Raw genomic sequence first — 115343 nt, 5'->3', positions numbered from 1 at the left:
GGCTATTGGCTGTGTTTGCGAATAATCCCAAGAGATTGACATTCACACTGGCACCATATTCTCCCAGGGTGACATGGCTTTTCAGATTGGAATATTCCCAACTATCCATGCCCAAGACTCCGGCCTTGTATAATACGCCATTGGAACCCAACCAATAGTTTTGCTCCACGCAGCAGTCGTGTGCCGACAAACTCATCTTTCCATATTTGGCGGACAGCTCTGCCGAGAATATCGGATTGAAACGGTAGCCTCCATATATACCGGCAGCCCAACCAAGACGTGTTTTATCGTGTCCAAAACTTGAAAACGTAGAGAAGCCGAAGGGCACTCCGCCTTTGATGCCGACATACCAACCTTGCGAATTTGACTTCACTTTATCGTTACCATCCGCTTTCGCGACGGAAAGAGGAAGAGTCGCAGCGAGTATCGCGACCAGTAATCTAATCCTTATTGTAAAATAATTTATCATAATTATTTGTTTAAAATTAGCCATGAAGATAAGAGGCATTCTCCTATTGCTAGGATAGGCCGCAGAGTCTACCTTTGGCTGGTTTCAAATATTTCTTTTATGGTGCAAAAATAGTGATTTTTAACAAAAAAACTCTTATGGAAATAAAATCTCAACCTAAAATAGATAGAGAAATGTGTAAAAAAACTTTTGTCTTGCTAGAGTAGGGAATTTGTTTTTCGTTCTATCATATTTGCCTCTAAAATACTTACCAATTCGTTAAACTTATAATGATGATTAACCATTCTGTTGTTAATTAAATAAGTTGGTGTCTGGTTTATTTTGTTTTTAGCACCCCAGGCGACGTGTGATTTAATTATGGTTTTAGCTCGCTCGTCAATCTCCGGGGTGGGGGATAAATATTTATCAATTTGAGGATAGTCTGAAATATATTGGGATAATTCATCAAGGAATTTATTGGGATTAATAAGATATAACATTGTGAAGTGCAATATCATGGGTAAATCTTTTCTCAGGGTTGTTCGCCACGAAATGAAGACAAATTCAATTGCTATATCCATTTTTGCATGTATTGTTTCAATAATCTCTTCTAAATGATATAAACAAGGTGTACAATCAAATCGAAATATGATGGTAATTTTATCAGGTGCTGTTTTGTTGTAGATAACACTTGCCACTTCTTCAATAGGCTCTAGTGGTTCGAATAGGAAAAGAGTATGCTTCAAGTTTTCGAATTTAAATAATCTATATTGTTCAACAGTTGCTTTTTTGCTAATGAATGTTTTCAATATATATTTTGCCGAGAAGTAAGTTGTCACAGTCAATAACACGACAATTGTCATGGAGAATAAATCAGTTAACTTATAGGTATGATTATGTCCCGATAAAACGATTATGGACAAAATAAATAATACAATCAGTATGAATTGAACCATCAAACACATTCTACACCATGATTTAGCGATTTTCCATTGGTAATACACGGAAAAAATGGTATACGGGAAAGCGATAAAAGAAGAAATAATCAATGCAAGGTTATTGCTTTCATAAGAAAACAGGAGGGATATGATATACATGGACAAAAAATACACGATGCCTATATCACTCCATGATATTTCTCCGATAATGGTTGCTCCCTTGGATAGAACCACGGGAGAACAACCGTTTGATCCGGATTTATTACTGCAAAACCTGTTTATTATCTTGAATTGAAAACCGTACGTTTCAAGAAGAAGAAGTATGCTAAAAAATAAACCGCTACCGTACAGTATGCAGTAGAGAACGAGTATTAGATTTTCCTGACTAAAAACTATAATAGTTTTATAGAGGATTAGTAATAGCACGATATACCCCAGGGCTTTGAGCATGAATAGTTCGATCTTGTTGTTGATTTTCGTGTCCTTGGAAGTTCTCATACGATCTGTTTTAACAAGCGTGATAATATGTTTGCACTTTCTAAATCAAGGAAATATATGACAAGTAGAACTAACAGAAACACAATGACGTAGATCAATATTGCTGAAAGAACTAAACGTCGTGGCATTTTTCCGATAACGTTTTGTACTTTGGGACTTCTTAATTCAATGTTTTCTTTTTGCATGGTACTTAATTATTCAATTCAAGTTGATTTTTTACGAGGTTGTAATAATAGCTTTTATTACTAATTAGTTCATCATGAGTACCGGATTCCGCAACATAGCCGTCTTCCAGCACGACAATTTTGTCAGCATGTTTTACCGTACTAAGACGGTGGGCGATAATTAGAGCCGTTTTATTATGAATGAATTGATTAATATTTTGTAGAATGAATTTTTCATTCGTTGCGTCTAGTGCGTTAGTCGCCTCGTCAAAAAAAAGGAAATCTGCATTTTTGTAAATAGCTCGGGCTATTAATAATCTTTGCCTTTGCCCGCTACTAAGACTTCGTCCATCATCGCCTACAATGGTATTGTATTTCAAGGGTAGCGATTCGATAAAAGGGGACAATCTTGCCATGTCGGCCGCGTATTTTAACCGGGAAAGATCTATTTCATCCGTGGAGGTCGCAATATTCTTGGCTATCGTGTCTGAAAAAATGTACCCGTCCTGCATGACAACCCCGCACCGGTCCCAGAGAGATTGAACGTTAACATCCCGCAAATCAGTACCTCCCATTTCAATACACCCGTTTTGAGGAAGGTAATATTGAAGAATCAGTTTTAATAACGTGGTTTTACCACTCCCGCTACTTCCCACGATTGCGACAGTTTCATTGTTGTCAACGGTCAGGTTTATGTTTTTAAGCACGTCTACGCTAGAGCCCTCATATCTGAAAGAAAGATTTTTTATTTTAATCGAATTATCGGTGATGTTTAGTGAATTGTGCCGGTCTGCATTTTCATCTTTTTGATTTTTTATCTCGTTGATACGTTCCAGGCTGATCTTGACATCTTGAATATTATAGATATAATTTGCGATTTGTATCACGGGTACGGATAATTGTCCGATAATGTATTGTATGGCCAGCATCATACCTAACGTGATGCTTCCGTTTATGACTAGTGAAGCGGCAATAATGGTTATTACTATATTTTTTGATTCATTTATGAATGTACTTCCTATTTGTTGCTTTTGCGACAGTTTGAGTTGTTCGATATTGGCATCGAACAGGTCTACGCGTATATCCTCCCATTTCCAACGTTGTTCCTGGGTATTGTTCTGTAGTTTTGCCTCTTGTATGCCACTGATTAATTGATATGTAGCACCTTGGCTTGCGGAACTGATCCCGAAGAATTTGTAATCCAGTACCTTCCTCTTTTTCATGAAAATCAGGAGCCAGACGAAATACACGGTACTGAACGCCAGAAAGACAATGAATATCTTCACGTTGTAGGTAAGCATCACGATGCTGAACACGACCAACGTGATTATGGAATAAAGAAGAGATAGGGATTGTGTCGTTATAAAATTTTCTATCCGGTCGTGGTCTCCGATCCGTTGCACGGTATCACCTATTTTTTTGTGATCAAAGAATTCCATGGGTGATTTTACCAGCCGTATGAGAAAATCGGATATTAACGAGATACTCACTCGCGTGCTGATATGGAGGGTTATCCAATTATTCACCATCCTCACGGAGGTAGCCCCGATCAACAGCATGAGTTGTGCGATAAGTATGAGTGTGATAATACTTAGGTCTTTGTTTGCAATACCCACGTCTACGATGGATTGTGTCAGGTATGGCAGGATTAATTGAAGCAAGCTTATAATGATATAACCGCATACTAACAGCAGGAAGAAATATTTGTACCTGCCGAAATAAGGCATCAGTTGTACCACTGCGGGCCTGTATTTTTTTGTTGATTTCTGGAATGATTGTTTACCCCATACATTTTGGTTGTTATAGATGAATAGAGCGATCCCTTTATCTTCATCATGAGTCCGGGTACTGATCCATTTTTTCTCGAACTCTTCTTGCGTGTACGTTATTACACCAACTGCGGGATCCGATACATGAAAGACGTATTTCCTATGCTTGTTGGTAATTTTGAAGAGAACGACAAAATGGTTTTGGCTCCAATGAAGAATCACCGGTAGAACAGCTTTTTCAACGAGTAATTTAGTGGTAGCACGACCACCCACGACATTGAATCCTAATTCTTCCAGCGTGGTGGAAATGCGTTTCAGTGAAACACCTTCTTTCGTGGGCACACAACTCTTTTTTAGATCGGGGATAGGTGCGTAAATGCCGTACCACTCGCATATCATGGATATGCAAGCCACCCCGCAATCCATGGCGTCATGCTGTAAAACCGATGGAATCCTTCTCGTCGTCATTGTTTATAATGCTCTTTTGATTATTTCCGATTCTTCCCTTTTTTCCTTATCTATATAGTTGTTAAAATTGTAGGTGACTCCGATTGTAATACCGCGAGGGTGAAAGTTGCTGTTATCAATGGATAGCGTGTGTTTATATCTACTCTCTTGATATTGGGCACCAGAGTTTAGCAGGCTATTCCCTGCTATCAACACGTTCAATCGCTTCTTCAATAACAACATTTGAAGTTGAACGGTTGCAGAATAAGCTTCTTCCGAATAACTTGTGACAGACTCACAAGCGGTAGTGTAATTACCTATGATGTTTAATTTGATATCCTCGTACAGGGTAATAGAATTCATCGCGTAGAACGAATACCCCGGTTTACTGTACTTGACTTTTTGATCCACAAACGGTACTTTGGCAAACGATTGAAAATAACCGGCATTCAAGTTGAGATAATAAAACCGGAACGTCCGGTCCCAGGCGAGGGTCAGACTTAACCCTTGCGATTTCTTTAGATTCTCGTAAGTATTAACAAGGATATTCGGGTCGTCTTTATCGTTTACAGTGAGTTGGAAAATACCGTTTTTATTGTAGGAATAATTGCAGGTAAGTGATAAATGGTAAGGAAAGACCCAGCGGGTCATGAAGGAATGAGACACGGTCGGTTTTAATAACGGGTTCCCCGTGAAGTAGACGTATTTATTCATGTATGACACGTTCGTGTTTAATTCTTTTACGCTTGGCTGTGTGGTCGTTCTATAATAATACAGCATGAAGTTCAAGTCATCATCGACTCGATATGACATTCCCGCAGAGGGCAAAAAATAAAATGAATGCTTTTTCTTGTAGTTTTCGTTTTCCTCGTGTCGGTATTCGTACTCGCCTCGTAACCCGATTTGGTAATGAAATTTACCGATAGCATGGTCGAGATTTAGATAGACTGTCGCACTTTCGTTGCGGCTCGTGCTTTCTGGCGTGTTTTCTCCGGTATCATAGTCCATTTTACTCCAGGTCCAAAGTTTACCGTAGGATACTCCTGTCTCGATTTCTAATTCTCCGAAAGCATGCGTGTAATCCAAGGAAGAACTCAACACCTTGTTCTTGTAAGCTTGGCGATAGGCCATGTGAGTACTTTCTGGTTGTTGTACTTCTTCCTTAAGTTCTTCATCCCGTTTATCGTCGATTAACAAGCAACCGATGGAAAAAGTCAATCGTTTTCTTTCGTCAAACATATTATCATATCTGATGTTAGCCAAATGTTGATGGCCTTTCATATCTGTAAGAGTACGACTTGAAAGGTCAGGTTGATCTTCATTGAAAAAAGCAGTATAAACCAAATTATTAGCTAATATATTTTCCATGCTAAAATAATATTGTAAATCGACAAAACTGCTAGTATTAATTTGGTATTTCGTGCTGTATATAAAACGATGTTTTTTGTTTTTCTCATACATGTCTGTTGAAGTAGACATATTGTAATGAATATCTTCTTCCGGGATGATTGTTTCATAGCCATAACGTAAATCATATTTTAATGGTTCGTAACTAAAACTGTAGCCGACATAATGGGATAGTTTGTTTTTCTTGTAATTGCAAGATAGTGATGATTCGTTATTTGTTACATTCGTGTATTTAAATTGGTTTTTCAAGCGGACTCTCATATAGTCAAACCACTGTTTTTTCGTTTCAATATAAATAATTCCAACAGCAGTCGGTCCAAATTTGCCGGAAGGCATCCGGGCAATGGTCACTTTTTCGATATCTCTGGGATTTAAACTTTCCAACTCACCCATCTGAGGATTCAATCCGTTAAGAATGTAAACAGGTTTACCTATACCGGCTATTTCGATGTCATCATTTTTTAATATAAGTCCTGGAACAAGTGCCAGTAACGAGGATAAGTCATAAGCTTGCATCCCCATCCATTCGGGAATCATGTATTGATCCCTGCCGCGTTCCACTTTATGAACGATGGGCTTTTTTACAGAAACTGTCACCTCGTCAATGTTCAGAGTCCAAGGTTTCATCACGATTTCGCCTAAGTCGAGGTGAGTGGGATCTATCTTGATGTATTTGCCCGCGTAACCAATAGCCGACACGTGGAGCAGCAGTGGTTTTCCCGTATCTTTGTATTTCAATTCAAACATGTGCTCTTTACATACTATCCATGTGATCTGCGAGGAATCAGCTTGATTCATTAATACGATTGAAGCATCCTTCACTGGATTATGACAGGTATCTACCAGACTACCTTTTATCCGATTGGATTGTTGTCCCCATAGAATACAAGGGAATAACAGAAAAAATATTGATATGAGTGATTTCATTTTTATAGTGCTCTTTTAATTATTTCCGATTCTTTTCTTTTTTCCTCGTCTATATAGTTGTTAAAATTGTAGGTGATTCCAATAGTGATACCGCAACGATGGAAGTTGCTCTTGTTAATCATTAGTGTGTGTTTATACCTGGTCTCTTGATATATGTTACCCGCATTTAACAGACTATTTCCTGCTATCAACACGTTCAATCGCTTTTTCAGTAGTAGCATTTGAAGTTGAACACTCGCTGAATAACTCTCTTTGGAATAGGTAGTGGCATATTCACGGGTAGTTGTGTAACTACCTAGAATGTTTAATTTGATATCCTCGTACAGGGTAATGGAATGCATTGCGTAGAACGAATACGCCGGTTTACTATACTTGACTTCTTGATTAACAAACGGTACTTTGGCAAACGATTGAGAATAACTGGCATTTAGATTGAGATAATAAAACCGGAATGTCCGATCCCAGGCGAGGGTCAGGTTTAATTCTTGCGATTTTTTCAGATTCTCGTAAGTATCGACAAGAATATTCGGGTCATCCTTGTCGTTCACGGTGAGTTGAAATATACTGTTTTTATCATAGGAATAATTGCATGTCAGCGATAAATGACAAGGGAAAGCCCAACGGGTCATGAAGGTATGAGACACGGTGGGTTTTAATAACGGGTTACCGGTAAAGTATAGATAGCTATTCATGTATGACACGTTCGTGTTTAATTGCCTTTCGGTTGGTTGAGTCGTGATTCTACGATAATACAACATGAAATTCAAGTCATCATTGACTCGATATGACATTCCCGCTGAGGGCAAAAAATAAAACGAGTGATTCTTTTTATAACTGTCATTTTCTGCGTGACGGTATTCGTATTCACCTCGCAATCCGATTTGGTAATGAAATTTACCAATAGCATGATCGATGTTCAGATAGGCTGTTGTATTTTCGGTACGACTCGTGCTCTTTTGTGAGTTATTTTCGGTATAATAATTCATATCGCTTTGAGTCCAAAGTTTACCGTAAGATACTCCGGTTTCAATATCTAACCCTTCAAAGGTGTGCGTGTAGTCGAGTGAAAGTCCCACATCCTTATTTTTGTACGCTTGGTTATAGGCCATACGGGTACTTTCTGTTTGTAGTGCTTCTTCCTTGAGGGCTTCATCCCGCTTGTCATCTACTAGCATGCAACTTATGGAAAAAGTCAATCGATCTTTTCCATCAAACGTGTTGTCATATCTGATGTTGGCCAAATGTAGTTTGTATTTCATATCTGTAAGAGTATGACTTGAAAGGTCCGGTTGATCTTCATCAAAAAAATCAGTATGGGCTAAATTATCGGCTAGTATGTTTTTCATGCTAAAGTAATATAGTAAGTCAACAAAGCTGTTGGCATTGATTTGATATTTCGTGCTGTATGTCAAATTGTGATTTTTACCCTTTTCATACATGTCAGTTGAAGTGAACATACTGTAATGAATATCTTCTTCAGGAATGTTTGTTTCATAGCCATAACGTAAATCATATTTTTCGGGGTCGTAATCAAAACTATAGCCAAGGTAATGGGATAGTTTGTTTTTCTTGTAACTGAAAAACAATGACGATTGGTTATTTGTCACGTTCGTGTATTTAAACTGGTTTTTCAAGCGGATTCTCGTATAGTCATGCCACTGTTTTTTAGTTTCGATATAAATAATTCCGACGGCGTTTGGTCCGAACTTACTGGAAGGCATCCGGGCAATGGTCACTTTTTCGATGTCTCTGGGATTGAGATTTTCCAACTCTCCCATGCGAGGATTCGTCCCGTTAAGAATGTAAATAGGTTTACCGATTCCGGCAATTTCAATATTTTCGTTATTTAATATAAGTCCCGGAATAAGCGATAGTAACGAGGATAAGTTATAAGCTTGCAGCCCCATCCATTCGGGAATCGTGTATTGATCCCTGCCGCGTTCCACGTTATGAACGATGGGCTTTTTTACAGAAATCGTCACCTCATCAATGTTCAAAGCCCAAGGCATCATCACGATTTCGCCTAAGTTAAGGTGAGTGGGATCTATTTTGATGTATTTGCCCGCGTAACCAATAGCCGACACGTGGAGCAGCAGTGGTTTCCCCGTATCTTTGTATTCCAATTCGAAAATGTTTTCTTTACACACCATCCATGTGATTTGCGAGGAATCAGCCCGATTCATTAATACGATTGAAGCTCCCTTCACCGGATTATGACAGGAATCTATTAGACTACCTTTTATCCGATTGGGTTGTTGTCCCCATAATATACAAGGAAACGATAGGAAAAATATGAATATGAGTGTTTTCATTTTTGGGGTTTTAGTAGGGAATAGTGTATATATTTTATGACTGAATATTGTGTTTTGAAAGGTATTTTTTTGTTGTGGCTAATACCCTTTCATACATTAATTCCAACGCAAGATCAATATGTTCAAAATTATAAGGACATATTTCGAGATTTGTGTTTCTCGTTAGGTTACTATTTCTATTGCTCGGACAACCTCCGATACAAACCGGTAGTAAAAAGCAAGCTAGACATTTTGGGTCATTGAATTTATTATAATTGATCGAATAGTCACAGATTAGATCATAATTAGAGATCATTTTTTTATTCTTGATATTCCCAACAATATAATCTTTACGTCCGATTTCATTCCAGCATTTATATAAATCTCCGTTCGGGGCTATAACAAAACTATTAATAGAGGTTGCGGTACATAAACATTGTCGATGTTTTGGATATACCTCTTCCGCAATATGATGTACATCTTGTAAGTAGCGTAAGAAATCTATTCTTTTTTTAGAATCGAGACAACTCGCACCTCCACACATACTATAATCTTCTACAAAGCTAAAGTAAATTGAAAAGTTCGTTTTATCCTTATATTTCTCTCGAAGTTCACGATATAAAATAGGATAATCAGCTCTATTATTTAGGCCTATATTAACTCTTACAGAAAAATGACAATCGGGAAGTATTTCTAAAGCTTTATCAAGGTTACTTAGAATAATACGATAGGAAGATTTACCGTTTTTTGTTATTCTGGTACGATTATGATTTTCTTCAAGTCCGTCTATGGTTATTTGTACATTCTTTAATTTTTTCTCGATAAAATACGAACCTACCTTTTCTGTCAATAAAGAACCGTTTGTAACCATATCGTATTTTACTTCTTCAATATAACTCAGTTCATTTATATTCTTCATCAATCGTTCTATGGTTTTGAAATTCATTAAAGGTTCTCCACCATACCATGTGATATATAAGCTCTTGGGTTTTATTGTATTGATATAATCAATTATTGCCGTTTCCGTTTCTTCATCCATTTTAGTATGAGAGATTCCTTCTTCATAACAATATGGACACTTGAAATTACAATCGGTTGTTGTTGCGATTGTGAGGGAGAGCTGAGAATTTGCAAAAGCTGATCTTCTGTGTATAAACTTAAGTTTAGTTAGGTATTTGTTGTCAAAATCATTGGAAACAACAATGTTATGCGCAACTAGAATTTTTTTTATATCTTCATCTAGTTCGTCTATTTCTAAATCCCAGTCCTTGATATTTTTTAAGGAATCTAGTAGGGTCTTGCTTATTTTTAAAAATGAATTCGTGGTTGAGTTATAAACAAAGACTCCATGTTTACAATTCAGTATATAATTATATTTTGACCATTTCATAGTTATATTTTGGGGAAAACTTGACTAAGGGTTCGTAATAACCCTTAGTCAAATAGATTAAAATCACATTGCTGCAGGAAAACATCTTTTCCTCTCTTTAATGATGACTGCTATTAATCCAGGACAACACGGTTTCTGATCAGTAGGAATATTTCCCTCTTCGGTACAGTTTCCATCACCACCGCCGTTATCGTAATTTGGTTTACAGTCGATATTTGGATTACACCTTTGTATCAAACACCCTCCTCCCAGAATGTCTTCAAGTTCCGACTCTAATGCATCGTAAGCTGGAACGATGACTTCAAATTGATTTTCTTTCATTGTAATTGATTTTAGTTATTAAATTGAATTACCGGTTTCATAAACCGTTCTTTTTTGTTTGTATGGATACAACGATTTGTATCTCTAATTTTATATTTCCTTTCTCCTATCTTGTGGATGCTTCATAAGTATTATGAGTTGTCCTATACCTATTACAATTCATCTACTTGTTAGGGTGAAGGATGTCATTTAAATATTTGTTGTTGTATGAATAAGTATTGGTTTATTTCTTTTCCAACCGTTTATCCAGCCACACGTCTATTTTCATATAAGAAACACGCTCATCAGGATTTAGATGGAGACAAAAAGTGATTTTTTTGAAAAAAACTTTTATGGCGATTTACATTTCCATTTATTTTATGGGATATATCCAATTAATACTCCTGTCAAAAGGTGTTTTATAGGAGTTCCTATCAGTGGTAGCTATTATCTTGTGATTATATTGCTATCAAAAATGTAACCGAATCATTCCAGATATTAATTAATGTCTATTTTTTGCTATTGTAATGGGAGGGGAATAGGAAGAGAATGGGAGCGGAATGGGAGCGGCTCGCAATGTGATGGGAATATGATAGGAAGTTGGTAACAATAATTAGTATTAATTCAGTAAGACTTGGGATGGAACTCGGTTAAAGTTATTTTAATAGGCCAACCGAACGTTGTCTATCCAAAGTTTATTTCCAACCGTGCCGATGTAAGCTTCCCCGTAACTGGAAGATACACGTAAGAATAGATGCGTGGGTTTGTCATCGGCATCCCCCCAACCGATCTCTTCCACGGGTACGGATTTACCTTTGCTGTTGATGCAGTACAGGGATTGTTCTTTAGGGATTAATTGCATGTAGGATTTGTAGCCGGGTTGGTTGGCCGGGTTCCCGTAAATCACATCCAGCCGGTGACCGTTTTTCCAGTCGGGCGTGTTCTCCGAAAGGCGTTCGATGGCCGTGCCGATACGTTTGGCATACACGTTGCCGTTCTCGTCCTCCCAGCGTTTTTGAAAGATTACATATATTTCGGCGGAATCCCGTCCCGGTACGTCAACAATTTTGCTGAATCCGGTTGCTTTGATCCGGTGATCCGTTCCGGGAGTTTCCATCTTGTAGTCGAACACGACGGCTTTCGGGGTTTCCGTGAAAGGAATCCCGGCATTCAGTTTACTTTGCGGGTTTTTCGTGTCCTTGATGGGTTCGTGCATTTGTCCCAGGTAAATGGTGCCCGGTACAAGGACGGTGATGTTCACGATCCCCAGCACTTTGCATTTCTCCATGAGTGTTTCAACACGCACGCAATAACCGTCGTCTCTTTTCTCCGGGAAAACGGAGATACTGCATTTCGTGATTCCGCTGACTTTTGCCATCACGTTGGAAGTTCTCCACGGGGAGACCGTGGAACCGATATAGGGCTTGTCACCTCGAATCGTGTCCACCGGGGCAACCTCGTAGAGGATTTTCGTGTTACCGCCAATAACAAACGATTCGTCAATGACGCGAACCATCCAGCGATTAAAGTCCCCGAATGGGATTAGTTTTTCATTTTCGTTCACGGTCGTTTGTGCCACGGATGATAGGATGCTGCTTGCGCCTAAAATGATCCCTAGGCATAGCATTTTTATAGTATTGCGTGTAAATTGTTTCATATCGATTAACTTTTTCTGTCTTGAATACGTTTATTACGATAAAATGACTTTAAAGTTTTATGCAAGAAACATGCCAGTGTTAATAATCGTGTTGAATAACGTAAATAATGTTGTTAGCGCGTTTATTCTTGCTGCAAAATAGGGGATGTTAAATAATAAAGCATATCTTTGACTGTCTTAAATACTTTTATATATGATGATGAAAAAATTAAACATTGGGAATCTTTCGATCTCAGTTCCGATTGTACAAGGTGGTATGGGTGTTGGAATATCACTTTCAGGGTTAGCGTCTGCAGTGGCAAATGAGGGAGGAGTTGGCGTGATTTCCAGTGCTGGATTGGGTTTGTTATACCGGAATTTATCCAAAGACTATATTCAGGCGAGTATCATGGGTTTGAAGGAAGAACTTCGTAAGGCCCGCGAGAAGACGAAGGGGGTGATCGGTGTGAATGTCATGGTTGCCATGTCGAATTTCACGGATATGGTGAAGACGGCGATAGCTGAAAAAGCGGATATTATATTCTCGGGCGCGGGATTACCGTTGAATTTGCCGAGTTTCTTGCAAAAGGATAGCGTGACGAAGTTGGTCCCGATCGTTTCTTCAGCGCGTGCTGCAAGGGTTATTGCCGAGAAGTGGCATAGCTTGTATAATTACCTGCCGGACGCGTTTGTCGTGGAAGGACCGAAGGCGGGAGGCCACCTCGGGTTTAAAGATGAACAAATCAATGACGAGCATTTTTCGTTGGAACATATTTTGCCGGAAGTGATCGATGAGGTTCAAGACATGGGAGCGCGTTACGGGAAAGAGATCCCGGTGATCGTGGCCGGGGGTATCTACACGGGGGAGGATATAAAACGTTTCATGGATATGGGTGCTTCCGGAGTACAGATGGGAACTCGTTTCGTGACCACGGAGGAGTGTGACGCTTCCGATGTTTTCAAACAGACTTATATCGAGGCGAAGCAGGAGGATATACAGATAATCAAGAGCCCGGTAGGGATGCCGGGGCGCGCGATATTCAGCAAGTTTATCCAGAAGGTGAAGGAAGGGCAGAAACAGCCTAAAACGTGTATATGCAAGTGTATCAAGACGTGTGATATCAGCAAGAGTCCTTATTGTATCATCGCGGCTTTATATAACGCTTTCAAGGGGAACATGGATAACGGTTACGCTTTTGCAGGGGCAAATGCTTTCCGGGCCACGAAGATCGTTTCCGTGAAAGAGACTTTCCGGTCGTTGTTGGATGAGTTCAGTCGTTCGGGGAAATAATAGATACTTTCTACTTTCTCCCGGTAAATCGGGAAGGGTAATTTTTTTCATTTTTTCTTGATTTAGGCGGAAGGCAAGTTGTACGTCTTGCATTTCGCCTATTTTTTCAGTTTTTAAAATCTGAAATCACATGGGTCTCCACCAGATGCTGAACACGGCGAAGGTGGCAATCGTCAGTAATCCCGTGAAGATGATGACTGAGGTTTGACGCATGTGGGTGGGATTTTTCACGAGTTTACGGTCTTGGTGATATTTCAGCCCGTTGGCAATGCCGTCTATGCGAAGACAGAAACGGTATATTCCATAAGTGACAGCTCCCGCGGCAAAACCGACAATCGTTCCGAAAAGCAAGTCTCCGGGGTAGTGAACTCCCACGTATATCCGGGTGTAACACGTCACGATGGCCCACAACATGAAGAACGTGGTGAGCGCCTTGTTTTTGAACAGCAACATGATGAAACAAGCCAGCGCGAACGTGTTGGCCGCGTGACAGGAGGGGAAACCGTACATCCCGCCTCGTTTCCCGTTGACGATGTGAACCAGATCGGCAATTCCCGGGTCCCGTGACGGGCGGGGACGTTCAAATATGGGGCGCAGGATGGAACTGCACGCCTGGTCGGCCAATGCTATAAGCAGGGCGAACATTACAGTTGTGAAAATGACCATCCGGATGTTCATGTTTTTGTACAAGACATACAAGATGGAGGCGTAGAGAGGAATCCACACGAGTTTACTCGTGAAGATGTACATGAACGAATCGAGGTATGGCGTGTGCATGCCATTCAACGTGAGGAATATCGTCCGATCGAGAGCTTGTAATGATTCTAACATGGGATTTGAATCTATAAGTTTAAATAAATAATATCCAATTGCTATTTGGGAAAAATCGCATCACAAATATACCGAAAAAAGGTATATTTGCAAAGTTGTTCGATGAAATGGTAAAACTCCTCCGTCAGTTTCGCTGTGGCCTCCTCTATAAATCGAGGCGGAGTTTTCACATGAAATTGAATGAATTACAAATAGTAGGTCGGCGGTGCCGGATGTTTAATTTTGATGAATATATGGTAGTATTTCCGAATGCAAAGATTAATATAGGGTTGTTCGTCACGGGGAAAAGGCCGGATGGATTTCATAATTTGGAAACCGTGTTTTACCCGATAGAGTTGCGGGATATACTGGAGATCACGGAGATAAAAGGTGAACGGGGAAGTTGTGTTTTCACCTCCACGGGGATTCCGATTGATTGCCCGCCGGAGAAGAATTTGGTGAGTAAGGCCTATGCTATTTTGGCTGACGAGTTTGATTTGCCCTCGGTGGATGTGCATTTGCACAAGATGATTCCTTACGGTGCCGGACTGGGTGGCGGTTCCGCTGACGCGGCTTTTATGCTGGTCGGTTTGAATCAGCTTTTTTCCTTGGGGTTGAACGAGGAACGGTTAACGGGATACGCTGCCCGGGTGGGAAGTGATTGTCCTTTTTTTGTTTTGAATCGTCCCGTGTTTGCTTTTGGGAAAGGGGAGTTGATGGAAACGATAGACGTGTCGCTACGGGGGTATCACGTGGTGCTTGTTAAGCCGGACCGGGGTGTCGCGACTCCCGAGGCTTACCGGGGAATAACGCCTCGTGCGGCCTCGTTTGATTTGCGGGAACTGGGGAAGTTGCCGGTGGAACAATGGAACGGGGTGGTAGTGAACGATTTTGAGGACTCCGTGATACCGAAGGTGCCGGAGATACAAGAAATAAAACATACGTTGCGGGAATTGGGTGCGGTTTACGTTTCCATGACCGGAAGCGGATCGGCCGTTTACGGGTTGTTCTCTCACCCCGTGGAGGCAGGGAAGGCGTTCCCGGAGTATTTCGTGTGGCAAGGGGAGTGAAGGAGTTTATAAAGTCGAAGGTTTATAGAGCTCGGCGGGGGCTTTGGTTGGTGGTTGTGTTGCTGTTAAAAATAAACGGCTACCCCCTCTAACTCCCCCTTACACAGGGGGAGGACAAGCTGCATTGAAGTATCGTGATATTTGGTAATCAACTCTCCCCCTGTGTAAGGGGGAGCCGGAGGGGGTAGTTGTTTACCCTCTCCCCACGAAAGCATATACAAATGAAGAGATACCGGCGAAAATGAAGCTAAGTCCAGTCCAGATGATGATGTTAAACACGCCGAACAGGGGATAGAAAACGATCATGAAGGAAAAGAACAAGGTGATGATTCCCGCGATGAATATCCATCCCCAGCCTCTGATTCTTAGCGATGACATCTGTAATGATTCGGCAATGTAGTCAATGCTTTTGAACATGAGGATAAAGCCGACGATGTAGGGGAGTATGTCTTCCGCGATGATCGGGTGGATCAGCAGTACGAAACCGATCACCAGGTCGAGTAACCCGATGAACAATCCCCATCCCCAATGCCGGGAGTTCCCGCCCGCGAAGGCGTTCATGATTTCACTGATTCCGATAACGATGATGACGATACTAAAATACATGGCCAGCCCGAAGTAGGAAGCCACCGGGTGCCGGATGATGCCGACACCGAAGACGAATAACACGATACCCAGGATAAGGTATAACCATCTGAATCCCTTGGGTCCGGTAGAGGTTGTTGCGCTTGTTGTAGTCATTTCTTCTTTATATGTGAAATACCTTCAAAAAGTTGTTATATTGTCATTAAAAATAAATAATCTTGGGTCTGTTTGTTGGATTTAAAGTTATTAACGCTAGATAGAATGAGGGTATATAATAATGCGAATGTGTTTTTAATAGCACATTCGCATTATCTTTATTTCGAATGATTTTGATTATTCGTTATCTTCACGTTTTCGAATGGTTAGGGGACTATCTAGAAACATCTTTGTTAATTCTTTGCTTCCTTTGGTACACACGTAAACTAAAGCGCGAAGAAGATGATTATTTCCGGGGTGAAATTTATCTTCAGTGGGAATCCAAGATAATGTATCTTTCCCGAATATCTCTCCGATTTTTATTGAATCAACAAATATTTGCATCGTTATGGGCTTATTGACTTCTCCTTCAATGATACATTTCTCATTAATATAGGCTCCATACGGAATGTCTATTCTAATTTTTACATCTCTATCGTTATAACAGATGATTTTATCACTGTCTTTATTGCATGCGATAATTGTGATGATGACGTATAAAATTACGATAAATTTCATAGTGGTACAATGTTAGTATTTTAAATTTGGCATTGTTGTTTTGTATCCAAATGCTATGCCATATGCAAATGGATATATTCTCGCTTTTAGCGATAGTTTTTCTAGTTCTCTAAATTCTAATTCTTGCCCTATTGGTCGTGTGCAAGTACACCAATCTATAGGAGAATTGTTATTATCGTAGCGAAACGTAAAAGAATGAGATAAATGATATCCATCCTTTTCTGCTCCAAGTTGTGCTGTTGATGCATTTTTTATTTCGTAAGGCCAAACAGGTAAGGTTCCAACAGAGAAGGAAGTTTGATACAGAAGTGCATTTATTTCTTTGCATTGTAATATGTAATCCCATTGATCTAATTCCTTATTTGTAAATTGCAATAATGTATCTGTGATTGACATGTAGGCTGTTGCCGTTTCAAAAACAAGAGCTCCTTCTGTATTCACATAAACAGAATCTAATACGTTATTTTGTGTTGAACGTGATAATGAAGTAATGGTCTCTTGATGGTTGGGAACGATTTGTTCATCTAATGAGTTTTTTTCATTCTGACAAGCAATAAAAGATGAGAGAATGAGAAATAATGGAATGTATGTAGTTTTCATTTTCATTCTTATTAAATCAATACTAAAATCTTAAACACATAAAATTTATTTTATGTTTGTACTTTTGATTTAATTAAATCTCCTTTTGGGATTAATTATGTATTCAACGGCCGATCAATACAAATGTATGAATAATATTTTATTAAATGGTGAAATAAGTTGAAAATACTTCTATTTTTTGGATAATGTGATTTTTGAATTTAGGTGATGCTAGAAATAAAGAATACATTGCGGGAACTGGGAGCGGTTTACGTTTCCATGACCGGAAGCGGATCGGCCGTTTACGGGGTGTTCCCTCATCCGGTGGAGGTAGGGAAGGCGTTCCCGGAATATTTTGTGTGGCAAGGTGAGTGAAGGAGTTTATAAAGTTGAAGGTTTATAGACCTCGGTGGGGGGCTTTGTTTGGTGGTTGTGTTGCTGTTAGATATAAAACGACTACCCCCTCCGACTCCCCCTATTCTTATGATTTATGCAAATATTTCATGAATAAACAGGGGTATAAAATTGATCTTTTTTGATGACAGCAAACATTCTCGCGATCAGCTTTGCCCTGATCGCGTTAATGACCGTCATCTTGTTCTTTCCTTCCTTAACCTTTCTCTCGTAATACGCCTTTAACTCACCAGACTTCCTTCCCGTGATCGACAAGGCAGCCATGTGTAACAACGTCTTGATTTGCTTGTTCGCCCGCTGGGATACCTTGTTCCTGGAATGTTGACTGCTTCCCGAGGTGTAACGGAAAGGTGCTACCCCGGCATGACAGGCGAACTTGCGGGGATCATCGAAGCGCGTGAACGCTTCAGTCTCGATGATCAAGCAAAGGGCGACACTCGGCCCAACCCCCTCGACTGATAGCAACAACTCCCGCTGCCGCCAGAGAACACGGCAGGAACGGATAATTGTCTCGACGAGTAGATCGATATCTTTGATCAATTTTTCCAGCTCTTCTATCAACCGTTCCAGTCTTTGAGCCTTCTCTTGATAGACTCGATCAAGCATGAACTCTCGTTGGTCGGAGAGTTGCCCCTTGTACTTGGCCAAGTCCGACTTGTAAAGGTCTTGCTCGTTCCTTAACTGCTTGAGGCGCTCGATCTCTTCCCGAGGACGCTGGTAATAACGAGCGTTGTCACTGAAACGAGAGGCGTAGCGAGCGATTCGGTGAGCATCGACCTTGTCATTCTTCCCACGTGAGAAGCCCGAAGAATACTTGATCTGCGCTGGATTTTCAAGCCATAAACCACAAGAGAGAGACTGGCAAGCGATTGACAGGGGGAAGGTGTACTGCCCCGTGTGCTCGGCACAGACTAGCAGGTTATCGATCGAGGTTTTAAAATCAACCAAGAACGTTTCCAGGAAACGACGTATCGACGGGATGTTATTGTTTACTACTTCTTCAAGAACTATCGTGCCGTTTAGCAACACGCAAAAATCAAGTTTCTTTTTACTAACGTCTACCCCGATAAAATAAAAGTTTTCCATATCTTTGTGTTTAGCAATTTGAAGAGGGAAAGGATATTGAACGTCACCTAAAAACCTTAACAACAAGAAAGTTAATTTCTTATACAGGTCCCCGTTCAAGAAAGCCAAGGTGTCCAAATAGGGGGATGAAGCTGTTTTCAAACACAGCTCACGGTTCACACCTCGGTTTCCTTTCTTTCAAATTAGTTCATACTTTACAAATATAAATATTACTTTTTTATTCCATTTACTTTTCATGATACAAAGCTAAGGTTACACAGGGGGAGAGTTGATTACCAAACATCACAATATTTCAATGTAGCGCATCCTCCCCCTATGTAAGGGGGAGTTAGAGGGGGTAGCCGTTTACCCTCTCCCCACGAAAGCATATACAAATGAGGATATGCCGGCGAAAATGAAGCTAAGTCCGGTCCAGATGATGATGTTAAACACGCCGAACAGGGGATAGAAAACGATCATGAAGGAAAAGAACAAGGTGATGATTCCCGCGATGAATATCCATCCCCAACCTCTGATTCTTAGCGATGACATCTGTAATGATTCGGCGATGTAGTCAATGCTTTTGAACATGAGGATAAAGCCGACGATGTAGGGGAGTATATCTTCCGCGATGATCGGGTGGATCAGCAGTACGAAACCGATCACCAGGTCGAGCAGCCCGATGAACAATCCCCATCCCCAATGCCGGGAGTTCCCGCCCGCGAAGGCGTTCATGATTTCACTGATTCCGATAACAATGATGATGATACTGAAATACATGGCCAGCCCGAAGTAGGAGGCCACCGGGTGCCGGATGATACCGACACCGAAGACGAATAACACGATACCCAGGATAAGGTATAACCATCTGAATCCCTTGGGTCCGGTAGAGGTTGTTGCACTTGTTGTAGTCATTTCTCTGATATGTTTAAAGTTTAATTTATTTCTTTATATACGAAATGGGCTCAAAAAGTTATTATATCGGACTTAAAAATGAATAACGGATTGCCTGGGAAATATGTTTTCCCGGGTACACGAAGCATTTTTTGAGGATTAGAGGATCGGGGTGATTCGGATGATTCCTTTCCGGTTTTTCGTGAAGACAATACATTTTAAGCGGATGGCTTGTTTCTCGAAATCGATGAGGATGGCGGGATTAAAATGTTTGCCGTTGATGCGGGTTTCAAAATGCACGTGTTCGGTAGTGGCCCGTCCGGTACGTCCGACAAGGGCTATGGGGTCACCCGCGTTTACCCGGTCTCCCGATTTTACCAGATGCTTGAAGTTATGGCTGTACACGGTTTCCAGTCCATTGTAGTGGCGCACGACAATCACGTTTCCGTATCCCTGTGCTCTGCAGGCCACCCGTATAATTCCCGGGAATACGGCCCTTACGGTGTCTTTGGCAAATGTTTTCAGGTCTATACCTGCGTGCATTCTGCCGCGTCGTTTGCCATAGGTAGAGAGCACGCGTGCTCCGGGCAGCGGGAATGAAAATTCATCGTCCAGAATTTGATCCAGATCCAGGATGTGGTTTCTTCCGCGTGAAAATAATAAGGGATCTTCCACTTGCACGTATCGTTTTTCTCGGGCATTGAAAGTCTCGGTTATCGGGTAGGTTTGTACAAAGAAATCAGCGATTTGGGGTCGTGTACAGGAATATAAATCAGGGATTTTCAGTAAGTCTGAAGCCTGTAAGACCGGGGTGGAAAAAGTCGTGGGGACTCTCGTCAGGTGTTTCTGCGAACAGGAACAACAAGCGATGAGCCATAGGAATATCCATCCGAATAGTGATAACGTACCTTGCATATGTAAATTTATGGGGTGCAAAGTTATGAATTTTTATCTGTTTTTCACTCAAAATCATGTACCTTTGCGAAACCACTAAAAAAATAATATCATGAAAATTGCAGTACCAACAAGAGAAAATGTTGTTGATGACCATTTTGGACATTGCGCGTATTACACGCTGTTCACGGTAGATGACGATAAGAATATCACGGACACGGAAACACTTCCTTCTCCACAGGGATGCGGTTGTAAATCGAACATCGCTTCCGTGTTGAAAGAAAAAGGGGTTACCGTGATGCTTGCTGGTAGCATGGGCGACGGGGCTTTGAAGGTATTAAGCGACCAAGGGATCAAGGTCTTCCGGGGTTGTAAAGGGGATGTGCGGAAAATAGCGGAAGGTTATTTGAAAGGGTTTATCTTGGACTCCGGCATCGGTTGCCACCATCACCAGGAGGATGGGGAGCACCAGTGTGGGCATCAGCATTGAAATGATGGGAGGGGCTGGCAGGGTTTATCCTTGAGCAACTACCCCCTCCGGCTCCCCCTTACACAGGGGGAGGGTTGATTACCAAGCCGCTTTCTCCTTGTTGGTTACCGGGTGGTTTACTCCTAGTTGATTACCAAGCGGTTTCCCCTCCTGTGTAAGGAGGGGCTAGGGGAGGTAGTTATTCAAGCATAAACCTCTCACTCCCCCTCTCTGTTTACCCTGACAAGTACTTTGTCGATTCGAGCGCCGTCCATGTCCACGATTTCAAACTGGAAATTGTACCAGGTCAATTTCTCTCCGGTTTGGGGAATATGTTCCAAAATCTTTAGGATCAACCCGCTTAGCGTGTTATAGTAGTGGTGCGTGTAGAGACATTCCATGTCGAAATAGGCCAGGAAATCATAGAAAGAACACTGGCCGTCCACGAGATACGTGCCATCTTCCCGTTGCACGATGTCCGGTTCTTCGCCAAGCTCCGGTAAGTCTCCGATCAAGGCTTTCAGAATATCCTGCAACGTGACGATCCCCTCGATACTTCCGAATTCATCCGTGACCAACCCGTATTTTATATGCCCCTGCTTCAACTGTTCCATGGCGTTATACACGCTTTGATTCTGCGGAAAATACTGCGGTGGGCGGACAATGGCTTTCAAGTTAAAATCCGGTGCATCCATTCTTCCGAAAAGGTCTTTCAGGAAAACCACCCCGACCATATTATCCAGCTTCGTGTCGGCCACCGGGTAAATCGTGTGGAGATGCGTGTTTACCGTCTCCCGCAGGGCCTCGTTGCTATCTCGTACGTTCAACCAGATCAAATCACTCCGGTGAGTCATGATGGAGCCGAGATCCCGATCCCCGAGGTTAAATACCCGTTCCACGATGTCCTGCTCCACCTCTTGAATCTCCCCTTCGGCGGTACTTTCCTGGATGATTGCTTTGATCTCTTCTTCCGTGATCTTGTTCTCCCCGGACTTGTTCAGCCCCAACAGTTTCATCATGCACGCCGTGCTGGCGGAGAGCAACCACACGAAAGGGGAGGCCACGCGGGAAAGCACGTCCATGGGAGCGGCAATAAGTTTTGCCATTCTCTCGGCAGCCACCATGCCGATTCGTTTGGGGACGAGTTCCCCGAAAATCAACGTGAGGTAGGTCACGACGATCACGATAAGCGTTTTGGATACGAGTAGCGCGTGAGGGCGTAGCACCTCGATTTTCTCCACCCACACGGCCAAATCGTTCGCGAGGGCTTGTCCGGAATAAAGACCGGTAAGGATACCGATTAACGTGATCCCGATCTGTATCGTCGAAAGGAAGCGATCCGGTTCGTTCGCTAGTTTTAAGGCTCTTCGTGCGGATTTGTTCCCGCTTTTCGCTTCTGTTTCAAGCCGGGATTTGCGGGCGGAAACCATCGCTATTTCGGACATGGCGAGTATCCCGTTAAAAATGATAAGTCCTATGATGATTAGAAATTCCATGTGTTAGTTTTTTGATTTTAGATTTTGGTTGTTGAAAGCCGGTAGTTTTCTCCATGCTAAACTTCCTCCCTGTTCATTTGTCTCGGTCGTATGATCAGGAGCGAAGGCAGTTTTGCAAAAAGTTCCTGATCTTTTGACAATTTCTCGCAAGTGACGTAACTCATCACCAGTAAAGTCTCTTTATTCTCAATAAACGAGTTCGCGGTCAACGGCCTGTCCAGCACGAACTTGTTGGGATCCTGTTGAACAAAATCAGTCATTATCTTGGCTTGCAGCTCTTTGTCTGCTTGCTCGTCGATGAAGCAAATCCGGATCGTCATACTCTGTTCCCCCAACCGGGTTCTGGCGTAATTGAAGAGGAACAAGTCATCTTCGTTATCCACAAGCAGCAGAATATTGGAAGCCCGCGTAAATCCCCGGTTCACGAAGATTCCCACGGAACAGTCCACGTGATCCATGATCGATTCCAGCTTTTGCCGCAGCAACGTCCCCGGCAAATGCAACGGGCGATCTTTTAATTGTTTCACCCAGCGGGCGATCGCGGCAAACCTTTTGCCCCCTTTCCCGGGGGTGGTACTGCTGTCCTGCATGAATTGCTGTCCGGCTCCGACGAATAGGTAGTCCACGTGCTCTCTCTTGGCCACGCGAACCATTTCCTGGATCAGTTTGTCGGTTACCTGATAACGTTCGTCCACCCGTAAATTCAACTGCCGGGCCTCTTCCCGCAGGGGAATAAAACTCTCCTCCGCGAACTCCTCCGCCTTGGTCGGGTTCAATTCTGTTCCCAGCGTGAAGTGCGTGGCTATAAGCTGGCTCTTTTGCAGGCGATGTCCCAGTAAAAGGTCGGCCATCCCCAGTAGCATCCTACCGGTTTCCGGGCGACCAAAGGAGAGCAACACCTTCTCGTGTTGATGGGCTTTCTCCTCTTGCTTGGCAAATATTTTTTCCACGAGCGACAACATGGGGGTGGCCATAAACGTGGTCAATAAAGACATGATCAGCAGCACCACGAACATCTGGGCGGAAAGAATGCCCATCTCGAACCCGATGTTCAGCGCCACGAGTTGCATCAGCCCCCGCGTGTTCATCAGCGTGCCGACGATCAGGCTGTCTTTCCAGTTTTCGCCCACGGCCCGTGCTGCCAGCGTGCATCCGCCGAACTTCCCGGCAATGGCAACCACGATAAACAGCAGGCACACGCCCCACAACTCCGGGGTGTTTATCAATCCGATTTCCGTGTGTAGCCCCGAGAAGGCAAAGAACAGAGGCAGGAAAAATACCAGGGAAATATCCTCCACCTTCTCCATCATGACCTTGCGGAACCCGAGGTTCATGGGCATAACCACCCCGGCCATGAATGCCCCGAAAAGGGCATGGATACCGATAATTTCCGTCGCCACCGACGAGAGCACCAGAAACAGGAAAATGAACCCCACGAATGCTTTGTTGATCACTTCCGAGTTGGCATACGTTTCTCCGATTTTACGAAGAAACGGGCGCATGACCATAAACATGAACGCGATGTAGACGATGGTTAAGGCAATGGTGTAGAGGGCGCTGACAAAACTGCCCGCCTTGGCCAAGGCAATCACGATGGCCAGCAGGCACCATGCCGTGACGTCGTCATTGGCTGCCGAAGCGATGGACAACATCCCGACGGGGCTTTTGGTCATGTTGCGTTCCTGCACGATGCGGGCCAACACGGGGAAGGCCGTGATACTCATGCTTATCCCGATGAACATGGCAAAAGGTAAAAATTCCGTTTGCTGGGCCCCGTAGTCCGTGTACACCCAAATGGCAGCCACCACCCCCAGGAAGAAAGGAACCACGATCCCGGCATGACTGATGACCAACGTTTCGTGCAGTTTGTTCTTGATGACACTGAAATCCAATTCCAGCCCGATCACGAACATGAACAGGACCAACCCGATCTGGCTCAACAAATTCAAGTTCATCAGTGATTCCGGGGGAAACAGCGCGGCCGAGAATTCCGGGAAGAAATACCCCAGCAACGAGGGCCCCAAGACGATTCCGGCCACGATTTCACCCATCACGCCGGGTTGGCCGATGTATTTGAAAAGGAACGAGAATATACGGACGGTGATCAAAATCACGATGATCTGTAACAACAGAATCGTCAGTGAATTGGTCAGGTTGTCGGAAATAACTCGTTTGAATAGTTCAAACGATCCCATTTCCAGGTTTGCCGTACTGCCGACATCCGAATGGTCGAAATGCTGTCCCGTGCAAAGTGCGAAATAAATCAAAGCACAGAAGACGGTCATCATGCCGAGATAAATCCAGTAATTTGTGCTATTCCTTTTCATGATCCCCAATGATATGTTACTCTATTTTTTCATCCGTTTGAATGCTCTAAAGATTTCTCCCACCCAAAGTACGACCGAGGTGGCAAGCGTGATCCCCATCCATTCGCCCCAGGTCAGCGGGACGGTTCTGAAAACGGAACCCCCGAAATTGACTACCAGCACCTGTCCCACGATAATCGCCATCCCCACGGTGAGGAATCCCTCGCTTTTGAATATATTTTTAAAGGCCGAATCGTTTGTCCCGAACGTCTTCGCGTTAAACATGTTCCAGAACTGCAACATCACGAACACGGTGAAAAAGATCGTCAGGTTGCGCAACCCCTCCGGCGTACCGGCATCGATGCCTCCGGCATAATGGGAGAGCACGTACAGCAGGCCGAGCAGGATAACCACGAACGCGATCCCCGTGGCCAGTATCAGTCGTCGCATTTGCGGTACGATGATAAAGGCATTCGAATCCCTCGGCTTGCGTTTCATCACCTCCGGACTGGGTGGGAGCGAGGCCAAAGCCCCGGCGGCAAACGTGTCCATGATGAGGTTCACCCACAACATCTGCGTCACCGTGATCGGAAGCTCCGAACCGAACAAGGAGCCCAGTAGCACGATGATCAAGGCGGCCACGTTAATGGTAAGCTGGAACAGGATGAACCGTTGGATGTTCTGGTACACCGAACGTCCCCACATCACGGCAGAGGTGATGCTGCTGAACGAGTCGTCCAGCAACGTGATGTCGCTCGCCTCCTTGGCCACGGAAGTACCGCTACCCATGGATAGCCCCACGTGCGCGTGATTCAACGCCGGGGCATCGTTCGTCCCGTCCCCCGTGACAGCCACGATGGCCTGTTTCTGTTGTAGCAACTGCACGAGGCGTTGTTTGTCCATCGGGCGGGCGCGGGACATGATCTTTAAATCCAGCACCCGCTCCAGGGCCTCTTGGTCGGTTAACCGGGCAAACTCGACCCCCGTGATCACGTTCCGCTCGGTATCTTTTTCCGTCCACAGCCCGATTTGTCGCCCGATCTCTTTTGCCGTACCCGGCGTGTCCCCGGTCACCATCTTCACTTGTATTCCGGCATCGAAACAACGTTTCACCGCCTCCGGCACGTCCGGACGAATCGGGTCCGAAATCGCCGCGATCCCCAGGAACGTCAATTCCGCGTTGTACAGACGTCCCTCTTTGAAGCGCGATTCATGATCCTCGATGACCTGGTAAGCAAAACCCAGCGTCCGCATGGCCTGATTCTGGTATTCCAGCAATTGGGCCTCCACCGTCGTTTTATAACGGGCAATCGGTTGCAGCTCCCCGTCGATCAAGGCATGTTTACATTGGGCGAAGACGATCTCGGGAGCCCCCTTCACGTATAGAATCTTTTTCCCCATGACGGGCGAATCAACCAGCGTGGCCATGTATTTCCGTTCCGTGGAAAAAGTCAACTGGTCGATCACCGCGGCATTCTCCCGGAGTTCCCGGTAATTTACCTGTTGCCCGTTCAGCCAGAGCAGCAAGGCGGCCTCGGTCGGGTTGCCCAACGTCTTCACCCGGCCCGGCTCGGAAAAGTCGAGAAATGCGGTCGTGTTCACGGCAATCCCTTCCTTTATCAGTCGGGAATTCTCGTTGTCCGATAGTTGTTGATCCTTCAGACCGTAGAAATTGGTCTTGTACACGGTCATCCGGTTTTGGGTCAGGGTCCCCGTTTTATCCGTGCAAATGACGGTCGTGGCACCCATCGTCTCGCAAGCGTGCATCTTGCGCACCAGGTTGTTCGATTTCAACATTTTGCGCATGCTGAGAGCCAGGCTCAAGGTGACGCTCATCGGGAGCCCTTCCGGCACCGTTACCACGATCAAGGTAACGGAGGCCATGAATGCCGATAGGATCTTCTTCCCGAGGCTTAGCGAAATCCATGCTTGCGGGTCCCACGGCTTCACCCCGAAGGCCAAACCAACGGCGAGCATGACGACCAACGCACCCAGCCCGTACAGGAACCAGCGTGCCCAACTGCCCTGTTCTATGCTTCGTGGAAGCTCTTTTGCTTTCCCCCGCAGGGCATGCACGTCGTATATGACCGGCACCCACACTTTGGCCAGCATGATGACGGCCGCGATAATCAACGCCCCGATCAGCCCGAGTTGTCCCCATCCCGGGGTAGGGGATGCCGGGTTGAAGAAAATGGCTTTGATGAACAGGATGGTAAACGTGGCTGCCGCGCCACAGAATCCCACCACCCCGATGAACTTTGCCAGTGAATCCAGTTGCTTGTCAAGTGGGGTCGGTTCCTCGCTTTTCTCCGAGGACTTCTCTGCCACTCTCCCGAACTCCGTGGCGTCACCCACGGCAAGCACCCGCATGATCCCGTGACCGTCGGAAACGGTGGTTCCCCGCATCACGTGATTCGATGGATAGGTGGCTTCCAGGTTAAACTCGGACTCGACCACGGTTTTATTGGCCATCGGCTCTCCGGTCAAACTGGATTCGTTCACCTGCAGGGAGATCGCCTCCAGGAGTACCCCGTCGGCGGGAATCTCTTCCCCTTGCTCCAACAGCACGATATCGTCCACGACGATCTCCTTTTTCGGTACCTCGTGCACGTCACCGTCGCGAATCACTTTGACCAGCGTGTCGTCGTTCACCTGATTCAGCACGTCGAACTTCTTGTTCGCGTCCCACACGAACCACGTGGCCACTCCCGTCGCGAGCAATATGGCCACGGCAATACCGATGGTTTCCGCGATCTCGATGACCCCTTCCGAGAAATACATGGAGATGGCGATGCCCCCGGAAAGAAATACCGCCACCATTAATATGCGAATAACGGGATCCTCGAAGTTCCCGATAAAAATTTGCCACAAAGAGTCCCTCTTGGGGGGAGTTAACACGTTGGCCCCGTGTTTTTCACGACTTTCCAGCACTTGTTTACCCGTGAGACCCGTGTAGTGTTTACGTGATTCCATTTATATGTTAAGATTTAATTGTTTTTTTTTTACGTGTTGACTGGATAATAGGATACATGAAAATGCCCGTTCCACCGGAAAAGGAGGTGATTGTCATGTTCGTTTACGGCACTCGTCATAACAGCAACACTTGCAGTGAATAGATATAAAAACCTTGGCTGTGTCGGGTGGTCAGGTATTGAATAAAATGTCGCCTTTCCCGTGCGAAAGACAACTTGACCGGAATGTTTTTTCCACCATGTATGTTGTGATGCGAATACACGTTTGTCTTCTGGGCTTTGTTGAGCCCGAAACGCCGTCCGGTGGGAGTGACCACTCCTTCGTCGGCACCTAAATGGAGGCCTGGCGAGAGGGGTGCGTAGCAGTTGGTGAACTCGTCCGATTCGGAAAGTTGTTCCGTTCGTGTAGGTGGTGTTATCTCATCCGCGTTTTTCTCTGTCTTTAGTCCATTGGCTATGAACGATAAAGAAAAGATGAAGATAGGTATGTACACAAAAAACAACGTTTTCATTATAAAATTATTTACAGGTTCAAAAGTAATATATTTTTTGGATATATCTCCGGTCTTGTTAACGCTTTTTCTTATCCATAAATCCGTTTTATTACGTACCTTCGCGTGGAATCAGAAATATTCGGATTATGACGGTAAAAATGATATTAGCTTGTATCGTGGCCCTCTTGGCCCTGGTCAACCCGGTACAGAAGGTTTTAATTGTTACTTCGTTGCAGGAGAGGTTCACTCCTAAGGAGTTGCGGTATATATCGATCAAATCGTCCATTACCGCCGCGTTGATCCTGGTCTTTTTTCTTTTCCTGGGCGAGGTCACGTTCAGTTACGTGTTCCATGTCGAGCTGTACTCTTTTCAAATCACCTGCGGGGCCGTGTTGATGTATAACGGGTTGTCCGGCCTGCTGAAAGGTTTTTTCTTGAAAGTGGACGAGCATATCAAACTGGCCGATCTGACCACGGTGCCTATCGCCATCCCGATGATCGCGGGACCGGCCACGATCACGGCTGCCGTTACGTTTCCCGTCCAGTACGGGCGCGAGATCACGATCATCGCCATCCTGATCGCCCTGTCGGTGAATCTGTTTTGTATGTTGCAGGCCCGGCGAATCGGGAATTTCTTGATTAAATACAATTTCATGAACCCGTTGATCCGGATTATCGGGTTGATTGTTGCCACGATCGGTTTGCAGATGATATTTGACGGGATCACGTTGTTTATAAAGTCGTTGACGGTATAAAAAGAATCTATTCTTACTTAAAATTAGCTTATTTTAACGATGTTCTTTCGCGTTTTCCCCCTTATCCCGCGTGGGAAGGGGGCTGAGGCGTGTAAGAGGTGGGTGATCTTCGTGGTTTGTTAACGGTTTCTTCTGTTAGTTACCGGTAAGTTACCGGAAAGTCACCGGAAAGTTACCGGAGCAGGTCGGTGACTTATTATTCACGATCCGGTAATTTTCCGGAAAAAATGTAAAGCTATAGTTAAGGAATCTTAAAGGGGCGAGGGATTACCGGGGCGGCTTTCTCCCTCCCTTAATTACCAAGCGGTTTCCCCTCCTGTGCAAGGAGGGGTTAGGGGAGGTAGTCTGTCGCGCTCATCTTCTCCATTATTTATAAGGACATAGAAGAGGTGTTTTGGTGGAAGGAGCGACTACCCCCTCCAACTCCCCCTTGCACAGGGGGAGGGTTTGGTTACCGGGTGTTTTCCACTCGTTGATTACCGGGCGGCTTTCTCCCCTCGGGGATTACCAAGCGGCCTATTTCACGATCTCGTAATCGATGCCGTTCACGTAGTAGATGGAGTAGAAGTCCTTGTTATGGTTTTTCATCCACTCCCGCATTTGTTGGATGCTGTTCTTTTCCGAGTTGCAATGGTCGGCGTCTTTGTCGCCTTTCGCTTCTTCCTCGGCCACTTCTTTTTCCCAGTTATCGATGTATTCCTGTGACAGGCGTTGTTCCTGTAACACCCCGGTCACGACGATTTCGGAGTTGACCAGCTCTTTGTTGAAGGCTTGGATGTTACCTCCGGCCTCGACGCGAATCGTGAGTTTACCCGTGGTGTCGGCCATGAAGCAGCGGCGTCCGGAGTGGGAACAGGTGTGTTTCACGATGCCTTTCAGCACGATGGTGTCGTTGACCTGCTGTTCGGCAACCTGCATAAGAGCGTTGACATCCAGGGCTTTGTCGGCCGCGGATATTTCGGGGGTACTCTCTTGTTGTGTTTTCTTGTTGGCGTTTTTACACCCGACGATGGAGAGTGTCGCGATGCAAACGAGGATAAAAATGAACGTGTTTCTTTTCATGGTGTTATTGATTTAATGTTATTTTCTTATTCTGGCAAAGAGGCATACGGTGATGAATCCGGCAATTCCCGTGCATAGGGTGATGATTCCGGCAAGGTATTTCCCGCGGGATCTGTCTTTGCGGTACACGATAAGGGTAACGACCGCGAGTACGATGTTCAACGGGAGTGACGGGAAGTAGTACCCCGAAACCCGGGGATAGATGTAACTGTTCGTGCTGTCTTGGAAGGTTACCGTGAACGGGAATAGGTAGGGCAGCGTTTTGTCCCACGCGGATTCCGGTGCCGGGCGGAACAGGCTGTCGACCCGTTGCATGCTTCGGCTCTCCAGGGCGTAGGTGTGTTCCCCGTCCGAGGTGGTTTTGGCCACCGTCCAGTAGAACATGTTGGCCATGATGGACACCCGGTCTTTGTCGGGGTCCACGTCGTCCAGCACTTTCACGAGCCGGTAGCCGTCCGTGGAGAGGTAGTACAGCGTGTGGTGCGTGTCGAACAGGAATCCGTACAGGCTCCGGTTTTCAATTTCCATCGGGAGCATGCAGGAGATGTCGCGCACCTTCGTGTCCTTGACAAAAGGTTTGCCGTTCGTCATCTTTACATGGAAGAGGTGGCCCTCGCTGTCCAGGGCGAAGTAGCCTTCATCGTATGATTTCTGGCTGGTGGGGATGCCGGCCACCCATTGCGCGGGGAAGGCGAACCCGGCCTTTTCCAAGGCTTGCTGGAAGCGGGCGGATTTCTGTTCGTCGACCCGGTTGGTGGCCATGTCGATGAATTCGATGTTCTCTTTCAGGCGGAACATGTCGCTGGGGTTCTCCAGGTCCACTTTCCCCGAGCAGGATTCGAACATGGGGTAGAGCGCGATGACCGGGGTGTTTTTGTCCTTGGGCTTGTACCAGAAGAAAAAGTTGTTGCGGGCGATCGTGTGCAGGTCAACCGGGACCCCTTGTATGGAGTCCGGAAGGGCGTTTTCCATGGCCAACTGGCGGTAGTAGAACATGGGCAGCACCCGGTCGAATTCCGCGTCGGTGTAGGTTCTACCGCTCATGTCCCGTCCCCGCACGTTGTCATCCTCCTGGTCAAAGTAACAGAATTGGTTGACGACGGAGCTGTAGTAGGTGAACGGGTAGCGGGAGGAGGAGTCCAGGGAGAGCTCAACGAGCGACGGGATTATCCACGATAGTAAGAAGACGGATAACCCGATGTATAAGATCTTTATTTTCATTTGCTTGACATTTAATGGTGTTACTGCATTCCTTCTTTAAAGTGACGAATGGAGATTTTGGGGTATAGGGCTAGCAGGACGAGTGTCCCGAACAGGAACGGGTACATGCACGCGTGGCTGCCGGGCACGCCCTGGATCATGAATACCGACAGGACCAACAGCCCGATCACGGCGTTGTAGAGGCGTTGGCTCCACACGGGTTCCAGGATGATCCATGCCGCGAGTAGGTAGGAGGCGAATCCGCCTAACACGTGGGGGAGGATCGTGACGAACCATGCCCCGACGACTTCACGCGGGAAGCTGCCGGATAGTCCCCACAGGAATCCGCCGTAGCTGACCGCGAAGAGGAGCAGCAGGCATACCATCCCGTAGCCCAGCATCAGGCACACGATCCGGTTTTCTCCCAGCGGGAGGTGTAGTGTCAGTTTAAAACGTTTCTTTGTCATTTCCGGGATAAACTGGGTGATCCCCATGATGATTCCGGCGAGTAGCGGTAAGACTTTTATCTGGTCCAGCAAAACCACGTTTTTCAGGATAAATACTTCCCACAAGTGTGGCATTCCCACGTTGCGGGCGGCACTCGATATACGGAGCGCGATGTAGCCCATGGCGAGGATAAATACCGCGAACATCAGGAGGAGTATCCAGCGGGTTTTGATCCATTCTTTGAATAGTAGTGCTTTGTTCATCGTTTTGGTGTTGTTTTCTGAGTTGGTTAATATTTCCCGGTCAAGCCGATAAAAGCGTCTTCAAGGGTCAAGGTTTCTTCCTTCAAGTCGGACACGTGCGCGCCTTTTGCTTCCAGCAGTTGACGGACGGTTGCGAGGGGCTCGAAGGAGTAGGTGATCCACTGACCGTTGGTTTTCTCCGTGTTCCATAGTTTTTCATGGGTGGCGGGAAGTTGTCCCTCGTCCAGGGAGAAGCGGAAACGGTGGAAGTTGTCCATGATTTCCCGGGTCGGCTTGTGTATCAACAGGCGTCCGTAGTCCAAGATCATGCAGTCGTCAATCAGCAGTTCCATGTCTTGGATGATGTGGGAGGTGAGGAATATCGTTTTGTCCCCGCCGGCGGCAAAGTCCCGCAAGTATTCCACGAAGAGGCGGCGGTAGCCGGGATCCAGTCCCATGGAGAAGTCGTCCAGGATCAGCAGCTCCGGGTCTTGGGCAAATAGCAGCCCGAGGGCGACTTGGGAACGCTGGCCGCATGACATGTTGTTGATTTTCTGATGGGGAACGACTTTTAGTTTTTCCATCAGACCGTAGAAGGCGTCCCGTTTCCAGTTCGGGAAGAAGGCCCGGTAATATTTCTCGATTTGCTCGATCGTGAAGTAGGTGTGTTGCACGTGGCCTTCCAGTAGCAAGCCGATTTTGGCTTTCGTGGCGGGCGTGAGGTGATTCATGTTCTCGCCGAGGAGGTAGCACTCTCCGGAGCGGGGTTTCAGGTAACCGTTCAAGATGTTGATGATGGTGGTTTTTCCCGTTCCGTTTTTCCCGAGCAGCCCGAGCACTTTGCCTTTCTCTACTTCAAAGTTCAGGTTCTCGTAAATGAGTTTTTCCCCGTAATAGTGCGTTATGTTTTTACACTCGATTACTTTTTCCATGTATAAGATATTTGTGGTTTAAAAAACAATGCCGCAATGTGCTTGCAGGGTTTCCCGGTGCAAGTCGTTTTTGCAGGAGTCGTGTTGCCAGTTGAGTTTGATGAAAATGCCCCTGTTTTTGGGCAGGGAGTAATTCCAGCGGACTTCGATGTTCGTGGTCCAGTTGTCCGCCGAGAGGTTGTCGTAAGCCTTGTAAACGGCAGCCAGGGCGATTTGCTCCTGGTCGATTTCCGTGAGTTGCAAGTCGGCGGTCGAGTTCTTGCGATACGTCCCGTCCAGAACGAGCTGGAAGGAGGACTTTTTGTAGCCGGCAGCGGCAAAGAGGTTCATCCCGCCGTACAGGTAGTTTATCTTCATGAGGCGGGCGGGGTCAATGTATTCCATCTTGAAGGAGTTGAACCCGGCTTTGGGCGAGAGGTACCACGTGAAGCGGTTGCCTTTGGTTTGCCCGTACACTCCCGAAAGGGAGAGATCGGCTTTTTTCACGGATAGCTGTTCGGCCTCGCCCGTTTTTTCGTACACGTTGGTTGAGGCGCTCCCGATGAGGGATTCAATTCCTTGACGGTTTTGGTAGGTGGCCCGTGTCCGGATGCCCCATTGGTGGTTGTTCCGGAAGGAGGTGTAAGCGATTTCGGCTTTCATCTCGTCCTGGTTCAAGGTGTTCAAGGGGAGGTCGTTCAGGTCTGAAATGAGTTTCTCGAATGAGAATCGTTCATATCCGAAGGAGCCGGAGAAGCCCTGTTTGTCGCGGGGGAAGATTTCGAGGCTTGCCCCGTAGCGGTGACCGTCGTAGAAGAGGGAGGTGGCCCCCCGGCGAAAGCGGACGTAGTCCATGCCCAGGCCGCTGAGGTTGTAGGTGATGGCGGAACCCAGTTCGCTATAGAATTTCAAGCTGTTGGTTTGTTTGTATTTGCCGACATGGAGGGCGAGCCCCAGGGCGTATTGCCTGTTCAGCCGGGCCGATATGCCGACGGAGGCTTTCAGGTCGGAGACGATGTTTCGAGGGCGGGGGTCGATTTGCCGGTACTCGATGAGGGCCCGGTAGTTGGCGTATACTCCCCACGTGAAGCGTTGATGCTCCTGGGCGTATCCCCCGGCGAAGTAATATTCTTCAAAGTCCATGTCCCCCCCGACGGAGTCCGCGACCACGTAAGGGTACACGGTGAGATAATCGGACGTTTCGTTCCATTCCACTTTTTCCTTTTTTCCTTTTTTGAAGTAGGCATTTCCCCAGGTCTTGCTGTTTTCTCCCAATGGCAGGTAGGAAAACGCGTGGAAGGAGAAATGGCTGTTTTCCGATCCTAACTGGGGCAAGAATGCCTTGTTCGCGTTCTGTTGTTCCCAACCGATTTGTATTTCCGATATGGAGAACGTGTGGGCATAGTAGTTTATTGCCGGGTTACGATAGATTTGCGACACGAAATTCTCCGTCGGGGAGAAGTAGATCCGAGCGCGGGTGTTTGCCGGAATAGTGTCCTGTGCCCAAGTCCCGAAGGCCCGGAAAAGAAGGCAAAAAATCAGAATGAAACGAAAAGTCGTCATGATTTTGTTGGTTTAATAATTATTGTTTTAAAGACGGGGTGGCTTGGGCCTCAAAGTCTTCCGTGGAGTTGTTCGTGTCTTGCAGTATCTTGCGGCCATCGATCGTGGTGGTAAGTACTTTCCGACGGACACTTTTGTTGTAGCGGTTTTTGTCGAGTTGGACTTCCCCGCAGTAGGTGTATCCCATGTCGAGGGAGGCGTCAACGACATTCCACGCGTATTGTGCTTTGTTGCTGATGTTGACGGCGTCGATGATCCATTCGTTGGGGACTTGGTAACCACTCTTGTTCATGGAACTACCTGTAGCACTGATGTATGTAGCGTTGTATGTGTAATCGGTTAAAAAAGTATTTCGATCCACTTTCAGACGAGCAATGGCATAAGCGCAAAGTCCTTGGTTGTTCAATACCCATATTGTGTTTGAGTAACAGTATATTTTGTCTAAATTGGTTACTTCCGGGTTGTCGGTATCCATGTTGTTTTTTGTCTCGTCATACCATTCGAAGTTCGCATTTCTCAAATCGAATGAATTGGAGTTTGCTTCCCTATGATCGTTGGCCTTATCACATATCAGAATAGATTCTCCGGGTTGTACCGGGTAGTCTTTCCCATTTCCGGGAATGGCATACACGCATTGAACTACCATTGCTTGTGACATAACATCCGGTGTAAACTCGAAGTGTTGGGAAGTTTTGAAAGCGGATTCCAGGATCACAAGCCCGTCGGCATATAGCACGGAGTCCGAGTTGTTGTATATTTTAATGTATTGATCCCCTAGATATTGTTTCCCTTCCGGGGTCGTGCTTCCGGCGAAATAGATCTCTTCAATAACGAAGTCTGCTTTCGAGTTGAAAAGGAATAGTTTGATGTTATCGGTGCTTGTCGTTCCGATAATGTTCACGGATTCTTTGTATCCTTTTACTTGTCCTTCAATGGTTCGCTCGTCAACGGTATAATTTATTTTCCCCTCGACGGAGATGTTGTAAAGGCCTTCGTTGAGCGTGATTTTCCCTTCGGTTCCGCTCATCTTGTTTGTGGTCAGTTTGCCGGTGTTTATGTTCTTGAACGAGACTTGCAGGTCGGAGATACCGGAGACATTCAAGTTTTCCGGTGCCGTGAACGTTAACGTAAACTCTGTGATTTTAACTTTGTCATCATCCGTGCAGGCGATAAACCCGGCACAGATGAATAGCATAAATGCTAGCGCGTAAGAAATTTTATTGATCATGTTGTTTTTTGTTTTATGACGTTTTTACTTTTTCAGTGATGGCGTGGCTTCCGGGATGAAGTCTTCCGTTGAATTGTTGGAGTCTTGCAGGATGGCTCTGCCGTCTTCGGTGGTCGAGAATGTTTTCCGGAGCACGCTTTTCCCGTACCGGTTTTCATCCCTGTCGATCACCCCGCAATAGGTCCAACCCATGTCTATGGCCGGGGAGGTTACAATCCATTGGAATTCCGATTGGACACTCAAGTTGACCGCGTCGACAATCATTTCGTTGGGTACTTTGTAGCAACTTTCTTCCATGGGGATCTCGTATTCTTCAAAAACGAATAGGTATTCGTAGTCATACTTGTAGTTCTGTAAATATGTTTCGATATCCCCCAGGCGGGCTATCGCGTAGCTATGGAATCCGCGGTTGTGGAATCCAAATATGTCATACGGGGTCAACATGTTTGTAACGTCCGGGTTGTCGATATCATCACTGTCGTCATAGAAGATTTCGAAGTCCGCTTTGCTCAAATCAAAGGAATTCGAGTTATAGGCCTGGTGGTTTATCGCGTTATCGGCAATGGTGATGTATTCTCCGGGATTAACCGGGTATTGGGTTCCGTTTCCCGGGATGGTAATGATAGAACTTACAGCCATGGCCTGTTTCATGATATCGGGCGTGTAGTCTTGCTTGTCCGTGGTCAAGAATTCTGATTCCAGGATGGACAGTCCGTCCGCGTAGAGCACTTTATTCGTGTTGTTGTAGATTTTAATGTATTTGTCACCATTGTATTGTTTGCCTTCTTCCGTTACCGTTCCCGTGAAGAAGATTTCGGCGATGATGAAATCGGAAGAGGCTTGACTGATGAACAGTTGGGTGGCTAGGGAGGCGGTTGGGCCTGATATGTTGACGGATTCTTCGTAGCCCCGGATTTGTCCTTCTTGGTTTTCACCCTCTCTCTTGTATCGGATAACGCCTTCCATGCTGATGTGGTACATGCCTTCCGGGAGGGTTATCTGGATTTGATTGTTCGCGAAGGAGGTGTTGTTGATTACACGTCCGGTGTTGACGTTGGTGAATTTCACGACCATGTCGGATATGCTGGGGTCTTCGAAACCTTCCGGCAGGGTCGCGGTGAGTGTGAACTCGGTGGTATTGATTGTTTTGTTATCGTCCGTACATGATAGAATACTGAAAATCGTCATGATCAGCGAACAGAAAATGATAAAATTGTTTTTCATATTCATGATATATTAATGTTATAATTTGATATTCAATTCCATCCCGAAGTAGGGGATCGCTTTTCTTCTGATCTTTGCCCCGTTGGCCTCGTAGCTGGGGTTGTAATCCAGAATGTTGTTCACGAATAGGGAAAGTCCTATTTTTTGATTGAAGTATTTGGTCGCCGAGAAGTTGATGTTGATGGATACGGGGACCGTGGTCCGCTTGAAAGCGGCTTCGTTGTAATTTACTACCAGGTGCTGGCGTTCCATGTCGGCTTGGTCGGCTGCCGTGTAATCGTGTTCTTCGCCTTTGATGTCCACGTACTTGATGGGTACACCGTTCTTTCTCATGCTTTCCTGCGCGGAGAACCACATGCATTGTACGGAGGTGGCAAAGTTGAGTCCGAGTTTTTGCAGGTACGTGTCGAACATGAAGTTCGTGTTGAATTGTTCCCGGATGTACCCGTCGTCGTCCAGGTATAGTCCGATGTATTTTAGTTCTTTCCCGTTCAGCATCACGCTGGGTTTCCGGTACACCGGCTGGCTGTTGTGGTAGGTCGATTTGAACCATGCCCCGGTCACCGTGAGGCGGGTGTGTATGGATTCGATGCGGTTGGAGGAGTATTGGAATTCAACTCCTTCTTTGATGATCATGCTACCGTTCGTGTTTCTGCTGTAGGTGCTGATCACCGTGTCGGTCGTGTAGGTCAGGTCGCTTAGTTCCGGAGGACCTTGCAATGACGTGTGGTCAATGCCCGAGGCATCGTACTTTTTATAGGGGAAGGAGCGGTAGTAATTGGTCGTTCTGAATCCGTCGGTCATTTTCTCGTGGAAGTAGTTCACGGAGAAGAGGTGTTTGTCGTAATCGAAATCCAGACGTACTTCCCATTTCTTGTTGCGGGCAGGTTCCAGGTTGTAGTTCGTCGGGTCGATGATGTAGGTCATTATGTTTAAACGGCGGAAGTCCGCGTTCGTGTGGTAATAGTTCAATTGGGAGAGGTCGTAATAGATTTTCTCCGGGTAGAGTTGCGACATGACGGGCATTTTTCTTTGCCAGCCGATGCCGCCGACAAGCTGGATGTTTAGTTTCCGGTCACCGAGAAGCAAGGTCGGGAATTTCCATTGCGCGTTCACCCGGGGGTCAAAGTACATTTTGCCTTGCATGCGGTAGTCCGCGTCCAGGTTCAGCGGGGAGAATGTTCGTATTCCTCCGGCCACGATGAGTCGGTGTTGGTTGACGGGAATGTCAATCCGGTCCTCGATGAAGAATGACAGCAGGTGGTCGGCCGGGATCTCGTCATACGGTCTGGGACGGTACGATGTCGAGGGGTAAAGCGGGCGTGTCAAGTCGTAAACCTGACCTTTCCCCAGGTTTTTACTCATCCGCCATTCAATTCCCGCCTTCAATTTGTTCGTGCTGCTGAAAAGATCGAAGTGGAGTTCACTCATGGCTTTCACGTAGGCGTTGATGGGTTTACCATCCACTTTTAAGTGTGCCGTATAGCGGTACGGGAGAAAGATCCCGTCGTGTTCGCCTTCTTCCGTGTTGTCGGGGATGGGGGTGTCTTTGTCTAGCGAGATGAATTTTGTTTGCTTGATTTTGTTCAGCGAGTAGTCCACGGCGGCCGTCAGGTTGACGTATTTCCAGTGCGTGGATTCGGTGAATACCCAGTTCAATGTGTTTGCCACGGACATCCGGTGGTAGCTGGATTTGTATTTATCGATCTTTTTGTAACTGATGTCGGGATCGCTTTTCTCGTCATCGATGGATTGGCCGTAGTCGAGGTCCAGATTCCAGGATAATGACCGGGCGTTTGTTTTCCATTCGCGGGCCACGTGGGTGGTTGCCGTGAGACGTTTGTAGTTCTCCAGGTTGTTGCGGGGGTCAATCTTGGCATCCAGGTAATCGAAGCCGAAGTTGAATATCCATCCTTTGTCTGTCGCGAATCCTTTCCCGAGGTAAACCAGTTTGCTTTCGGGGTCGGCTTTCACGCGGGCTTCCCAGGGATGGGCTCCCGCTTTTCGTTGTATTTTGATCACCCCGCTGGTCAGTTCCCCGTATTCAACGGAGGGAATGCCCCGGATGACTTCCACGCTTTCGATGAAATCGGTCGACAGCATACGCATATCGACGCCTTTGCCCGTGCTGTTCCGGTAGTAGTCGTGGTCGCTTTGACTGGCTCCCAGCACGTGTTGCATGTTGGCATCCGTGTTGATGGGCACGCCATTGACAAGAAAAGCGGTTCCTAACGACGAGATGTCGTAGTTGTTGCTGGAAATGCCGACTTCCCGCAAGCGGGCTTGGTTCACGCCTCCGAGGGCGGGATCTTTCGTCCTACCACCCGGCAGTAGGGCCAGAATATCCGTGAAACTTGACGGTTGCAGGAGTTCCATGGCTTTGCGGTTGATCTTCGACGAGGTGGTCAGTCCCCTGGATTCGGAAGCGGTGACGATAATGTCTTTCAGCGTGATGTTGTCCGGTTGCAAGGCGATGGCCATGGTGGTGTCCCGGCGGATGGTTAGGGACTGGTGTATCGAGGTGTACCCGATGAAGGAGATGCCGAGAGAATAGGTGCCGACGGGGACGTTGCTGATGCTGAACGATCCTTTCGTATCACTGATGGCGTGGAGTTGCACGGAATCATTTTGGAGTAATACGGTGGCAAATTCCAGTAACTCGTTTGTCTTGGCGTCTTTTATGGTGCCTTGTAGGCGAAATCGTGTTTGACTTTGCGCTTGAGTCGGTAGCGCGATAGACAGGTAGCCTAATAAACAAAGAATCTCGATAATTCTAAATCTGCATTTCATCACTTACTTCTTTTTGTCGCGACAAAATTATAAGGCAGGAAAATATAAATCCATCGCCAAAAGTGAGGATATCGGTCGTGTTTTAGGCTGGGAAAGCATCCCTAATTGTGGGGATGGAGGGAAAAAGGAGGGTGTTCTCATGTCTTTTTGGGGGATATTTGAAAATATTTTTTCAAGAAATGAATGAAGTGAAGAAAATTATATTACCTTTGCATCGCTCAAATGAGAAGGACTCGTAGCTTAATGGATAGAGCACTTGGTTACGGCCCAAGAGGTTGTGGGTTCGACTCCCGCCGAGTTCACCAGAAAATGGCAAGATGAGTGTTAGACCTTGTAAATCTACTGATTTACAAGGTCTTTTGTTTTAGGGAATGCTCTTTGCGGCTCACGTGATCCCTTATTCCTATCAACAAGCTACCCCCTCCAACTCCCCCTATTCTTATGATTTATGCAAATATTTCATGAATAAACAGGGGTATAAAATTGATCTTTTTTGATGACAGCAAACATTCTCGCGATCAGCTTTGCCCTGATCGCGTTAATGACCGTCATCTTGTTCTTTCCTTCCTTAACCTTTCTCTCGTAATACGCCTTTAACTCACCAGACTTCCTTCCCGTGATCGACAAGGCAGCCATGTGTAACAACGTCTTGATTTGCTTGTTCGCCCGCTGGGATACCTTGTTCCTGGAATGTTGACTGCTTCCCGAGGTGTAACGGAAAGGTGCTACCCCGGCATGACAGGCGAACTTGCGGGGATCATCGAAGCGCGTGAACGCTTCAGTCTCGATGATCAAGCAAAGGGCGACACTCGGCCCAACCCCTCGACTGATAGCAACAACTCCCGCTGCCGCCAGAGAACACGGCAGGAACGGATAATTGTCTCGACGAGTAGATCGATATCTTTGATCAATTTTTCCAGCTCTTCTATCAACCGTTCCAGTCTTTGAGCCTTCTCTTGATAGACTCGATCAAGCATGAACTCTCGTTGGTCGGAGAGTTGCCCCTTGTACTTGGCCAAGTCCGACTTGTAAAGGTCTTGCTCGTTCCTTAACTGCTTGAGGCGCTCGATCTCTTCCCGAGGACGCTGGTAATAACGAGCGTTGTCACTGAAACGAGAGGCGTAGCGAGCGATTCGGTGAGCATCGACCTTGTCATTCTTCCCACGTGAGAAGCCCGAAGAATACTTGATCTGCGCTGGATTTTCAAGCCATAAACCACAAGAGAGAGACTGGCAAGCGATTGACAGGGGGAAGGTGTACTGCCCCGTGTGCTCGGCACAGACTAGCAGGTTATCGATCGAGGTTTTAAAATCAACCAAGAACGTTTCCAGGAAACGACGTATCGACGGGATGTTATTGTTTACTACTTCTTCAAGAACTATCGTGCCGTTTAGCAACACGCAAAAATCAAGTTTCTTTTTACTAACGTCTACCCCGATAAAATAAAAGTTTTCCATATCTTTGTGTTTAGCAATTTGAAGAGGGAAAGGATATTGAACGTCACCTAAAAACCTTAACAACAAGAAAGTTAATTTCTTATACAGGTCCCCGTTCAAGAAAGCCAAGGTGTCCAAATAGGGGGATGAAGCTGTTTTCAAACACAGCTCACGGTTCACACCTCGGTTTCCTTTCTTTCAAATTAGTTCATACTTTACAAATATAAATATTACTTTTTTATTCCATTTACTTTTCATGATACAAAGCTAAGGTTACACAGGGGGAGAGTTGATTACCAAGCGGTTTCCCCTCCTGTGCAAGGAGGGGTTAGGGGAGGTAGTCATTAAAAGACTAACTTGTTAGACACTTTCTCCTTAGGAGGTAAAGTTAATTCATAAAAATGAAGTGTCTTGATAACCTTAACTAGAGGTAGAGTATATTTCCTTCTTCTGCTGCTTGTTTTATCGCGTTGATGACTGTAAGTAAGCGGTCGCACATCATTCCGGGAGTAAAGACGTTTCCTCGCATGTCTTCATAGACTCTCTCTCCTTTACTTGTGTAGGTGTAAAAATATAGAGCCTCGAATTGGAAAATTCGGAAATCAGAATTTTCGACATTTGGAATTTTGGATTTAACATGTAGGATCTTTTCTCCAAAGTCATGCATCATTGCATTGGGGACCCAATTGGATTTTTGTTTTTTAGTTGTTAACGCGTATGAATTCCTAGCTTTTTCTTGCACGACAAGCATGGCAAAATCGTCCGGTTGATACAAGGATAAGAGAAGATTTTCGGGAGTTGGATCTTCATAAAATTTATCCATATCAAAGTAGTAGAAGTTTAAAAACTCCACGTCGTTGGCTTTAATGGCTGCAATTCTTGAAAGCATAGTGCTGGAGGAACGACTCTTCCCCCCGATTGAGTCTGCGAAAGAAACTATTGATTCTATAATGCTTTTTTGCTCTTTTGTTAATTCTTTTTTGGCTGATTTATCCATTCCATTGCAACCGATAATGCTGATAATGATTAATATACAAAATAATGTTTTCATAGTATTAGTTTTGTATGTTATAGAAAGTAATTTTCTTGTTGTAACACAAATCCTTTGCAAAAATTGTCCGCCATACAATAAATCTCTGTAACTTTAGCCTCTGAGAACATAGTGATAATCGTTTTATTTTATTTTTGGCACTATAAATTTACAACTTTTATTGCTGTATTTCTAGTATTTAAGCAAATAATTTTGATCCTTATGTCGAACTCACGTTAAAATAGTAAAAGATGAAAAGAAAAGTATTTCTAATATCGACAATGTTAATAATAATTATATTGTTGTTTGATTTTTATTTATATAACTCGTGGTTATATTTAACACAATATGTTTTTAACGGAGATTTTACGAATAAAGTTTTATGTGGATGTTTATTTATATTGTTGTTAGTATGTTATATTTTGTATAAATTGTATCTTGTTTTCAAAAAAAATAGATACATACATTGGGTTGAGAAGTGGGTAATTATAATATTAATACCTTTGATATACATGTATTTGTTTGAATCGTGCATTTATTTGAATCGTGATTTTGGAATTGTTGGACTAAATTATCTCATTATTCCCTTGGGGTTTGTAGGTTATGTTGTATTTTCATATGTTGTTAGCATTTTGATTATAAGGAAAATAGGATATGTGTTACCTTGAGAAATGTTTACTAAATAGCCTATTAAGTATTTTCTCAAGAGGCGACAAAATAAGATTAGCTACACCGCTAAATAGAGTCAAGCCCAATAGTTTTTATGAAAAGGAACTAAATTATTTATTCGAAAAAGGTTATAAAGTAAGTTCTGACGGACAGTGGTTAATTAAATAGAGGTGATGGAAAATGATGAAAAAATATATGACACTTTAATGTCAAATGGATTTAAATTGATAGCGAAAGATGTATCTGCATTTTTTGGGGATTGCTATGATGTATTCAGTAACGGTATTTTTCAATTGAGATTTAGTGTTTCTAAATCTTTTAAATCGATAGATATTCGGAATAATCATCTAGACGAGGACTGGTATGATTTAGCATTAGTAAAAGCTTTATTATATGATGAGAAAAATCTTAATCATGTAACAACCATAGAGGAATATAAAGATTTTTTGCAAAATGAATTAATTGATATAGTAAAACTTTTTGCTGATAAAAATTATTTAACTACAAAAAAGAGACTGGAAGAACTCGGAAATGAGAGGGCAAAACAAATGTTTCCAATGACAAAGAGGTAAACTATATTAGATATGTCAGATGGTTTCGCCTGTCCCGCTGCTCAACACCAAAGGGGTGTGAGGTGCATTAATACTCTCTACGTGTGGTGAAACCGCTTGGTAATGGGTTAGTTACCTTGTTAGGAGTTGACGGGGTGCATTCTTAGGGCAGAGCCCTTTTATCTTTGGAACCGTCATGGATCAAAAACGGTACATCTTCGCTCCTGAAGGTCTTTGCACCGAAGGTGATTCGAAAATGTACTGAAGTTGATCCCTATTATCAACAGTATATCTTTAGAACTTGATTGGTAATTCTAGGGAAATTAGAGAAGCTATTAGGCTAAAAAATTGTAGATGAAATAGAGAGAAATTAATAGGAATGTCATTTTTTTGAAAGGGATAAATGCTATTTTTGTAAGAGTAATAAAAACTAAGGTGCAATGATGGAGAAGACGGTTTATTTTTTGGGGTCTGGTTTTTCTAAGGAGGCTGGAGGGCTAGTTCAGAACGAAATTATTAAAACAATTTTAGATGAGGATTTTACGCGAGGTAACGAGCGTTTAATTAAAGCCAAGGATAATTTTATAGGCTTTCTGAAGGAGGAGTTACATATTTATGAGGATCATTATTGTAATGTACAATTAGAGGATATATTCACGCCGATAGACCGTTGTATATGGGATGGACTTTCTATTGGTCGTTATAGTTCGAGGGGGTTGGTGGAACTGCGGGAGGAGTTTAACGCGCTGATGGGAGCCGCGGTGAATTATAGTTTCAAGAAAAACCGGGCTTGCTGTGATTATATAGATGAGTTCGCGGAATATGTAAACCAGATTGCCCGGCAGCGTATGGTGGACGGGGTGGATCGGGTGGCCGTGATCACAACCAATTGGGATGTGATGTTTGATCACGCGTTGAAACGGGCGATTGAGAACGGGCACCCGGAGAAATTGAGCGTGGTGGATTACTGTTGTTACGTGAGTTCTTGGGAGGCGAATGATGACACGATTAAGCCGGGGTTGCTTGCCGTGGGGTATGGCGGATACAATATTAAATTGTTGAAGTTGCACGGGTCGATGAACTGGTTTCAGTGTCCTATGTGCCAGCGTATGTACGTGCGTTTCGGGGAAGAGATTGAGATTATGAAGGCGGCGTATTGTCGGCATTGCCGGAAAAATTACGGTATGCCGGAGATTAATTCGATCAAGCTGCAGAGTAATCTGTTGTTGCCGACGTATTTGAAGAATCTGAGTAATATTCAAATTAAGTTGGTTTGGCAGAACGCGGCGATCGAGCTGTCGGAGGCCACGAGAATCGTGTTTATCGGCTACTCTTTGCCTGCTGCCGATTTTGAAATCAGGCAGTTGCTCGCCCGAATGATTCGCCCGGACGCGGAAATACAGGTTGTCCTTTATCCCTATAATCCTCGCGTGGAGGCGGAAGCGGAACGTTATCGCAATTTCTTCGGGAGTCGTATTTCGGAGGGGGATATTATGCGGTTGACGGTGCCGGAATACGTGGGGAAGTTAAAAGAAATTTAGAATTTAGAATTTAGAATTTAAAATAAAAGTGGTATTTATACTCTGTTATGGCGGGTTTGAATGCTCTATTTTTGTACGTATAAAGAAATGTACAAATCAAGGAAAGAATTTATGACAAGTTATCATTTAGAGTCAGCATGTTGTGGGACTACTTTTGAGGATAAAGAGTGGGAGTTGGAATGTCCCCGTAAGGATGGTGCAGCATTGATCTATGCAAATTATGCAAAACGTCAATTTGAGGTGAGAAATGATCTGCCCGGTATTTACAGGTACGCGAACTGGATGCCTATTTGCCGGACGTTGGAAGGTTCCGGGGCTCCCGTGACTTACAAGAGTGAGGGGTTGGCTGCACATTTGGGACTGTCTAATTTGTACATAACGTTTAATGGGTATTGGCCGGAACGGAAGGCCATGATGAAGACGGGGTCTTTCAAGGAGTGTGAAGCGTTTTCGGTGTGCGCGCGGAATAACGCTTTTACGGACAAGATTATGGTGGTAGCTTCTGCCGGAAACACGGCGAGGGCTTTCGGGCGTGTATGTTCGGAGAATCATATCCCGTTGTTGTTGTGTGTGCCGGAAGATAATTTGGAGGCGATTTGGGCGGATGGGCCGTGGAATGATTGCGTGAAATTGGTTTGTGCGGCTTCAGGATGTGATTATTTTGACGCGATACATTTATCTAATATCATATGTGAGATGGAGTTTTTCTACCCGGAGGGAGGGGCCAAGAACGTGGCTCGTCGTGACGGGATGGGAACCACGGTGTTGTCGGCCGTGGAGAAGATCGGGCGTATTCCGGATTACTATTTCCAGGCCGTGGGTAGTGGAACCGGGGCTATTGCCGCGTGGGAGGCCAATAAACGATTTATTGCCGATGGGCGTTTCGGTTCGCATTGGATGAAATTGATGGTTTCTCAAAATGTTCCTTTCTCGTTGATGTATGACGCGTGGAAGGCGGGTTCTCGTGCCTTGTTGCCTTTGGATGAAAATACAGCCAGGGAGCAAGTGAAGGAGATGTGTGCCAAGGTGTTGTCCAATCGTAAACCTCCTTACTCGTTGAAGGGCGGGTTGTATGACGCGTTGGTGGCAACGGGGGGAGATATGTTCTTGGCAACGAATGAAGAGGCTATGGAGGCCGGGGCGTTGTTCGAGAAGTTGGAAGGGATTGATATTGAGCCGGCGGCAGCAGTTGCTTTGGCCAGTTTGATGCAATGTGTCCGGGAGGGACGGGTAGAGAAGGATGCCGTGATTATGTTGAATATCACGGGGGGAGGAATTGGACGCTATAAAAAAGAGTTTAATCCGATGCGGCAGAAGCCTGATTTGGTGTTCCCGGTAAATCCGGACCCGGAGATGGTAAAAACGAAGGTGAGAGAGCTGATCGGGAAATAATGAAATATATTAAAAGCCCCGTAACGAAAGTTGCGGGGTTTTTCGTACCTTTGAAATCAAATATTTTCAAAGAAAAGGGATATGAACAGATTGGAAGAGCACAAGGGGATAAGTTTGTTGCTTCGGTATAAAAAAGAGATACTCCGTCGTATGGATTGCCTGTTGGACTTGGACTACCATTACATGGTGTTGCGCAGGGATTACGGGAATCGTTTCGTGATCACGGAGTTCTTACAAAAGGCGTTGTCCATCGTGGTGGTTTCTTTCAATCGTTTTATCAAGGATGCTTGTACCATTTCGGCTTCGGCTCTCACGTTCTACTCGATTCTGTCGTTTATCCCATTGATGGCGCTGGCTTTCGCGTTGGCTGCCGGTTTTGGCGCCCGCGAGGTGTTGGAGAGAGAGTTTATGATGCACGTGGGGGATAACCAGGAGTTTGCCGGACAGTTGCTGGAGTATGTCACGAGGGCGATTGATCATGCCAAGGGGGGGGTGATCACGGGTGTCGGTATCGTGATTTTACTTTGGTCGGTGATCAAGGTGTTGAATAGTACCGAAATGACGATGAATCGTATCTGGGGAGTACGCAAGGGACGAAGTTTGCGGCGGATGTTCACGGATTATTTCTCGATTATCTTTATTGCCCCGATTCTGATGATTCTCGTGAGTAGTCTGAATTTGCTTATGACAGGTTCCGGTTGGCAGGAGAGTTTCCCGTTAATCAGTTCTTTTCTGCAAGTTCTGATTAAGTTACTGCCTTATATGCTGGTGTGGATGTTATTTATCTTTCTGTATATGTTTATGCCGGCGACTCCGGTGAAGTTCAAGCACGCTTTCGTGGCGGCGATGATTGCCGGGACGGTTTACCAGATCATTCAGTGGTTTTATATCCGTTTCCAGATAGGCATGAGTTCTTATAGTGCCATATACGGTACGTTGGCTGCCTTGCCGTTGTTGCTGGTGTGGTTGCAGTTGAGTTGGAGTGTCGTGTTGTGGGGTACGGAGTTGTGTTATATTTTCCGGAACAGGCATTTCATGTACAAGAACGAGTTGTTCGGGGATACGGCTTGGATGGAGACTTTGGAGTGTGCACTGAAAATCATGAAGTTCGTGGCTAGGGTGTACGTGAACGGTGACGGGGGACCCAGTTTGGGGATGATTAACAAGGAATTGAAGATTAACACCGGGAAGTTGCGTATCGTGTTGCAAGAGTTGGTGGATTTGCATATTTTGGTAGAGGCGAAGGAGGAGGATGATTATTTTTATTATCCGGCTTCAGATCTTCACGCGATGTCGGTGGGAGATATTATCATTCGTTTTTCGAGGGTGGACGAAAGTCGGGATGCAGTCTGGAAAAAGCAATTCAAGGAGACCGTGTTGTCCGGTTTTGCAGGCGATCGGTTGATCGCGGACTCCGGGATTCAGCAATAACGGGAATGCTTTCGTTTTAAAGTCTTGTTTTTTCTTGTATATCCGGTAAAACTTTTATATATTGTCGGGCAAATTGAAATGAAGTATGAGGAAAAGAATCGATTTGGAGTATATTTTCTCATCGTCGGTGACAATATTGTTCTCCCGTCTAAGTACTGCTCCCGGTTTGGCGGAGTGGTTTTCCGATGATGTGAAACATGCTGGTAATATCTTCACGTTTGTGTGGGATGGTATTGGTGAAGAAGCAAAGTTAGTGGATATGAAGAAAAATTCTTACGTGCGTTTCAAGTGGTTGGACGCGGACGATGAGGAGGAATTTTTTGGATTTTCGCTCCACGTGGAGCCTTTGACGGAGGAGGTCGCTTTGATCATCACGGATTTTGTGGATACTGATGAAGAGGAGGATGCCATAGAATTATGGAATAAACAGGTTGAAATGTTACATCGTACGGTTGGCGGATAAAGTTTTTTTCTATCTTTGTGAATTCGTTTATCACGAGTAAAGTAGAAAAATAAGAAAACCAATATAAGGTGCTAAAGATGAAGAAGCTCCACCTGTTTATGCTTAAAAGTTTTGTCGGTCCTTTCGTGGCCACCTTTTTTATCAGTATGTTCGTTTTGATCATGCAGTTTTTGTGGCGATATATTGATGATCTGGTAGGAAAAGGACTGGAAGGGCATGTGATTTCGGAATTACTTTTTTACGTGTCATTGACACTGGTTCCCATGGGGTTGCCGTTAGCCGTGTTGTTGGCCTCTATCATGACGTTTGGTAGTTTGGGAGAGAATTACGAGTTGACGGCGTTGAAAGCGGCAGGTATTTCCTTGTACCGGATCATGAAACCGTTGATCGTGTTGATTATTATTTTTACGATAGCGGCTTTTTTCTTTTCTAATAACGTGCTTCCTTACGCGAATTTGAAGGCGGGTAGTTTACTGTACGATATAAAACGACAGAAACCGGAGTTGTCGTTAAAGGAAGGGGTGTTTATCAATGATATAGAAGGGTATAGTATCAAGGTGGATAAGATTGATAAGAAGACGGGGATGATGTACGATATGCTGATATACAATCATACGGATAGAAGGGGGAATTACGAGATGACGATAGCTGATTCCGGTATCATGGAGGCAGACCCGACGGGGCGTTTTATGGAGGTGGAGTTGTATCATGGTTACACGTACACGGACGAGGGGTTGAAGTCGAATAATAATAAAACCTATCCTTTCCGACGGGTGCAGTTTGATAAACAGTATTTTATTATCCCGTTAGGCGATAAGGATTTGCAGCGTACAGATGAAGATTTATTCAAGAATAGCTACGGGATGTTGAATATCGCCCAACTGGATAGTACGGTCTCTGCCTTATCCTTACGTTTGGAAAGTCGAAAACAAAGAAAGGCGCACGATATGCTTCGGGATAATTACGTGAAAAAGCAGGAGAGAAATCATAAGCGGGATAGCGTGATTCGTGAAGAAACGAGAGGGTGCGTTAGGAATTTGGATAGCCTTTACCGGACTTTTGACGTGGAGGAACGGAAAAACATGATTGATCAGGCCGTGCAACTTGCCCGAGGAGCTCAAGCGAGTCATATGAATGATTTGTCTATCAATAAACGGGACGAAGAGTCCGTTCGTAGATATAATATCGAGTGGCACAGGAAGTTTACCTTGTCGTTTGCTTGTTTTATTTTCTTCTTTATCGGGGCTCCGCTGGGGGGTATTATCCGTAAAGGAGGATTGGGGGCTCCGGTTGTGGTTTCGATTTTCCTGTTTATCGTGTATTATATTATTTGGATGATGGGGGAACGAGCGGCCCGGGAGGGGGTGCTGGAACCTTGGCAGGGAATGTGGATTTCTTCCGTGATTCTGTTGCCGTTGGGTGCTATATTGACTTACACGGCCATGACGGATTCGGCTGTTATGAGTAGTGAGTCGTATACTAATTTCGTTAAGAAGATCATCGGTTTCTTTAAAAAGAAAGATAAGAATGCGTGAATTGAGAATCGTGTACATGGGAACACCGGATTTTGCGGTGTATCCGTTACAGAAGTTGCTGGAGGCCGGGTATAAGGTCGTGGCTGTCGTGACTAATCCGGATAAACCGGCAGGAAGGGGACAAAAGATTCAAGAGTCTCCCGTGAAGAAGTTTGCCGTGGAGAAGGGGATTCCCGTGTTGCAGCCGGAGCGTTTTCGGGATGAACGGTTCTTGGAGGAATTGAGGGCTTTTCAGGCAGATTTACAGCTTGTGGTGGCGTTCAAGATGTTGCCGGAGGTGGTTTGGAATATGCCCCCGTTGGGAACGGTTAATTTACACGCTTCGCTGTTGCCGGATTACCGGGGGGCAGCCCCGATTAACTGGGCGATTATGAACGGGGAGAGGTGTAGCGGGGTGACGACTTTTCTTTTGAAACACGAGATCGATACCGGGAATTTGATTTTCCAGGAACGAGTGGAGATCGGGCCGAACATGACGGCCGGGGAGTTGCACGATCAATTGATGTACACGGGTGCCGATTTGCTGGTGAAAACGGTGGAGGCGATGACCGTGGGGAATTACCCGTTGCAGGATCAGGCTGGGTTGCTGGCCGGGCGTGAACCGAAACACGCACCTAAAATATTCAAGGAGGATATGAAGGTGGATTGGACGTTGGATTTGGATACAATCTTTAATCATATACGCGGACTTTCACCTTTTCCAACCGCATGGACCGAATTCCGAAACAAGAAGACCGGGGAGACCGTGTCGTTGAAGATTTTCGAGACGGAGCGGATCGTGAAAGAGCATGGGAAAGAGGTGGGGTTATCAACGGATAATAAAACTTATCTGGATGTGTTGGTGGAAGGGGGAATTATTCGGATAAAAGAGTTGCAGTTGTCCGGGAAAAAGCGGATGAAGACGGAGGAGTTCCTGCGGGGATTTCATATAGAGGATTACTCTCTGTAATCAATTTACTATGCGTGTCGGGCGAGAAACAACGCGAAGACCGATCCTGCGGTTAGGGATTGGCGGGGGTGTGTTGCTTGCTTTGGTGATAGGGTGGTGGTATTTTCTACCTACCCCGTTATTTACCGTACCCTATTCTACGGTGATTTTGGATGGGAAGGGGGAGATTATGGGTATGACCGTGGCGAGTGACGGGCAGTACCGGGTGTCGGGAAGGGGACGTCTTTCCATGAAGTATATGGTCGCCTTGATGTGTTTTGAAGATAAGCGATTTTTGACTCATCCCGGGGTGGACCCGCTGGCTGTGGGAAGGGCATTGTGGTTGAATGTACGAAGTGGTTCGGTGGTAAGTGGCGGGAGTACGTTGACGATGCAGGTGATTCGTTTGTCACGTGGTAACCCGCCTCGGACGATTCCGGAGAAGATATTGGAAATGTTGCTGGCGATTCGTTTGGAACAGAGTTTCACGAAATGGGAGATTCTGAATATGTACGTGGATCACGCACCCTTTGGCGGGAATATCGTGGGTATACAGGCGGCTTCGTTGAAGTATTTTAATCGTCAGCCGGATGAATTGAGTTGGGCGGAGGCAGCGTTACTTGCCGTGTTGCCGAATGCCCCGGCTTTGATGTATCCGGGAAAGAATATGCCCGGTTTGAAAGGAAAGCGGGATGCTTTGTTGCGTGTGCTTTATGAACAGGGATATTTTGATCAAGGGGATCTGGAGATGGCAATGGCCGAACCTTTACCCGGACAGGTGTATAGTCCGGAGTGTATAGCCCCTCATTTGTTGGCAAGGGCCTACGGGCAGTGTCGAGGGGAGATTAGTCAGACATTTATTGATTCCCGATTGCAGGAACAGGTGAACGGGATTGTGAGGCGGCATGTTGACGTGTTGAAACATAATCATATCTATAATGCTGCCGTGTTGGTAGCGCATATCCCGACCGGACAAGTGAGGGCTTACGTGGGAAACGGGCCTAAGGTGCGTGATGACGGTGGTAATCAGGTGGATATTATCATGTCTAATCGTAGTTCCGGGAGTATTTTGAAGCCGGCATTGTACGCGCTGATGCAGCAGTCCGGGTATATTTTGCCGGGGACGATCGTGTCGGACGTACCGTCCCGTTTCGGGGGATATGTTCCCTCGAATTTTAACAAAGATTTCCAAGGGATTGTTCCTGCCGACAAGGCGTTGTCGATGTCTCTGAATATTCCTTTCGTGCGTTTGCTACGGGAGTATGGGGTGGAGCATTTCTATGATGATTTGAAAAAGATGGGGATCACGACGTTAAATCGGAAGGCGGAGAGCTACGGGTTGAGTCTTATTTTGGGGGGTGCCGAGTGTAAGTTGTGGGATTTGTGTAATATGTACGGGGGAATGGCTTCAATTTTGAGGCACTATAGCGAGTGTGACGGGGCGAGTTTTGACCACGAGTTTCGACGTTTACGACTTTGGGCAGATGAACAGGTGGATAGTGTCGAAGTACAGAATAACGTGGTCAATGCTGCCGCCGTGTGGCTTACATTTAAGGCATTGCAGGACGTGGAACGGCCGGATTTGGAGTCGGGATGGAAAAATTTTGCCTCTTCAATGAATCTTTCTTGGAAGACGGGAACGAGTTTCGGTTTTCGGGATGCCTGGGCGGTGGGCGTGAATCCGGAATACGTGATTGGGGTATGGGTTGGTAACGCGGATGGCGAAGGACGTCCCGGATTGATCGGGGTACGGGCTGCTGCGCCGATTCTGTTTGAGGTAGCTTCTTTGGTAAGAACGGATGCTCGTTTTTATATGCCGAAGGAGGAGTTGTCTGCAATTGCCGTATGTCGCAAGAGTGGGTATCGGGCATCCTCGATATGTCCGGAAACGGATACGGTTTATGTTGCCCGAGCCGGGGAGAAAACAGAGGTTTGTCCTTACCATCGGTTGGTAAATCTTGATCGGACGGGTAAATATCGGGTGGATTCGGAATGTGAATCTGTGTCACGCATGAAGATAGAGCCTTGGTTCGTGTTGTCTCCCGTGCAGGAGTGGTATTATGCCCGCACGCATTCGGATTACAAAAAATTGCCGCCTTATCGTGCCGATTGTCAGCGAGGGCAGGATGATGTGATGGAAATGATTTACCCGCAGCGGGGATTACGGGTGTTTATTCCTAAAGATTTAGGAGGAGTCGTGCGTGGCGTGGTGTTTGAAATGGCTCACCGGGAGCCTTCCACGTTGGTGTACTGGCATATTGACGATCAATTTCTGGGAACTACCCGTTATCATCACCAGTTGGAGGTGAACGTGACTCCTGGCCGACATACTCTTTACCTCGTGGATGCGAAGGGAAATATGTTACGGCAGAGTTTTGTTGTCGTGGACGGGGAAAAGGATTATAAATGAATTAATGTTTGTCGGGCTTTAGGAAATCATTTTTGCTGATCTTGGTGCGATGTTTTTCTTTGTCCCCGGATTTTACGATGATAGTTACCGAATCTTTCCATTGCTGAAGGTTTGCAAGTGATGAAATATCACATGATACGGTTCTGTAGTCAACCAGGGTTTTTGACCAATCTTCGGGAATATTCGGATCGTAGTAAAGTTGCAGTTTCAGTGAATCTTGAGTCTGTTCCAGCGGGTCATATACCAGAGTGATTTTACCTTGAATGATCTCTCCGGTTATCGAGTTAAACGTGGAAAAACCTGCATGTAGATCGAAATAACCGCGATAGCCATAGCCTACACTTAGTAATGATGGTAATTGACAATTCTCGGCTATGTTTGCATCATTAGCTTCCTCTTTGTTGATCGGGTGAATTATATCGTATTTTGACCACGTGACTACATGTGCATTGTTGATAAATATTTCTCCGCTTGTGGAGGATTCCCAATCATCTTCGTTATAATAAAAACTAAAATAGCCTCTTTCTGCCTCAACGAGATTTTGGTCATGAGAGACAACCAGACCTCCACCATCCAAATAGTAATAGTAGCCGTGGGTTGTGTCCCCGATAACCGTGGCGACACACATGAAACCTCTTGAGCCGTCATCTTTGTTGTCATGGCAACTAGAGCCTATTGCCAACCCTATAAATAGGGGAATGATTGCTAATAAATTCTTATTCATATATCTCAAAGATAATATAAAATGCACTATTATTTGTTATTTACACTCTTAATAGTGCATTTATATTTCACGTTATTTCCTGTTCACGTCTCTGGAACTAGCTTGAGCGGTAGGCATGATTTGAATGTCGTTCAAGCAGATGTGGGCCGGACGGGTCACGGCAAATACGATCGTGTCGGCGATGTCTTCTCCCGTGAGAGGTGTAACTCCCTTGTACACGTTGTCAGCGGCTTGTTGGTCACCTTTGTAGCGTACTATGGAGAATTCGGTTTCAACCATTCCCGGGGCGATGTTGGTTACCTTGATGTTGTGTTTCAACATATCGATGCGCATGGCTTTAGAAAGGGCGTCCACGGCGTGCTTGGTGGCACAGTAGACATTTCCACCGGGGTAAACTTCCTTTCCTGCCACGGAGGCCAGGTTGACGATGTGTCCTTTTTCATTTTTGATCATCAAGGGGGCTACTTCGTGGGTGATGTAAAGAAGGCCTTTCACGTTGGTGTCGATCATGCGTTCCCAGTCATCCAGAATTCCATCTTGAATAGGAGAAGTTCCCACGGCAAGACCTGCATTATTGACTAGAATATCTATATTTTTCCACTCTGTCGGTAGATTGCTAATGGCGTTGTGGACTTCCTCTTGGTTGCGAACATCGAATTGAAGGGCTAATACTTTAATACCTTTTGCCTTTAATTCATTTTCCAAGGCGGCCAGACGATCGCCTCTGCGTCCGGTGATGATGATGTTATACCCGATTTCGGCCAATTTAGTTGCTGTTGCTTTTCCTATTCCGGAAGTGGCCCCTGTGATTAATGCTATCTTGTTCATCGTAATTATTGTTTAAATCTGTTGTGCGAAGGTATGATTTTTTTCTTATTTTCGCACGAAATAATGGTTTCAAGTTACAGGTTACAGGTTTGTTACCGGATGAATAACTTTGAACTTGTAACCTGTAACTTGTAACGTGGCGAAGCCACTCATCATTATGTACAAAGAGATAGAATTGAGAATCACGCCGGAAGAGGCACTGGATCGAGAGATTGTCAACGAATTGTTGGCAAAGATGTTGCATGTGAGCAAGGAGAGAATCGTGCATGTGGAGATTTTACGGAAATCGATAGATGCTCGTCAACGCCGGGTTGTTATTCAACTGAGAGTCGGAGTACACCTGGATCGGGTGGAACAGAAAGAACGTGTATTTGTACCTCAATACCGGGATGTTGCGTCTGCCAAGACTGTGGTTGTGGTGGGTGCAGGACCTGCAGGTTTGTTTGCAGCCTTGCGGCTGATCGAATTAGGGAAAAGACCTGTTGTTTTGGAGAGAGGAAAGTGTGTGGAAGAGCGGAAGCTGGATCTGAATCGTTTATACAAAACCGGGGTGGCAAATGAAGATTCGAATTACGGTTTCGGGGAAGGGGGTGCCGGGACATTCTCGGATGGTAAATTGTTTACCCGCTCGAAGAAAAGGGGAAACGTGGATCGTATTTTGGAAATTTTGGTCTATCACGGGGCGAATCCTAATATATTGATTGATGCGCATCCGCATATCGGTACGGATAAATTGCCTCAAGTGATTGTGAATATGCGTAAGACCATCGAAAGGTATGGTGGAGAAGTGCGTTTTAATAGTCGGGTGAGAGATATTATTATAGAACAAAACCGGGTAAAAGGAGTTGTGATCGGAGATCAGGAAATTGAGGCAGAAGATGTTATTCTTGCCACGGGACATTCTGCCCGTGACGTGTACCGAATGTTACAGGCCCGCTCTGTGTTGATGCTCCCGAAGGATTTTGCCGTGGGACTTCGCTTGGAGCATCCACAGGAGTTGATAGACCGAATTCAGTATCATAATTTGCGAGGAAGGGGAGATTTTTTGCCTGCGGCCGAGTATAGTTTCGTGACGAATGTTGGTGGGAGAGGAGTGTATTCCTTTTGTATGTGTCCTGGAGGAGTCGTCGTTCCGGCTTGTACGGGACCCGAACAACAAGTGGTGAATGGAATGTCGTCATCCGGTAGAAACACGGCATGGGCAAATTCGGCTATGGTGACTTCGATTGGTGAGAATGAATTGAATGGAATGCAATATAGAGGGTTGTTTGCCGGGTTGGAGTTTCAAGAGGATTTAGAGCGGGTGGCTTGGGAACAGGGAGGAAAGAATTTATACGCTCCGGCTCAGAGGTTAACTCATTTTTTGAGAGGACATTTAAGTGAAAATTTGCCCAAAAGTTCTTATAAACCGGGAGTACAGGCAACTTCTTTTCAGGAATGGTTACCTGAAGTTGTTTACCAGCGTCTTTGTGCCGGGTTGGAGCAGTTTGGGAAGAAGGCGCGAGGATTTGTTACGGAGGAAGCCCTTCTTTTGGGAGTGGAGAGTCGGACTTCTTCTCCATTGAGAATACCGAGGGAGACTGAGAAAATGGTGCATCCGGAAATTGTCGGATTATACCCATGTGGGGAAGGAGCCGGGTATGCCGGGGGAATTGTCTCGGCTGCGATGGATGGAGAAGGCTGTGCGGAAGCTATTGGTTAGAAACAAGAAAGAGCCTGACGGGTTATAACAGAAGATATTAAAGCGACCTTGATATGTTATCTTTTTGAAAACTACCTTCTCCCCCTGTGCAAGGGGGAGTTAGAGGGGGTAGCTGAACTTTACAGATTCTTTAAAATTCCGACGTGAAGTGGAACACCAGTTTCTTGTAGTTCGCTTGTGCCATTTGCAGCATGTATTGTGATTCAGCGAGGAAGACATCGCGGCCCCACTTGTCCTTGGCCATATATTGTGCCTTGTGGAGGCGGAAATCTTCCAGCTCCTTCGGGTCGAGAGCCTCGATCCAGCAAGCCTTGTAAAGATTGATATTTTCCCAGCGGCAGGCGGCACCGTACTCGTGCAACAGACGGTATTCGATGACTTCGAACTGGAGGGCGCCGACGGTACCGATGATCTTGCGGTTGTTGAACTGGTTCGTGAACAACTGAGCCACACCCTCGTCCATGAGCTGGTCGATTCCTTTGGCCAATTGCTTGGATTTCATGGGATCGGCGTTCTCGATGTATTTGAAGAGTTCCGGTGAGAAGCTAGGTATGCCCTTGAAATGTAGTTTTTCGCCTTCCGTCAGAGTGTCACCGATCTTGAAATTACCCGTGTCGTGAAGACCCACGATGTCACCGGGGTATGCCTCGTCAATGATGGATTTCTTGGACGCCATGAATGCCGTGGGGGTGGAGAACTTGAGGTTTTTGCCTAGGCCGACGTGCAGGTAGTTGGTGTTGCGACGGAATATCCCGGAACACACTTTCACGAAGGCGATGCGGTCGCGGTGGTTGGGGTCCATGTTGGCGTGGATCTTGAAGACGAAACCGGTGAATTTCTCCTCATCCGGTTGTACAAGGCGCTCGTCCGTCTCGCGGGGGAGTGGGCTGGGTGCGATCTCGATGAAACAATCCAGCATCTCGCGGATACCGAAGTTGTTGAGCGCCGACCCGAAGAATACGGGGGCTACTTGCCCGTCAAGGTATGCTGCACGGTCGAGGGCGGGGTATACTTCCCGAACGAGTTCAAGGTCTTCCCGTAGCTTGTCGGCCGAACGTTCGCCGATGTGCTCGTCGAGTTCGCCGGAGTTGATGTCGTCGATCTCGATGCCGTCTTGGATGGTCTGTACGCTTGCCGAGTAGAGGCAAAGGTTCTCGCGGTGTATGTTGTAGATGCCCTTGAATTGGTCGCCGTTACCGATGGGCCAGCTCAGCGGGGTGACTTGTATTTGCAGTTCTTTCTCGATTTCGTCCAGTAGGTCGAACGGGTCGTGGCCGGGACGGTCGAGCTTGTTGATAAACACGATAACCGGGGTTTTGCGCATTCGGCACACTTGCATTAGCTTGCGGGTTTGCGACTCCACGCCTTTCGCCGAGTCAATGACGATGATTACGCTGTCGCAGGCCGTCAGCACGCGGAATGTGTCTTCGGCGAAATCCTGGTGACCGGGGGTGTCAAGAATGTTGATCTTCACGTTCTTGTACTCGAAACCCATGACGGAGGTGGCCACGGAGATACCTCTCTGTCGCTCGATTTCCATGAAGTCGGAGGTGGCCGTTTTCTTGATCTTGTTTGACTTCACGGCTCCCGCCACGTGAATGGCGCCACCGAAGAGCAATAATTTCTCCGTTAAGGTCGTTTTACCCGCATCGGGGTGACTGATGATACCGAACGTGCGTCGTTTTAATATTTCTTCCTTGAAACCCATGCTATGTTGTTTTTTGTATTAGCGGGTGCAAAAGTAGGAAATTAAAAGTTAAAAGCTAAAAGTTAAAAGCTAAAAGTTGAGGTCTGGAATCACGAAATTTGAAATTACAAATCATAAATGGTTTTGGTTGCGAAGATAGCATGAGGGGAGTTAAAAATGTAGAATTTAGAAGGTAAAATTTAGAAGGTTCTGAATATATTATTGTAGTTTTGTGTATATAAAAAAAAGAAATATGGAAAAGTATATAGGAGCGCACGTGAGTGCATCGGGAGGAGTGGAGAACGCCCCGTTGAACGCCCACGAGATCGGGGCGACGGCTTTTGCCTTGTTTACTAAGAATCAGCGGCAATGGAAGGCGGCACCGCTGGCGGCAGAGAGTATTGCGTTGTTCAAAGAACGCTGCGAGGAATTCGGATTTACGCCGAAACAGATATTGCCGCACGACAGTTATTTGATTAATCTCGGTAACCCGGATGTGGATGCGCTGGAGAAGTCGCGGGAGGCTTTCCTTGACGAGATGCGGCGTTGCGAGCAGTTGGGGCTGGATCGGTTGAACTTTCACCCCGGTAGCACGTTGAAGAAGATCAGCGACGAGGAATGTCTGGCGTTGATCGCGGAGTCGATTAACCTGACGTTGGACAAGACCTGTGGCGTGACGGCGGTGATCGAGAATACGGCGGGGCAGGGATCGAATCTCGGCTACACGTTCGAGCAGATCGCCTATATTATTGACCGGGTGGAGGACAAGAGCCGGGTGGGCGTTTGTATCGATACTTGCCATTCTTTTGCGGCGGGTTACGATTTGGCTTCGGTTGGTGGGTTTACCGAGACGTTCGAGCATTTCGATAACGTGATTGGGTTCAAGTACCTGCGGGGTATGCACCTGAACGATGCCAAAAAAGAACTGGGTTCACGGGTGGATCGCCACGACAGTTTGGGAAAAGGAACGTTGGGCATAGAGCCTTTCAAGTGGATCATGGAGGATGAACGGTTTGATGGTATTCCATTGATACTGGAAACACCGGATGAGGTGTTGTGGCCGGAGGAAATACGGATGTTGAAGGGTTTCGTGAAATGATACCGGTGCGTGCGTCTGTGAAATGGTTGTTGACGGTGGTGGCCGTCTTTTCGGGGGTATCCCTTGCGGCACAAGTCTTGTCGGAGGAAGAGGGTATACTTGAACGGGGAGGGTGTCTCCCTGGTGAGGTGAGCGTGGAGGTGCTTGTCGTCGGACGAACCACGTGTGGAATGCCGTGCGAGTGGCGGGGGAGTGGTGGCACGTCGATATGATGTGGGCCGTGGGTGCGTTGGGGAGAGATGCTGGGGGAGAATGGGTGTTCAAGCGGCAATGGAACCCGGAATACGTGTTGACGCGGGGCGAGCAATTTCTGACCACTCATATGCCGGCTGACCCGGCGTGGCAGTTGACCGACAGGCCGTACGCCATGGATGCGTTTATCGAGGGGAATTTGGCGGGTGGTGAACGGGAAGATTATTATAATTACACGGATAGTATTATAACCGGAAGACACGGGCCGTGTTGACCCGGGCGAGGGAGTATTTTAGGATCGCGGAAGAGTACGCTAGGGATTTGCCCGGCGTGAAAGAGAGTATTGACGAGGGACTCCGGAATGTGGAGGCTCTAATTAAATAGAAGATGAAAATATTACATACTTCAGACTGGCATCTTGGAAAGCGGTTGAATGACCGGGAGCGTGCCGGGGAGCAAGTGGCTGTGATGGATGAGATTGTGCGGGTAGCTGACGAGGAGGCTGTGGATGCGGTGATTGTGGCGGGGGACTTGTTCGACACGTTTAACCCGCCCGTGGAGGCGATCGAGTTGCTTTACCGCACGTTGCATCGGTTGGCACGTGGCGGGCATCGGTTGGTGGTGGCTATTGCCGGGAATCACGATTCTCCGGACCGGGTGGATTCGCCCGACGTGCTGGCACGGGAGAGCGGGATTTTCTTTGCCGGGAACCCGATGATCGTGTCGCGGGAGACGCAAACGGAAGGCGGGGTGACGTTGGTCCGGTCGGACGAGGGGTTTGCCGAGTTCCGCTTGCCAGGGTTTGCTTACTCGTTGCGGGTGCTACTTACCCCTTACACGAATGGGCAACGGGCCAAACGCTACATGGGTGCGGAGGATGCCGACGAGGGGTTGCGAGTTTTCCTGCGGGATCACTGGACAGGGTTGGCCAACAAGTATTGCGACACGGAGGGGGTGAACCTGTTGGTGGCTCATCTTTTCATGGCGAGGGAAGGCGGTGAGTTGCCCGAAGAGCCGGAGGATGAGCGACCAATCAATATCGGCGGTGCCGATGCCGTCTATACTTCGTTGATTCCCCCGGCCATGCAGTACGCGGCGTTGGGACACTTGCATCGTTGGCAAACGGTGGATGTGGAGCCTTGTCCCGCGGTGTACAGCGGCAGTCCATTGAGTTACAGTTTCAGCGAGGCCGAGCAGGATAAATACGTGACGCTTGTGGACCTTGAACCGGGAGGTCCGGCCCGTGTCACGAAACGTCGGTTGGCGAGCGGGCGTCCCTTGGTGCGTCGTCGTTTCGAGGGGGTGGAGACTGCCTTGCAATGGCTTACGGAACATCCCGATACGTGGGTGGAACTGACCGTTGCCACGGATACTTTCCTCACGGCGCAAGAAGTGAAATCCCTGCACGCTGCACATGACGGTATTGTTTGTATCGTCCCGGATGTGCGTGACGCTTCTCTCGTGAACGATCGTGTGGCCTCTATCCACGACCTGCGTTCGGACGTTAACGCCCTTTTTGCCGAGTACTTCCGCCAGCGCAAGGGACAGGAACCGAATGAAGAAATCATGTCACTTTTCCGCGAGGCGTTGTCGATGGATGGCGATTCGAGGAAAAGTGACAGTTAGAAAGATGTCGGTAAGTTATAGGTTCTATCATTTTTAATTTTCAATTCTCAATTTCCTATGTTGCCCGTTAAATTAACCCTTGAAGGTATTTACTCCTACCGGGAGCGCCAGACGATAGATTTTACCCGATTGACGGAGGCCCGGTTGTTCGGGATATTCGGTCCGGTGGGGAGCGGTAAATCGACGATATTAGAGGCGATGATTTATGCCATTTACGGTACGATTGACCGTTTGAATAATGACGTGAAATATAACGTGATGAACCTGCAATCCGACCGACTGTTCGTGGACTTCGAGTTCCGGGCGGGAGAGGACGGGCGACTGTACCGGGCGACGGTGGAGTGCAGGCGGAACAAGAAGAGGTTCGCTGAGGTGAGTTCGCCGAAGTACCTTTACCACGTGTGGGAGGGCAATGGGTGGTTGCCCTGTACGCGGGAAGAAGTGGTCGGGGCAATCGGGCTGACGGCACAGAATTTCAAGCGGGTGGTGATTATCCCGCAGGGGAAGTTTCAGGAGTTCCTGATGTTGCGAGACAAGGAGCGTACCGATATGATGATGGAGCTTTTCGGGGAACTCCGGCGCTACGATCTGGGTGGGCGGGTGGCTTACCTGGAGGGGGAGACGACCCGGCGGGTGATTGATTTGCGGGGACAGCTCACGGGATTGGGCGAGGTGAACAGAGAGCAGTTGGCCGAGCGGAAACAGCGTTATGCGGCCTTGCAGGAAGAGATTGCCGGGGTGAAAAAAGAGATTCACGAGGGACAGGAGCAAGTGGAGAGACAGAAGAAAGTGAAACAACTCACCGACGAGCGGGTGGCACGACAGGAGGAGGAACGAAAGCTGTTGGAACGACGGGAGGCGATGGCGGGTTTGCAGGCTCGCGTGGACGAGTACGAGCGATGTTTGCAACAGTTCCAGCAACCGTTGAGCCGTCACGACGAGACGGGGCGGCGGTTGGCAGAGTCTATGCGGGTGTTGTCCGGTTACCGGGAGCAACTGACCGCTAAACAGGCCGAGCTTACCCGTTTTTCCGGACAATTCTCTCCATTGAAACAGGCGTACGAGGGACGGGATGTGTTGAAAGAGCGTGCCGGACAATTGGAACGGTTGCTGCATTTACGTACGATAAGCAAGGAGCAGGATGAATTGAAGGAGCGACACCGCAAGGGTGAAGAAATCGTGGTGGTGACGAGGCGGGAGATCGAGGTGTTGCAGGAGCAGTTACGAGAACAGAAAGAGAGGTTAGAGCAGTTAAACCAGTCGATTCCCGATATGAAGATGTTATCGGACATTCGGGAATGGTATAATATACAACAGCATATCCGTGAAGAGTTGACCCGTTGGCAGGAGGAGTTGGCCGGGGTGGATAAAGAAATCGCCCGGGAGGAAGAGGAGGTGCGGATGGTGCAGGAGCAGTATCCTGCGTTCGGGGCGTTACGGGCCATGACACGCGAGGCGTTGCAGGAGGCTTGCCGGGAGAGACAGGAACAACTTGCCGCCACGGTGAAGAAGATGCGGGAGGAGTGGTTACATTTGAATACCCGCCAGCGATTGGTGGATTTTGCGAGGGAGTTGTCGGAGGGTGAACCTTGTCCCCTTTGCGGGGCCTTGTCGCATCCCGCACCTTTGCACGCCACGGAGGTTGAGGGTGAGTTGAAGGAGAAGGCTGACCGTGTTGCGGGCTTGGAGGAAGAAGGGAAGGTGTTGGAACGGATGATGTCCCGTCTGGCCGTAATCGGGGAACGGTTACGGTCGGCAGGGGAACGGAAAGAACAAATCACCCGACAGCAGGCTGTTGGGCGGGAACGGTTACGGGAGCATCTGACCCGTTTCACGTGGGAGGGGTTTACACCCGATAATATGCAGCACTTGACAGATGAGATGAACCGGGTGGCATTTTTGAACAAGGAGAAAGGGGAGCGGGAGACGGTACGCGGGAACATGGAGAAGAGTATCGAGCAGAAACGAGTGAATCTTGAAAAGTACGTCGCCCGTCTTGACGAGATCAGTCGGGAGATCGTGCTACGGGATTCACAGGCTGGGTTGTTGCGGGAGCAGCAGGCTGGGTTCGATGAAAAGGAGTACGAGGGGGTGCCCGATATGGAGATCGGCAAGGAGTTGGATGGATGCAGGCAGCGTTTCGAGCAGGTCGGGCGGGATTATCAACGGGATGCCGCACGGTTGCAGGTGATCGAGGCGGACTTCCGGAGGTGGGAAGGAAGCGTGGAGGAAAAAAGCAAGGAAGTGATCCGTTTGCAGCAGGAATTGGAAGAGGAAGTACAGGAGCTGGGGCGTTTGTTGAAAGATTCGACTTATCCCGATCTGGCAGCGGTTCGGGAGGTGCTGGCAGGTAAGCTGGATTTGCCCGGGGTGCGGGGAGAGATTAACCGTTACCGGGAGCAGGTTCACGCCGTGCAGGTTCGGAAAGCGGAGTTGGAGGTGTTGCTTGCCGGGGTGTCTTATAACGAGGAAGAACACGTTGCGCTATGTCAACGGGTGGAGGCTGCATTGGTACGGGAACGGGAGATGCTGGCGGAACAAGGAGCTTTAGGGAACCAGATTAAGGATATGGAAATTCGTGTTGCGGTGCGGGAGAAGATCGGACGGGAGTTGGAAGGTTTGGAGTTGCGGTTGATGAATTTGCAGATGTTGAAGGGGTTGTTCCGGGGGAATGATTTCGTGAAGTTCGTTTCGTCGATTTACTTGCAGAATCTCTGTAATGCGGCGAACGAGCGTTTTTACCGGATGACCCGCCAGCGCTTGAAACTGGAGTTGAGCGAGGAAAATGATTTCGTAGTACGTGATTTCATGAACGAGGGACGGGTGAGGAGCGCCCGCACGCTTTCCGGGGGACAGGTGTTCCAAGCCTCATTGTCTTTGGCACTGGCATTGACGGATAATATTCGCCATCTAACAGGGAGTAGTCAGAACTTTTTCTTTTTGGATGAGGGGTTCGGTTCGCTGGACCGGGAGTCGTTGAGTGTCGTTTTTGAAACCTTGAAATCCTTGCGGGCCGAGAACCGGGTAGTCGGGCTGATCTCTCATGTTGAGGAAATGCAGCAGGAGGTTCCGGCGTGTTTGTTCGTGGAGAACACGGTGGAGAGGGGGAGCGTGGTGATAATTGAAAATTGAAAATGGAGAATTGAAAATGGAAGAACCAATTAATTTATGAATTACGATTAAAAAAACGTTGACTTCGTGGGGGTAAATCACCTAATCTAAAATCATAAATCAAGAAATTAGTTGAATCTAAAATCAAAAATCATAAATCTAAAATGGTAAAGGTCGGTTTGTTATCAGATACTCACGGGTGGTTGGACCCGAAGATCGTGGAGTTTTTCAAGGATTGTAACGAGGTGTGGCATTGCGGAGACATCGGGGACGTGGCGATCACGGATGCGCTGGCGCAACGATTCACGTTACACGCCGTGTACGGGAATATTGACGGGGGTATATTACGCCGGATATTCCCGGAAAAAGAGGTATTTCACTGCGAGAACGTGAAAGTGGTCATCACTCATATCGGGGGGTACCCGGGGCATTATGACCGGAAGATTGCGGAGACGTTACGGCGGGAACGCCCGCAGCTTTTCGTGTGCGGTCACTCGCATATTGCGAAAGTGAAATACGATCAGGCGTTGGGATGCCTGCATATCAACCCGGGGGCAGCCGGGAAATTCGGGTTCCACTCGGTACGGACCGCAGCCCGTTTCGAGATTAACGGGGAACGGATTGAGAACCTTGAATTGATTGAGTTGGAAAAATAAATAATTTAAGAGTCTGTTAGGACATTTAATACTTTCAGTTTGTTACATTTGTGCGGATTACACGTAGAATAGGAAGAACATAAAGTATATAATAAAGTATGAAAAGAGTATTACTATCGGCGGTAGCGTTGCTGATCGCCTGTTTAAGTTGGGAAAATGCTGACGCACAACGGAAACCCCGTGAGGTGCAGGAACAAGCGATTAAGTACCAGCGATTAATGCAAATGATTGATGCCGCTTACGTGGATACCGTGAACTTGAAGAAATTGACGGAAGATGCCATCGTGAAGGTACTGGCTGATCTGGACCCTCATTCCGTGTATATTTCCAAAGAAGAGGTTGAGGAGGCGAATGAACCGCTGGACGGGGGCTTTTTCGGGATCGGGATACAGTTTAACGTGCTTAACGATACGTTGCTGGTCGTGGATGTGGTTGCCGGGGGACCATCGGAGAAGGTGGGCTTGTTGGCCGGAGACCGGATTATTGCCGTTGACGGGGAGAATATTGCCGGAATCGGGATTAGTAACACGGACGTGCGGAAACGGTTGAAAGGCGAGAAAGGGTCTATCGTGAAGGTGAAAGTGAAGAGAGGCGGTGAGATCATTGATTTCAATATCACGCGTGATATGATTCCGATTTATAGTGTTGATGCCTCTTACATGATCGATAAGAATATCGGGTATATCAAGATTGCCCGTTTTGCCGCGACGACGGTGGAAGAGTTCGAGAAGGCCGTGAAAGAGTTGAAGGCGCAGGGTATGAAAGACCTGATTATTGACCTGCAAGGAAACGGGGGCGGTTATATGGGGGCCGCTATCGGTTTGGCCGATCATTTGCTTGACGGGGAGAAATTGATCGTGTACACGGATAGTCCTGCTTTCGGGCGCATGGGCGAGTCATCCACGCCGGCAGGGTTGTTCCAAGACGGACGGGTGGTCGTGTTGATTGACGGGAACTCGGCCTCTGCCAGCGAGATTGTGTCGGGAGCGGTGCAGGATTGGGACCGCGGGTTGATCGTGGGACGTCGTTCTTTCGGTAAGGGACTCGTGCAACGGCAATTCCCGTTGACGGACGGTTCTATGGTTCGTCTGACGGTGTCGCATTACTTCACGCCGTCGGGTCGGTGTATCCAGAAGCCTTACAAGGGGAAGGATTATCAGGCCGAGGTGTTCGAACGGTATAATAGTGGCGAGATGTTCAGTGCCGATAGTATTGAATTGACGGATTCCACGAAATATTACACGAAGAAGGATCATCGTCTGGTTTACGGTGGGGGTGGTATTATTCCCGACGTGTTTGTACCGATTGACACGGGGATCAATTATAGCTACTTTAATCGTTTGCTGGCAAAGGGCGTGATCAATGAATACGTGTTGAATTACGTGGACAAGAACCGGGAGTCGCTTAAAAAGAAATACCCGAAGTTCGAAACTTTCCAGAAAGATTTTCAGGTGACGAATGATATGGTCAATGAGATTGTGAAAAGTGGCGAGAAGCAGGGCGTGAAGAAGGACGAGAAACTTTTCACCCCGATTGTACCGGAAATCAAGTTGTTCGTGAAGTCGTTGATTGCCCGCGATCTTTGGAATATGAACGAGTTGTATCGTATCTCTAACGAGGAGAATAAGATACTGAAAGCCGCCGTGAAGGCGTTGCATGACGGGACGTATGGGAGGATTATCAAGTAACGGGGACCGTTACTTGATAAGGTAAAAGTTAAAAACTAAAAGCTAAAAGTTGAAAGAAATTACAACTTATAACTTGCTGTTTGCGTGGCTTGTGATAGAACTAAAAAAATGTTTTTTAGTTCATCCTTTTGGTCCGTTTTTTGTTACAAATGTTTATCGATGTTAATGGTTATGGTGTATGTAGGGTATTTTAACTTGTGGCCCGTAACTTGTTAACTTGTAACTAAACTGGAAACGAGTTTTTCAGTTCATAATTAACTTTAAATTTAATGGAATGAAGAAGTTTTTCTTTGTGGTGCTTGCCATGGTCATGTTAGGTAGCGTGCAGGCACAAACAGCGTTTAAAAACAAGGTAGAAGGGTTAACCGGGACAGAATTCTATTTCGGTCCGAAGTTCGGGTTTAACGTGGCAAGCATTAGTGATGGTTTGAACAAGAGCAAGTTTAGTTTCCATTTAGGAGCTTTTGCCGAGTTTAAATTTAATGATCTTTTCGGTTTGCAAACGGAATTGATTTATTCTCGTCAGGGAGATAAGGAAAAATCCGGAGGCGTGAAGACGTGGGCTCGTGTGAACTATTTGAATATTCCTATTTTGGCTAAATTCTATGTTTGGGAAGGGGTTAGTGTAGATCTTGGACCGCAATTGGGTTTTGCCTTAAATGGTAAAAGTAAAACAAAAAGCGGTGGTACGGAAGTAAAAACGGATATTGACAATTTGAATACGGTTGATTTGAGTTTTGCCATGGGATTGTCTTACGATTTCGATATGGGATTGGTCATTTCTGCCCGTTACAATTTGGGATTGACGAACGTGATCGAGAAAGATAAGTTCGGTGGTAATAATCAGAACCGTGTGTTCCAGTTATCAGCAGCTTGGAAATTTTAAGTGTTTGTCTGTAAAATATAGAAACTCATAGCTTTCATAATGTGAAATAATGAGTTGTACTGAAAAGGAGTTGTTCGAAAAAGGACAACTCTTTTTTTTAGTCGTGTGTTGTGGGATTGAAATAGCTAATATACTTGATTTTGAGGTCTCTGTGACTTAGTTTAAGACGAAATAGGAGAGTGATTAGAGTATTATTTAACGAAGGTTTTTAGATATCGTCCGAAACTACTTTTAACAAGCCAAATACAACGAATGACAATCCCTTCTTAACCATTGATTACAAATAAATTAAACCTTCTAAAAACTTTTTTGGTTATTGAAAGAAAATAACTACATTTGTAATATCAGAAAAGGTTCGTTTAATGAATCAAAAAATGATAGTGTAAAGTGGTTGTCTAGCTTGTAAAATGGGCTGGTTGCAGGGACTGTCTAAATATTGTTTGGGCGGTCCCTTTGTTGGTTACGAACTACCTCCTCCGGATCCCCTTTGCACAGGGGAGAGTTAAATGCCAAGCGGTTTTCTCGTTTGTTGCAGGAGGGGTGGGAATTTTTGATACATATCTTTTTTGCTATTGTCTTACTAATTTTTGGGTTAATGTTTCCGAGGTATGTAGGTATTTGGGAAGGTACTCTGCTTTGTTTGCTCGGGAAGGACAGATGTCGATACCCCCACGACGGGTGTAGATACAGGATACAGCTAGGATTTCCGGGTGGAAGAGATCATTCAAGCGTTTGTAGGTCATTTCGCATATCTCTTCGTGAAAGTGGTTTTCGTTTCGCAGGGAAACGATGTATTTCAGTAGAGAAAACTGATCTGGTAGGTGGTCGGCTTGCATGTGAATGTAGATACTTCCCCAGTCCGGTTGTTTTGTAATCTTACAATTGCTTCGTAACAAATGACTGCATACTTTGATTTCCCCGCTTCCGATTGTCTGGTTTTCGAGTAGTAATGTAGGGGTTTCAGTATACTCGGTGAAGGTTTCTCGTTCGATGCCGGGCGTGGCTTCTAATAGCGTGTAATTTTGAAAGTCGAAATACAGCTTTTCTGGGGCTCGCTGAAAAAAAGTGGTTTCTACACGGGTTTGAAGTATTTGTTCAAGATCTGATTTTATGGTTTGGAGATACGTTTCTATGCCTGAGGGTATGTCTTCCCCGAGGCGAGTCATGTTCAAGGAGTTCAAGTATAGTTTCAGCGATTTACTTTCCACGATACACGGGCTGCTGGCCGGATAAACCAGTTTTAATACTCCGCACACGGGTAGGCCGTTTCGGGTTAGGAAGCCGGCCTCGTAGGCGTGCCAGGTGTCATATCCTTGGAACAGTTCTTCTGGAGCGTGAATATCGTAAATCTCCCGATTCAAGTAACGCGGAACCGGGACGAGAATCGATGGGCAATAATTGGTAGGATAGGCAACTTGTTGTCCGAGGACTTTGGCTTCAATACTCATGATTAGAAGTTTTGCATGTTGTATAATTTCGTGTAGATACCATTCAGGGCCAACAGTTCCTCGTGGCGTCCTCGTTCAACTATTTTACCCTCGTGGAAGACGCAGATTATGTCGGCGTTACGGATGGTCGATAAGCGGTGAGCCACGACAATCGACGTGCGATTTTTCATCAAGTTGTCGAGTGCTTCCTGCACAAGCTTTTCGGATTCGGTATCTAGTGCGGAGGTGGCCTCGTCGAGGATCATAATCGGTGGATTTTTCAACACGGCGCGGGCGATGCTTAGACGTTGGCGCTGGCCTCCGCTCAATTTTCCCCCGCGGTCACCGATGCAAGTGTCGTAGCCTTTCTCGGTTTGCATGATAAACTCGTGGGCGTTGGCTATGCGTGCTGCTTGTTCCACTTCTTCTCGAGTAGCCGATTCCACGCCGAAAGCGATGTTGTTGAATATGGTGTCGTTGAAGAGGATCGGGTCCTGATTGACATTCCCCATTAATTCACGCAAGCTGTGTAACGATACATCCTTGATATTAATACCGTCGATCGTGATCTCTCCCTTGATGACATCATAGAAACGGGGAAGCAGGTCGACAAAGGTACTCTTTCCCGAACCCGATTGTCCGACGAGGGCAATGGTCTTACCTTTTGCGATCGTGACATTCACGTCTTTCAAGACTATCCGGTCAGGGCGGTAGGCGAAACTGACGTCATGGTATTTAATTTCCCGGTTGAATTCTTTTAATGGTTTCGGGTGTTCGGGTTCCTGAATGGACGATTCTGCATTTAATATCTGGTCGATACGATCCATGGCGGCGGCTCCTTTCTGGATGCTGTACAACGCCGTGGAGAATTGTTTTGCCGGGTTGATGATCGAGTAGAATAGGGCGATGTAGGCGATAAAGTCCGAGGCTTCCATGATAGGGCTATGCCTTAGGATCAAGGTTCCACCGAACCACACGACTATCACCACGACAATCGTACCGAGAAATTCGCTCATCGGGTGAGCGAGAGAACGTCGCCACATGAGGCGGTTCATGATGCGTCGGTATTGTTCATTGTGTGTGGTGAAGAGGGTATCCATTTTGTGCTCGGCGTTGAATGCCTTGATCACGCGCAAACCAGAGAGGGTTTCCTCGATGTTCGAGAGGATTTCGCCCATTTTGTCTTGTCCCTCCTTGGAGCGTTTTTTCAGTGTTTTTCCTACTTTTCCGATAAGAGTTCCCATGATTGGTAACAGTACCAATACGAATAGGGTTAGTTGCCAGCTCATGAAAACCATGGCAGAGAGGTAGATCAGGATGATGATCGGGTTCTGGAAAAACATTTCTAGAGAGTTCATGATCGAGTTCTCCACTTCCTGTACGTCTCCCGTGGTTCGGGCAATAATATCTCCTTTGCGTTCCTCGGAGAAGAAAGGTAGGGGTAAGGACAGGATTTTCTGGTATATTTTCCGGCGGATATCACGAACCACACCGTTCCGGATATACACGATCTCGTAGGCAGCGAGGTAGGAAAAGCCGGTTTTAAATAATGCGGCTACCACGAAGAATCCCCCGGCAATCAACAAGGTTGTCGGGGCAGAGAAATACTCTTTCAAAAGCGTGATGTAGTAGTTGAAGTTGTTCATTAAAACCTCCTTGTCTAGTTCGAAAGGCATGAGCTCCGTGACGTCTTTTGTTACATCAAAAAGAATATTCAACACAGGTGCGAGTAGCACGAATGATATGGAACCGAATACGGCAGAAAGAATGTTATAAAATATATTTTTCCCAAGCCGGGCCTTGTAAGGAGGGATGAACCTCTTCAGTATTTGTATGAAATCACGCATAATAATTGAAAATTGAAAGTTGAAAATTGAAAATGAGAATAGAATATACATTTTCAATTCTCCATTTTCAATTTTCAATTGTTTATAGTTTCCCCGTGTAGTTTGACGGGCTGATTTGTTTCAGTTGTTCTTTCAGCTCGACAGATACGTCGAGGGTATCGATAAACTCAGCGATGGAGGCTTGGGTTACCTTGCTGTTGGTACGGGTAAGTGCTTTTAATGCCTCGTACGGGTTGGGGTAAGCCTCGCGGCGGAGTATGGTCTGGATGGCCTCGGCTACCACGGCCCAGTTGTCTTCTAGGTCTGCTTCGATGGCCGGTTTGTTGATGATCAGTTTATTCAATCCTTTCAGTGTGGATTTGAAAGCGATAATCGTGTGTGCCAAAGGAACCCCAATATTACGTAGTACGGTGGAATCCGTGAGATCGCGTTGCAGTCGGGAGATCGGTAACTTGTTACTGAGGTGGTCAAGTACGGCGTTTGCTATACCCAAATTACCTTCCGAGTTCTCGAAATCGATCGGGTTTACCTTGTGGGGCATGGCTGACGAACCAACCTCTCCGGCCTTGATTTTTTGTTTGAAATAGGCCATGGAGATATATGTCCAGAAGTCACGGTCCAAGTCCACCACGATATTATTGATGCGGCGCAGGTTGTCGAACACGGCGGCAAAGTTGTCGTAGTTGGATATTTGGGTGGTGTATTGTTCCCGTTCTATTTTTAGTTTTTCGGTGAGGAACTTGTTGGCAAATGCCGTCCAGTCAATCTCAGGGTAAGCCACGTTGTGGGCGTTGAAGTTCCCGGTGGCACCACCGAATTTACCGGAACAAGCTACTTTTTTCAGTAGTTCCAGTTGTTTGGTTAGACGATAGACGAACACTCGTATCTCTTTGCCCAAGCGGGTTGGAGATGCCGGTTGTCCGTGTGTTTTTGCCAGCATGGGGATATCTTTCCACTCTTCGGCCAGCTCTTCGAGTTTGGCAATCAGTTCGTCAATCACGGGGTAGTACACGTCGTGAATGGCATCGCGGAAAGAACAGGGTACTGCCGTGTTGTTGATGTCTTGTGAAGTTAACCCGAAGTGTATGAATTCTTTGTACTCGTGGAGGTTCAGCGCATCGAACCGTTCCTTGATGAAGTATTCCACAGCTTTTACGTCGTGGTTGGTTACTTTTTCGATGTCTTTAATCTTTTGGGCATCCTCGACGGTAAAGTCCAGGTATATTTCTTTCAAGTTGTCAAACAGCGCATGGTCAAATCCTCGTAATTGTGGTAACGGTAACTCACAGAGAGCGATGAAGTATTCAACCTCAACCATTACCCTGTAACGAATCAGGGCACTCTCGGAAAAGTAGTTTGCCAGGCTATCTACTTTATCCCTGTATCTGCCGTCAATCGGCGAAATTGCTGTTAATGCTTGCATATTTATTTGTTTTTCGCGTTATTGTTAAATCAAGGAATTTACTTTCTCTCGCGAAAGTACAAAATAGTTTGTAAAGTTCATAAGGTCTGGAAAGTTTATGAACTTAAGGCAACTATCTTGCCTTGATGTTTGCGGAAAATTGTTTAAATTTACGGAAATTTTAATACACAGTTTATGAGTTTTGCACGAGATTTTTCAAGAGGCATACAGGCATATGGGAAGGCGATAAATTTGTTGTTTTCCTGTAAGTTGTGGTATTTTATGCTTTTCCCAGTGGTAATCGTTATTGCATTGTTCGTGGTTGGTAATTATGCTGTGGGGTATTTGGGTGATGGGCTTTCCGGGGTGATCGAGGCAAAAGTGACGGGGTGGATCGAGGGAATAACATGGCTGGAATGGATGTCGGGAGTGGCTGGGTTCTTGGCGAGGTTGCTGACACGTTTCCTATACTATATTTTGTTTATCTCCTTTGGAGGATACGTGGTAATGATGGTGATGTCTCCTGTTTACTCGTGGCTTTCGGAGCGAACAGAGGCTATCGTGTCGGGACGGGAGTACCCGTTTAATCTGAAACAATTGGTTTGGGAGATCGGACGGGGAATTGCGATTTCATTGCGTTGTATGGTACTGCAGTTACTCGTGACCATCGTGTTGTTTTTCGGTTCATTTATTCCTTTAGTGGGATTGGTTATGCCTATATTGACTTTTGGGGTAGGTGCTTATTTCTACGGGTTTGCTTTCATGGATTATGCCGTGGAGAGAAAGCGTTTCCGGGTAAAGGAGAGCGTGCGTTATATGCGACGCAATGCGGGAACGGTAACGGCGGTCGGGGCGGTGTTTGCCTTGTCGTTGATGATCCCGTGGGCGAGTATCGTGGTTTGCAGTTTCGTGTCCTTGCTTTCGGTTGTGGCGGGTACGGTAGTTGTGGAGAAACAGTTGAACGAGAAAAATATTAACAAGTAAAAGATATTTGTGATGAGAAAGTGGCTGGTAATTTTGATTTTATTGGTGGGTAATCTGCCAATGTTTGCGGGAGAGGAAAAAGGCGGCTTAGGGGAGAGACGGGAAGTGGTTTATAGGGTGGATATTAAGGACGAAATCGGTCCTGGCATATGGCGATTGGTGAAAAGGTCTTTTGACCGAGCCACGGACGAAAATGCGGATGTTATTTTGGTACATATGAACACGTACGGGGGAATGGTCGTGTATGCCGATTCTCTGCGTAGTTTAATATTGAATTATCCGAAACCGGTATGGGTGTTTATTGATAACAATGCTGCTTCTGCAGGGGCGTTGATTTCTATTGCCTGTGATCGTATTTACATGCGGGAAGGGGCGAATATAGGTGCTGCAACAGTCGTGAACCAAACGGGGGAAGCCATGCCTGATAAATACCAGTCATATATGCGGTCGATGATTCGGGCCACGGCTCAGGCGCACGGGAAAGATACCGTGACGGAGAATGGCCAGACGGTGATTCGTTGGAAACGGGATCCAAGGATTGCCGAAGCTATGGTGGATGAGCGGGTTGTGATTGAGGGGGTAACGGATAGTGGGAAAGTGGTAACATTTACTCCGCACGAGGCGATACAATACGGGTTCTGTGACGGGATTGCGGAGAATGTGGCAGAAGTGTTGCAGAAAGAAGGAGTTGCAAATTACGAGTTGCACGAGTATAAACCGACGACGATGGATCGGTTTATCGGGTTCTTGATCAGCCCGATCGTGCAAGGGATTCTGATCATGATTATTATCGGGGGAATTTATTTTGAGTTGCAGACGCCGGGAGTTGGTTTCCCGTTGGTGGCGGCAATAACGGCGTGTTTGTTGTATTTTGCCCCGTTGTATTTGGAAGGAATGGCAAATTACGTGGAGATGATCTTGTTTGTGGTGGGGATTATCCTGCTGTTGCTGGAGATATTCGTGATACCGGGTTTCGGTGTCACCGGGGTACTGGGAATTGTTTGCGTGGTGGCGTCGTTGGTATTAGCAGGGATTGATGATTTCACGTTTGATTTCTTGCCGGATTTCACAAGTGCTATTATTCGTTCATTGTTTTTCGTGGTGAGTTGTTCGTTGCTTTCGTTGTTCGGGAGTATTTGGTTGAGCAGGAAATTGTTTGGTTCTAGGCGATTGAATTTTGCCCTTTATGCAGAACAAAAAGTGGAGGATGGTTTCGTGGGCGTGGATATGGCGGCAAAGGAGGTGATTGGTAAAGAGGGAATGGCATTCACGGATTTACGCCCGGCGGGGAAGGTAATGATCGGAAACGAGGTGTATGATGCCGTGTCCGACACGGGTGCTTTTATCGAGAGAGGAAAAGGTATTCGGGTGGTTAAATACCAAACAGGTCAGGTTTACGTGGTTATGAATTAAGGTTATTTAATTTTTTTCAATAGATGATTGTATTCGTGTAAAAAGTTTGGGGTAAAGATATTGGTGTCTGCGTTTTGTTCTATCTCTTTGCGTGACCAAAAACGTCCTTCATCAACTTCATCATTATTGATGTGAATGGCGTCATGAGAGGTACAAAGAAAAGGAAATACAAGTTCTCGTTCGCGGGAACTTTCCCACACGTAAGAACCAAGGAAACGGGCCTTGAATTTCGTGATACCTAGTTCTTCAAAAGTTTCCCGTTTTAAGGCATCTTCTATTTTCTCTCCTAGGGCAACGTGTCCACCCACGGCAGTATCCCACATACCGGGAAGAAAGTTCTTTTTCATACTGCGTTTTTGCAAATAAATGTTCCCTTGTTCGTTGATCAGGTGGAGATGCACGACGGGATGCAGGAGCATGGAACCGGAATGACAACTTCTACGAGTGGCTTTGCCGACTACTTCACCTTTCTCGTTCACGATAGGTAACCATTCGTCTTGACTGGCAGCTTTGGCAAGTAGCCTATTCTTGACAAACAACGTGAGGAAGAATAGAATGATCAAGATATACAATAAAGGCCCTTCTATGAATTGGTGTATTTCTTCGTCAAAGATAAAGGCAGAAGTGAAAGCTAGGACGGTATGCAATACGAGCAGATAGAATAGTAGGCGTAGCATCCGGTGCATGGCTTCTTGCTGTTCAGGGGTAATCTGTAATGTCTTGCGGTATGATTCCGGTAATGTTTGGGTCATATCCGCTTTCGAAAATGCAAATATCCCGATTAGAACGCACATAGCTGCTTCTACGATGGTTTGTTGTATCCTCTCAAATGAAGTTCCTTCGAGTAACACGCTGACCGCTGCAAGGGCTATGAAAAACAGCGTGTTGAAGAGTGTCATCTTGTTGATACGCTTCTCTTTAATCCATGAATAGAAAAACTCTCCGGCTCCTAATATGATTACGGCGATTAAGCCTATTTTCGGACCAAAAAATTCTTCAGCAATAAAGTATAGAAGAATAAGAATAAAGGAGGGGAGAAGTGATTTCATACAATTGAAAATTGAAAAGACAGGCTACAAGTTAAACATTAACTTGTAGCCTGTAGGCTTGTAACTATCTAATTTCGGCGTTGAACAGGTGCTTGTAGGTACCCATCAACTTGTTCATAATTTTGTCGATCTGTTTGTCCGTGAGCGTCTTTTCTTCATCCAGAAGAGTAAAACTAACGGCATAAGACTTCTTGTCTGCACCGAGTTTTTCTCCCTCGTAAACATCAAATAGCGTGACGGATTTTAATAATGATTTTTCGGTACGAAACGCCGTTTCCTTGATTTCCTTGAACGTGACTTTCTTGTCGAGTAGCAGGGCTAAGTCTCGTTTTACAGAAGGGAATTTCGGTAGCGGAGTATAGGTTACCTTGAGATTCTTGATGGCCTTCAAAATATTTTCCCATGAAAATTCTGCATAGTAAACTTCTTGACTGACATCTGCTTTTTTCAGCGGAGCTTTACTCAAGATACCCATGGATACGATATGTTTATCCCCAACTTTGTACGTCAGTCCTTCCCGGAAGATATCCTTGTCTGTGGCATCAATTTTCAAGTTATCGGGGTGAAGTCCCAGACGGTTTAATATCATTTCACAATACGCTTTCAAGTAGAAGAAGTCTGTTTTCGTCTCTTTGGCATTCCAGTTTGTCATGTTTTTACTTCCCGTGATGAAAAGGGCGAGCATGTTGTCTTCCTTGTATTGTTTTTGCGGGTTGTCAATACCATCTTTTGGGTTGAACGTGTAAGCTTTACCGAATTCGAATAACTTTAAATTATGATTTTTCCGGTTGATGTTGTAAGCAATGTTTTCCAGTCCACCAAACAAAAGGGATTGGCGCATAGCCCCCAAGTCTGCACTAAGCGGGTTGAATAACATGACTGTCTTTGCCGTATCGAAACTCTTGAAATCTTCGTAGTAGCTGGCTTTCGTCAACGAGTTATTCATTACTTCATTGAATCCGTTTGCTGCCAACAAGTCTGAAATGATATTCTTCAATTGGAAGTCATCCGGTTTTTCGGAGTAACTTAACGTGGATCTCACGCTGGCAGGAACCTCCACGTTGTTGAAACCGTAGATACGAAGAATATCCTCGATCACGTCTGCTTCTCTTTGCACGTCGACACGGTATGGAGGAATATTCAACAAAAGCCCGTCTTCGCACTCTTCCACGATCTTTATTTCAAGAGAACGGAGAATGTTTTTGATCACCTCGTGGTCAATCTTTTTACCGATCAGACGATCTACGTGAGCATATTTTATAGCCACTTCGAAATCCTTCACGGGTTCCGGGTAAATGTCGATGGGAGCGCAAGTAATCTTACCTCCGGCAACTTCTTTAATCATCATGGCGGCTAATTTCAGCGCGTAGATCACGATGTTCGGATCTGTTCCCCGTTCATAACGGAAAGAGGCATCCGTGTTCAAGCCATGACGGCGAGCTGTTTTGCGAACGAATACCGGATCGAAACAAGCGCTTTCCAAGAACACGTTTGTTGTCGTATCCGAGATGCCACTCTCTTGTCCACCGAAAACTCCGGCGATACACATGGGAGCTTCGCTGTTACAGATCATCAGGTCATCCTCGTGTAATTCTCTTTCCACTCCGTCTAAAGTTGTGAATTTAGTTCCTTGGGCAACACTTTTCACGATAACCTCGTTTCCTTTTACTTTGTCTTTATCGAAAGAGTGTAAAGGTTGTCCCAAGCCGAAAAGAATGTAGTTGGTCACGTCCACGATATTGTTGATCGGGTGTAATCCGATAGCTTTCATCCGGTTTTGTAACCATTCCGGAGAAGGTTTTACGGTTACTCCTTCGATACATATTCCGGCATACCGACGGCAGGCTTCGGGACGTTCCACCCGTACGGAGATTTTAGCATCCGTACTGTCCGGCTGGAAAGTTTCCACGGAGGGAAGAGTATAGTGAACATCTTGTGTCTGTTGTAAATAAGCGGCTAGATCACGGGCGACACCAAGATGTGAGGCTCCGTCAATCCGGTTCGGGGTAATATCGACTTCGATAACCGTGTCCCGGTAAACGTTGAAATAGTCTGCAGCCGGTATTCCAACCGGGGTATCTTCGGGTAGTACCATGATTCCGGCATGGTCGGTTCCGACACCGATTTCGTCTTCAGCGCAGATCATACCGTTAGAGGCTACACCTCGTATTTTTGATTTCTTGATCACGAACTCTTCATCACCTTTGTAAAGGGTTGTTCCTACGGTGGCAACGACAACTTTCTGTCCTGCGGCCACGTTAGGTGCTCCGCAGACGATTTGTTCCGGTTCACCCGTGCCCAAATCAACAGTCGTCACATGTAAATGGTCCGAATCGGGATGTGCTTCGCAAGTTAACACATGACCGATGACCAATCCTTTTAATCCCCCTTTTATTGCTTCAAATTCTTCGTACCCGCCAACTTCCAGTCCGATACTTGTCAGAATTTTGCAAATCTCTTCAGTGCTTTGGTCGATCTTTAGATAGTCTTTCAACCAGTTCAGTGATACGTTCATATTTTAATTTTAGGTTTTAGGTTTTAAATTTTAGGCTTCGGCCACATGGGCCCGTACATTTTATTTAAACGATGATTCCAGAGTTCTTTTAGCTAAGGTCTAACATGCGTTGAATGGGTAACCAAGCTTTTGCTCTTAAGTCTTCCGGGAGCCGTACCTCGTATTGCTCTTTTTCAAGGGCTTCGAGAACTTTTTCCAATGTTACCTTCTTCATTTGGCCGCATATGGCTTTTGAATGAATCGGGATGAATTCTTTGGTCGGGTTATCCGCCTGGAGTTTATGAATGGTTTCCAATTCTGTGGCAATGATAAATTGTTGCTTCGGGGATTCCTTGGCATGTTTGATGATTCCTGCCGTGGAATACATGAAAGCACGAGGATGGTTTAATATCCGATCATCGTGTGAACAACTGGATTCGGGGTGAATCAACACGTCGGCATCAGGATATTCTTCTAATTTATCCAGTACCATCTGGGTGTCAATCTTGTTATGTACGCAACAATCTCCATTCCAAATTTCCATTTCACGTCCGGTTACCTTTTGTATATAGGCTCCCAGATTCTTATCAGGAACAAAAAGAATCTTTTTGTCTTTCGGCAGGCTTTGCACGATTTTCAAGGCATTGGAAGAGGTGCAACAATAATCCGTGTAAGCCTTTACTTCAGCAGTGGTGTTCACGTAGCTGACAATGAGGCCATCCGGGTTTGCTTTTTTCCATTCTCTCAAGTCATACCCGCTTACGCCTTCGGCTAAGGAGCAACCGGCACCTTCTGCGGGGATTAGTACTTTCTTGTTGGGAGAGATGATGGATGCTGTTTCTGCCATAAAATGCACACCGCAAAAGACAATAATATCGGCTTCCGTGGTTCCTGCCATCTGAGAAAGTCCTAGGGAGTCTCCCAAATAGTCAGCAATGTCTTGCACTTCAGGACGCGTATAATAATGTGCCAAAATAATGGCATTTTTCTCTTTCTTGAGTTGTTTTATCCTGTCGATAATCTCTGTCTGCGTCATAACGTTGTTTTTTGAGGCTTCAAAGATAAATATTAATTTAGAATTTAGAATGTAAAATTTAGAGTGTTACCCTCATTCTATATTTTGAATTTTACATTCTACATTTTTATAATGTTCATGCTAATATCCATCGCCGTAACCGAGTGAGTGAGGGCTCCGACACTGATGTAATCAACTCCGGTAGCGGCAACGCCTTTCAGACGAGGAATACTCATGTTCCCGGAAGCTTCTGTTTTGGCTCTGCCTGCTATGAGTTTTACTGCTTCTGCCATAGTTTCGTTACTCATGTTGTCGAGCATGATAATATCTGCACCCGCATCAATGGCTTGTTGAACTTCTTCCAAATTTGTGGTCTCGACTTCCACTTTGATACTTAGCGGAAGATTTTGTTTCACGGCTTTCACGGCATTGGGAATACCTCCGGCAATTTTGATATGATTGTCTTTCAGCATAATCATGTCGTAAAGTCCCATCCGATGATTGGAACCACCTCCGTGGTGTACGGCCATTTTATCCAGTACTCGCAAGCCGGGAGCTGTTTTTCGGGTATCCAATAGTTGAGTATGTGTTCCTGCTAATTCTTTCATGTAGTGTGAGGTTGCAGTTGCAATACCGGACATCCGTTGCAAAATATTTAATGATAACCGTTCTCCGCAAAGTAGCGTACGGTAGCTAGCCTCGATGCGCAGGATAATATCCCCTTTCTTTACGGCAGTTCCGTCAGTAACAAGAGGTTCCCATACTATATCTTTTTCAAATCTTTCAAATACTTGTTTCGCGATCTCCAGTCCGGAAATAACACCGTCGGCTTTTGCTTTCATTTCGGCAACCGCTTTAGCATATACCGGGATAATGGCGTTGGTCGTAATATCTCCCGTTGCGATGTCTTCTTCTATGGCAAGGTCGATGAGTCTGTTTATGAGCGAATCGTACATATATTAATTTTAGATTTTAGATTTTAAATTTTAGATTCCAACCGCACAAGGCCGATGCTTCTTAATTTCCTACTTTTTTAACTTTTATCTTTTAGCTTCCTAATTACCGGTGTCGTCCTGATTTCTTTACCCTTTTGCTGAATGATATGACACACGTATTTGTCATTCGGGGTGGGGTAGTCGGAACGGAAGTGACCACCTCGGCTCTCCTTACGGAAGAGGGCGGAGCGGATAATTAATTCGGCGACGGTGAGTAAATTTTTACTTACCAACGAATAGTATTCATTCTCTTCGAATATTTCGGTCTCTTCCACGTGGTGCAAGTTTTCCAGTCCTTCCTGTAATCCGTTTTCCGTACGGATGATGCCAGCTTCTTGTGTCATAATATCGGCAACCTTGTTTTTTAAACATAGGTAGGCTTCTAATTTTTGATGATTAAGAGAGAATAATGGTGTAGTTTCCGGGATTGTGGCTTCTCGTCGGTTGTGTACGGAGTCTTCTACCGCACGTTTTCCGAATACCAAGCATTCTATCAGTGAATTGGATGCCAATCTGTTGGCTCCCATGATACCGGATGAGGCGAGTTCTCCGCACACGTACAAGTGTGGGATATTCGTACGTCCCGTGAGATCCGTTTTCACCCCGCCCACGGTGTAATGTGCGGCAGGAGCAACAGGAATACGGTCTGTCATGTCGATACCCAATTCAGCGCATTTCTCGAAGATGTTGGGGAAACGTTTCTTGATCTTTTTAGGATCAAGGTGTTTTAATGACAAATAAACGTAGTCCTCGTGGTGTTCTTTCATTTGTTGGAATATGGACTGGGCCACGATGTCTCGTGGGGCAAGTTCTGCCAATTCGTGTTTTCCCACCATAAAGCGTTCGCCTTGTTGATTTAACAGGTATGCCCCCTCGCCCCGTACCGCTTCACTTACCAGATAGGCTTCTCCGGTAGGCGTGTAGATTGCAGAGGGGTGGAATTGAATGAATTCCATATCCACGATTTCGCATCCGGCATTATAGGTTAGCGCCAAACCGTCACCAATGGTCGTGTGAGGATTGGTCGTTCGTTTATAGATGGCTGAGGTCCCTCCGGAAGTCAGGAACACGTTGTGTCCCGTGAATACTTCTTCCCGGTTCTCGTTAAAATCCCAGCATCTGACACCGTAACATCCGTGTTCATCCTGTAACAGGGCGATGACGGCATGATTATCGAATATTTCCACGGTAGGACAATGCTCTACTTTGTCAATAACGAAATTCGTGATCATTCTTCCAGTGGCATCTCCTCCGGCATGGAGGATTCGTTTCTGATGATGCCCCCCCTCTAGGCCTAGAGCCAGTTCTCCATTTTCCGTGTCAAAGTGCATACCGTCATTGATTAACTCCTGTATGCGGGCAGGTCCTTCATTTACCAGCACGTTCACCGCGGGGTAGTCACATAAACCTCTTCCTGCCGTGATCGTGTCTTGAAAGTGAAATAACGGGGCGTCATTTTCTCCGGTAACAGCCGCAATACCTCCTTGGGCAAAATAAGAATTACTTTCCCTAATATTTGATTTAGTTAAAAGTGCAACTTTCCCATAGGCAGATGCACGATAGGCCGTGTAAAGACCCGCTAAACCACTCCCAACAATGATATAATCGTAATTACGCATTTTTGTGTCATGTAAATTGGCACGAAATTAGGATTTTTTTATCTATATCCCGCCTCTTTCTTTCGTTTTTTCATTTTTCAGAGGGTATTTTCCATTTTCCCTGATAAAAATAGTAATTTTGATTTTCTAAATTTGAATAGAGATGAAAGCACTTGGATGGTTCATTATCACCCTTTTATTAGGGGCTTGTTCTGCAGATAAGCCTTCTAAAAAGTGTATTTACCCGGCAGGAGATTTGTTTTTCAGTAAGGAAAAGGCAAGTTGGAGTGAGGTATATATCGATAAGGAGTATGCCGACACGGTGCTGGTGTACAATCCCACGAAAGCGGGGATTCGTCTGGAAGGTTTTAACCATTTCCCGGAGATCACCTGTCGGAAGATAGGGCACTCTGGGCAGGATTGGAATTTAGGAGGATATACCGTAGAATCCGGAACTTGTGACACGTTAATCGTGACGTTACGTTTAAAGAATGAGTCCATGTTAGGTAATTATTATAATGTGATGCGTTTCATGATAAACGGGGAGGTGGATTACGATTACGGGTTTATGATTGATGTACCTGTACGGGAGGATTTTGCACATTGGAGCGAGGAAGAAAAAGCACAAGCCCCTCATTTCATGGTGGACTCGACGGAACGTGATTTCGGAATACTTCGAGAAGGAGAGGAGGCCAAGATGATTTTTAAAATCCAAAATGTTGGAGAACGTAACTTGATCATCCGTAAAATAGAAACCACTTGCGGTTGTACCGCGGTACTCCCTAGTCAACGAGTGCTTCTTCCCGGTAAAGAAATGGACCTAAATGTCATCTTTCACTCTGCCGGGCGAAACGGTAAACAACGTAAAGTCATCACTCTCTTTTGTAATGATCCCCGTCAACCCACGATCCAGTTGATTGTGAAAGGGGAAGTGAAGGTTTAATCATTTGATCGTGAATTACTAAATCAATATTGGTTCTTTTTTCAAGTGAGGTCGTGGACGATATTTTTGTTTATGACCTGTAATCCGTTGGTATTCACCGGGTAAATATGGGGATTTAATACCTGTGTGTGTATTATAAATTAATTATATGATATAGTAATGACATAATATTTATTTTATAATTATTATAGAATTATAATTCATTTCTTATTTTTATAGGAGTTGAATGGGAAATGAATAGGAGTTGAATGGGAGTTGGTATAATATAAGTATGAATAATATTTGTTGAAAATTTAGTATATTTTATTTAATAGGGTATAAACAGGCCTTGTTAACGGTAGGACGTGTCGCGTGAGTAGGGACGCAATACTTCCATTCGGTTCATCTCTTTATGTCTTTGTAAATAATTATAATATTAAATGTGAATGGGGGAAGAAATTCCACCCATTCACGGTAAACATTATTTCACGATGATCGTAAAACAATCGTTTACATCTTTGGAGTATCCTTCGTTTCTGAAATTCAGAGAAATCAGATAACGTCCGACGGGAATATCATGTTCTAAAGGCACTTCGAAAGTCCCGTCACCATATACTTTCAAGTATTCCCACATCTTTTCGGCGTTTCCCGTTGTCGTTTTGATCTCTTTTATGGAAACGTATATCTGGGTAGTCCCGTCCACTCCTTCAATCGGGTTACTTACCCACGGCGTGCCCCATTGTGCCCGTTGATAATCTTCTCCGGCACCGACTTCTATAATTTGAGTGGGGAAAATGCCTAAAATGGCCAATAGTTCCGGGGTATAAAATTCAGGGTTTTCTTCCAGCAATTCATAGTAAAGCGGATTATCCACTTCTTGTAATTGAGGAGGAGTGGTGTCCAGTTCTTTCTTTACGACCATCGTGTCGGGATTATAACCGGCATCTTCTGTTTGCAAAAAACCGATCGTTACGTCTTGGCAACTCGATCCCAGACAAGCGGCAAAAACGAGTATTCCCAGTATAATTAGATTCTTCATGATTTTAAATTTTAAGTTCCACGTTAGATTCTTCCTAGTACATAATTGTAGTTTAGTGCATGTACCACTCCGTTTAACGGTTGAATATCCGGAGAGGCCAATGGAACCATTTCCATGGCATCAAACGAGTAGAGATACATGAAAATTGCTCCGGCATCTGCAACTCCACCATAATTTGTTTTTTCCAGGTAAGCCCGCAATTTGTTTCCGCTTTCGCAGGTAAAATCTGTTCCCCCGGTTTGTTCTTCCGCTTCAATTTCGTAATCCCGATTTCGGAAAGCGATCTCGTCTTTCAGATGTTTGCCTTTAATAACGTGGCGTAGTACCATTTCCCGGCACCAATCTTTGTCAAGTGCTTGAACAAGATGCTCCGGGTGATTTTTTTCCTCTTCCGTGAGTGCTCTCCAACGATCCGGCTCCCCGGGAAATTGTTCTTTTCCGGATGCTTTGTCCCACACGTACCGAAGAATGGATAGGGAAGGGGGTGCGAAGAACGTGATTTCTTTGTAATTCGGATCTTTCCCCTCGAAAAGATCTGTGAGTTCCGCTCTTTCTATCAATTCTACGGTTAGTTTCCAGTTTGCCGTATCCTTCTGCAAATATTCCATGATACTACAATCGTGATAGGGAGAGCTGATTCCGGAGTCAAACCAGTCTTGTTTTGTATCGCAAGCTGAAAATCCTACAAGAATCAAAAAGTATATCCATATATTTAATCCTGTTTTCATGATATGTTCATTTTTGTTTGTGTTCTGTTATTGTCTTTTTAGCCAATAGGTGTTCTGTCTCATCAATGGATTATCCCAGAATAAGGTGTTTTCTAATGCATTGAAAAACACACCGTCAACCACGTCTTGATCTGAAACGTTGCGGAAGTTTCCGTAAAGTTCCGTTTTGTAATACCCGTTTCGTAACACGTCGAAATAGCGGCTGCCTTCCATCAATAATTCTTTTTCCCGTTCTTTGAATATGGCGTAGCGTAGATTACCGTCATACTCGGATTCATTGTAACGTTTGGCTTTTGCCCGATCACGGATTTTATTCAAATCAGCGATAGCTCCTGTCCGGTCGTTTAATCTGGCTCGACATTCCGCACGTAACAAATAGATGTCAGCCAGTCTCCACCATATTTTGTTTTGGTCGAAGTTGATGAATTCTCCGGCCATGAATCCCTCCGTGGCCACCCGGGCGTAACGCCATTTGTAAGGATAGGCATATCCTCCGGTAATCTCTTCGTCTTCTTGTTCCATATTTTCAAAGTCATAGAACCAAGCAAACCGGCGTAAATCGGTAACAGGGGTATTTCCATCGGTATAATCTTGAAACATTTCCCGAACGGTTGAATTTAATATTCGGTACGTTGTTTTTTTGTTATCTCCTATTTTGCTGCCGGGGATGGCCGGATAGGCTTCGTAGTTTCGTCCCGGGTTTGTTGTGTTACTTTCATTCATTTCGTCAAATTCATTCCAATATCCTCGAAATACACTCTCGAAAATACATTCCTTTCCCCCGTCTACGAATGTTTTGGTGCAAACCTCATCGGGTGTCGCTTCTAAATCATAAATGTCTTGTCTGTTGATAATTGCTGTACAAGCTGAATCGACCATTCGCCATAATTGTTGTTCATCATAATCCCGGTCTTGTGGTTGGGCCATGTATTTACATCCGGCTTTCCAGGCACATAGATGGGCCAGCACGGCGTTGGCAGCTCCCTTGCATGGCCGAGCCCGATGGGTGACAGAAGCTCCGTCGGATTCTTTCAGTTCATCCCATTCCGGTAGAAGACGTACGGCCTCTTTTGCTAACGTTATGGCATAATCTGCCACCTTGGGCCAGCTTGTTTTAGCAATGGGTTTTAGCTCCACTTCATCTTGTATCATCACGCAATCTCCCCAGCGACGGATCAAATCCAGGTAAACGAATGCCTTGAAAAAAGCAATTTCACCCCTGTAAAAGTCCCGTCTCTCTTGTGGCATTTCGACTTGGTTGATATAGGGTAAAGCAACATTGGCTGCTGCAATTACATTATAATTCCAACTCCATTGTGCAACGTATAATATGGGATTTTCTTCTTTTAGAAGGTCTTCGGAATAACTAGAACGATAGTCTGAAAATTCACCTCGCATTTCTGGCGAATAGGGAGCAGCGGTCATGTTTACTCGTAGGCTTTGTTCTGCCCCGAATAAGGCTGCTTCGATGTCTTTTTCCGTGTCGAAGGCATTCTCGAAGGTAACCGAGTTTTCCGGTTTTAATTCCACCCACTCTTCGCAGGCACACAGCATAAACGCCCCGAGTAATGTTAAAAATAAGTATCGTTTTTTCATCACTTAAAATTTCAATGTTAAACCTAATGTTAATTTACGAGCTAAGGGGTAGGAACTTCCCACGTCTTCACCATTGCGGATGTCCACGATTTCAGGTTCAATACCGGAGTAATTGGTGAACGTGCATAGATTTTCCCCGCTGGCAAAGATTCTCAACTCGTCCAGCCCGTATTTCTTCATCCATGCTTTGGGTAAAGTGTAACCAATGGATACTGTTTTTATTTTCAGCCAGTTTACCTTTTCAACTCTTCGATCGACATATCGTCCGCCCCACAAATAAGTGTTCCAGTCATATTGCCATTTAGGGAAGTCCGGGTTGTCTCCGGGTTTCTCCCAAAAAGATACTTTATTTAAATTCATGACAATAGCCGGATATTCTGCCGCTCCAAAATTGGATAAACATCTCGTTTGAGTCATGTTCAACATGTGTCGTCCCAATTGGAAACTTAACAGGATGTTTACATCAAAGTTTTTCCATTGGAACTCATTCACGATTCCCCCGGAAACTTTTGGTAAGGCACTTCCACAATATACTTCATCGTCGAAAGCAGTGATTTTGCGGTTTCCATCCACATCGACAAATTTGTAATCTCCCGGTTTGTAAAATGTTGCACTTCCCATTTCAGAAGCTAAAGGTGCTTTTATACCTATTTGATTGTAAAAAATGGGGACTTCATCTTGATAGTCTACATATCCGTCTGTTTTCAAGGCGTATATCCCGTTTAGTGATTTTCCAATTATTCGAACCCCATCTAAATCTTTTCCGGTATATGATTTTTCAAACCGGTTCCAGTTCTGGGCGGCGTTCACAGATATTTTCCAATATAAATCGGGTTTTCTGAAAATTTCATATTTGACCATAACTTCCAATCCTTCATTGGAAACGGCTGCTGCATTCTGCCATTGCATTTGATAGCCGGTGTTTATCCCGGCACTGGGTAAACGAACCCGATCCAGTAATTTGTCTGTATAGCGGTAGTAATAATCAATCGTGACTCCTAGACGATGGTCAAACATATCCAAATCTAACCCGAAATCGTACTGATCCGTTTCTTCCCAGGATAATTTGTCATTATAAAGCCCGTCACCCCATTGTGGTTGGATATAACTATTTCCGAGGTAAGACGTACTTCCTACTTTCATAATTCCCAGGGCCAAGTAATTTTGGGAAAAGTGCATCCCGGAACGTCCCCAACTAGCCCGAATTTTTCCAAAAGAGATCCATCCGAGATTATCTCTCACGAGAGGTTCTTCCGAGAAACTCCATGCTGCGGCAATGGATGGGAAGGTTCCCCAGCGGTTGTTTTTCCCGAAGGTGGAACTTCCGTCTCGCCTGATACTGGCTGAAAAAAGGTATTTTTCCCGGAAACCGTATTCCAAACGAGCAAAGTAGGACACCAGTGTTTTTTCCTGCATATCGGATTGGTAATCTTTAAGGGCACGGATTTCCGTGTAATCTCCCCAACCAACGGTTTCAAGATCAGGCATACCGTAAGGTGCATAGTAAATTTTGTCACTTGGGGATTTTCGGGCTGATCCTCCGTTGTATTCTTCTTGGTCATATTGATAGGAAAAACCTGCCATAAATTCAATGTTGTGATCTTCATGAAGTGTTTTTTTATAACTTAACAGGTTTTCATTCAGGACCATCAGGTTGATGCCTGTTTCCCCGATAGAGATGGAGTTGTTGTCGCTGGCAATGTACGAAGGGGAAAAATAATTTCTTCGGCTTATAGCATAGTCTGCGGCTAGAGAGCTGGAAATGTTCAAGCCGTCGATAATATCATATCCTAAACGAAAATTACTGCGTAAACGAATGGCTCGGTTGGCTTCTTTCGTTCCTTTGTATGCTTTCAGAACTTCCTGCCACACAACAGATTCTTCGCCGGGTAGTAAAGATGAAAGTTTGTAAGGTTCTCCGGGGATGGTTTCAATAGGTACTAAAGCCCCACTGTAACGCAGGTGGTCGTCGGCACTGGATGATGCTCTTTTCTTTTGAGCCAGTGAGGCATTGAAACGAATGTCAACGTTTAGTCGGGGAACAGGAATAACGTTCATGCTAGAATTTAAATCGATTCGTTTGAATCCGGTACCTTTAAAAACACCAGTTTCATTGTAGTATCCCAACCCGATACCGTACGTGATTCGCTCGCTACCGCCATACGCTTGTATATTGGCATTCGTGACCTTGCCCGTTTCAAAATAGATAGGGAAGTAATTCGTGGAGTGATTATAGAATGCATTCAAGCTATCTTGGTACATGCTCCCGTTTCCTCTCGGCATAGTGTTTTTGTCCGGATACCAGAAACCATTATATGAACTTTGGGCATGCTCGTATTGTTCTGCCAGACTTTGGGGATATTTGTAACTGTTGGTTTTCTCATCCAGATAGGCTCTGAAGTTATTTTCCGTACTTTTCAAGCGTAACAATCTTTCTGCTCGTCCTGTTGTCAGGGCCGGATATTCCGGGAGAATACTCCATGTTTCTGAAAAATTCACGGAAAAGGTGGCATCTTGGTTTTGTCTTCCTTTTTTAGTAGTAACGATGATAACCCCGTTAGCTGCTCTTGAGCCGTATATGGCAGCCGAAGAAGCATCTTTCAATATTTGTATGGACTCGATCATGTCCGGGTTCAAGTCGGAGAGTAAATTGGTTCCCGTGATCGGGGATGTGAACGTGTTTAAAGGTACTCCATCGATTACCCATAGCGGATTTGAGAATCTCCGTCCGGCTTCTACATCCAATGAGTTGTATCCTCTGACAGTAATGGCCACGTCACCACCACCGGGAGCCCCGGAAAGATTCGTAATATCCAGCCCGGCTACACGACCTTGTAAAAGATTGGCGATGTTGGCAGAAGGTATACCCTTGAATTCTTCAGCCTTTACCACGGAAACAGCTCCGGTGGCTTTCCGACGAGTGGTTGTTCCATAGGCGACAACCACGGTTTCATCCAGTGTTTGTACATCTTCTTCCAAAATGATTCGTAATGTATCTGTTCTTTCCGTGAAATTTATTTTCTGGGTTTTAAAGCCCACGAAAGAAAATTCCAGTGTTCCTTTGGTTAGCGGGAGTGAAAGAGAGAACCATCCCTTGTTGTTGGTAGCCGTTCCTAGGTTGATATCGGTCAGTTTGACCGTCACTCCCGGAATGGGTTCTTTTTTCTTGTCGTAAACCCAACCTTTTAGCGTGATAGACTTTTTTTCGTCCGACGTGTTCATTTTGAGTTTAATGACAATGGCATTGTTTAACACAACATATTCCAAGTTGGTGTTTTGCAAGCACTTTCGCAAAATCTCCTCCACGTCTACTTCTTTTTCATTCAAATCGATCCCTTTTATTCGGGCGATATCTTCATTGTTGTACATAAACGTGAATCGAGTCTGCTGCTTTAACTCCCAAATCACTTCTTCCAGTGACGCATTTTGTTTTTTAATCGTGACAGTTTGTGCATTCAGGCCTGCAAAAGTCTGAACGACAAAGCACGTGAGTAGTAGAAAGGTTAATTTCATACATCTAAAAATTTTTTGTAATTTTCTCCCTAACGGAAAATTACTCTTCCATCTTTTTTTCATACCTTTGAAATGTTTTAATTATAACTAATTAATACAGAGGATCGGGAAATGTTGGCGCAGGCCCCGATCCTTTCTTTATTATCGGGCGTGGATGGTTATGGTATTGTCCTTGCGGGCGACAACCACTTTACCACTTTCATTGATAATTTCCAGTAGATCATCTATATTTTTGTATCTGTTTAGGTTCGTGGAGATTCGGATTTCCTTGGCTTCTGCCGTGGAATAAAATATGGTCATGTTATACCAACGTGCGAGGTCGTTCATCACGTCTTCCAGGCGTTGATTCCGGAATACGAACATACCTTCAATCCAACCCGTGTAGAGTTCCGTGTCGACCTTTTGCACCGAAGTCATCCCGGTTTCCTTGTCATATCGGAATTGTTCGGACGGGGTTAATTGCACTTGCGTCTGATCGGCGTAAGCCCATACAGAGCCTTCGACGAGAGTGGTATGCACGATGAGTTCGGTAGAGTAAGATTTCACGTTAAACTTTGTACCGGTAACTTTTACTCGCATTTGTTCCGTGTTGACGATAAATGGCCACTCCGTGGCTTTGTTTACTTCAAAATACCCTTCTCCGTCCAGGTACACTTCTCGTTTTTCATCCCCGAATTCCACGGGATACCGTAAAGTTGACTCACAGTTCAGCCATACTTTTGTCCCGTCAGCCAGTGTTACTTGGTAGTCAGCTCCGGCGGGAACACGTAACGTGTGATACGTGGTTTCTTTGTTTATCTTTTCCGGGACATTAGTTTCGGTCAAGTCTGTTTTTCCTGCATCGCTTTGATAAGAAAGCAGTTTTAGCGTGTCGTTTGTGATCAACGTCCCGTCCACGGCCTTTTGGTAAATCTCTTCTTGTGACAAGTCAAGAACTTCTCCCGTGGAAACGATCAATTGAGCGCTTCGTTTCCCTACATGTTCAATGGGTGTCATGGGGGAAACTGATTTTTTCTCTTTCCCTTGTTGCAGTAACATTCCTCCGGCTAGGGCCATCAGCATGCATACCCCTGCTGCCACTGAATACCATACCCTTCGGGTGGTTTTCCGCTTTTCCGGTGTAGGAGTATGAAAATCTTTTTGTATTTGCTGCCATAATTTTTGCCATTCCTGTTCGGGTTTCACTTGTTGACCGTATTCTTTCTCTAAGAATGCCATTCGGTTTGTGACCACTTCCTCGAACAGGTGTTTATTCCCCTCCTCTTGCAACCAGTTCATGAACTCCTCTTCCAGTAATCGTTCCGGCTCTCGAAAGTGTTCCAGTATAAATTCTATTTTATCTAGTTTTTCTTCCATTTGCATCTGGTTTTATCTTTTTACACTATATACACAGGTGAGGTTGAAAAATGGGTGAGTGGGAAATGATATTTTTTTGAAAAATACCACCCTCAAAATATTCCCCCGAACAGAATCGAGGATTTAGGTATGAATATCCGTAAATTATATACAACCCCATTTGTTTTATTGTCATAAATTTGTCATCAGAAATTTAATAGTAAAAGGTCACAAATTATGGATAGGAGAAACATTTTGAAAATAATATCGAGTTTTGTATTACTTGTCATGTTGTCATGCAACTCGGCAGTAAAAGAGAACGCGAATCAACCTAATATCATGGAAATAGAAAAGAAAAATCTCGGAAGCCTGTTGGCTCTCTATCCGAAGCCGATGACGGTGGTTGGAACAAAGGTGGAAGGAAAAGTAAATTGGCTTCTTGTCGCACACACGGGTATTATCGGTCACGATCGTATACTCGTGAGTATGAGTAAACGGCATTATTCTAATCAGGGAATCAAAGAATTGAAAAAGCTCTCCATTAATCTTGTCAGTCGTGAAATGCTGCCTCAAGCGGATTACGTGGGAAGCGTGAGCGGGAAGACGGTTGATAAGTCTGGTGTCTTCGCCTATCATATCGGGGAGAATGGTTCGCCTGTGATCGATGTGTCGCCTTTAACGATGGAATGTAACGTGGTGGATATTTATGAAACTGAAGGTTTCGATAATTTTATCTGCACGGTGGTCAATACCTATGCAACTCCCGATGTGCTTGATCATAACGGTAAACTCGACTACACTCGGTTAAAACCCGTGTTGTTTGAATTTCCGACTTACTCTTACCTTGCCACGGGAGAAGTCATCGGTAAGTGTTTGAATCTGGATAAGAAACCCGGTATGTGTGCCAAACAACCGATGGCAGCCGATGGTATCGTACGCCTGTCAAAAATAGAGGTCTATCCGGAGTACCTTGAGGAGTATATGAAGTACGCGACCGAAGTAGGCGAAGTCTCTCTGCGTACCGAACCGGGGGTATTGACCATGTATGCTGTCAGCGAAAAGGAAAATCCCTGCATGGTAACCATTCTCGAAACCTATGCAAGTCAAAAGGCTTACGAGTTACATATCGCGTCGGAACATTTTCAAAAGTACAAACAGGGAACACTGCACATGGTCAAGAGATTAACTCTCTCTGACCAGACACCCCTTAACCCTGCCAACCAAATCAATAACTTTATTCAATAAATAAATGATGATGAATAAATTTCTCTTATTTTCAGTATTCAGTATTTTAACGTTCAATGTTATGGCACAAGAAAAGATCGTACAGACGGCTGGGCGTGATAAACTTGGAGAGTTTGCCCCTAAATTCGCGGAACTCAATGATGATGTCCTTTTTGGTGAAGTTTGGAGTCGAACCGACAAACTGGGTCTGCGTGACCGTAGTTTAGTAACCATTACTTCCCTTATCAGCCAGGGAATTACGGACAACTCGCTTGTTTATCATCTTCAATCGGCAAAAAAGAACGGAATCACCCGTACTGAAATTGCCGAGATTATCACCCATATAGGCTTTTATGCCGGTTGGCCGAAGGCGTGGGCTGCGTTTAATTTGGCCAAGGGAGTATGGGCGGAAGACACGACCGGTAATGATGCCAAGGCTGCCTTCCAGCGTGAAATGATTTTCCCTATCGGCGAGCCGAATACGGCATACGCGAAGTATTTTATCGGGAATAGTTACCTCGCTCCGGTTTCTCGCGAGCAAGTTGCGATTTCCAATGTTACGTTTGAACCTCGTTGCCGCAATAATTGGCACATCCATCGTGCAACGAAAGGTGGTGGGCAAATGCTTATCGGTGTTGCCGGACGTGGTTGGTATCAGGAAGAAGGTAAGGCTCCCGTGGAAATCCTGCCCGGTACGGTCATCCATATTCCTGCTAACGTGAAACATTGGCACGGGGCAGCCGCTGACAGTTGGTTCGCTCATTTGGCCTTCGAGGTTCCCGGGGAGAAAACCTCCAACGAATGGCTCGAACCGGTTACGGATGAAGAGTACGATCAACTCGAACAGACCAAATGATGGTTATTCCCCGATCTGCTATTTTTTTAGGACATTCTTTGTATCTTTGAAAAAAATGAACGAGAATGTCCTAAAAAATGCAAATATATGATTACAGATATTCGTTTAAGGAGCCAGCAGTTGGTGAACCCGGCTTTTGATAATCCCAAGGAACTTGTGGCATGGATGGGTGCTTTGCAGGGACAGGAATATAATATGGCGAAGTGGGCCGTGGGCTTGCGGTTGAAGAAACCGGACATTCGGAAAGTGGAGATGGCTTTGGAAAAGGGGGAGATATTGAGGACTCACGTGTTGCGTCCGACTTGGCATCTGGTGGTGGCAGAGGATATTCGATGGATGTTGAAACTATCGGCCAAGCGGGTAAAATTGGCGTACGATTCGTATTGGAAAAATCACGGAATATCGGAGGAATTATATATCAGGAGCCATGATGTAATCGTAAGGGCCTTGGAGGGAAATAGATATTTGACCCGGCAGGAAATTGGGGAGGAATTGAATCGGGCAGGAGTTATCGTGGGAGATGATTTAGTGAAATATCTTTTAGGGCGAGCCGAAGTAGACGGGCTTGTTTGCAATGGCGTGGACAAAGGGAGTAAGCGGACTTACGCTTTACTGGATGAACGGGTTCCTCCAATGAAAGAGTTGCACAAGGAAGAGGCTTTGGCAAAATTGGCAATAAAATATTTCAGGAGTCATTCCCCTGCTAGTTTACAGGATTTTATCTGGTGGTCGGGGTTGTCTATAACAGAAGCCAAACAAGCGGTCGGGTTGATCGATTCGGAACTGATCACGGAAAAAATAGGCGAGACGGACTGGTTAATTCATGAATCGTGCGCGAGGAAGGCACGGACAAAACGAGTTCTACACTTGTTGCCTTCGTATGACGAATATCTCATTAGTTATAAAGATCGTTCGATGGCTTTGGAGCCGGAGTATTACAGGAAAGCTTTTAATTCCTTTGGCATTTTCTATCTGGTAATTCTATATAATGGGAAAATTGTCGGAAATTGGAATAAGTCTGCTAAAAAGAAGCCATTCGGACTCGAATCTTCATTCTTTATTCCGGGAATAAATGTCGATGAGGGGGAACTCGATAAGGCAAAAGAAAGGTTTAGAATATTTCATAACGGGAAGAATGACTGATCAGTCGGCATGTCTGTTTTGATTCGCGAGTAAAAGTAACAGCAGAGAAGTGGGAAATTCATCCCGCAATGTTTTCAAGCCTGTGGTGATGTGAGTCTTTACGGTATTCACCGAAATGTTTAACTCTTCGGCAATCTCTTTATATTTTTTACATTCGATAAAACTGAGTTTCATCACTTGCGAGCAGCGTTCGGGGAGGCGTTCGATGCGGCTCAGGATGCGTTCCAATAATTCTTCCCGGGTGGGATCATCCGATAGCGTGTACGTCGGGTCGTCGGCAAGGTGTTGTCGCGCGTGGTTATTCTGAATCTTTTTATGTTCCAGGTAATTCAATGCCCGGTTGCGGGTGAGGCTTAACAAGTAAGGGTACACGGGACGGGAGAAATCAATGGTGCTCCGGTGATTCCACAAACTGAGGAACACGTCGTGTACAATGTCTTTGGAGGCATCCAAATCGTTTACTAAACTCATGGTATAGAAACATAGGGTACGATAGTGTTGCTTGAATAATTGTTCAAACACCCGGCTACACTGTTTATTATCTTGCACACGTTCCATAATCCGACTTTGATTGTTCGCAAAGTTAGGAAAAGTGAGATTAAAAACAAAATAGCTCCCGATACGTATTCCTGTTTTTTTAATTAATTTTGGCGCTCAAAGATAAAATTATGGAATGGTTGACTAGTTTATTAACAGAACATTCAGTGATTCAGGCCGTAATAGTGATTTCACTGATCTCTGCAGTGGGGCTGGTTTTAGGGAAAATCAGTATATGGGGCGTGTCGTTGGGAGTAACTTTCGTGTTTTTCGTGGGTATCATGGCAGGGCATTTCGGTTTGTCGATCGATCCGCAGATGTTGAATTACGCGGAGAGCTTCGGGCTGATTATTTTCGTGTATGCCTTGGGTGTGCAGGTGGGACCCGGTTTTTTCTCTTCTTTGGGAAAAGGGGGATTGAAACTGAATATGTTGGCCATGCTGGTGGTTTTATTGGGAATCGTGATGACCTTGGGATTTCATTGGACCACGGGAGTATCCTTGCCCGATATGGTAGGAATCCTAAATGGTGCGGTGACGAATACGCCCGCTTTGGGTGCGGCACAGCAAACGTTGAAACAGTTGAATGATCCCGCGTCGGATTTGGCATTGGGGTGTGCCGTGACTTACCCGTTGGGGGTGGTAGGCGTGATTTTTGCCATTATTTTTGTGCGTAAACTTTTAGCTTCCAGTATATTTTTCAAAAAAGGTGATGAAAATAGCCACAAGAAAACAGTGGTCATGGGATTTCTCGCGAGCAATCCCGGGGTGTTCGGTAAGACAATCAAGGAGATTGCTCAGCAATCGTCAAAAAGGTTCGTGGTCTCCCGCTTGTGGAGGGATGAGAAGGTGATTATTCCGGCCTCCGACACGATCGTAAAAGAAGGAGACTGTTTGCTGATGATCACGACTAAAGGAGATGTCGAGGCATTGACCATGTTGATTGGGAAGCGGGATTCGAGAGATTGGAATAAGGAAGATATCGACTGGGATGCTATTGATAGCCAGTTGGTGTCCCACCGGATCGTGATTACCCGCCCGGAGATTAACGGGAAACGATTGGGGTCCTTGCGGTTGAGAAATCAATATGGGATAAATATAACCCGCATTTACCGGGCAGGTATCGTGTTGCTACCCACGCCGGACCTGATCTTGCAATTGGGTGATCGATTGACGGTGGTCGGGGAGGAATCGGCCATCGCGAAGGTGGAGAACGTGGTGGGGAATACCGTGAAAGATTTGGACGAGCCTAACTTGGTGGCCGTTTTTATCGGGATGGTGATGGGATTGTTGTTGGGATCGATTCCGTTGACGATTCCGGGCATTAGCTTTCCGGTAAAGTTAGGTTTGGCCGGAGGGCCTATCGTGATGGGGATTCTCGTGGGGGCTTTCGGTCCCCGGATTCACATGGTGACTTACACGACAATCAGTGCCAACCTGATGCTCCGGGCGTTGGGGCTTTCCATGTATCTGGCTTGCCTGGGACTTGACGCGGGAACTCATTTCTTCGAAACTGTCTTCCGTCCGGAAGGTGCGCTGTGGGTCGGTTTGGGATTTGCCATTACGGTGGTTCCGGTGATCCTTGTTGCGATTGTCTCCATTAAATGGATGAAAATAGATTTCGGCTCGGTGGCCGGAATGTTGTGCGGGAGCATGTCTAACCCGATGGCGTTGAATTACGTGAATAGCACGGTGGACAGCGATGCGCCTTCGGTGGCCTACGCGACAGTCTACCCGTTGACGATGTTCGTGAGAGTCATTATGGCACAGGTGATTCTGATGCTATTCTTGTAAATAGAGAGAGAACGTATCAGTTTGTCAATTCAATGCTTTTCTAGCGAATGATATCATGGAAAAACGTTTATAACGTTATGGTCCAATAGATATACTGTACAATTAAATTTCTACTTATATATCAAATGTTTGCAATGTAGCATTTTTTTTACCTATCTTTGAAAAGGGAGGAGATTTTAGTGGAGAGTGAAAAAATGTGTACTTGAAAAATAAACCTGTAAAAGTGTATTTATGGAAACATGGCAAACTGTTGTAAGTTATGAAGGTAAACTAGTAAGGCGAAATTGGTTATTCTACCTCTTCGTCGTGGGAGTACTAGGGTATGCGTCGGTTTTTCTTATCCCGTGGGACATTCATCGGGGGTGGTGGTCTAGGATCGTTTTTGCCTCTTCTATTCCGATGAGAGGAGTCTATTTTTTGAATTTGTTGCAGTCATTGGTGGTCGTATTTCTCGTTTGTGATATTCAAAGGAGGCGGAATAAGGCAGAGAGTCGGGAGGTGCTTTTCGTGCGACCGTTAACTAACGCTCGGATGTTTTGGGCGGAGTTGGTGGGAATGGCTCTCCCTTTTTTGGTGGTAGACGTGGTTTTCATGGCATTTTGCCTGTTTATTAATTTGGTGATTCCGGATTCGCCGACAAACCTGTGGGTGTACTTCTCTTTTTTGGTAAGGGATGTGTTGCCGACGTTAGCGTTTGTTACGGGGTTATCGCTGTTGGTGAACAGGGTATTACGACATTTTTTCTTAAGCTGGGTCGTGCTGACTGTTTTTTTTGGCGTGTCGTATCTTTACTTGGTGGAACCCTTACATGGAATACTGGATTTCAGGGGAAGCCTGTTACCGGAGTCTTTTTCCTCGATAGTGGGGTTTGTGCATTCCGAAGCGTGCTTATTGCAACGAGGCGTGTTCTTGTTGCTGGGATTGGGATTGTTGTGCGTGGCGGTTCCTTTTGCGAGGCGGTTGTGTGACGTGCCGTCCCGACATGCGTTCTATCACGTCATGGGTGGCGTGTTGCTGGTATTGGCGGTGGGGATGGGATACGCTTATGTCGAAAAATTCCGGATACGACAGGAGAATCGGAAGGCATACCGGGAGGCTTTCTCGCGGTACGAGGAGTATCCCAAGGTGCGAATCGAGACGCATGACATCACGTATAAGTCCGAGGGCAATAGATTTTCGGCGGAGAGCTGGATGACGGTGGTGAATCGAAAGGCGGAAAAGTTGGAACGTTTGATCCTGTTCCTGAATCCCGGTTTGGAAATCAGTAATTTGACATCGGAGGACGGGGATGTTCCTTTCCGGAGGGATCGACAGGTAGTGGTGGTCGAGCGGTCGCTGGCTCCCGGGGATAGCGTGGTGCTGGAAATGAAGTACGGGGGATATATAGACCAGGATGTTTACCAGGTGGATATCGATGATGATAGGTATTTCGCTCCTAGGCGGCAAACAAGGTGGGTGGAACGCCTCGGGAAAGGTTCGGCCTTCGTGTCGGGGAATTACACGTTGCTCATCCCGGAGGTGCTATGGTACCCGGCAGCGGTGGCCCCGGTAGCATTGCAGCCGTCAAGAGAGACGGATTTCACGGATTACACCTTGCGCGTGAAGAATCCCAAGGGGCGGATGGTGTTGTCGCAAGGCGTGACGGAAAGGCGGCACGACGAGGTGATGTTTCGCAATTTGCAAGCATTAACCGGATTGTCACTTTGCATGGGTGATTACGTGAAGCGGTCGGTGGTTGTGGATTCCGTCACGCTGGAGTTCTACACTTACCCGGGGAATGATTTTTACTTGAAACCATTCGACGGTTGGATGGATAAAATCGCGACAAAACCGAACACGGGGGAGTACTGGAAGGAGTTGGTGGGCAAGTGTCGCGACCGCGTGGAGGAAAATATGCCCAACGCTTATCCGTTCAAATTCCTGAAAATCGTGGAGGCTCCTTCTTCTTTCCTGCATGACTATTCGTTTCATAATAACGTGCAACCGGAAATGGTGTTTTTCGGGGAACGGATGTGGGAGAGTTATGATAAACCGGGGGATCTTTCTCTTGATAAATTGAGGGAGGAAAGCGTGCAGGAACATATGTTATTTCATGATTTTCCTCCTTTTCTTGCCAGTGCAGGAGTGGAACGACTTTTTGCGGATTTTCACTGGAGCGTTGCTTCCGACAGGTACGCGGGGATAGATATGTTGTTTGGTAAAATGGCAAATCCGACGCTTGATAAGTTGCCACTGTTCCCGTCGATGTTGGATAGTATCGCACCGGGAGGATTGGAAGGGATAATCCGGGGGGAGTATTTTTGGGGATACGATAAGCTGGTTGGCATGAAAGTTAATCAGTTGCTGGCTTACCTGACGACAATTACCACTTGGGATTCGGTGTGTGCTTACACGCGGGAGTTTTACGAGAGTGCCCGTTTCCGGGAAGTGGATTTTGATGTGTTCATGGAGGGATTCCGCGAGCGTTTTGGTCAGGACATCCAGCCATTCGTGGATGAATGGTACACGACACGCGAGATCCCGCGGTTGGTGATAAAGGATTTGGTATTCCGGCAGACGAAGGAGATAAAGTCGATTGATTTCATGGTGGGCAATATGGGTAAGGTGGATGGCCTGGTTTCTGTAATTGAATCTTATTCAGATGATAATGGAAAATGGGTTATTAAAAATTGGCGAGGCTACTTGGTCAAGCCGGGAGAATACAAACGGATTGTTGCCTGCCAGCCGAGAGAAATGAATCTTTTCTTAACCACCAATTTTGCGAGGAGCGTACCGGAACGATTTATGTTTGGCTCTCATGGAGTCCCCTTGTGGAAGGGAGACCTTCCGGGGGAGCGTGTCGAAATTCTAGACAGGGATCAGTTTTATCCTCCCGGGGAGATTATCGTTGATAACGAGGACGAGGGGTTTCATTTGATCGATTCGGCGGGTAGCAAGTTGAAGCGGTTGGCAGAGCGGTTAGCGAAAGAGGACGAGGAGGAATATAGGACGGGGTCGGATTTCAAGAAGGGGTCGTGGGGAAGACCGTTTATAAAGCAAGATGGGGTTTACGGAGAGGAGATTCTGAGTGCCTTTATCAAGATCGCCGGAAATGGGAATTGTAAGGCGATATGGACAACAGATCTTCCGGAAACGGGTAAATACGAGATCTTTGTTTATCAATCTCGTGTTAGTGCCGGAGCTTGGGAATGTAGCTATGAATCAAATTATCCGGGAATGAAAAATTATTATACTGTTGACACCCCGGAGGGAAGCAAAGAAATCGAGCTGGAGAGGACAAGGGACGATACCGGATGGGGGTCGTTGGGGGTATTTGATTTGTCTGCAGGGAAATCTCGAGTGGTTTTGGATGATAGGGGTATGTCTTCGTTTGAGGTGACAGAGAAATGGGGAAACGACAAGTACGCTCAAGTGGTGGTGGCGGATGCAGTAAAATGGGTGAAGGTGAAGTAGGTTGTTTGAGCGGAAATTGCGATATAAAAAGGGACTATCTAACAAGTCTTATTCCTATCAACAAGCTACCCCCTCCAACTCCCCCTTACACAGGGGGAGGGTTGATTACCAAGCGGTTTCCCCTCCTGTGCAAGGAGGGGTTAGGGGTGGTAGTCATTAAAAGACTGACTATGGGCAAACTTTTTTTGTTTGATAATTGATTGATAACCAGTAGTTAGTTTCGCTTAAAAAAGCTAATCTCTACTTATAAGCATACATAGAGGGTTTCAATAACCAACTGATACTGAAGACAAAAGTATATAAAAAAGTCGGATTGTAAAACACTGGAAAAGAACCTTCTTTTATCAATCAAGGAAATCAAAAAGTGTATAGAGCAAAGTGGCGCATGTATGGTATAGATAATTCCGTACATGCGCCACTTTCTTAATCATCTGATTTGCATTGATTTACATTAATTGTTATTATATACTATCATTTGGTACTGATAAGCATTGATTTTGCTTGTGGGGTGTATTATTGTCCACCTAAAAAAATCAAGAATATCTCCTTGAAACGGGTTTGACGAGCAGGTCGATGTGCTCGTGTTCAAGGATATGTTCCATAGCCTTGTATATGGGCATCTTTTCGATACCGGCAATCTTCAGGGCTTCCATCTTGATGGTATTCTCGATGAGCAACAGGTAGTCTTCCTCCTTCAGCTCAACATATTTCTGTGACTGTGATTTTAATTTTGCCATATTGATGTTGTTATTTGTTTCCGAAGTCGGCAGGAATCTCACCCCACAGGCGGTTGTCCCAGTGCAGCACTTCGATGTCCTTGATTCTTGCCTCCATCACTTTGAGGAATATCTCCGCTTTCTGCAATGCCGGGCATCTGCGTGAAGAGGCTGTCTGTTTGTTACGATACCACGTGATGGCTGTAATGCTGTCCGAGTAGATTGTTCGCGGACTTTCCGGATGTTCCATGACATATCTGACCGCCTCGACAATGCCGAGAAACTCCCCGATATTGTTCGTCCAGTTACCGATAGCTTTGGAAAAGAGTTCTTTTCCTGAAGAGAGGTCGACAGCCCGGAAGCGTGTCAACCTCTCTTTTGCAGAATGGGCACCGTCGGTCGCAATACCCACGACCGGTTTTTCTTTCATTGAATTCCTCCCTGATGTCTGTCTCCCGTATAGATGAACCCGTCGGATTCCATACGTCGTACCAGAGCACGCGCCTGATTCAGATAGTCGGTGATGACACCTTCCTTGTACTTGATATCCTTGCGTCCCTTGAGGATTTCCAGCACACCGTCTATTGTGCGGCTCATTACGCTCTTGCCGTCTTTCGGGTCGAAGAAAATCTTTTTGTTGCCGAACGTCACAGTTACTTGATACAATGTCTTCGGGACGATCACTGTTTCCACATGCGCCTGAAATAACACGGGGGTAGCGGCAACGACTACATACCCGTTGGCTTTGTGCATGGGTTTCAACTCTACCGAGTATAGTATGTTTGGCTCGAGAGTTCCTTTCAGGTCTTCCGAAAGGACACAAATCTGCTTGCCGAATCTTGAGTCTTCACGGACTCCCATCAATTTACGTGTCTTGGAATGGCGCGAAACGAACCCTATCAGTTCGCCCGTCTCTTCCGATCTCGCAAACTTCAGTTGCGATTTTTCCGATGTCATATTACTGTTCTTTCATATTCAATCTATTGCTTTCAATTGACAATCTGTTTTCAATGGGTCACTTTTCCATACAAATATATGCCAATTTTTCACGCCAACAAAACGTTTTAGTTATTAATTTTCAGATGGTTATGTGTAATATATATAGAGAAAAGGCTGCATTCAGTACAGCCTTTCCTCCTCTGTAAAATGACTGAAACGCTCGTCAGTATCAGAAGTTTGCAGTAGATAACGGCATTTCCAATAACGGTAAATCCGCCTTCCGTTGGGTATACAGTGATTTATATCGTCAGCATTCAGATATTGGTTCCCTTGTTCCGTACCGTGGTGCATCCATGTAGCGCACCCGGGCAGGTCCGGGTTGTTCCGGACATAGAAGTCCATTTTCTCTTTACCGGCGACAAAGATATTGTGTATCCGTACGTCCTTATCGATAGGAAACCGGTAGGCGTACAACGCGAAGTCACAGATGTCGGTTTCCAGCAGGTTGCCGCCAAAGTGTTCGGGAGCTTTCCGTTTCAGGTTCTCGAACCCCTCCAAAATACCCGGCCTGTCGCATATCTCGGCAAACCTTTCATCCGTTACCGGCGCAGCCGTCGCATAAACCACCCGAAAACCATTATCCGTACTGTCCAGTACCATGACATGCGCGACTATCCCCGGTGATTTGTTGATACTTTCGTCAATGCTGTCCGAGTCCGTGGTCAGACAGCATTTCAGCGTTCCGATGATTAATACCGCTACCACCAACAGTGTCCAAGGACCTATTGCTGCCGCTATCAATATCAATTCATCGGCCCGTTTCCGTATTTGTTTCATTGATTTTGAGAATGTGGCGGCCGGATACCCCCCGGACCTCGGACACGCATACCTTGCATCCTGCATCCAGCAACCGGTTTCTACATTCTTCCAAGGCGGCGTCGGAAATCCTGATGGCAGGTATACCTGCCGCCGTCATCTTGAACCGGGGCACTTCCGTGATCCGGGTAATCGTTTCGGCATCATCAAAATACGCCTCGAATGAATCTCCGACATGGAAAAGGATGATGGTTTCCACGCCATGCCTTTCCTTCATGCCGCCGTAACAGCGGCGAATAATCTCTTCCTTTTTCATATCAAATAGATATATTAGGTTTGATGTCAGCCAAACATGAAAGTGCCTGTAATCCGTTCAACTGCCGGGCTTTCGTCCGAAATACATATACAGACTTTCTTCATCTGACAAATATACAATAAATTACGGAACGACCCATGTCTATTGCATGAAACTATCCTTTCATCTTCACCTCCCTTCTTTCAAATTGTTCGCGGATGATTTCAACGAGTTGTCCGATGCTGTCGATTTTGTGACTCTTACCGCAGGCTTTGCCATGGAACAATGGCGTGAAGTACAGGTTAAAATCCTCATCGATGGAAAAACCTCCCACGAGGACGATACCCGCCTTGATACGGTAATACTCGCCGTACATGGCGTAATCATCCGTAGTTTTGGTGAACCCGTACTCCGGCAACAAGTCCGGCAAAGTGTCCAGGATCGGCCGGATAACATCCTTGAGAAAATTCGGGGTCTCAACTTCCTTTTTCCGTTTCCGACCTTTTCTGCCGGTTCCGTTATCGTCTTGCAGGTAATGGGCATCGAAACGATCCCGATACCTTTCTGTCAGTTCCTTAATATCCATATCCTTTATACATTTAATTGTTTTCCTCAAGCCACTCTTCCAGTGTCATGGAGGCCTCGAAACCGTATTCGTCAATCTGTACATAGCCGTCCTTTTCCGTGATAAACTCTTTCCTGGTCAGGATGGTTCCGCCATGATTTACCATCACCGTCGGTTCGATGGTCGCCAGACGGTCCCCGTCATCCGACTCCCGGATATCGTATGCGTACAGTCCCTCCGGAACGGCATTCCGGTCAATCCGCATATCCGTAAACAATGCAGGCGTGTCATTGATGGTCATAGACTCAAAGGTCTCGTTGCCAATGTTTTCTTTTGTAATCATATTTATTGATTCAAATAGTTTATTATTCCTGCTTGGGAAGTTCAATGGCTCTTACCCAATTGTTCCGGTCATCAAAACATTCATCATTGATGTTGGCCGTAAATTCCAGCGGTGTCATCTTCTCAACCCGCGTTGCGGGGTTATTTTCGTAATCAACGATGATTTTCCCGGCCGGAACGTCACGTTCAAATTCGTCCAGCGGGAAAGAGAATATCCATATTTCCCGGTCTTTATCTTCCCCAAGAAACGCCTTGAGGTTGTCTGTATAAGCCTGGCATTTGTCCCACGAGGTTTCCACGAATGAAATGATTTCCTCTTCCGGTTTGCCGGTACGGTCTTTCAGGAATGCAACGGCATTCCCTTTCCAGATATCCTGCTCGACACAGAGTTCCAGATAACGTTCCCAGACTGTCACCAGCCAGTCCATGTTAATCTCATGCAGGTGGCGGCAGGTGAAACGCTCCCGGCTTTCCGCGTTGTAAAGCGTGCAGCTTCCGTCCGTGCGTATCTCCTCCAACCGGTACATGGTGTATACCGGTATCCCGTGGCCATACCCGTCTTCCCCTTCCTCCTCGACATATACCGTATGGGGCAACATATTTTCCGGCATTTTCGGTATCGCACACAGGTTGGCTATAACTTCCTGTTCCAACGCTTTTTGTTTCTCCTGTATTCTCATTGTCTATCCATCTTTTAGTATGATTTTACCTTCTTGAAATAATCTCTGTTTGTAACGACGGTGGTTGCGTATATTTTCGGTATGTTTCTTCCGGTCATATTTATACAAGCCTTTTGCCTTGTTCTCTCTCAGCAGTTCCTTGTTCCGCTCTTCGCTTTCTGGGTTCACAATGAAGGTTATCAGCCTGCGGCTGACACCGTATTCCCGGGCAAGCTGGCGCTGGCTGACAGCTTCTGTCATGTAACGGTGGAAAATTTCAGCCTTCTGAAAAGGAGTGAGCTTCTGCCTGCGGTCATATTGTGTCCCGCTGATGATTATTCCCGAGCTTTTGTATGGCATGGTGAAGTCTGTTTTTCGTTTGTGGTCCATGAATGGTAGATGCGTTGTTTGCCATCTAAGGAGAGTAGAAACCAGCGGCTATAAATCCGTTCCAGCGTTTCGGTGTCGTGCCCGTATATCGGTCCCAGTTCGTTTGCAAACATCGCCGCTACCTTCAGCCTCCTGGTATCGGACAGCTTCTCCCACCAGCGGCAAATGGTCTTGTACTGCTTCACGTCCGTTACAAGGTCCGGAACCGGAGCGGAGGAGATATATTCCGCCTCTTTGCCGCACGGTGCCTGCCAGAACCCCTGTTCGCAAAGAGCGCGTTGCTCGTCACAAACCCGTTCTGCAAAGGATTTGAGTGCCATTTGGAATATCTTTCTTTCCAGTTCCTTACGTTCCATGGACAGTTCATGCACACCCACGTTCAGCCCGTGCTTATTGCGTTCATCCGGGGAAAGCTTGTTGCTCAAGGCTTTCCTGACCAGTTCCAGCCGTTCTTTCAGAGGGCCGTATTCGTTGTTATCTAAATACCGGTTAAACAGTTCCTGTTCGTTTCCGGGCAGTATGAATATATTTTCCATCATGCATCATTTAAGTTATCGGATGTGAATAGGATATATCGCAGTGGATAGCGGGTGTCGGGGTGCGGAAATAGCCACGAGATCCCGTGCCGTCAAGGGGCGCAGAAAAACGGCATCGAACTCCTGAGTATCGTCTTCACGGATATCTCGGACTTCAATGATCCATGTGCCTTCATAGCGGCACCAGGCAATCACCTCCAAAATCATTTCCTTTCTGTAGTCAGCCGGTCCGTCCCCGAAACTTTCACGTATCCGCTTAATTGCATCGTCTGTCAGCCGGACAAATTCCCCTTTGCGGAACGGAGCTTCCGGCGTAACGGCAGGAGCCAGCATCTGCCAGTCTTCATGTCCGTCCAGGTCTTCCACAGCCATTGCGTAGGCTTTGTATTCAGCTTCGGTCTCGAAATGTCGGGTTATCACATATCCCCCGGATTCGGCCGTGCTCTCCACCGACGAGATATCCCCGGTTTTCCTGTATATGCTTACAGTATCCTTACCGAGTAGAACTTTTACTGTTATCATTATTGCAGATGGTGTGGTTTTATTATAAATGGAACTCCACGTCTTCCTCCTCGAACTCCGTGTCGTGGTCCTCGTTGTACCCCTCGACGGTCGAACCAGGGACATAGGTCTCTCCGCCAATCCCATAACGTCCGGCATCGAGCAGTTTCCGAAGGGTTTCGGTGTCCCCGTTTAGAATCCTTTCGATGTCCTCCCGGCTGCCCCGGACGCTAATTCCGAGACGTAGCCAGAGATTTTCCTCTCTCGAGGTGTCCGCCTCTTCCGACCGGTGGCGTATGATATGATAATCACTCCATCCGTCGGCATCGTTTACCCCGGCGATGTAGGCATTGTACTCCGCCTCAGTCTCGAACTCTTTCTCGTCCACGACGCCCCCGTTATCCGCCAGCCATTCTTCAGAAGGCAGTTCATTGTTCTCTTCATATTCCCGTACGGCGTCCTCGCCGAAAATCGTTGTTATCTTTATCATGTGTCTTTGGGTTTTGAATATTTGTTATTTAATGGTTATCAAACTCGTTTGCCCGAACCGGTTTGATTCGGTTCGCAGACAGCCACCCGGTTTCCGGCGCGTATCAGTTTGGGGAGATACACGTCCAGGTCACGAAAAGAAAACCGCAGTTCCTTGACGCCTTTCCCTTGCCCGTCGACGCGTTCGGCGGTGGCAATGCCCAAAATGCCGGAAGCGGCGATGGCATCATCCTCATACAATTCACAAGATTCCCCGTTTCGGAAAATGTACAGGGCATCCGGGTGCGCCGCTTTCATCTCGCGGTATTTTCCCATCATGTCGGAAACTCCCGGGACATTTCCGTTCCCCGTTACATTCCGGGTCTTCAGTAGGTTCCTCGTGGCGTCGATGTCGATGAAATTCGTCCAGCCGGCTTTATGAAGTTCGACAGCAGCTTCCCGCAGGGATACCTTCCCGTTCTCGACCTCCTCTTTCAGGGATTCGAGAATGTTCTTGATTTTATAATCATTCATCATATTTTTTATTCTTTGGTTACATTGTTACTTGTTCCGACGGTATTCCGGTCAAGGGGAAAGCACCCGTGGCCTCCGGTAACCCGTCGATACACTGCCCGTCGTCAGGATTTCCCCGACAGGTAATGCCCGATGGACTTGTAACGGTTAGGAATGTTCGCGTTCTCGTTGAAACCGTTCAGGCAGTGGAGCAAGGCATCTTCGAGCGTGACATAACGACGGTCGAAAGTTTGGATATTATCCAGACAATAAGCATTTACAGCGTATTTGAAAGGCGCGTACATCCTTTCGTTCTCCCGCTTTAAAATGACAAACCAGTCGAAATGGAGTTTCAAGCGGAAACCGTCGCTCTCGCCGACTTTCATCAGCCGCTCTTCGTCGAGAAGCCGCCGCACGAGTGTGGCGTCGAGCTGACGGGTATACTCCCTGTACGCCTTGATACGGGCCGTGTAAGCCGCGGCATATTGTTCGATGTCCGTTTCTTTCAGCCGATGTTCCGCCGGGTAAAAGTCCAGCACCTCTTTCGTCGTGACGGGAATTTTCAGGTCGTCCACCCCGATCTCGTAGGTCTTGTTTTCCAACACGTCGTGGAACTCGAACCCTTGAATTCCCATGAGGGTAAATTCTCGCGTCGGGTCAGGGAGCGCAAGTGATTTGAGCTCTTCGAGGTCGCGGCACACGGCCACGACCGGATACTTCTCGACCACGTCTGACGGGCCTCCGATGCGGATATACGCCTTTTCACACCCGTCGTAATCACCATGCCGGACAATGTCGCAGCAGGTGTAGTTAGGGGCGGCACGATGCCGCGCCGTATATTCCGTCCAAAGCTTGTCCAGCCCGGCTTTTACTTCGTCAGGGTCGGTCAGGGCAACGTTGCCGCACTGGCTGCACCGGCCGTCCGACAAGGCGTTGCGGGTAAATTCGAGGAACTGTCTGGTGTTCGGGTCGATGACGGCGGTACATTTCACTCCAGTGCCGCCGCAGATACTGCATACGATTGACATAAGTTTTTTGATTTGTGTATTTATTCGTACAATCTTTCTTTTTGACGCTTTTTCAAGGTCATCCGGAGATATTGCATCAGTTTCCCGCAGGGACACAGGGCATGTTCCCGTTGGCGGGCATAACTCAGGTCCCCGTTGGAGAGAACCATGCCTTCAGCATTGAGACAGAGGTCGCCGTAAACGTAGTTCTCCTCCGTAAGATAAATCCCATGAACAGGGTTCGGAAACCCCTCCGTGCTGCGGCCTTCCCGGAAAAGGAAGATACGCTCGGCCTGTCCCCGGACTCCGAAAAAGGGATACGGGGAAAGTGCCGCGAGCGTGGCGGCATGCTCTGCCGGATCATGGAAGCGGTCGTCGCTCATTTCGAGCATGTGGCCGGAGTCCTGCTCCTTTTCCTCCTGATACTCGTACAGCGCGGCGCAGGCTGCTATGAATTCCCCGGAACGGGAGGTAGCCGCTCCGTTGGTCACGATATAGAAATCATTGACTGTAATGCCGTATGCACGTACCCGTCCGAGTATATGACGGATAGCCCGGACGTTAAGCGACGGCTCGCCGCCCGTGATGTTGAAATGGTGGATATGCCTGACATGCCGCAGCAGGTTGCTTATATGTTTCAAAGGGATATCCACGGATTCGGCATCTCCCCGCATGCAATGGGTACAGCGCATGTTGCAACGTCGGGTAATCTCGATGCAGAGATTCTTGATATATAGTTCTCTCATATTCGATGTAGTTCGGCTTAAGTTTCATCCGGGATTTCCTTTCCCGTGTAAGGATTATACAGCGGTGTGTTGCCAACTGCCTCGGCGTCAATAGCGAAACTGCCACGGCCTACGTCGTAGAAGAGTTCCAGCTTTAGTGGCGTTGAAGCGATGACTTTCTCAGCCTCGGCTTGTGACAGGCCTGAATACATCAGGCATTTGACACGACACCGGAACATTTCCGGATTGGTTTCCGGCGTGGTAACTACATCAACGACCTCGCACACTTCATCCGTGATGGCGAAGCGGTCGGGATTGGGTGTGCCGTTCCTTCTAGAGCCGTCCGATGCGGCATGTCCGGTGATTGAATGGTTCCGCACCTTTTCGGCGGGATAGGTCTTATCGCCTTTGGCGAAATACGACTTGCCGGAGGCGACACAGGCATGATAGATTACGTCGTGGACCTTTCGTCCGTTGTCAAGTATAATTGTATAGGCCGTTCCCTCCTGCAAGACAGGAACGGCATTCGGTTTATGAGACATAAGATTTGTTTTTAGCTGTTTATGAATTTCGGTCTTGCACGCCGCATGATGTGTAGGTCATCGTAACCGATGGCTCTCAGTTCGGAAAGCGGGTTGCGGTACTCCTTTTCATGGGCTGGCCGTGTCATGGCGATCACGCCCGCATAGTCGGCTGCACCATGCTGGCCGACATGCATGTAGGAGGTTATTTCACCCCGCCGTCCGCTCCACGGTATGTCCGGGAACAGGGCGATGACCTGTCCGTCGGGATAGCGTCTAAAGACCACCTTCGTCATTTTTCCCGCAGATTTCCGTGTCGATTTCATAGTCCCCGTAATTTTTGAATTCATAGTCCACTTCGCTGATAATTTCGTCAACCTCTTCGTCCGTTATTTCATCAGCCTTCGGGTTGTCGATATCGAGCCGTACGGTCAGGTAAATGGTTCTTGTTGCCATAATATCATACATTTTTTAGTGTAACAAAGCCGGCTTATGACGGACCGACGGTATATTTCTCTATCAGCCGCTTCCGGTACGCCTTGTCTTTTCCGGCGGCAAGGCTTGCCAGTTTGCGGATATTCCGGTTGGCTTTTTCCGCGACCTGCTCCACTGTCGGTCCGGGAGTCATGAAATCACGGCATCCGACACCGCAATACCGCTGCTTCCCCTTGACCGTCCTGCCACAGGCCGGACACCGGCGCTTGCCGTCACGCTCCAGCACTTCCAGAATATTGGCATGAATGCCTTTCCACCATTCAATACGGTCTATGTCATAATCGTAGACGGTTATCGTGTTCCCGAAACTGCGGGCTTCGACCTCAACGGCAATGCCCTCATCTTCAAGGTAAACCTTCAATACCGGGTCTTCGTGAGGCTCACAGTGCCTGTCATACCAGATGATATAGGTGGGATCGTCCAGTTCGTCAGGCTCTCCCAGACAGAGTTCCGTAAGGCCGTTGTTCACGAGAATGTTGCGGATGGCGTCTTGTAAATCTTTGATACAGTCCATTGATATTTCGTTTTATGGTTGTTCCTCATTCGTCAGTTCATCTCCGAAGCGTGGCCGACGAACTGGAAGATATCGGCGTATTGTTCGCTGTAGATATAGAATCCGTCCCGTTTTTCCCCGGTCTCCGCATCTATTCCGTCAGCAAGGAGATATTCCCCGTCATCCGTCAGGTAGACATCGGTAAGCTTGATACGGGACGTGTCGTGCTTCCCGTACAAGGTTGTCGTGACGGGGAAGTTGTTGTCATCGAGTTCCTCCTCTTCTGTAAGGCCGAGTGATACGCGGCCATATTGTGCCAGGAACTCCAGCATGAATTTCAGCATGGCTTGCTCGGCCTCGTGCAGCCGTCCGTCGATAAAGGCGTACTGGGTGGCGAACAGATGCAGCTTGTCGGCGCTCATTTTGTCCGGGGCTTTGCCCGGCTCCGCATTGTCTTTCTGTATTTTATCCATATCTGTCATATTGTTGGTTTCATGTTTCCAGCGGGGTGAAGGAGACGGTCAGTATCACTTTCTCGTCACCCAGGTTGAACACTTTCAGGCAGTCGTTACTGATAGTCCTTTTCAGGATGTCTCCCCGGTATCGGGAATTGCGTACCTTGAAGGTAAAATCATCAATGAACGAGCTGATGCAATGAAGCACGTGGTCGAATTCTTCCTTACCATACCGTTCCATTTCAGGGAAGATGCCTTTCAGATGCGTCCGCAGGCTCAATATGTAGTTCGGGGTCTTGCCCGTGATTTTTCCCGAGTATGTGATTTTGTATTTCCTGTCCATGATATGCCGTTCCATTTAATCGTTACTGTCATACCAGCCCTCGATCTCATCGAAATAGCCGTTCGAGTCCCATTCTTCCAGCAAGGTGGTCGGGTACGTCCATTCAAGGCTGTAAAACAGATCCTGGCACACCTCTTCATTACCCTTGCACAGGGCGAGCAGTGAGTTATGCGTGAAACAGCCGTCACTGCTCTCCGACACACGCCAGTCCTCACGGTCTTCTGCCGCGTATTCAGGTACATAGCACACTTCATCGGGGCGGTTGAGAAAGGCATCCTCGTTCTTGTAGATGTTTCCTTCCCCTCCGTATTCCAGTTCATAGAACACACCTTCCGGCGTTTCTATCCTGTTGCCAATCTCTATCATAGCGTTACCGTTTCGTGGGTATATATAATCACCATCCGGGAGGAGAGCACCTTGTCGCGTACCGTGGGGTTGGCGATTGCCCAATCGGAATGGAAATGCATGTCCGGAATGGATGCGGTGTCCACAATATCGCCCCCGTTTTCCAGATGGAGATAATCCGGCTGATACAGGTCGCAAAGGAATTTGCCGTCCGTATCGCTGATGGCGTATATCTTGCCGTCGAGTGCGGCCGTCATCTCCTCCTCGCTGCGGTAGACCAACAGGTATTTACAGCCGGTCTTCATCTCTTCCGCAATCCGCTTATGCAGTTCTTCAGGAGATAATTCACGCAGTCTTGACACGACCGCCCCGATACTTTCCACGGCATCGTAGCTGTCCAAGGCATCATGGCAGGTCGTTTCAAACTCCTCTTTCGGACGACCCGCAAAATTGATGGTACGAACTTCCTGCCCGTGCCCGCCGAGCAGGTAAAAGGGCGTACCGTTCCATTGTTCCTTTCTGACAGAGAGCGGCCGGGAGCATTCCCGTGTCTGCCGGTTCACAACGGCATACAGTTCCAGACTTTCCCCGCATTCCATACGCAGGATATGCCGGGCGAACTCCGTAAATGTCATGATTTTGATTCCTTCCCCGTTCGCCGTGAAGAAATCCTGTCTTGTCTGTTTCATAAATCCGTTTTTTTAAGAGTAGGTAATCGTTTTGTATAAGGGGTGGAATACTCACCTCGTTTTGAAAAAAAAGACCGCCGCAGCCGTAGCCGCGACGGCCCGTCATCATTATGGCATGTGATGAACAGGTTCTATTTTCGTTATTCGGCCTCGTAGTACGGTACGCCGTGCCTTACCACTGCTTTTTCCATTTCTTCCCACCAGATTTCACTATGGCGGTCATTGTCAAAATCTATGGGCTTTCTTTTACCGAGCCGCAGCCGGTCCCGTGTCTCCATTTCCGTTTCGTACACAATCTGTTCCATTTCTTCGTCCGTAACATGGTAGGTATCGAACGGCTCCGGCAGAGATTCCAACTCCCTGCGTGACAGCTCGGATTGCCCGCAGGTGAAAACCTTGTCATAGAAAGCGTCATCTTTCGGCGGCAGTTCGGGTTCCTGTTCCGGCAGCACATCCAAATAATCCGACTCGTACAGGTAGTTTTCGTCGCGCCCCTTCGTCTGCCGGTTGTTCTTGAACTCTTCCAGATCACTTTCCGTCAGGCGGAATTCCTTCTTCTTACGCCGCAGGTACTCCATCATGTTTTCGAGGGAGGAGAACGGGGCTATGAGCTCCATGGAAGAACGGTTGTGCCAGGCATCGCTCCGGTACAGCAGGTAGACCTGCGGGCGGTTCCGGGCCGCCTCCTTACGGTATTCGCCGAACTCATACAGGGCGTTGTCGAAACTTCCGAATGCCAGCCGGACTTTGTCTTCGACGGATATGGACTCCCGGCATTCCTCGAAACGGCGTTGCACGTATCCGATGAAATCCACGTCTTCCAGAGTCTCCATGACCGTGCTGTCATCAGTCGAGAGTGCGATGTCAGCTCCTGCGAAATTGTCGGCTGACAGCACGTGTTTCTCTTCATTGTATTCGTCTTCCGCCCTGCAGACGGCCAGACCGGGCGTTTCTGCCTCGATCTCCACGACCTTACGGAGCGTCTCTTCGATAGCTATCCGGTATTTTTTCATTGTATGATGTTTATTTGTTTCAGTTCACGTTTGTAGTTTCTCAATGACGGCTTGTGCCCTTTCTCCCTTACGATCTGGCGCATCTGTGCAAAGGTGTATGCCTTCTCCATGTCCAGGCCGTAGTCCGTGGCGAATGCCGTCATTCCGATATAGCAGAAGCCGAACTTCCGGTGCAGCATGTCGGCCGTATAAGGAGTCATGTCTTCCGCCAAGGTTACGGGGACAGCCATTCCCCGGATCTTGAACTTCAAGCCCTCGATAAGGGTCCCGCAGTTGTCGCTGTGGTAGGTCAGGTCCCTGCGGCGGGCGCAGTAACCGATGGTCTCACCCATGAAGGTGTTGCGGAAGATTTCCGTACGGTTCAGGTCCTTCAACTTCTCGACACCGTAATAGCAGACCGCCTGTACGGCTTTCAACGCTTTGTCCACACGGGGTTTGACAAAGCGGGGGTCGTTTTCCGCCACGATCTTTTCCAGCCACGTGCGGTGGAAGGTTCCGACAGGCACGTCGAACACCTTCTCCGGCGTGCAGTATTTTGAATCCGACCGCGTCATCATCAGATGTGCCGAGGACGGCTCGTATTGTTCTTTCAGGTAAAAGGCCAGACAGGTATTGCCGACTTTGCAGTAAGTATAGTCGTCACGGCTGTTTTTCAGCGACAGCATCGTGGTTTCCCCGCCGTAGAACTTCTCGGGCAGTCCGGTCTGTCGGCAGAACTCCGTGAGGAAATGTCCGGGGATGGCATGTGCATAACTGCGCTCCTGGTAGCACTCCTTCGCCATTTGCGGGGTGATGAACCGTTTGGCAAAGTCACAGATATGGTAATGACCGTAATCATACGCCGCCTGCGTGTTCGCGGAGCTCTGGAACTTTTTGGGCATCTGGCGGAACCAGCGGAAACTCGTCCCGTGCTCCATGCAGTAGTCGACAAATTCTCGCGTCCATACATTTTCAGGAAATTCGGGACAGTTGCCGTTTCTTCGGATGAATGCCTTGCACACTTCCACCGAGAGCAGGGATTGTTCAGTTTCCTCGTCGATATAGCAGTTCGTCTCCCGTTTGCTGTTATCGATGGCAATGACCAGTCTTTCCGGTGTCTTGAACCGCTTCGGCAACTCCCCGAACATGTAAGGGTGTTTCTCCATCAGCCGGTCCGCCAGCATGTCGTCCAGATATACCGACAACGGCTTGAAAAACTGGGGGTCTGTGATGAAGTTTTTTCCTTCGGTCGAACAGACAGCCGCATGGAGAATCTCATAGGAATAGAACCGGGCGGGAACAAGCGAGAGGTCATGTTCCGCCATCTTGCGGTAGTATGCCGCAGTCTTGAAACGGGACGGCACGACGGCATCGGTAACCGTGCTCAATATTTTCATCCCGTCGAGCATCCCGTAATAGAACTCTTGAGTCTTTACCTCAACGGGGACATATCCGAGGATAAGCCCCGTTTTCATGACGGCGTCTGTCCTGCTGTCCGTGTAATACGGGTCGTAAATATAGCTGCGCAAGGCCAGGTATGCCAGTTGCGCGTCCCAAAGGCGTTCAGGTATGAAGGCGAGAATGTCGAAATCCCCGCGTCCGTTTCGGATGACCGCTTCTGCCATTTCTCGGGTAACCATTGCTTCGGGAACGGCCGTGATATTCTTCGGTTTTTTGCGCATGGCGTAGTCACAGACTGCTCCCGAACGGTACGCCTCCGGAATATTGCGCAGCTCGAAGCTGTGCCAGCTCTCCGTGCTGCCCGCGATGATTCGTTCTATACGTCCGGGTGTGAGGAAACGTCCCGGAATATGGCTCAGCACCTCTATTTCCTTGCTTTCGACGGCTGCTTCCACGATCTCTTCCGTGAACAGGTGTTCCGGCAGCCATTCTATGGCCGATACGATGTTATTGTGCCGCATACAGTTTCTTTTTAAGGTTGGACGAACGGACGATTCTCACAAGGCGGCACCCCCGGTAGACATAGAGTATCCTGGATTCCCGTTCGGCGAGTTCCTCAAGTCCCTGCCAGTGCTGCGGTGTATTTATCTTTTCGAGTCGGACATGGTTGTTCACATATACCGTGATCGGTTTCATGCTGTCATGGGAGGGCGTATCTTCGACGAAGAGCGGCAGTTCACAGTATTCTCCCTTGTCCATGACATGCCATCTGCCGTTATCGAACAGGAGGCACGTGTCCTCCATGCGGCCGAAAATGTCTGCGTTGTCCGCGATGCGTGATGCGGATTGCCGCGGTGTTTCCCGTCCGTCACGGATCTTTGAAAAACAGTGGACGGTATCGCCGGTTCCTGTCCATTTTCCATAGGGTGACGGTCCCAGTTTTTGTATGTCGCCCAGCGACAGCAGGGCATCTACCCGTCTGTCATTGGGATAGAACACCCGGAGTTTCCTCACAAGGTCTTTTGAAAGCGTCTCATGGAGCGCCTTGATGTGCCGGACACTGCCGTCCGGCAACAGTTTTCCGATTTGTATGCTCATAATAGTGCTATCTCTTGTTGTTGAAGTATAGCCGGGTCGTCCTTCTTTCGATTGACAGTCCGGCTTGAAAATTATGATTTACAGAAGTCTTCGGACTGGTATCCGGCCATGTCCGGTACGGAACCGCGTGTCATTCCGTCCTGTCGTCTTCCCGTCTTTTCATTTTCAGTTCCCTGCCGGTTGCCGTGCGGCAGAGCGGCAGTTTCCCGGAAGCGGTTTGCTTGCATCCCTCGACGAGCCGTCCTTCGGACACCATTTTCCCGTACATTTCCCTGATATAACGGTATGCCGGGGAGGTGTTCGAATAAACGGACTTCCCACGGAGTGTCTTGACACGCAGCTTTTCGACGAGTATTTCCAGCACCTGCTCCCGGCTCTTGTACAGGTTCCGGCGCTTGGTG

General features: G+C 46.4%; 102 protein-coding genes, 1 tRNA gene and 2 pseudogenes (2 of these 105 cut by a window edge). 31 read left to right on the top strand and 74 right to left on the bottom strand.

Annotation, left to right across the window (positions count from 1 at the left end; all coding sequences use genetic code 11):
• The 9 genes and pseudogenes from D8S85_RS05015 to D8S85_RS04980 form a co-directional block, all read right to left on the bottom strand.
• On the bottom strand, window positions 1–469 hold the 5' end (the start) of the coding sequence (locus D8S85_RS05015; protein WP_158641505.1) for an OmpA family protein. Its footprint begins 755 nt before the window's first position; the window shows 469 of its 1224 coding nt (coding positions 1–469); the start codon lies at window positions 467–469; its stop codon lies off the left edge, out of view.
• A gap of 197 nt (window positions 470–666) precedes the next feature.
• The gene (locus tag D8S85_RS21825) at window positions 667–1413 is read right to left on the bottom strand and encodes a DsbA family protein (RefSeq protein ID WP_240648888.1); all 747 of its coding nucleotides are present in this window, start codon (window positions 1411–1413) and stop codon (window positions 667–669) included.
• A 9-nt stretch (window positions 1414–1422) separates the two neighbouring features.
• A pseudogene (locus D8S85_RS22215) lies at window positions 1423–1836 on the bottom strand (vitamin K epoxide reductase family protein); the annotation flags it as partial.
• Window positions 1837–2074: 238 nt separating this feature from the next.
• A complete protein-coding gene (locus D8S85_RS05005) occupies window positions 2075–4285 on the bottom strand; it encodes a peptidase domain-containing ABC transporter (RefSeq protein WP_106479845.1) in 2211 nt (736 codons plus the stop codon).
• A gap of 3 nt (window positions 4286–4288) precedes the next feature.
• A complete protein-coding gene (locus D8S85_RS05000; protein WP_106479844.1) occupies window positions 4289–6598 on the bottom strand; it encodes an outer membrane beta-barrel family protein in 2310 nt (769 codons plus the stop codon).
• Window positions 6599–6600: 2 nt separating this feature from the next.
• Complete coding sequence (locus D8S85_RS04995) at window positions 6601–8910, bottom strand: outer membrane beta-barrel family protein (protein WP_127074873.1); 2310 nt, start codon at window positions 8908–8910, stop codon at window positions 6601–6603.
• Between the two features lie 34 nt (window positions 8911–8944).
• Complete coding sequence (locus D8S85_RS04990; RefSeq protein WP_106479842.1) at window positions 8945–10279, bottom strand: radical SAM/SPASM domain-containing protein; 1335 nt, start codon at window positions 10277–10279, stop codon at window positions 8945–8947.
• Between the two features lie 63 nt (window positions 10280–10342).
• Window positions 10343–10600 carry a hypothetical protein gene (locus D8S85_RS04985; protein WP_106479841.1) on the bottom strand — a complete coding sequence of 86 codons (258 nt, stop codon included), beginning with the start codon at window positions 10598–10600 and terminating at the stop codon, window positions 10343–10345.
• A 640-nt stretch (window positions 10601–11240) separates the two neighbouring features.
• Window positions 11241–12236 (bottom strand): PCMD domain-containing protein, encoded by a 996-nt coding sequence (locus D8S85_RS04980; protein ID WP_106479840.1) that lies wholly within the window; start codon window positions 12234–12236, stop codon window positions 11241–11243.
• Between the two features lie 199 nt (window positions 12237–12435).
• Here D8S85_RS04980 and D8S85_RS04975 point away from each other — a divergent pair, with 199 nt between their 5' ends.
• The gene (locus D8S85_RS04975) at window positions 12436–13506 is read left to right on the top strand and encodes an NAD(P)H-dependent flavin oxidoreductase (RefSeq protein WP_127075723.1); all 1071 of its coding nucleotides are present in this window, start codon (window positions 12436–12438) and stop codon (window positions 13504–13506) included.
• A 126-nt stretch (window positions 13507–13632) separates the two neighbouring features.
• Here D8S85_RS04975 and D8S85_RS04970 read toward each other — a convergent pair whose 3' ends face one another.
• The gene (locus D8S85_RS04970; protein WP_106479839.1) at window positions 13633–14337 is read right to left on the bottom strand and encodes a phosphatase PAP2 family protein; all 705 of its coding nucleotides are present in this window, start codon (window positions 14335–14337) and stop codon (window positions 13633–13635) included.
• Between the two features lie 233 nt (window positions 14338–14570).
• Between D8S85_RS04970 and ispE the strand changes: the two genes are divergently transcribed.
• Window positions 14571–15386 (top strand): 4-(cytidine 5'-diphospho)-2-C-methyl-D-erythritol kinase, encoded by an 816-nt coding sequence (gene ispE, locus D8S85_RS04965; RefSeq protein ID WP_106624983.1) that lies wholly within the window; start codon window positions 14571–14573, stop codon window positions 15384–15386.
• 192 nt (window positions 15387–15578) lie between these two features.
• On the opposite strand, the gene D8S85_RS04960 is transcribed toward ispE, so the two are convergent.
• The 3 genes from D8S85_RS04960 to D8S85_RS04950 form a co-directional block, all read right to left on the bottom strand.
• Window positions 15579–16127, bottom strand: coding sequence for an HdeD family acid-resistance protein (locus D8S85_RS04960; RefSeq protein ID WP_106479838.1), 549 nt, complete (start codon window positions 16125–16127; stop codon window positions 15579–15581).
• Between the two features lie 177 nt (window positions 16128–16304).
• Entirely contained in the window at window positions 16305–16685 is a 381-nt protein-coding gene (locus D8S85_RS04955; RefSeq protein WP_106479837.1) for a hypothetical protein, read from the bottom strand.
• 12 nt (window positions 16686–16697) lie between these two features.
• Entirely contained in the window at window positions 16698–17285 is a 588-nt protein-coding gene (locus tag D8S85_RS04950) for a hypothetical protein (RefSeq protein ID WP_106479836.1), read from the bottom strand.
• A 207-nt stretch (window positions 17286–17492) separates the two neighbouring features.
• On the opposite strand from D8S85_RS04950, the gene D8S85_RS04945 reads away from it, so the two are divergent.
• Window positions 17493–17639 (top strand): hypothetical protein, encoded by a 147-nt coding sequence (locus D8S85_RS04945; RefSeq protein ID WP_106479835.1) that lies wholly within the window; start codon window positions 17493–17495, stop codon window positions 17637–17639.
• 126 nt (window positions 17640–17765) lie between these two features.
• Here the strand turns inward: D8S85_RS04945 and D8S85_RS04940 are convergent, their stop codons facing one another.
• The 3 genes from D8S85_RS04940 to D8S85_RS04930 all read right to left on the bottom strand — a co-directional run bounded on the left by D8S85_RS04940 (window position 17766) and on the right by D8S85_RS04930 (window position 20552).
• On the bottom strand, window positions 17766–18764 hold the full coding sequence (locus D8S85_RS04940) for an IS110 family RNA-guided transposase (RefSeq protein ID WP_106625029.1): 999 nt from the start codon (window positions 18762–18764) through the stop codon (window positions 17766–17768).
• A 345-nt stretch (window positions 18765–19109) separates the two neighbouring features.
• A complete protein-coding gene (locus D8S85_RS04935; RefSeq protein ID WP_106624982.1) occupies window positions 19110–19658 on the bottom strand; it encodes an HdeD family acid-resistance protein in 549 nt (182 codons plus the stop codon).
• A 138-nt stretch (window positions 19659–19796) separates the two neighbouring features.
• Entirely contained in the window at window positions 19797–20552 is a 756-nt protein-coding gene (locus D8S85_RS04930) for a M23 family metallopeptidase (protein ID WP_127074872.1), read from the bottom strand.
• Between the two features lie 91 nt (window positions 20553–20643).
• Here D8S85_RS04930 and D8S85_RS04925 point away from each other — a divergent pair, with 91 nt between their 5' ends.
• Window positions 20644–21021 (top strand): NifB/NifX family molybdenum-iron cluster-binding protein, encoded by a 378-nt coding sequence (locus D8S85_RS04925; protein ID WP_106624980.1) that lies wholly within the window; start codon window positions 20644–20646, stop codon window positions 21019–21021.
• 197 nt (window positions 21022–21218) lie between these two features.
• On the opposite strand, the gene D8S85_RS04920 is transcribed toward D8S85_RS04925, so the two are convergent.
• The 4 genes from D8S85_RS04920 to D8S85_RS04905 form a co-directional block, all read right to left on the bottom strand.
• A complete protein-coding gene (locus tag D8S85_RS04920) occupies window positions 21219–22496 on the bottom strand; it encodes a hemolysin family protein (protein ID WP_106624979.1) in 1278 nt (425 codons plus the stop codon).
• A 56-nt stretch (window positions 22497–22552) separates the two neighbouring features.
• The gene (locus D8S85_RS04915) at window positions 22553–24823 is read right to left on the bottom strand and encodes a cation:proton antiporter (protein ID WP_172726474.1); all 2271 of its coding nucleotides are present in this window, start codon (window positions 24821–24823) and stop codon (window positions 22553–22555) included.
• 21 nt (window positions 24824–24844) lie between these two features.
• The gene (locus tag D8S85_RS04910; RefSeq protein WP_106624978.1) at window positions 24845–27775 is read right to left on the bottom strand and encodes a calcium-translocating P-type ATPase, PMCA-type; all 2931 of its coding nucleotides are present in this window, start codon (window positions 27773–27775) and stop codon (window positions 24845–24847) included.
• Window positions 27776–27890: 115 nt separating this feature from the next.
• Complete coding sequence (locus D8S85_RS04905) at window positions 27891–28286, bottom strand: hypothetical protein (protein WP_106624977.1); 396 nt, start codon at window positions 28284–28286, stop codon at window positions 27891–27893.
• A gap of 128 nt (window positions 28287–28414) precedes the next feature.
• Between D8S85_RS04905 and D8S85_RS04900 the strand changes: the two genes are divergently transcribed.
• Window positions 28415–29023: a MarC family protein gene (locus D8S85_RS04900; RefSeq protein ID WP_106624976.1), complete on the top strand. Its 609-nt coding sequence runs from the start codon at window positions 28415–28417 to the stop codon at window positions 29021–29023.
• Between the two features lie 516 nt (window positions 29024–29539).
• On the opposite strand, the gene D8S85_RS04895 is transcribed toward D8S85_RS04900, so the two are convergent.
• The 8 genes from D8S85_RS04895 to D8S85_RS04860 all read right to left on the bottom strand — a co-directional run bounded on the left by D8S85_RS04895 (window position 29540) and on the right by D8S85_RS04860 (window position 39690).
• Entirely contained in the window at window positions 29540–30085 is a 546-nt protein-coding gene (locus D8S85_RS04895) for a hypothetical protein (protein ID WP_106624975.1), read from the bottom strand.
• An 18-nt stretch (window positions 30086–30103) separates the two neighbouring features.
• Window positions 30104–31306 (bottom strand): DUF4857 domain-containing protein, encoded by a 1203-nt coding sequence (locus tag D8S85_RS04890; protein WP_106624974.1) that lies wholly within the window; start codon window positions 31304–31306, stop codon window positions 30104–30106.
• A 20-nt stretch (window positions 31307–31326) separates the two neighbouring features.
• Window positions 31327–31866 (bottom strand): hypothetical protein, encoded by a 540-nt coding sequence (locus tag D8S85_RS04885; RefSeq protein ID WP_127074871.1) that lies wholly within the window; start codon window positions 31864–31866, stop codon window positions 31327–31329.
• A gap of 155 nt (window positions 31867–32021) precedes the next feature.
• Entirely contained in the window at window positions 32022–32906 is an 885-nt protein-coding gene (locus tag D8S85_RS04880) for an ABC transporter ATP-binding protein (RefSeq protein WP_106624972.1), read from the bottom strand.
• Window positions 32907–32924: 18 nt separating this feature from the next.
• Window positions 32925–34448 (bottom strand): DUF6850 family outer membrane beta-barrel protein, encoded by a 1524-nt coding sequence (locus tag D8S85_RS04875; protein ID WP_127074870.1) that lies wholly within the window; start codon window positions 34446–34448, stop codon window positions 32925–32927.
• 19 nt (window positions 34449–34467) lie between these two features.
• Window positions 34468–35676, bottom strand: coding sequence for a DUF4876 domain-containing protein (locus D8S85_RS04870; protein ID WP_106624970.1), 1209 nt, complete (start codon window positions 35674–35676; stop codon window positions 34468–34470).
• 24 nt (window positions 35677–35700) lie between these two features.
• Complete coding sequence (locus D8S85_RS04865) at window positions 35701–36900, bottom strand: DUF4876 domain-containing protein (RefSeq protein WP_172726473.1); 1200 nt, start codon at window positions 36898–36900, stop codon at window positions 35701–35703.
• A gap of 18 nt (window positions 36901–36918) precedes the next feature.
• A complete protein-coding gene (locus tag D8S85_RS04860; protein ID WP_106624968.1) occupies window positions 36919–39690 on the bottom strand; it encodes a TonB-dependent receptor in 2772 nt (923 codons plus the stop codon).
• 229 nt (window positions 39691–39919) lie between these two features.
• Between D8S85_RS04860 and D8S85_RS04855 the strand changes: the two genes are divergently transcribed.
• Window positions 39920–39995 (top strand) — tRNA-Arg (locus D8S85_RS04855).
• Between the two features lie 154 nt (window positions 39996–40149).
• On the opposite strand, the pseudogene D8S85_RS04850 reads toward D8S85_RS04855, so the two are convergent.
• A pseudogene (locus D8S85_RS04850) lies at window positions 40150–41147 on the bottom strand (IS110 family RNA-guided transposase).
• A 403-nt stretch (window positions 41148–41550) separates the two neighbouring features.
• Window positions 41551–42177: a hypothetical protein gene (locus D8S85_RS04845; protein ID WP_106624967.1), complete on the bottom strand. Its 627-nt coding sequence runs from the start codon at window positions 42175–42177 to the stop codon at window positions 41551–41553.
• A gap of 821 nt (window positions 42178–42998) precedes the next feature.
• Between D8S85_RS04845 and D8S85_RS04835 the strand changes: the two genes are divergently transcribed.
• The 8 genes from D8S85_RS04835 (at window position 42999) to pbpC (ending at window position 53076) form a co-directional block, all read left to right on the top strand.
• A complete protein-coding gene (locus D8S85_RS04835) occupies window positions 42999–43397 on the top strand; it encodes a hypothetical protein (RefSeq protein ID WP_106624965.1) in 399 nt (132 codons plus the stop codon).
• A 419-nt stretch (window positions 43398–43816) separates the two neighbouring features.
• Window positions 43817–44917, top strand: a complete 1101-nt coding sequence (locus D8S85_RS04830) for an SIR2 family protein (protein ID WP_106624964.1) — start codon at window positions 43817–43819, stop codon at window positions 44915–44917.
• Between the two features lie 111 nt (window positions 44918–45028).
• Entirely contained in the window at window positions 45029–46309 is a 1281-nt protein-coding gene (locus tag D8S85_RS04825) for a cysteate synthase (RefSeq protein WP_106625276.1), read from the top strand.
• Between the two features lie 81 nt (window positions 46310–46390).
• A complete protein-coding gene (locus tag D8S85_RS04820; protein WP_106624963.1) occupies window positions 46391–47740 on the top strand; it encodes a YihY/virulence factor BrkB family protein in 1350 nt (449 codons plus the stop codon).
• Window positions 47741–47825: 85 nt separating this feature from the next.
• Window positions 47826–48203: an START-like domain-containing protein gene (locus D8S85_RS04815; RefSeq protein ID WP_106624962.1), complete on the top strand. Its 378-nt coding sequence runs from the start codon at window positions 47826–47828 to the stop codon at window positions 48201–48203.
• A 77-nt stretch (window positions 48204–48280) separates the two neighbouring features.
• Window positions 48281–49738, top strand: a complete 1458-nt coding sequence (locus D8S85_RS04810) for an LptF/LptG family permease (protein WP_106624961.1) — start codon at window positions 48281–48283, stop codon at window positions 49736–49738.
• Window positions 49731–50687, top strand: coding sequence for a methionyl-tRNA formyltransferase (fmt, locus tag D8S85_RS04805; RefSeq protein ID WP_106624960.1), 957 nt, complete (start codon window positions 49731–49733; stop codon window positions 50685–50687). Before D8S85_RS04810 ends, fmt begins: the two co-directional genes overlap by 8 nt.
• Before the next feature lie 10 nt (window positions 50688–50697).
• A complete protein-coding gene (gene pbpC, locus D8S85_RS04800; RefSeq protein WP_228423349.1) occupies window positions 50698–53076 on the top strand; it encodes a penicillin-binding protein 1C in 2379 nt (792 codons plus the stop codon).
• Between the two features lies 1 nt (window position 53077).
• Here pbpC and D8S85_RS04795 read toward each other — a convergent pair whose 3' ends face one another.
• Both D8S85_RS04795 and D8S85_RS04790 read right to left on the bottom strand, forming a co-directional pair.
• Complete coding sequence (locus D8S85_RS04795; RefSeq protein ID WP_181951179.1) at window positions 53078–53800, bottom strand: hypothetical protein; 723 nt, start codon at window positions 53798–53800, stop codon at window positions 53078–53080.
• Between the two features lie 72 nt (window positions 53801–53872).
• Window positions 53873–54628, bottom strand: coding sequence for an SDR family oxidoreductase (locus D8S85_RS04790; protein ID WP_106624959.1), 756 nt, complete (start codon window positions 54626–54628; stop codon window positions 53873–53875).
• A gap of 157 nt (window positions 54629–54785) precedes the next feature.
• Between D8S85_RS04790 and D8S85_RS04785 the strand changes: the two genes are divergently transcribed.
• Window positions 54786–56330: an NAD(P)/FAD-dependent oxidoreductase gene (locus D8S85_RS04785; protein WP_106624958.1), complete on the top strand. Its 1545-nt coding sequence runs from the start codon at window positions 54786–54788 to the stop codon at window positions 56328–56330.
• Between the two features lie 130 nt (window positions 56331–56460).
• Here the strand turns inward: D8S85_RS04785 and D8S85_RS04780 are convergent, their stop codons facing one another.
• The gene (locus tag D8S85_RS04780; RefSeq protein WP_106624957.1) at window positions 56461–58038 is read right to left on the bottom strand and encodes a peptide chain release factor 3; all 1578 of its coding nucleotides are present in this window, start codon (window positions 58036–58038) and stop codon (window positions 56461–56463) included.
• Window positions 58039–58270: 232 nt separating this feature from the next.
• Between D8S85_RS04780 and nfo the strand changes: the two genes are divergently transcribed.
• The 8 genes from nfo to D8S85_RS04740 all read left to right on the top strand — a co-directional run bounded on the left by nfo (window position 58271) and on the right by D8S85_RS04740 (window position 67275).
• Window positions 58271–59116, top strand: a complete 846-nt coding sequence (gene nfo / locus D8S85_RS04775) for a deoxyribonuclease IV (RefSeq protein ID WP_106624956.1) — start codon at window positions 58271–58273, stop codon at window positions 59114–59116.
• On the top strand, window positions 59113–59328 hold the full coding sequence (locus D8S85_RS04770) for a hypothetical protein (protein WP_106624955.1): 216 nt from the start codon (window positions 59113–59115) through the stop codon (window positions 59326–59328). Before nfo ends, D8S85_RS04770 begins: the two co-directional genes overlap by 4 nt.
• Window positions 59298–59582, top strand: coding sequence for a hypothetical protein (locus D8S85_RS04765; protein ID WP_127074868.1), 285 nt, complete (start codon window positions 59298–59300; stop codon window positions 59580–59582). The genes D8S85_RS04770 and D8S85_RS04765 overlap by 31 nt, the downstream gene beginning before the upstream one ends.
• A gap of 113 nt (window positions 59583–59695) precedes the next feature.
• Window positions 59696–60934, top strand: coding sequence for a metallophosphoesterase family protein (locus D8S85_RS04760; RefSeq protein WP_127074867.1), 1239 nt, complete (start codon window positions 59696–59698; stop codon window positions 60932–60934).
• Between the two features lie 57 nt (window positions 60935–60991).
• A complete protein-coding gene (locus D8S85_RS04755; protein WP_106624952.1) occupies window positions 60992–64066 on the top strand; it encodes an AAA family ATPase in 3075 nt (1024 codons plus the stop codon).
• 143 nt (window positions 64067–64209) lie between these two features.
• Window positions 64210–64701, top strand: a complete 492-nt coding sequence (locus tag D8S85_RS04750; RefSeq protein WP_106624951.1) for a metallophosphoesterase family protein — start codon at window positions 64210–64212, stop codon at window positions 64699–64701.
• Between the two features lie 98 nt (window positions 64702–64799).
• Window positions 64800–66389 (top strand): S41 family peptidase, encoded by a 1590-nt coding sequence (locus D8S85_RS04745; protein WP_106624950.1) that lies wholly within the window; start codon window positions 64800–64802, stop codon window positions 66387–66389.
• A gap of 274 nt (window positions 66390–66663) precedes the next feature.
• Entirely contained in the window at window positions 66664–67275 is a 612-nt protein-coding gene (locus tag D8S85_RS04740) for a porin family protein (RefSeq protein ID WP_106624949.1), read from the top strand.
• 569 nt (window positions 67276–67844) lie between these two features.
• On the opposite strand, the gene D8S85_RS04735 is transcribed toward D8S85_RS04740, so the two are convergent.
• The 3 genes from D8S85_RS04735 to purB all read right to left on the bottom strand — a co-directional run bounded on the left by D8S85_RS04735 (window position 67845) and on the right by purB (window position 71972).
• Window positions 67845–68723, bottom strand: a complete 879-nt coding sequence (locus D8S85_RS04735; RefSeq protein WP_106624948.1) for an NADPH-dependent 7-cyano-7-deazaguanine reductase QueF — start codon at window positions 68721–68723, stop codon at window positions 67845–67847.
• A gap of 2 nt (window positions 68724–68725) precedes the next feature.
• Entirely contained in the window at window positions 68726–70549 is a 1824-nt protein-coding gene (locus D8S85_RS04730; RefSeq protein ID WP_106625273.1) for an ABC transporter ATP-binding protein, read from the bottom strand.
• A gap of 82 nt (window positions 70550–70631) precedes the next feature.
• Window positions 70632–71972, bottom strand: a complete 1341-nt coding sequence (purB, locus tag D8S85_RS04725) for an adenylosuccinate lyase (RefSeq protein ID WP_181951178.1) — start codon at window positions 71970–71972, stop codon at window positions 70632–70634.
• A gap of 174 nt (window positions 71973–72146) precedes the next feature.
• Here purB and D8S85_RS04720 point away from each other — a divergent pair, with 174 nt between their 5' ends.
• Both D8S85_RS04720 and D8S85_RS04715 read left to right on the top strand, forming a co-directional pair.
• Window positions 72147–72935, top strand: a complete 789-nt coding sequence (locus D8S85_RS04720; protein WP_106624946.1) for an EI24 domain-containing protein — start codon at window positions 72147–72149, stop codon at window positions 72933–72935.
• Window positions 72936–72947: 12 nt separating this feature from the next.
• Window positions 72948–74348: an NfeD family protein gene (locus D8S85_RS04715; RefSeq protein ID WP_106624945.1), complete on the top strand. Its 1401-nt coding sequence runs from the start codon at window positions 72948–72950 to the stop codon at window positions 74346–74348.
• A gap of 2 nt (window positions 74349–74350) precedes the next feature.
• Here the strand turns inward: D8S85_RS04715 and D8S85_RS04710 are convergent, their stop codons facing one another.
• The 5 genes from D8S85_RS04710 to nadB form a co-directional block, all read right to left on the bottom strand.
• On the bottom strand, window positions 74351–74887 hold the full coding sequence (locus tag D8S85_RS04710; RefSeq protein ID WP_228423378.1) for an NUDIX hydrolase: 537 nt from the start codon (window positions 74885–74887) through the stop codon (window positions 74351–74353).
• A 574-nt stretch (window positions 74888–75461) separates the two neighbouring features.
• Window positions 75462–77912 carry a phenylalanine--tRNA ligase subunit beta gene (gene pheT, locus D8S85_RS04705; protein WP_106624944.1) on the bottom strand — a complete coding sequence of 817 codons (2451 nt, stop codon included), beginning with the start codon at window positions 77910–77912 and terminating at the stop codon, window positions 75462–75464.
• Window positions 77913–78000: 88 nt separating this feature from the next.
• Window positions 78001–78927: a quinolinate synthase NadA gene (nadA, locus tag D8S85_RS04700; RefSeq protein ID WP_106624943.1), complete on the bottom strand. Its 927-nt coding sequence runs from the start codon at window positions 78925–78927 to the stop codon at window positions 78001–78003.
• Window positions 78928–79025: 98 nt separating this feature from the next.
• Window positions 79026–79862, bottom strand: a complete 837-nt coding sequence (nadC, locus tag D8S85_RS04695; protein ID WP_106624942.1) for a carboxylating nicotinate-nucleotide diphosphorylase — start codon at window positions 79860–79862, stop codon at window positions 79026–79028.
• Window positions 79863–79939: 77 nt separating this feature from the next.
• Complete coding sequence (gene nadB / locus D8S85_RS04690; protein WP_127074866.1) at window positions 79940–81520, bottom strand: L-aspartate oxidase; 1581 nt, start codon at window positions 81518–81520, stop codon at window positions 79940–79942.
• 142 nt (window positions 81521–81662) lie between these two features.
• Between nadB and D8S85_RS04685 the strand changes: the two genes are divergently transcribed.
• Window positions 81663–82442, top strand: coding sequence for a DUF1573 domain-containing protein (locus D8S85_RS04685; protein WP_106624940.1), 780 nt, complete (start codon window positions 81663–81665; stop codon window positions 82440–82442).
• A gap of 460 nt (window positions 82443–82902) precedes the next feature.
• Here the strand turns inward: D8S85_RS04685 and D8S85_RS04680 are convergent, their stop codons facing one another.
• The 5 genes from D8S85_RS04680 to D8S85_RS04660 all read right to left on the bottom strand — a co-directional run bounded on the left by D8S85_RS04680 (window position 82903) and on the right by D8S85_RS04660 (window position 90653).
• Window positions 82903–83460 carry a hypothetical protein gene (locus D8S85_RS04680; protein WP_106624939.1) on the bottom strand — a complete coding sequence of 186 codons (558 nt, stop codon included), beginning with the start codon at window positions 83458–83460 and terminating at the stop codon, window positions 82903–82905.
• Window positions 83461–83483: 23 nt separating this feature from the next.
• A complete protein-coding gene (locus D8S85_RS04675; RefSeq protein WP_106624938.1) occupies window positions 83484–84188 on the bottom strand; it encodes a hypothetical protein in 705 nt (234 codons plus the stop codon).
• 27 nt (window positions 84189–84215) lie between these two features.
• The gene (locus tag D8S85_RS04670; protein ID WP_127074865.1) at window positions 84216–85784 is read right to left on the bottom strand and encodes a RagB/SusD family nutrient uptake outer membrane protein; all 1569 of its coding nucleotides are present in this window, start codon (window positions 85782–85784) and stop codon (window positions 84216–84218) included.
• A 3-nt stretch (window positions 85785–85787) separates the two neighbouring features.
• Entirely contained in the window at window positions 85788–89297 is a 3510-nt protein-coding gene (locus D8S85_RS04665; RefSeq protein WP_127074864.1) for a TonB-dependent receptor, read from the bottom strand.
• A 141-nt stretch (window positions 89298–89438) separates the two neighbouring features.
• On the bottom strand, window positions 89439–90653 hold the full coding sequence (locus D8S85_RS04660; RefSeq protein WP_158641707.1) for a FecR family protein: 1215 nt from the start codon (window positions 90651–90653) through the stop codon (window positions 89439–89441).
• Window positions 90654–90869: 216 nt separating this feature from the next.
• Here D8S85_RS04660 and D8S85_RS04655 point away from each other — a divergent pair, with 216 nt between their 5' ends.
• The 3 genes from D8S85_RS04655 to D8S85_RS04645 all read left to right on the top strand — a co-directional run bounded on the left by D8S85_RS04655 (window position 90870) and on the right by D8S85_RS04645 (window position 93855).
• A complete protein-coding gene (locus tag D8S85_RS04655) occupies window positions 90870–91877 on the top strand; it encodes a flavin reductase (protein ID WP_172726472.1) in 1008 nt (335 codons plus the stop codon).
• Between the two features lie 10 nt (window positions 91878–91887).
• A complete protein-coding gene (locus D8S85_RS04650; RefSeq protein ID WP_106625269.1) occupies window positions 91888–92712 on the top strand; it encodes a carboxymuconolactone decarboxylase family protein in 825 nt (274 codons plus the stop codon).
• An 87-nt stretch (window positions 92713–92799) separates the two neighbouring features.
• Window positions 92800–93855: a winged helix DNA-binding domain-containing protein gene (locus D8S85_RS04645; RefSeq protein ID WP_106624935.1), complete on the top strand. Its 1056-nt coding sequence runs from the start codon at window positions 92800–92802 to the stop codon at window positions 93853–93855.
• On the opposite strand, the gene D8S85_RS04640 is transcribed toward D8S85_RS04645, so the two are convergent.
• Window positions 93856–94413, bottom strand: a complete 558-nt coding sequence (locus D8S85_RS04640; RefSeq protein ID WP_127074863.1) for an RNA polymerase sigma-70 factor — start codon at window positions 94411–94413, stop codon at window positions 93856–93858.
• A gap of 110 nt (window positions 94414–94523) precedes the next feature.
• On the opposite strand from D8S85_RS04640, the gene D8S85_RS04635 reads away from it, so the two are divergent.
• Both D8S85_RS04635 and D8S85_RS04630 read left to right on the top strand, forming a co-directional pair.
• Entirely contained in the window at window positions 94524–96185 is a 1662-nt protein-coding gene (locus D8S85_RS04635) for a putative transporter (RefSeq protein ID WP_106624933.1), read from the top strand.
• A gap of 231 nt (window positions 96186–96416) precedes the next feature.
• Window positions 96417–99638, top strand: a complete 3222-nt coding sequence (locus tag D8S85_RS04630) for a golvesin C-terminal-like domain-containing protein (RefSeq protein ID WP_106624932.1) — start codon at window positions 96417–96419, stop codon at window positions 99636–99638.
• Between the two features lie 533 nt (window positions 99639–100171).
• Here the strand turns inward: D8S85_RS04630 and D8S85_RS04625 are convergent.
• The 27 genes from D8S85_RS04625 to D8S85_RS04495 all read right to left on the bottom strand — a co-directional run.
• Window positions 100172–100375 (bottom strand): hypothetical protein, encoded by a 204-nt coding sequence (locus D8S85_RS04625; protein WP_004303920.1) that lies wholly within the window; start codon window positions 100373–100375, stop codon window positions 100172–100174.
• A 10-nt stretch (window positions 100376–100385) separates the two neighbouring features.
• Complete coding sequence (locus tag D8S85_RS04620) at window positions 100386–100784, bottom strand: ribonuclease H family protein (RefSeq protein ID WP_004293685.1); 399 nt, start codon at window positions 100782–100784, stop codon at window positions 100386–100388.
• The gene (locus D8S85_RS04615) at window positions 100781–101311 is read right to left on the bottom strand and encodes a hypothetical protein (RefSeq protein WP_004293684.1); all 531 of its coding nucleotides are present in this window, start codon (window positions 101309–101311) and stop codon (window positions 100781–100783) included. The genes D8S85_RS04620 and D8S85_RS04615 overlap by 4 nt, the downstream gene beginning before the upstream one ends.
• A gap of 162 nt (window positions 101312–101473) precedes the next feature.
• Window positions 101474–102130, bottom strand: a complete 657-nt coding sequence (locus D8S85_RS04610; protein WP_004303923.1) for a hypothetical protein — start codon at window positions 102128–102130, stop codon at window positions 101474–101476.
• Window positions 102102–102425, bottom strand: coding sequence for a MutS N-terminal domain-containing protein (locus tag D8S85_RS04605; protein ID WP_004293682.1), 324 nt, complete (start codon window positions 102423–102425; stop codon window positions 102102–102104). The genes D8S85_RS04610 and D8S85_RS04605 overlap by 29 nt, the downstream gene beginning before the upstream one ends.
• A 154-nt stretch (window positions 102426–102579) precedes the next feature.
• Entirely contained in the window at window positions 102580–102990 is a 411-nt protein-coding gene (locus tag D8S85_RS04600) for a hypothetical protein (RefSeq protein WP_021891778.1), read from the bottom strand.
• Between the two features lie 13 nt (window positions 102991–103003).
• Complete coding sequence (locus D8S85_RS04595) at window positions 103004–103312, bottom strand: LPD28 domain-containing protein (RefSeq protein ID WP_004293680.1); 309 nt, start codon at window positions 103310–103312, stop codon at window positions 103004–103006.
• A 22-nt stretch (window positions 103313–103334) separates the two neighbouring features.
• Window positions 103335–103991, bottom strand: coding sequence for a hypothetical protein (locus D8S85_RS04590; protein ID WP_004293679.1), 657 nt, complete (start codon window positions 103989–103991; stop codon window positions 103335–103337).
• A 3-nt stretch (window positions 103992–103994) separates the two neighbouring features.
• Window positions 103995–104330 carry a helix-turn-helix domain-containing protein gene (locus tag D8S85_RS04585; RefSeq protein WP_004293678.1) on the bottom strand — a complete coding sequence of 112 codons (336 nt, stop codon included), beginning with the start codon at window positions 104328–104330 and terminating at the stop codon, window positions 103995–103997.
• Complete coding sequence (locus D8S85_RS04580; RefSeq protein ID WP_004293677.1) at window positions 104306–104899, bottom strand: hypothetical protein; 594 nt, start codon at window positions 104897–104899, stop codon at window positions 104306–104308. The genes D8S85_RS04585 and D8S85_RS04580 overlap by 25 nt, the downstream gene beginning before the upstream one ends.
• Window positions 104900–104911: 12 nt before the next feature.
• Window positions 104912–105418, bottom strand: coding sequence for a hypothetical protein (locus D8S85_RS04575; RefSeq protein ID WP_008143058.1), 507 nt, complete (start codon window positions 105416–105418; stop codon window positions 104912–104914).
• 22 nt (window positions 105419–105440) lie between these two features.
• Complete coding sequence (locus tag D8S85_RS04570) at window positions 105441–105887, bottom strand: hypothetical protein (protein WP_004293675.1); 447 nt, start codon at window positions 105885–105887, stop codon at window positions 105441–105443.
• Between the two features lie 38 nt (window positions 105888–105925).
• Window positions 105926–106402 (bottom strand): MutS N-terminal domain-containing protein, encoded by a 477-nt coding sequence (locus tag D8S85_RS04565; RefSeq protein WP_008143055.1) that lies wholly within the window; start codon window positions 106400–106402, stop codon window positions 105926–105928.
• A 101-nt stretch (window positions 106403–106503) separates the two neighbouring features.
• Window positions 106504–107406 carry a hypothetical protein gene (locus D8S85_RS04560; protein ID WP_022048016.1) on the bottom strand — a complete coding sequence of 301 codons (903 nt, stop codon included), beginning with the start codon at window positions 107404–107406 and terminating at the stop codon, window positions 106504–106506.
• Between the two features lie 20 nt (window positions 107407–107426).
• Window positions 107427–108131 carry a radical SAM protein gene (locus D8S85_RS04555; RefSeq protein ID WP_117600122.1) on the bottom strand — a complete coding sequence of 235 codons (705 nt, stop codon included), beginning with the start codon at window positions 108129–108131 and terminating at the stop codon, window positions 107427–107429.
• Between the two features lie 17 nt (window positions 108132–108148).
• Window positions 108149–108652 carry a hypothetical protein gene (locus D8S85_RS04550; protein ID WP_117589475.1) on the bottom strand — a complete coding sequence of 168 codons (504 nt, stop codon included), beginning with the start codon at window positions 108650–108652 and terminating at the stop codon, window positions 108149–108151.
• A gap of 11 nt (window positions 108653–108663) precedes the next feature.
• Complete coding sequence (locus D8S85_RS04545) at window positions 108664–108927, bottom strand: hypothetical protein (RefSeq protein WP_004293670.1); 264 nt, start codon at window positions 108925–108927, stop codon at window positions 108664–108666.
• Window positions 108908–109087, bottom strand: coding sequence for a hypothetical protein (locus tag D8S85_RS04540; RefSeq protein WP_004293669.1), 180 nt, complete (start codon window positions 109085–109087; stop codon window positions 108908–108910). The genes D8S85_RS04545 and D8S85_RS04540 overlap by 20 nt, the downstream gene beginning before the upstream one ends.
• 34 nt (window positions 109088–109121) lie before the next feature.
• Window positions 109122–109640: a hypothetical protein gene (locus D8S85_RS04535; RefSeq protein WP_127074862.1), complete on the bottom strand. Its 519-nt coding sequence runs from the start codon at window positions 109638–109640 to the stop codon at window positions 109122–109124.
• Window positions 109641–109672: 32 nt separating this feature from the next.
• The gene (locus D8S85_RS04530; RefSeq protein ID WP_229092735.1) at window positions 109673–110092 is read right to left on the bottom strand and encodes a hypothetical protein; all 420 of its coding nucleotides are present in this window, start codon (window positions 110090–110092) and stop codon (window positions 109673–109675) included.
• A 19-nt stretch (window positions 110093–110111) separates the two neighbouring features.
• A complete protein-coding gene (locus D8S85_RS04525) occupies window positions 110112–110417 on the bottom strand; it encodes a hypothetical protein (protein WP_240648876.1) in 306 nt (101 codons plus the stop codon).
• 15 nt (window positions 110418–110432) lie between these two features.
• Complete coding sequence (locus tag D8S85_RS04520) at window positions 110433–110783, bottom strand: hypothetical protein (protein ID WP_004293665.1); 351 nt, start codon at window positions 110781–110783, stop codon at window positions 110433–110435.
• Window positions 110780–111451 carry a hypothetical protein gene (locus D8S85_RS04515; protein ID WP_055205372.1) on the bottom strand — a complete coding sequence of 224 codons (672 nt, stop codon included), beginning with the start codon at window positions 111449–111451 and terminating at the stop codon, window positions 110780–110782. The genes D8S85_RS04520 and D8S85_RS04515 overlap by 4 nt, the downstream gene beginning before the upstream one ends.
• A 140-nt stretch (window positions 111452–111591) precedes the next feature.
• The gene (locus D8S85_RS04510) at window positions 111592–112464 is read right to left on the bottom strand and encodes a DpnD/PcfM family protein (protein ID WP_004293663.1); all 873 of its coding nucleotides are present in this window, start codon (window positions 112462–112464) and stop codon (window positions 111592–111594) included.
• The gene (locus D8S85_RS04505; RefSeq protein WP_008143046.1) at window positions 112461–114365 is read right to left on the bottom strand and encodes a hypothetical protein; all 1905 of its coding nucleotides are present in this window, start codon (window positions 114363–114365) and stop codon (window positions 112461–112463) included. The genes D8S85_RS04510 and D8S85_RS04505 overlap by 4 nt, the downstream gene beginning before the upstream one ends.
• Window positions 114352–114942 (bottom strand): hypothetical protein, encoded by a 591-nt coding sequence (locus tag D8S85_RS04500; RefSeq protein ID WP_018665671.1) that lies wholly within the window; start codon window positions 114940–114942, stop codon window positions 114352–114354. The genes D8S85_RS04505 and D8S85_RS04500 overlap by 14 nt, the downstream gene beginning before the upstream one ends.
• Before the next feature lie 130 nt (window positions 114943–115072).
• Window positions 115073–115343: the final stretch of a hypothetical protein gene (locus tag D8S85_RS04495; protein WP_004293660.1), read on the bottom strand. 398 nt of this gene lie beyond the right edge of the window; the window shows 271 of its 669 coding nt (coding positions 399–669); its start codon lies beyond the right edge, outside the window — the gene reads right to left on this strand; it ends in the stop codon at window positions 115073–115075.

Source organism: Butyricimonas faecalis (assembly GCF_003991565.1).
GTDB lineage: Bacteria > Bacteroidota > Bacteroidia > Bacteroidales > Marinifilaceae > Butyricimonas > Butyricimonas faecalis.
The sequence above is the reverse complement of the archived record's forward strand: the minus strand, read 5'-3'. Positions and strand labels throughout refer to the sequence as shown.

Excerpts from the sequence above, each read along its gene's own strand:
- D8S85_RS21825 (WP_240648888.1), bottom strand. The coding sequence starts at position 1,413 with ATGTGTTTGATGGTTCAATTCATACTGATTGTATTATTTATTTTGTCC.
- D8S85_RS05005 (WP_106479845.1), bottom strand. The coding sequence starts at position 4,285 with ATGACGACGAGAAGGATTCCATCGGTTTTACAGCATGACGCCATGGAT.
- D8S85_RS05000 (WP_106479844.1), bottom strand. The coding sequence starts at position 6,598 with ATGAAATCACTCATATCAATATTTTTTCTGTTATTCCCTTGTATTCTA.
- D8S85_RS04995 (WP_127074873.1), bottom strand. The coding sequence starts at position 8,910 with ATGAAAACACTCATATTCATATTTTTCCTATCGTTTCCTTGTATATTA.
- D8S85_RS04990 (WP_106479842.1), bottom strand. The coding sequence starts at position 10,279 with ATGAAATGGTCAAAATATAATTATATACTGAATTGTAAACATGGAGTC.
- D8S85_RS04985 (WP_106479841.1), bottom strand. The coding sequence starts at position 10,600 with ATGAAAGAAAATCAATTTGAAGTCATCGTTCCAGCTTACGATGCATTA.
- D8S85_RS04980 (WP_106479840.1), bottom strand. The coding sequence starts at position 12,236 with ATGAAACAATTTACACGCAATACTATAAAAATGCTATGCCTAGGGATC.
- D8S85_RS04975 (WP_127075723.1), top strand. The coding sequence starts at position 12,436 with ATGAAAAAATTAAACATTGGGAATCTTTCGATCTCAGTTCCGATTGTA.
- D8S85_RS04970 (WP_106479839.1), bottom strand. The coding sequence starts at position 14,337 with ATGTTAGAATCATTACAAGCTCTCGATCGGACGATATTCCTCACGTTG.
- ispE (WP_106624983.1), top strand. The coding sequence starts at position 14,571 with ATGGTAGTATTTCCGAATGCAAAGATTAATATAGGGTTGTTCGTCACG.
- D8S85_RS04960 (WP_106479838.1), bottom strand. The coding sequence starts at position 16,127 with ATGACTACAACAAGCGCAACAACCTCTACCGGACCCAAGGGATTCAGA.
- D8S85_RS04955 (WP_106479837.1), bottom strand. The coding sequence starts at position 16,685 with ATGAAATTTATCGTAATTTTATACGTCATCATCACAATTATCGCATGC.
- D8S85_RS04950 (WP_106479836.1), bottom strand. The coding sequence starts at position 17,285 with ATGAAAACTACATACATTCCATTATTTCTCATTCTCTCATCTTTTATT.
- D8S85_RS04945 (WP_106479835.1), top strand. The coding sequence starts at position 17,493 with ATGCTAGAAATAAAGAATACATTGCGGGAACTGGGAGCGGTTTACGTT.
- D8S85_RS04940 (WP_106625029.1), bottom strand. The coding sequence starts at position 18,764 with ATGGAAAACTTTTATTTTATCGGGGTAGACGTTAGTAAAAAGAAACTT.
- D8S85_RS04935 (WP_106624982.1), bottom strand. The coding sequence starts at position 19,658 with ATGACTACAACAAGTGCAACAACCTCTACCGGACCCAAGGGATTCAGA.
- D8S85_RS04930 (WP_127074872.1), bottom strand. The coding sequence starts at position 20,552 with ATGCAAGGTACGTTATCACTATTCGGATGGATATTCCTATGGCTCATC.
- D8S85_RS04925 (WP_106624980.1), top strand. The coding sequence starts at position 20,644 with ATGAAAATTGCAGTACCAACAAGAGAAAATGTTGTTGATGACCATTTT.
- D8S85_RS04920 (WP_106624979.1), bottom strand. The coding sequence starts at position 22,496 with ATGGAATTTCTAATCATCATAGGACTTATCATTTTTAACGGGATACTC.
- D8S85_RS04915 (WP_172726474.1), bottom strand. The coding sequence starts at position 24,823 with ATGAAAAGGAATAGCACAAATTACTGGATTTATCTCGGCATGATGACC.
- D8S85_RS04910 (WP_106624978.1), bottom strand. The coding sequence starts at position 27,775 with ATGGAATCACGTAAACACTACACGGGTCTCACGGGTAAACAAGTGCTG.
- D8S85_RS04905 (WP_106624977.1), bottom strand. The coding sequence starts at position 28,286 with ATGAAAACGTTGTTTTTTGTGTACATACCTATCTTCATCTTTTCTTTA.
- D8S85_RS04900 (WP_106624976.1), top strand. The coding sequence starts at position 28,415 with ATGACGGTAAAAATGATATTAGCTTGTATCGTGGCCCTCTTGGCCCTG.
- D8S85_RS04895 (WP_106624975.1), bottom strand. The coding sequence starts at position 30,085 with ATGAAAAGAAACACGTTCATTTTTATCCTCGTTTGCATCGCGACACTC.
- D8S85_RS04890 (WP_106624974.1), bottom strand. The coding sequence starts at position 31,306 with ATGAAAATAAAGATCTTATACATCGGGTTATCCGTCTTCTTACTATCG.
- D8S85_RS04885 (WP_127074871.1), bottom strand. The coding sequence starts at position 31,866 with ATGCCACACTTGTGGGAAGTATTTATCCTGAAAAACGTGGTTTTGCTG.
- D8S85_RS04880 (WP_106624972.1), bottom strand. The coding sequence starts at position 32,906 with ATGGAAAAAGTAATCGAGTGTAAAAACATAACGCACTATTACGGGGAA.
- D8S85_RS04875 (WP_127074870.1), bottom strand. The coding sequence starts at position 34,448 with ATGACGACTTTTCGTTTCATTCTGATTTTTTGCCTTCTTTTCCGGGCC.
- D8S85_RS04870 (WP_106624970.1), bottom strand. The coding sequence starts at position 35,676 with ATGATCAATAAAATTTCTTACGCGCTAGCATTTATGCTATTCATCTGT.
- D8S85_RS04865 (WP_172726473.1), bottom strand. The coding sequence starts at position 36,900 with ATGAAAAACAATTTTATCATTTTCTGTTCGCTGATCATGACGATTTTC.
- D8S85_RS04860 (WP_106624968.1), bottom strand. The coding sequence starts at position 39,690 with ATGAAATGCAGATTTAGAATTATCGAGATTCTTTGTTTATTAGGCTAC.
- D8S85_RS04845 (WP_106624967.1), bottom strand. The coding sequence starts at position 42,177 with ATGAAAACATTATTTTGTATATTAATCATTATCAGCATTATCGGTTGC.
- D8S85_RS04835 (WP_106624965.1), top strand. The coding sequence starts at position 42,999 with ATGGAAAATGATGAAAAAATATATGACACTTTAATGTCAAATGGATTT.
- D8S85_RS04830 (WP_106624964.1), top strand. The coding sequence starts at position 43,817 with ATGATGGAGAAGACGGTTTATTTTTTGGGGTCTGGTTTTTCTAAGGAG.
- D8S85_RS04825 (WP_106625276.1), top strand. The coding sequence starts at position 45,029 with ATGACAAGTTATCATTTAGAGTCAGCATGTTGTGGGACTACTTTTGAG.
- D8S85_RS04820 (WP_106624963.1), top strand. The coding sequence starts at position 46,391 with ATGAACAGATTGGAAGAGCACAAGGGGATAAGTTTGTTGCTTCGGTAT.
- D8S85_RS04815 (WP_106624962.1), top strand. The coding sequence starts at position 47,826 with ATGAGGAAAAGAATCGATTTGGAGTATATTTTCTCATCGTCGGTGACA.
- D8S85_RS04810 (WP_106624961.1), top strand. The coding sequence starts at position 48,281 with ATGAAGAAGCTCCACCTGTTTATGCTTAAAAGTTTTGTCGGTCCTTTC.
- fmt (WP_106624960.1), top strand. The coding sequence starts at position 49,731 with ATGCGTGAATTGAGAATCGTGTACATGGGAACACCGGATTTTGCGGTG.
- pbpC (WP_228423349.1), top strand. The coding sequence starts at position 50,698 with ATGCGTGTCGGGCGAGAAACAACGCGAAGACCGATCCTGCGGTTAGGG.
- D8S85_RS04795 (WP_181951179.1), bottom strand. The coding sequence starts at position 53,800 with ATGAATAAGAATTTATTAGCAATCATTCCCCTATTTATAGGGTTGGCA.
- D8S85_RS04790 (WP_106624959.1), bottom strand. The coding sequence starts at position 54,628 with ATGAACAAGATAGCATTAATCACAGGGGCCACTTCCGGAATAGGAAAA.
- D8S85_RS04785 (WP_106624958.1), top strand. The coding sequence starts at position 54,786 with ATGTACAAAGAGATAGAATTGAGAATCACGCCGGAAGAGGCACTGGAT.
- D8S85_RS04780 (WP_106624957.1), bottom strand. The coding sequence starts at position 58,038 with ATGGGTTTCAAGGAAGAAATATTAAAACGACGCACGTTCGGTATCATC.
- nfo (WP_106624956.1), top strand. The coding sequence starts at position 58,271 with ATGGAAAAGTATATAGGAGCGCACGTGAGTGCATCGGGAGGAGTGGAG.
- D8S85_RS04770 (WP_106624955.1), top strand. The coding sequence starts at position 59,113 with ATGATACCGGTGCGTGCGTCTGTGAAATGGTTGTTGACGGTGGTGGCC.
- D8S85_RS04760 (WP_127074867.1), top strand. The coding sequence starts at position 59,696 with ATGAAAATATTACATACTTCAGACTGGCATCTTGGAAAGCGGTTGAAT.
- D8S85_RS04755 (WP_106624952.1), top strand. The coding sequence starts at position 60,992 with ATGTTGCCCGTTAAATTAACCCTTGAAGGTATTTACTCCTACCGGGAG.
- D8S85_RS04750 (WP_106624951.1), top strand. The coding sequence starts at position 64,210 with ATGGTAAAGGTCGGTTTGTTATCAGATACTCACGGGTGGTTGGACCCG.
- D8S85_RS04745 (WP_106624950.1), top strand. The coding sequence starts at position 64,800 with ATGAAAAGAGTATTACTATCGGCGGTAGCGTTGCTGATCGCCTGTTTA.
- D8S85_RS04740 (WP_106624949.1), top strand. The coding sequence starts at position 66,664 with ATGAAGAAGTTTTTCTTTGTGGTGCTTGCCATGGTCATGTTAGGTAGC.
- D8S85_RS04735 (WP_106624948.1), bottom strand. The coding sequence starts at position 68,723 with ATGAGTATTGAAGCCAAAGTCCTCGGACAACAAGTTGCCTATCCTACC.
- D8S85_RS04730 (WP_106625273.1), bottom strand. The coding sequence starts at position 70,549 with ATGCGTGATTTCATACAAATACTGAAGAGGTTCATCCCTCCTTACAAG.
- purB (WP_181951178.1), bottom strand. The coding sequence starts at position 71,972 with ATGCAAGCATTAACAGCAATTTCGCCGATTGACGGCAGATACAGGGAT.
- D8S85_RS04720 (WP_106624946.1), top strand. The coding sequence starts at position 72,147 with ATGAGTTTTGCACGAGATTTTTCAAGAGGCATACAGGCATATGGGAAG.
- D8S85_RS04715 (WP_106624945.1), top strand. The coding sequence starts at position 72,948 with ATGAGAAAGTGGCTGGTAATTTTGATTTTATTGGTGGGTAATCTGCCA.
- pheT (WP_106624944.1), bottom strand. The coding sequence starts at position 77,912 with ATGAACGTATCACTGAACTGGTTGAAAGACTATCTAAAGATCGACCAA.
- nadA (WP_106624943.1), bottom strand. The coding sequence starts at position 78,927 with ATGACGCAGACAGAGATTATCGACAGGATAAAACAACTCAAGAAAGAG.
- nadC (WP_106624942.1), bottom strand. The coding sequence starts at position 79,862 with ATGTACGATTCGCTCATAAACAGACTCATCGACCTTGCCATAGAAGAA.
- nadB (WP_127074866.1), bottom strand. The coding sequence starts at position 81,520 with ATGCGTAATTACGATTATATCATTGTTGGGAGTGGTTTAGCGGGTCTT.
- D8S85_RS04685 (WP_106624940.1), top strand. The coding sequence starts at position 81,663 with ATGAAAGCACTTGGATGGTTCATTATCACCCTTTTATTAGGGGCTTGT.
- D8S85_RS04680 (WP_106624939.1), bottom strand. The coding sequence starts at position 83,460 with ATGAAGAATCTAATTATACTGGGAATACTCGTTTTTGCCGCTTGTCTG.
- D8S85_RS04675 (WP_106624938.1), bottom strand. The coding sequence starts at position 84,188 with ATGAAAACAGGATTAAATATATGGATATACTTTTTGATTCTTGTAGGA.
- D8S85_RS04670 (WP_127074865.1), bottom strand. The coding sequence starts at position 85,784 with ATGAAAAAACGATACTTATTTTTAACATTACTCGGGGCGTTTATGCTG.
- D8S85_RS04665 (WP_127074864.1), bottom strand. The coding sequence starts at position 89,297 with ATGAAATTAACCTTTCTACTACTCACGTGCTTTGTCGTTCAGACTTTT.
- D8S85_RS04660 (WP_158641707.1), bottom strand. The coding sequence starts at position 90,653 with ATGGAAGAAAAACTAGATAAAATAGAATTTATACTGGAACACTTTCGA.
- D8S85_RS04655 (WP_172726472.1), top strand. The coding sequence starts at position 90,870 with ATGGATAGGAGAAACATTTTGAAAATAATATCGAGTTTTGTATTACTT.
- D8S85_RS04650 (WP_106625269.1), top strand. The coding sequence starts at position 91,888 with ATGAATAAATTTCTCTTATTTTCAGTATTCAGTATTTTAACGTTCAAT.
- D8S85_RS04645 (WP_106624935.1), top strand. The coding sequence starts at position 92,800 with ATGATTACAGATATTCGTTTAAGGAGCCAGCAGTTGGTGAACCCGGCT.
- D8S85_RS04640 (WP_127074863.1), bottom strand. The coding sequence starts at position 94,413 with ATGGAACGTGTGCAAGATAATAAACAGTGTAGCCGGGTGTTTGAACAA.
- D8S85_RS04635 (WP_106624933.1), top strand. The coding sequence starts at position 94,524 with ATGGAATGGTTGACTAGTTTATTAACAGAACATTCAGTGATTCAGGCC.
- D8S85_RS04630 (WP_106624932.1), top strand. The coding sequence starts at position 96,417 with ATGGAAACATGGCAAACTGTTGTAAGTTATGAAGGTAAACTAGTAAGG.
- D8S85_RS04625 (WP_004303920.1), bottom strand. The coding sequence starts at position 100,375 with ATGGCAAAATTAAAATCACAGTCACAGAAATATGTTGAGCTGAAGGAG.
- D8S85_RS04620 (WP_004293685.1), bottom strand. The coding sequence starts at position 100,784 with ATGAAAGAAAAACCGGTCGTGGGTATTGCGACCGACGGTGCCCATTCT.
- D8S85_RS04615 (WP_004293684.1), bottom strand. The coding sequence starts at position 101,311 with ATGACATCGGAAAAATCGCAACTGAAGTTTGCGAGATCGGAAGAGACG.
- D8S85_RS04610 (WP_004303923.1), bottom strand. The coding sequence starts at position 102,130 with ATGAAACAAATACGGAAACGGGCCGATGAATTGATATTGATAGCGGCA.
- D8S85_RS04605 (WP_004293682.1), bottom strand. The coding sequence starts at position 102,425 with ATGAAAAAGGAAGAGATTATTCGCCGCTGTTACGGCGGCATGAAGGAA.
- D8S85_RS04600 (WP_021891778.1), bottom strand. The coding sequence starts at position 102,990 with ATGGATATTAAGGAACTGACAGAAAGGTATCGGGATCGTTTCGATGCC.
- D8S85_RS04595 (WP_004293680.1), bottom strand. The coding sequence starts at position 103,312 with ATGATTACAAAAGAAAACATTGGCAACGAGACCTTTGAGTCTATGACC.
- D8S85_RS04590 (WP_004293679.1), bottom strand. The coding sequence starts at position 103,991 with ATGAGAATACAGGAGAAACAAAAAGCGTTGGAACAGGAAGTTATAGCC.
- D8S85_RS04585 (WP_004293678.1), bottom strand. The coding sequence starts at position 104,330 with ATGCCATACAAAAGCTCGGGAATAATCATCAGCGGGACACAATATGAC.
- D8S85_RS04580 (WP_004293677.1), bottom strand. The coding sequence starts at position 104,899 with ATGATGGAAAATATATTCATACTGCCCGGAAACGAACAGGAACTGTTT.
- D8S85_RS04575 (WP_008143058.1), bottom strand. The coding sequence starts at position 105,418 with ATGATAACAGTAAAAGTTCTACTCGGTAAGGATACTGTAAGCATATAC.
- D8S85_RS04570 (WP_004293675.1), bottom strand. The coding sequence starts at position 105,887 with ATGATAAAGATAACAACGATTTTCGGCGAGGACGCCGTACGGGAATAT.
- D8S85_RS04565 (WP_008143055.1), bottom strand. The coding sequence starts at position 106,402 with ATGATGAATGATTATAAAATCAAGAACATTCTCGAATCCCTGAAAGAG.
- D8S85_RS04560 (WP_022048016.1), bottom strand. The coding sequence starts at position 107,406 with ATGTCAATCGTATGCAGTATCTGCGGCGGCACTGGAGTGAAATGTACC.
- D8S85_RS04555 (WP_117600122.1), bottom strand. The coding sequence starts at position 108,131 with ATGAGAGAACTATATATCAAGAATCTCTGCATCGAGATTACCCGACGT.
- D8S85_RS04550 (WP_117589475.1), bottom strand. The coding sequence starts at position 108,652 with ATGTCTCATAAACCGAATGCCGTTCCTGTCTTGCAGGAGGGAACGGCC.
- D8S85_RS04545 (WP_004293670.1), bottom strand. The coding sequence starts at position 108,927 with ATGACGAAGGTGGTCTTTAGACGCTATCCCGACGGACAGGTCATCGCC.
- D8S85_RS04540 (WP_004293669.1), bottom strand. The coding sequence starts at position 109,087 with ATGGCAACAAGAACCATTTACCTGACCGTACGGCTCGATATCGACAAC.
- D8S85_RS04535 (WP_127074862.1), bottom strand. The coding sequence starts at position 109,640 with ATGGACTGTATCAAAGATTTACAAGACGCCATCCGCAACATTCTCGTG.
- D8S85_RS04530 (WP_229092735.1), bottom strand. The coding sequence starts at position 110,092 with ATGGATAAAATACAGAAAGACAATGCGGAGCCGGGCAAAGCCCCGGAC.
- D8S85_RS04525 (WP_240648876.1), bottom strand. The coding sequence starts at position 110,417 with ATGGACAGGAAATACAAAATCACATACTCGGGAAAAATCACGGGCAAG.
- D8S85_RS04520 (WP_004293665.1), bottom strand. The coding sequence starts at position 110,783 with ATGATAGAGATTGGCAACAGGATAGAAACGCCGGAAGGTGTGTTCTAT.
- D8S85_RS04515 (WP_055205372.1), bottom strand. The coding sequence starts at position 111,451 with ATGAAACAGACAAGACAGGATTTCTTCACGGCGAACGGGGAAGGAATC.
- D8S85_RS04510 (WP_004293663.1), bottom strand. The coding sequence starts at position 112,464 with ATGAAAAAATACCGGATAGCTATCGAAGAGACGCTCCGTAAGGTCGTG.
- D8S85_RS04505 (WP_008143046.1), bottom strand. The coding sequence starts at position 114,365 with ATGCGGCACAATAACATCGTATCGGCCATAGAATGGCTGCCGGAACAC.
- D8S85_RS04500 (WP_018665671.1), bottom strand. The coding sequence starts at position 114,942 with ATGAGCATACAAATCGGAAAACTGTTGCCGGACGGCAGTGTCCGGCAC.